This window comes from Kitasatospora sp. NPDC101183 (assembly GCF_044767945.1).
Taxonomy (GTDB): Bacteria; Actinomycetota; Actinomycetes; order Streptomycetales; family Streptomycetaceae; genus Kitasatospora.
In genome coordinates this window covers 167,971-251,097 of record NZ_JBIWOW010000010.1, presented here as the reverse complement: position 1 = coordinate 251,097, position 83,127 = coordinate 167,971, and the positions used below count along the sequence as shown (strand labels likewise).

The following is an 83,127-nucleotide window of genomic DNA, read 5'->3' as shown; positions in this document are numbered from 1 at the left end:
AAACCACCCCCCCCCCCCTTTTACTCACAACCCTGAACAACCCCCCCCGAAACCCCCGTACCCGGCCCCCCCGGGGGGGGGGGGGGGACGGCGCCCCCCCCCCCGCCCCCCGCACCAGGCGGAGTCAGGCGGCGAGGAGGGCGGTGCGGTCCAGCTTGCCGTGGGGGGTCAGGGGGAGGCGGGTGAGGTGGTGGATGGACTGGGGGAGCATGTGGGCCGGCAGGTGGTCGGCGAGGTGGGCGCGGATGGCGCGGGTCGATGTGGAGTCCGGGTCGGCGACCACGTAGGCGGTGAGGGACTGGGCGTCGGGGGTGACGGTGCAGGCGGCGCTCGTGACGCCCGGGACGGTGCGGAGGGCGGCTTCGATCTCCCCGAGTTCTATGCGGAAGCCGCGGAGCTTGACCTGGCCGTCCTGGCGGCCGAGGTAGCTGAGGGTGCCGTCGGGCTCCTCGATGGCCCAATCCCCGCTGTGGTAGTGGCCGTTGGTGAAGCGGGCGGCGTTCAGCTCGGGGCGGTCCAGGTAGCCGTGGCTGACCGAGGCGCCGGAGACCCAGAGTTCGCCGGGCCGGCCCTGGGGGACGGGGTTGCCCTCCGCGTCGCGGAGGGAGAAGGCGAGGTGGGGGAGGGGGCGGCCGATGGGGGTGCGGCCCGGGAGGGCGGTGTCCAGCAGGGCCGGGGTGAGCGGGCAGTGGGTGACGTGGACGGTGGTTTCGGTGATGCCGTACATGTTGACGATCTCGGCGGCCGGGCCGAGGCCGGCGGACCAGAAGCGGCGGACGTCGTCGGGGACGAGGGCTTCGCCGCCGAAGACGATGTGGCGGAGGGCGGGGAAGGACAGGCCGGAGGCGATGGCTTCGGTGACCAGGTTGCCGAAGGCGGACGGGACCTGGTTGAGGAAGGTGACCTCCCGCTCGGCCAGGAGGTGGGCGAAGGCCTCGGGGTCGGCGGCGGTGTCGCGGTCGACGACGACGGCGTGGCCGCCGTACAGCAGCGGGCCCCACAGCTCCCAGACGCTGAAGTCGAAGCTCCAGGAGTGGAAGACCGTCCACACCTCGTCCGGGCCGAGGGCGAACAGCGGCGCGGCGGCGTCCATCAGGGCCAGCACGTGGGCGTGGCTGACCAGGCAGCCCTTGGGGAGGCCGGTGGAGCCCGAGGTGTAGATGGCGTAGGCGGTGTCGGCGGGGGTGGGCTTCGGGACGGCGCCCGCGCGGGTGGCGAGGGTGAAGGGGCCGACGACGGCGAGGGGGGATTCGCCGTCGAGCAGCGGCGCGTCCGTGAGGACGAGGTGCGCCCCCGAGTCGTCCAGCAGGTGCTTCTGCCGCGCCTCCGGGTAGCCCGGGTCGACGGGCAGGTAGGCGGCGCCGGAGCGGAGGATGCCGAGGATGGCGCCGGGGGCGTGGCGGGTGCGGCCGGCGCGGAGGGCGACGAGTTGGCCGGGGGTGATGAGACCGGCAAGGGCCGTGGCCACATCGTCGACCAGCAAAGACAGTTGACGGTACGTCAGTGAGCCCGAGATGTCCGAGACGGCCGTACGGCCGGCGTACCGGTGAGCGGCGGCGGCGAAGCGGGTGTCGAGGCGGTCGGCGGGCATCGGGGGCTCCGGGTGCAGCAGGAACGGGTCGGCGAGGTGGATCAGCAGGTGCGGGTCCGAGAGGAACGTCGCGGGGCGGAAGCTCATCCCTCGGCCCCGACCAGCGCGTGCACCAGGAAGCTGGCGACGTCGGCGGGCGTGGTGCCCCGGCCGAAGACGCGGTCGACGCCCAGTTCCGTGGCCGCGTCCGGGTCGAAGCGCGGGCCGCCGACGACGAGCAGCGGGCGCTCGGACTCGCCGAACTCGGCGGTCAGTTCGGCGCTGAGCTCCTTGACGTTGGTGAGGTGCGCGTCCCGCTGGGTGACCACCTGGGAGACCAGGACGGCGTCGGCGCCCTCCTCCCGCGCCCGGCGGACGAGGTCGGGGACGCTGACCTGCGCGCCCAGGTTGAGGACCTTCAGCTCGCGGTAGTACTCCAGACCCTTCTCGCCCGCGAAGCCCTTGATGTTGAGGATGGCGTCGATGCCGACGGTGTGCGCGTCGGTGCCGATGCAGGCGCCGAGCACGACGAGCTTGCGGCCGAGGCGGTCGCCGATCGCCGTGTTGATCTCCTTGGCGCTCAGCAGCGGGTACTCCCGCTCGATGACGGAGATGGTGTCGAGGTCGACCTCGTGCAGCACCGGGCCGTAGACGACGAAGAAGGTGAAGGCCGAGCCGATCGGCTTGGAGTGTACGAGCATCGGCCGGTCGATGCCCATCCGCCGGGCGAGCTGCAGTGCGGCGCCGTCCGCGCGCGGGCCGTGGGGGACGGGCAGGGTGAAGGAGAGCTGGACCATGCCGTCGTCGGTGGTGTCCCCGTACGGGCGGACGGCGCCCAGCGGGGCGGGGAGTTCGGGCGGTGCGAGCGAAGGCGAGGGTTGCAGGCTCACGTGGTCTCCAGGAGGTCGATGGCGGGGTTGCGGTAGCCGTCGGCCCGCGCCACCACGCCGTCGGCGCCGCGCCCGCCCGCCGGGGGCCGCCGCATGCCGCCGAAGGTGCCCTCGGCGATGGCGTCGAGCAGGCCGCGGCCGCGGATGTCGCCGAGCAGGTCGACGGCCTCGCCGAGGACGTGGGCGGCACGGCGGGCGATCAGGCCGTCCGGGGCGGGGCGGAAGTCCTCCGCGAGGCCGCCGGCCGCGTCGAGCACGTAGCGGATGTTGCGCAGCGCGAGGTCGCGGTCGGAGAGGAAGGGGGTGACGACGGCCTCGGTCATCATGCCGACGAGCAGGATGCTCTGTTCGGTCAGTGCCCCGGCGAGGTTGAAGAAGCCGTTCAGCAGGTAGCCGTGGAAGACGTCGCCGGTCATGTGCCGGGTGGGCGGCATCCACTTGAGCGGGGCGTCGGGGAAGAGTTCGCGGGCGAGCAGCGCGTGGGCGAGTTCGAGGCGGAAGGACTCGGGCACCGCCGGGTCGATCTCGAAGGCGTGGCCGAGGCCGAGCTGGCCGTCGGCGAGGCCGGCCTCCTTGGCGAAGTACTCGTTGAGGAGCTGGCTGGCCGTCACGGTGTGGGCGGCGTCGACGGCGTCGGCGGTGGTGAGGTAGTTGTCCTCGCCGGTGTTGATGACGATCCCGGCGCGGGCGTGGAGCTGGCGGGAGAAGCGCTGGTCGACGAAGGTGCGGATCGGGTTGATGTCGCGGAACAGGATGCCGTACATGGAGTCGTTGAGCATCATGTCGAGGCGTTCCATGCCGGCGAGGGCGGCGATCTCCGGCATGCACAGCCCGGAGGCGTAGTTGGTGAGCCGGACGTAGCGGCCGAGTTCGGCCGAGGTCTCGTCCAGCGCGGCGCGCATCAGCCGGAAGTTCTCCTGGGTGGCGTACGTGCCGGCGTAGCCCTCGCGGGTGGCGCCGTCGGGGACGTAGTCGAGGAGGGACTGCCCGGTGGAGCGGATGACGGCGATGACGTCGGCGCCGCCCTGGGCGGCGGCCTGGGCCTGGCGGATGTCCTCGTAGATGTCGCCGGTGGCGACGATCAGGTAGATCCAGGGCCCGCTCGGATCCCCCCAGCGGGCCACCAACTCCTCGCGTTCGCGCCGCCGTTCGTCGATCCGGGCGATGCCGCGGGCGACGGCCGTACGGGCGTCCGCCTCGGAGCCGAGAGCCTCGGAGCCCGAGGGGACGCGGAAGGGGACGGTACGGGTCGCCGCGTGCGCGGCGAGGTCGGTGAGGTCGCGGTAGCCGCCGCCGCGCAGGGCCTCCCAGACGGGCAGGCAGACGCCGTGCTCCAGACCGACCTGGTCGCGGACGGCGTCGACGAGCCGGTTGGCCCACGGGATGCCCTCGGCGTCGGCGCCGTTGAGGCCGGCCAGGCGCAGGGTGGCGCGCTCGACGGCGACGGTGGTGTGGGAGCGGGCGAGGTCGACGACGGGGCGGCCGACCTCGGCGGCCAGCTCGCGGGCGCGGCGCACCTGGGCGGGGTCGAGGCCGAGTTTGGGGGCTACGGCGGGGACGACGGCTCGGCTCATCGGGCGCCGCCTCCGACGAGCACGGGGGCGGGCACGGGGGCGCCGAGCCGCTGGTCGAACAGGGCGCGCACGCCCGGCTCCCGCCGTACGAGGTCCAGGGCGAGCGCCGCGTGCCCGGGGGTGTACCCGTTGCCGATCAGCATGGTGACGTCGCGGGCCATCCCCTCGGCGCCGAGCGCGGCGGCCGGGAAGGAGGTGGCCATGGAGAAGTAGACGACCGTCCCGCCGTCACGGGTGGCGAGGATCGCGGGGTGCTCGCAGCCGGGCACGTCGGTGCAGACGACGGTGATGTCGGCGAGATCGCCGTGGCGCTCCAGCAGGGCGGCCAGGCCCAGCGGGTCGCGGGCGTCCCCGAGGAGGGCGAGGTCGGCGAGGCCGGAGGCCTCCAGGGCGCGCAGCTCCGTCTCCGTCGGGACGAGGCCGATGATCCGGCCGGCGCCGGCCCGGCGGGCGGCGGCCATCGACAGGGAGCCGGACTTGCCGGCCGCGCCGAGCACCAGCACGGTGGGCGCGGGCAGCGGCGAGGAGCGCACCACGCGCTCGGTCAGCGCCGGGGCGCCGCACACGTCCAGGACGGACAGGGCGAGCTCGTCCGGCAGGTCCTCGGGCAGGACGGCGGCGATGGAGCGGCCGAACAGCACGGCGTGGCCCGAGGTGGGGATGCGCTCGCCGAGGCCGTCCCAGCCGAGGAGCCCGTCGTAGACGGCCAGCGGGGTGAGGCTGAGCGAGACGAGGGTGGCGATGCGGTCGCCGGGGCGCAGGCCCAGCGGGGAGTCGGGGCCGACGGCCTGGACGCGGCCGATCAGCATGCCGCCGGAGCCGGTGACGGGGTTGTGCATCTTGCCGCGCTCGTCGATGATCGCGCAGACCTGCTCGCGGATCGCCTCGCCGTCGCCGCCGTGCGCCTCGTGCAGCTGCCGGTAGGAGGCGGCGTCGAGGTTGAGCACCTCCAGGCAGACGAGGACCTCGTCGTCGGCGATGCGCGGGTCGGGGTCGAGCCGCCAGGCGGCCTGCGGCAGCACCCCGGCGGGCTCCAGCACCCGGTGGGTTCCCAGGGCGGTCATGCCGCACCCCCGGCGAGGGCGAGGGCCTCGGGGGTGCTCCACCAGCGGCGGCCGGCCTCGGGCAGGGTGTGCACCGGGTCGTAGTAGCGGTAGGTGCGCTCCAGCGCCTCCGGGTCCCCGTGCTCCACGGAGGTGCGGTAGTTCTTCGCCCAGGAGGAGATGCCGCGCTCGCGGTCGTAGGAGTCGACCTGGTGGACCCAGCGCTTGCCGACGTACGGGACGTCGCAGACCACGCGCGGGGTGGCGAAGCCGGGGAGGTACCCCATGATCGCGTGCTGGAGGCGCTGCGCCTCGGCGAGCGGCAGGCGCCAGTGCTCGGCGCCGGGGATCATGTCGCAGAGGTAGAAGTAGTAGGGCATGATCCCGGCGTTGTCGAGCAGGCCGAAGCAGAGGTCGAGCAGCGCCTCGGGGCTGGAGTTGACGCCGTCGAGCAGCACGCCCTGGTTGCGCACGTCGCGCAGGCCGGCGTCCAGCAGGGCGCGGGAGGCCTCGGCGACCAGCGGGGTGACCTGCTGGGCGGCGTTGGCGTGGGTGTGCATGGCGAGGGAGACGCCGCGGTTGCGCGCCTTGGCGGCCAACTCGGCCATGCCGTCGAGGAGTTCGGGAGCCATCCAGTGCTGGGGCAGGCCGATCAGGCCCTTGCTGGCGAGGCGGACGTCCCGGACGGACTCGATGTCCAGCAGCCGGTCGACGAAGGAGCGCAGGCGCGGCCAGGGCACGTTGGCGACGTCCCCGCCGGAGACGACCACGTCGCGGACGGTCGGGGTGGCGCGCAGGTAGTCGATCATGCGGTCCAGCCGGTCGGCGGGGCGCAGCACGAAGCGGTACTTGGCGATCTGCGGGGTGTTGTTGCCGACGAGGTCCATGCGGGTGCAGTGCCCGCAGTACTGGGGGCAGGTGGTGACCAGCTCGGCCAGCACCTTGGTCGGGTAGCGGTGGGTGAGCCCCTCCACCGCCCACATCTCGGCCTCGTGCAGCGAGTCGCGGGAGGCGAGCGGGTGGCTGGGCAGGGTGGGCTGTCGGTCGGAGGCGACCGGCAGCATGTAGCGGCGCACCGGGTCCCGGTACCAGGCGCCGGTCTCCGGCGGCCCGTCCGGGCCGATGGTGTTGAGCACCTGGGGGGTGAGCAGCAGCGACATGGTCGCGTGCTCCCGCTGGTCGGTCTCCAGGTCGGCGTAGAACGCCTCGTCCAGGCCGGGGCCGACGACCTCGCGCAGCTGGCGGACGCTCTTGACGCAGTGGGCGCGCTGCCACTGCGCGTCCCGCCACTGGGCGGCGGTGACGTCGCGCCAGCCGGGGAAGCGGGTCCAGTCGGGCTCGACGGCCTCGCGCCGCCGGTACTCGTACGGCTGCGGGAGCGGGTCGAGGGCGGTGGGGGCCAGGGTGGGGGCGGCGTACGCCATGATGCCTCGGTTTCCTTAACGGGCCACCGGCGGTCGGACGTCCGTCGGGCGGTGGTGGGGTGGTCAGTGGGTGAGCTGGTAGACGAACAGGCCCTCGGCGTCGGGCAGGCGCTCGAAGGAGGCCCGCTCCATGACGCGCTGGGAGGCGGTGTTCTCGGGGTCGGTGGTGGCGATGACGCGCTCGACGCCGTCCTGCTCCAGGGCCCAGCAGGCGAGTTCGCTGAGCGCGAGGGTCGCGTAGCCGTGGCCGCGCGCCTCCTCGACGAGGTCGAAGCCGATCTCGACCTGCCCGCCGTCGGGCGAGCCGTGGAAGCCCATGCCGCCGACGGCGACGGCGTCCTCGCTGCGGACCAGCAGGTACATGCCCCAGCCGGGCAGCAGCAGGCCGGCCTCGGCGGCGCGGGTGAGCATCTTGGCGGCGACCCGGGTGCCGGCGCCGGGGGCGCCGCCGAGCCACTCCAGCCCGGCGGTGCCGCCGTCGCGCAGCTGCTCGGCCTCGGAGGGGAGCACCTCGCGCAGCTGGACGGGCCCGGCGGTGAGCAGGTGGACGGCCTGGCGGGCCGCGTCCTCGGCGACGGCTGCGCGCACCGACGCGGGGCGCAGGTCCGTCCAGCCCTCGGCGACGCGCTCCAGGCAGGCGCGCTCGTCGCCGGTCCAGCCGGTGGCCTCCCAGCCGGACGGCGTCCCGGCCTTGAGCGGCCAGACGGCGTACTGGTCCTGCTGGTTGACGATCACGACATGGGTCATTCGGGTGCTCCTACGAGGGGTGGTGCGGGGTCAGCGGACGGGAGTCGGCTCGTCGAGTGCGTCGAGTGCGTCGATCGGGGCGAGTGCGTCGAGCGCGTCGAGGAACCGCTCCAGCTGCTCGGTCGGGCCGAGCGAGACGCGCAGGAAGCCGGGCAGGCCGAAGCGGCCGGCGTCGCGCACGAGGATGTCGTGGCGCTCGGCGAGCAGCCGCTCGGCGGCGGCCGAGTCGGGCACCGCGACGGCGACGAAGTTGGTGGCCGAGGGCAGCGACCGGCGGCCCCGGGCGGCGAGTTCGGCCCGGAACCAGGCGCGCCGCTCGGCGGTGAGCGCCACCGTGCGGGCCAGGGTCCCCTGGTCGGCGAGGGCGGCGACGGCCCCGGCCTGGGCGGCCCGGTTGACGCTGAAGGGCATGGTGCCCTGGGCCTCGCGCAGCCCGGCGATCAGGTCGGCGCGGCCGACGGCGTAGCCGATCCGCAGCGCGGCCAGCCCGTACGCCTTGGAGAAGGTGCGCAGGGAGAGCAGCGGGGCGCCGGAGGCCAGGTGGTCGAGCACCCGGGGGGAGCCGGCGGGGGCGAACTCGGCGTAGGCCTCGTCCACGACCAGCGGGGTGCCGGTGCGCCCGGCGGCGGCCGCGAGCCGGTCGAAGCGGCCGGGCTCCAGCAGGGCGCCGGTGGGGTTGTGCGGGTGGCACAGGTAGCCGATGCCGGCCGTGCCGAGGGCCTCGGCGAAGCGGTCGGTGTCGACGTCGGTGCCCTCGGGGCCCGTCAGCGGGATCTCGGTGCAGCCGCGCCGGGCGGTCTCCAGGCAGATCCGGTAGCCGGGGAAGGTGCCGGCGGTGGTGACGCCGGGGCGGGTGAGGTCGCCGAGGGCGAGGGCGGTGAGCAGCACCAGCTCGTCGCTGCCGTTGGCGACGGCGACCTGGTCCTCGGCCACGCCCAGGTGGGCGGCGATGGCCGCGACGGGGCTCAGCCGGGCCGGGTCGGGATAGACCTCGGTCAGGTCGATCGCCTCGCGGGCGGCGGCGAGGGCGAGCGGGCTCGCCCCGTACGGGTTCTCGCTCAGGTGCAGCCGGGCCGGGCCGGCCAGGGCGGTGACACGTGCGGTGGTCACGCCGCGTCGCCCAGCAGGATGCCGAAGCAGTAGCTGCCCGGCTCGGCCTCCCTGGTGAGGAACTGGTGCTCGGCGCCGGCCGGGACGTGCAGCACGGCCGGGGAGCTCAGCTCGTGCAGCTCGCCGTCGACGGTGACGTCGATCCGGGCGCCGCCCGCGGTGGGGGAGACCAGGAAGTAGATCTCGGCGACCTCGTGCTTGTGCGGGTCGGCGACCGGCTTGCCGACCAGGTGGTCGATGGAGCCGCCGGCCAGCTGGAAGGGGAGGCCGCCGAACATGTCGGCGGTCAGGTAGAACGGGGCCGGCACGTGGTGGCCGGCCACGGGCAGGAACTGGGGGATGTCCGTACGGACTTCGACGGTGTCCATGGGTTCCACTCCGGGCGTCTGGCGGGGATCGGTCGGGGATCGGTCAGGTCGGGATCGGTCGGGGACCGGTCGGGCCGGGGATGTGAGAAGCCTCGCCGACTCGGGGCCCCGGATCGACGGCCGTCCGCTGTCATAAACTTGCCTGGCAGCAAGTGACCGGCGGGGGAGACCATGACGGACCCGGAGGACGGCCTCGGCGCCGAACTGACACCCGACGCGAGGGACCTGTACGAACAGGCGTTGCGGGACGGCGTGCTGATGGCCGCGGACCGGCCCGCCGCGATGGGGCCCGAGCGCTTCGAGGCCGCGCTGGCGACCCTGCTGGAGCTGCGGCTGCTGCACGGCACCGCCCCCGGCCGCTGGGTGCCGGCGAGCCCGGAGGCGGCGGTGGCCGAGCTGGTCGGCCCGCTGGAGCGGGAGATCCACGAGCGGAGGATGCGGGCCGAGCGCACCCGGGCGATGCTGCTGCCGCTGCAGTCCACCTACTTCGAGGCGCGGCGCGACCGGGGCCGGGGCGTGGCGATAGAGCTGCTGCACGACGTGGAGCAGGTGCGCAGCATGCTGGCCGAGGTCTCGCGGGCCTGCTCGGAGGAGGTGTTCGTCAGCCAGCCGACGGCGCTGACGGAGGAGACGCTGGTCGACAGCCGCCCCCGGGACCTCCAGTTGCTGGACCGGGGCGTGCGGATGCGCACCCTGTACCCGCACGTCGTGCTGGCCAGCCCGGTGGTGCAGATGCACTTCACCCGCATGTCGGAGGCGGGGTCGGAGATCCGTACGGTCGGCGAGATCATCGACCGGCTGATCATCTTCGACCGCCGCATCGCCTTCCTGCCCGACCGCAGTCAGGACGACGGGCAGCCGGGCGCGATGGTCATCAGGGAGCCGGTGGTCGTCGAGTACCTGTACCGGACGCTGGAGCGGGAGTGGAGCCAGGCCCGCCCGTTCGCGCACACCGGCTTCGGCTACGGGGACAGCGGCGAGGAGGTCAAGCGAGGGATCGTGCGGCTGCTCGCGGCGGGGCACAAGGACGAGGCGATCGCGCACCGGATGAACATGTCGGTGCGCACCTGCCGTCGGCACATCGCCGAGCTGATGCGGGACTGGGGCGTGGAGAGCCGCTTCCAGGCGGGGGTGTTCGCCTCCCGGTTCGCGCTGATCGACCGGTAGGCCCTGTCCGGCCGATCCTGCCGGACAGGGCCCGGGCGGGCGCTCAGACCTCGCACTGGGCGGAGGTCAGCACGCGCTCGCCCTCCGGCCCGTCCACGGTGAAGGTCAGCCTGGCGAGCGCCTCCTCCACCACGGACAGCATCGCGCCGTGGTCCTCGGCGATGCCGCTGACGGAGACCAGCTCGCAGGTCTGCACGGTGACCGGCATCGCCTCGCCGGGCTGGCACAGCACCGTCGCGCCCTGGACCCCGGGAAGCTCCAGCACGTCCCCCACGCCGTGGACGGCCTTGAGCAGGCCGCCCGCGCGCGGGGTCTGGACGGAGCGCACGAAGTACACCCTGTCGGTGGGCGCGTGGCCGACCTCCACCGGCTCGCCGAGGGCGATCCGGGCGGCGACCCGCATCGGGTCGAGGCCGCCGGCGAGTTCGGACAGCCAGGACTGGAAGCCGCCGAGACGGCCGTTGATCTCGATCAGCCGGGGGCCCTCGGGGGTGAGCTTGAGCTCGGTGTGGGTGATGCCGACCTCGATGCCCAGCGCCTCGATCACCCGCGTGGTCAGGGCGAGGGCGGCGGCCCGCACCTCCTCCCCGACGGGGGCGGGCCAGTAGTGGCCGGGCTCGCGGAAGGGCGGCAGCAGCGGGTACTTGCCGGTAACCTGCCAGTGGGTGGGGACGCCGCCGACCACGGCGCTCTCCACCGAGAGGTAGTCCCCGTAGGGCCCGCAGTCGCGGCCGCGCAGGTACTCCTCCAGCACCATCGGGCCCGCGTCCGGGCCGGTGAGCAGCTCCCCTGCGAGGCGGGCGCCCTCGGCCTCCTCCGTGATCAGGTGGGTGTCCCGGCTGCCCTGCCCGGTGGCGGGCTTGAGCACGGCCGGCAGGCCGACCTCGGCCAGCGCGGCCGGCCAGTCGCCGGGGCCCTCCAGCCGGGCGGAGCGGACGGCGTCCACGCCGTGCTCGCGCAGCCGGGCGCGCATCGCGTACTTGTCGCGCAGCAGGCCGACCGTCTCCACCGAGTGGAACGGCAGGCCGAGCCGCTCGGCGAGCTCGGCCGTGTCGGCGAGGCAGATCTCGCTGTACGTGAGCAGCGCGTCGGGGCGGTGGGCGCGCAGCGCCTCGGCGGCGACGTCCAGGTCCGGGTCGAGGTCCACGACCGTGGCGAGCTCCTCGATCAGCGCGTGGTTGAACTCGGTGTGCTCGGACCGGCGCAGCGCCAGGAGCACGTCGCCGAGCGGTTCCAGGTGGTCGACGATGGTGAGCGGGCTCACCGCGCCCAGGTCGTAGACGACGGCGATGACGGGTCGGTCTGCCACGGTGGGGTCCTTTTCGGGGAGGGTCAGGCGGCGGCCTGGTCGCTCTCGGGCGCGTAGCGGATGCCGGAGAGGGCGGAGGCCAGGGCGGGGGTGCTCCGGGGAGCGGCGGCGGCGGTGGCGGCGGTGTCCTGCGCGGTGGCGTCGAAGAGGTGGCGGGCCCGGTCCAGGCCCCGCACCTCGGCGTCGATCCTGCGGTGCTCGGCCCAGCGCTCGCGGCCGAGGCGGTAGCGGTCGCTGAGGGCCCGCTCGCCCCGGACGGCGTTGGTCTGGACGCCGTCGTGGACGAAGCCGAACTTGCGGCAGACGGCCTGGGAGGCGTCGTTGCCCTGCCGGACCACGGACAGCGCGTGCTCCGCGCCGAGCCCGGTGAAGGCCAGCTCCAGGCTGGCGGCGCGGGCGTGGCCGCCGAGGCCGGAGCCCTGGTGGCGCAGCCCGAGCCAGGAGGTGAGCAGCACCTCGCGGGTGGTGCCGAAGTCGACGGCGCCGATGCTCTGGGAGCCGACCACCTCGCCCTCGTGCACCACGACCAGGTAGAGCGTCCAGTCCTGCGGGGTCCACTCGGCCATCGCCCGCCAGTGCCGCTGGAGGACCCGGTGGGTGACGGTCTCGCGGTCGCCGTCCGTCCACTGGGAGAAGAACGGCATGAAGCCGGGGGCGTGGACGCCGTCGGCGGCCAGGTCGGCCAGCCGGTCGAGGTCCTCGGCGGTGGGGTGGCGCAGTTCGATCCGGGAGGTGCGGACGGACAGGTCGTACAGCGGCCAGTTGCGCATGGGTGCTTCCTGGTTCCTGGGGTCGGTGATCAGCTCGCGGTCGCGAGGAGGGAGGGGTCGGCGGCCGGTTCGTCCTCCGCCCGGTGGGACGGGAGGTCCAGGGCCGGGCGCAGCGTGGCGCGCAGCCGTACGGACACCACGGCGACGGCCAGGCAGGCGGCGACCAGCACGGCCATCAGCGGCAGCCCCCGGGCCCAGGGCAGGGTGGCGCCGGCCAGGGCCGGGCCGGCCACCGAGCCGGTGGAGACGGCGACGGACAGCAGGGCGTTGACCCGGCCCCGGACGGCGTCGGTGGCGAGGTCGTTCAGCAGGGCGGTCAGCACGGGGAAGACCAGCGCCTCGCCGACCGAGAGCAGGGCGACCCCGGCCATCGCGGCCGCGAGCGCGCCGCCGCCGTGGCCGAGCCCGGCCACCGCGACCAGCGCCCAGGCGACGGCCCAGCAGGCGCCGCTCAGGGCCACCACGGTGCTGCGCCGCAGCAGTTGGACCTTCTCGCCCAGCAGCACCTGGGCGAGGACGGCGACGACGATGTTCAGCGCGAAGGCGCCGGACAGGCCCTCGGGCCCGATCGCGCCGTGCCCGGTGAGGTAGCCGGGCAGGCCGGAGCGGAACTGGCCGTAGCTGACCAGCGAGCACATCGTCAGGGTGGCCAGCAGCACGCCGAGGTGGCGGGCGCGGAACACCTCGCGGTAGCCGCCGGCCTTGGCCTCGTCCGAACTCCCCTCCTCGGAGCCCGCCTTGGGCAGCAGCAGGCGCAGGGCGCCGGCGGCGACGAGGAAGGTCAGGCCGTCGAGCAGGTACAGGGCGGTGAACCGCCCGGCGCCGCCGCCGGCCGCGACCAGGCCGCCGACCAGCACGCCGAGGCCCGTCATCGCGTTGAAGACGGCGTAGTCGGCGGAGAAGGCCAGCCCGCGCTCGCGGGCCGAGGGCGCCCCCGCGTACAGGAAGCGCAGCACGGTGCCGACGCCGCTGATCCCGAGGCCGTAGACCACGGCCGCGGCCAGGGCGCTCGGCGCGGAGGTGGCGAAGGCGTACAGGGCGGTGCCGAGGCCCGCGATCGTCATCACCAGGAAGACGACGGTGCGCTGGACGAGCCGGTCGAGCAGCGCGCCCCAGGCCAGGCCGCCGACGACGGCGGTGGCGGCCTGGACGGCGAGGGTGACGGCCGGGACCCAGGCGGGCAGGCCGCGGACCTGCTGGAGGTAGATCCACAGGAAGGGCAGGACGAGCCCGCCGCCGAAGGAGTTCACGGCGTTGACGGCGAGCACGGCCCGGGTGCGGGGGGAGAACTCCCGGTAGAGGGCGAGGGGGTTGGACATCACACCGCCTCCAGCACGTACAGCCACGAGTGGGGGGTGCCGAACGGGACGATCTTGCGCGGGCGCAGGTCGGCGGCGGCGAACAGCTCCTCGTACGTCTCCTTGGTGTGCAGCGGGACGCCCATGAGCGCGTGCGCCAGCTCGAAGCCGAGGGAGAAGACGGGCAGCGTGGTGGCGTGCTCGGAGTCCGGGCGCAGCATGGTGTCGCCGAGGACGAAGGTGCGGGCGGCGGGGAAGGCCTCGCGCAGGCGGGTGAAGATCTGCGGGCGGGTGGCCTCGTCGGCGAGCAGGTCGTGCAGCAGGAAGAAGCTCATCACGGTGTCGACCTCGGCGAGGGCCTCGCGGTGCGCCTCGCGGTGGCAGACGTCCAGCACGTCGGTGCGGATCGCCTGGACGCGGTCGGTGAGGCCGGCGTCGGCGATGGTGCGCTGGGCGAGGTCGGTGGCCGGGCCGCTGATGTCCAGGCCCAGGCCGCGGGTGCCCGGGCGCTGGCCGACGACGCGGCTGACGCGGGCGGAGATGCCGGAGCCGAGGTCGGCGATGGTGCCGAAGTCGACCTCGGCGAGGACGTCGTCGAGGGTGCCGGCCATGAAGTTGCGGTCGTTCTGGCCGGAGCCGAGGGCGACCATCGCCTCGTCGCGCAGCACGTCGACGCCGAAGGTGCCCTCGCCGTTGGCCAGCAGGTGGGCGCGGCCGATGATGTCGTGGTAGCCGCCGACACCCCAGGTGAAGTAGCCGCGCATCCGGGCGATCTCCTCGCCGGCCGGGGTGAGGACGACGGTGTCGCCGCCGTTCAGCAGCCGGACCCAGCCGCAGGTGGCGGCGGCGCGCAGCACCTCGCGGATGACGCGCTCGCGGGCGCCCGGGCCGGTGGCGCGGACGAAGGCGGGGACGTCGAGGGCGGAGTCGGCGAGCAGCCGGTCGAAGGCGCCGAGGCGGTCGAGGGCGTTGACGATGCCGGCGGCGACGAAGCCGTTGAACGCCTGGTCCACGCCGACGGGGGCGGGGGCGGCGCCGTGCCAGTCGGCCGGGATCTCCGGGGTGGTCAGGTGGTCCTGGATGACGGTCATCTTCCGTGTCCTTAGGGTGAGTTGAGGTTTCAGGCGGCGACGGGGGCGGGCGCTTCGCAGAGATCGAGCAGTTCGGCGAGCAGCGCCTCGACGGCCTCCGGACCGGCGACGGGCTCGTACGCGGCGAGCGCGAGCGTCCAGGAGGCGCCGTCGGGGGCGGGGTCGAGCACGCAGCGCACCAGTGGGGCGTCGCGCAGGTCGAACGGGGCGGCGGCCACCGCCTCGGCGGTGCGGGCCCCGTCCGGCGGGGTGAGCGGCGCCGGGGCGGGGGCGGTGCGGGCGAACCAGCGGCCGCCCTGCTGGGTGAAGGCGGTGCGCAGCGCGGGGTGGCGCTGCTGAAGGGCGGCGAACGCGGCCTCCACATCGGTGAGTTGCGGCGCGGGGCCGGGGATGACGGCGCCGGCGCGGCTGTTGTGCTCGGCGGAGCTGGAGGAGCGCACCAGGTCGTGGAAGAGCCAGCGTTGCTCGTGCGGGGTGAGCGGGCGCAGGCCTCGGGAGGCCGGGGGCCGCTCCTGGTCGGCGGTGCGGTGGAAGGGGTAGCCGGGCAGGCGCACCCGGCGGCCGGGGCGGCCGAGGGTGGTGTCGACGTCCAGGCCGCGGCGCCAGAGTTCGGCGAGCAGGTGGGCGCCGTCGCCGAGGGGGAGGCGGTCGGTGGCCTCGCCGGTGAGCTCGACGGTGACGGCGTTCCCGTCGGTGGGCTCCCCGGTGGGCGCCTCGGTGGGCCGGGCGCGCAGGGCGTCGGCGAGGGCGGTGCGGCCGAGCAGGGCGTCGGTGGCGAGTGCGCCGGTGCCGGTGCCGTGGATCTCCCGGGGCACGAGGCCCCGGGCGATCAGCCAGGCGGCCAGGCCGTACTGGGCGGCCACGGCCCGTCCGGTGGGCCCGGCGCCGAGGGAGTCGGCGAGGGCCAACGCCTCGGCCACCTGCGGGAGTTCGAGGCCTTCGGCCGGTTCCCGGGTGAGCGCGCCGAGGTGCAGGTCGACGGCCGGGGCCGTGTCCGGGGTTTCGGTGAAGGCCTCGGCGCGCAGGGCGGCGGCGAGGTCGGCGGTGGTGCGGCCGAGGACGGCGTGGCGGGCGGCGAACCGCTCCCGGCCCCGGTGCAGCGTGGCGGCCACGTCGTCCGGGTCGAGGGCGGGGTCGCGCTCCAGCCGGTCGGCGAGGCGGCGGCAGGCCTCCGCGAGGGCGAGGCCGTCGCGGGCGGAGAGGGCGAGCACGCGGGGTGCGTCGTCGGTCATGTCGGTGGTCATGTCGGTGGTCACACCCTTTCCGGGGCGGGCTGGTGACGGCGCACCACCACGTGGGCGTTGGTGCCGCCGACGCCGAAGGAGCTGACGCCGGCCGTACGGGGGAGGCCCTCGGGCCAGGGGCGGCCCTCGGTGAGCAGGGAGAAGCGGTCGCCGTGGCGGGTCAGCTCCTCGATCGGCTCGCTCACGCCCGGGGTCGCGGGCAGGTAGCCGTGGTGGACGGCGAGCACGGCCTTGATCAGGCCGGCGATCCCGGCGGCGGTGTTGCAGTGCCCGATCGAGGCCTTGACGGAGCCGATCGCGACCTGCGGCCCGGTGGTGCCGAGGGCCTCGCCGAGGGCGGTGGCCTCGATGGCGTCGCCCAGGCGGGTGCCGGTGCCGTGCGCCTCCAGGTACCCGAGGTCGGTGCCGGTCAGCCCGGCGGCGGCCAGGGCCTCGCGGATCACGCGGGCCTGGCCCTCCACCCCGGGGGCGGAGTAACCGACCCTGGCCACACCGTCGTTGTTGACGGCGCTGCCGGGGATCACCGCGTACACCGGGTCCCCGTCGCGCTCGGCGTCGGAGAGGCGGCGCAGCAGGACGGCTCCGGCGCCGAAGCCGCCGACGGTGCCGGTGGCCCGGGCGTCGAAGGGCCGGCAGTGGCCGTCCTCGGCGTAGAGGAAGCCGGGGCGGTAGGTGTAGGTGCCGTCGGATTCGGCGAGGGAGACGGCTCCGGCCAGGGCGTAGTCGCTCTCGCCGCGCAGCAGGGAGCGGGCGGCGAGGTGGACGGCGTACAGGCCGGTGGAGCAGGCGGTGTCCAGCAGCAGGGCCTCGCCCCACAGGTCGTGCAGGTAGGCGAAGCGGGAGGCGACGAACGTCGGGTCGGAGTTGACCACGTCGTCGACGCGGGCCTCGCCGTCGTTCTGGACGAAGCGGGGGCAGCCGACGTACAGGCTGGTGCCGTGGGCGATGTCGCCCAGGCGCAGCGAGGCGTCCTCGACGGCGGCCCAGAGCACCTCGTGCAGGACGCCCTGCTGGGGGTCGCCGTGGGCGACGTCCTCGGGGGCGAAGCCGAGCAGGCCGGCGTCGAAGCCGAGGCCGTCGGCCATCAGGCCGAGGCGGCCCACCGTGCGGGTGCCGTCGGGGAGTTCGGTGACGACGGGGCCGTCCTGCTCGGTGAAGCAGTCGCGGCCGGCGCGCAGGTTCTCCCAGTAGGCGGCGAGGTCGGGGGCTCCGGCGAAGCGGGCGCCCATGCCGATGACGGCGATGGCGTCGTCGTCGGCCGTGCGGCGCGTCCTGGCGGGGGCGGTCCTCCGAGGTGACTCGCCTCCGCCGAGGAGGCGGGCTTGGGCGCGCGGGGTGGTGTGGCGCAGCAGGTCGGCGATGCCGGGCCTGGTGCCCGTGGCCCGCTGGAGGCCGTCGCGCAGCTTGACCAGGATCAGCGAGTGGCCGCCGACGTCGAAGAAGTTGCTGTCGGGGCCGAAGGGCCGGCCGTCCAGCAGCTCCTGCCAGACCCGGGTGACGGCGGTGAGGGTGTCGCCGTCCTGCGGCTCCTGCTCGGGCAGGGCGGGGGCGGCGGGCGCCGCCGGGGCGGTGGTGCCCGGGACGGGCAGGCGGCGCCGGTCGATCTTGCCGTTCGGGGTGAGCGGCAGCTCGTCCAGCGGCAGCAGGTGCGAGGGGACGGCGAAACGGGGCAGTACGGCGGCCAGGCGGCCGAGCAACTCCTCGACGGTGCACGGGCGTTCCAGCACCGCGTAGCCGACGATCTCCTTCTCGCCGCGCCCGTTGATCCGGGCGGTGACGAACCCGGCCCGGACCTCGGGCTGGGCGCGCAGCGCGGCCTCGACCTCGCCCAGCTCGACCCGCTGGCTGCGGATCTTCACCTGGTTGTCGGCGCGGCCGATGAACTCCAGCTGGCCGTCCGCCGCCCAGCGCACCCGGTCGCCGGTGCGGTACAGCCGGCCGCCCGGCTCGGCGCCGAACGGGTCCGGGACGAAGCGCTCGGCGGTGCGCAGAGGGTCCCCCAGGTAGCCGCGGGCCACGCCGGCGCCGCCGAGCAGCAGCTCGCCCGGCACGTACGGGGGCGCGGGGGTGAGGGTGCCCTCCAGCACCACGTGCAGCCGGGTGTGCGGCACCGGGCCGCCGATGGGCAGGGTGCGGGCGCCCTCGGGGACCTCCTCGATCGGGTACCAGGAGGAGGTGAAGGAGTTCTCGGTGGGCCCGTAGCTGTGCAGCAGGGTGCCGGGGCGGCACCAGCGCAGCGCCTTGCGGATGTGCGGGACGGAGATCAGCTCGCCGCCGAAGTACACCCGGCGCAGGGACTGCAGGAGGTCCGGCGCGTCCTCGATGATCCGGTTCAGCAGCGGGGTGGTGACCAGCAGCGTGGTGACGGAGAACTCCCGGACGGCCGCCCGCAGTTCGGTGGGGGCGAGGACGAGTTCCTTGTCCAGCACGACGAGCCGGGCGCCGTGGGTCAGTGCGCCCCAGATCTCGTAGGTGGCGCCGTCGAAGTTGAGCGGCGACAGGTGCGAGACGGTGTCGTCCGGGCCCATCGGCACGAACTCGGGGCGGTGCATCATCCGCAGCACGCCGCCGTGGTGGAGCAGTACGCCCTTGGGCTTTCCGGTGGAGCCGGAGGTGTAGAGGACGTTGAACAGGGTGTCCGGGCCGGCCGAGGTGACGGGCGGCGCGGAGGGCAGGCAGCGGGAGGCGCGCAGGGCCTCGGGCAGGGCGTGCACCGGGCGGCCGTCGGCCCGTACGCGCTCCTGCTCGCCGGGCTCGGTGAGCACCAGCGCGGGGCGGGCGTCGTCGAGGACGAGGGCGAGCTGGGCGTCCGGGTAGGCCGGGTCCAGCGGCAGGTAGGCGGCGCCGGCCAGGGCGACGGCGAGCATCGCGGTGACGGTGGGGATGCCGGGGCGCAGCAGCAGGGCGACGAGGTCGTCCGTGCGCACGCCCTGGACGCGCAGCCAGTGTGCCAACCTGCTGGCGTTGTCCGCGAGTTGGCGATAGGTGACGGCCTCGCCGTTGTGCAGGACGGCCAGGGCCTCGGGGGCGCGCTCGGCCTGGGCGAGGACGAGGGCGGGGACGGTGGCCTCCGTCTGCTCCAGGGCGGTGGTGTCGGCGGGCGCGGGGGCGAGGGCGGCCAGCAGGTCGAGGCAGGGCGCGTCGGCGCGGCAGGCGGCGGCGAGCAGTGCGTCCAGCTGGTCGATCATCAGGGCGGCGGTGGCAGGGGTGTACAGCGCGCGGTCGTGGTCGATGCGCAGCAGCAGCTCCTCGCCCGCGCCCTCGTCCGTCTCGACGGCGGCGAGGCCGAGGTCGTACTTGGCGGCGCCGCCCTCCAGGTCCAGCTGACGGATCGTCAACTCGTCCATGGTCCAGGCGCGTCGGCCCGCCGGGTGGTGCAGGAAGACGGTGGCGTAGCCGGGGCCGCCCGCGGGGGCGCCGTGGTCGGCCAGGGCCTCCATCGAGTCGAGCACCTGCTCGCGCAGCAGCGCCGCCTGGGCGTCGAAGCCGCGCTCGGGCCGGTAGTCGCTGCGCACGGGCAGGACCCGGGTGAACAGGCCGACGGCGTGCTCGGAGCCGGGCTCGTCCCGGCCGGCGAAGGGCATGCCGAGCACGCCCTCGGACTCGCCGGACCAGGCGTGCAGCAGCAGGCTCCAGGCGGTGAGCAGCACCGTCGCGCTGGAGGTGTCGGTGCGCACGGCCAGTTCGCGCACGGCGTCCAGGCGCTCGGCGGGCAGCCGGCGCTCGATCCAGCCGGGCTCCCCGGCCGCGCCGCCGTCGGGGCGGACGAGGTCGGGCAGCGGCGCGAGGACGACCGGGTCGTCGCCGATCAGGGCGTCCCAGTGCGCGCAGGGCCCGTCCGCCGGGGCGGTCGGGACGGCGAGGGCCGGCTCGGGCGGGAGGGCGGTGCCGGCCAGGTGGGCGCGGTAGGCGGCGAGCAGGTCCTCGGTGAGGACGCCGATCGAGTCGCCGTCCGCGACGATGTGGTGGACGGTCAGCACCAGCAGGGCGCCGTCCGGGTGGGCGAGCAGGTCGGCGCGCAGCAGCGGGGCGGTGCCCGGGTCGAGCGGACGGTCGGCCGAGGCGGCGCCCTCCCGTAGCGCCGCCTCACGCTCGTACGGGCCGGGGCGGGCGATGACGCCCAGCGGCACCGCCGCGTCCGGCTCGGGCAGTTGGCGCAGCTCGCCGCCGAGGGCCTCGAAGCGGGTGGCCAGGGCGGGGTGGCGGCGCAGCAGGTCGGCCAGCGCGCCGCGCAGGGCGGCCGGGTCGACCGGGCCGTCGAACTCCAGGGCCAGGGGGATGTTGTACCGGCCGGAGTCCGGCTCGACCTGATCGGCGAGCCAGATCTCCAGCTGGGCGACGGACGCGGTCATGCCCGGGCCGTCTCGGTCGCGGCGGCTTCGGTGCCCGTGAGCGCCTCGGCCTGGCCGCGGACGGTCGGGTTCGCGAAGAGCAGCTTGATCGGGACGGGCCGGCCGAGCTCGGTGCGCAGGATCTTGCTGATCCGCAGCGCGGCGCCGGAGTGGCCGCCGACGCGGTTGAAGTTCTCGTCGTCGCCGAAGTCCTGGTGGCCGAGGACGGCGGCCCAGGCGTCGCGGACGGCGCCCAGCGGGGCGGTCGGGCTCGTGGCGGTCATGGTGGGGTGGGTTCCTTCCGCGCGGGTCAGGTCGAGGGGGAGCGGGCGCCAGGGGTTCACCAGGAGGTCCCTCCCACCGGCACGGTCCTGCGGTACGTGGCGTCGACGGAGTCCCACAGCGCGGGGAAGAGCGTGCGCTCGGACATGGCGCGCAGGGCGCTGATGGACTGGCCGCGCAGGCTGGTCGGCATGCCGGGGCACTCGGCCTCGTCGATGCCGTGGCGGGACTCGGGGTGGCCGCCGAGCTGGCTCCACACCATCCGCAGGTGGCGCTGCTTCCAGTAGACGACGGCGCCGTCCAGGCGGAGCATCGCCTTGCGGACCAGGGCGAGTTCGGCCGCCGGGCGCTCCCGCTCGGTGGGCGGCTCGGTGCGGCCCTGCACCTCGATGAGGTCCTCGGCGGTGAGGCCGAGCCGGTGCAGGGCGTCCATGAACTCCTGCCACAGCGGCACCGCGGCGCGGCGCAGGTTGCGGGCGCCGGGGGAGTCCAGGCCGGTGGTGTTCTCCGGGAACGTCGCCCGCATCACCAGCAGGCTGCGCTGCGGCAGGTGCTCGACCAGCAGGGTGAGCACCGTCAGCGGGATGTCGCCGACGTCGGCGGCCCGCTCCAGCACCTGGGCGGCCAGCAGGTGGTCGCCGGTGCGCAGCAGGTCGATGGCGCGGCGCATCTCGAAGTGCATCTCGCACCAGGCGTACTCGGTGATCAGGTGCACGGTCTGGAAGAGCCGCTGGTCGGGGTGGACGAGCTCGGACTCGGGCAGCAGGGCGGACAGGGCGGTGGTGAGCCGGGTGTCCTCCTCGTAGTTGCTGCCGCGGTCGTACTCGTAGACGAGCAGCCGCTCGTCCTCCTCCGGGTTCATGAACTGCCGGGCGGTGCCGGGCCGTCCGGTCGCTGATCGCTTGCTCATCGGTGGGTGTCTCTCCGGTCGGTTCAGGTGCCAGGTCGGTTCAGGTGCCAGGTCGGTTCGGGCGCCAAGTCAGGAAGGCGGCGGGTCTCAGGCGGCGGTGGTCTCGCGGACCAGCGAGGGGAACAGCCGGTTGGCGATGACGGCCTCCAGGTACGGCACGCCGTCCGTGGAGCCCGTACCGGTGCGCTCGCCGATCATGCGGACGGCGAGCCGGTAGTGGGTCTGCTTCCAGCGCTGGTGCACGGACTCCAGCTGCGTCGCGGCGGCCCGTACGGCCGTGGCGTCGGCCTCCTTGATCCAGCCGCTGGCGGCCACGTCGTGCCAGGTGCCCTGCACCGTCTCGCGCCCGTCCAGTGCGGCGGCGCGCACCCGGGGTACGGAGGTGAAGGCGGCGGAGTCCAGGCGGGCCCGCAGCGGGGTGGAGCAGAAGGACTCGAAGGTCTTGTAGCCCTCGGACTGGATGGCGCTGGCGCCGTCCGTGAACTGGCGGAAGATCCGGAAGGACTCCGGCTGCATCGTGGCCAGCAGGGAGAACAGCGGCAGGGACTCCTTGAGCACGTCCGCCACCGCCGCGACGGCCGGGGCCGCCTCGCCGGGCTCCTCGCCGTGCAGCTGGCGCACGGCGGCGGCGAGCGCGCCGGACATGAAGGTGAACGTCGCCTCGAAGCACTGCAGCACCCGCAGGAACAGGTACTCGTCGTGCAGCACGTACACCGGCTGGAGGCTGGCCGACAGCAGTAGGCGCTCGTCCTCGCTGCGGGTGGCCCGTACGGCGTCGGCGAGCGCGCCCGGGCAGGTGCGCCCGGGGGTGGCGGCCACGGTGCCGGGGTCGACGGTGCCCGGGGCGAGCACCCGCAGGGCCGGCGGCTCCATGACGCGGACGGCCAGGCGGCTGCGCTTGTCCAGCACCCGGGCGTCCGGGAGCATCTCGACGGGGTTCTCGGGGCGGCCGTCGAGGGCGTTGCGCTCGAAGTCGACCAGGTCGGCGAGGAGCAGCAGGACGAGCCGGTCGCGGCGGTGGCGCAGCTTGCGCCAGTCGCCGCTCGGCGGGCGGCGCAGCAGCTCCAGGGCGGTGTAGCTGGGGTAGTCGTAGCGGTCGTCGTGCTTGTCGAGGACGACGTCCAGGAAGCGGCCCAGGAAGGTGCCGGCCCCGGCGCCGGTCTCGGCGCTGACCCCGGTGCCGGTCCCGGCGCCGTCGAGGTGGCGGGCGCGGCAGGCGGCCAGGCGCTCCAGCAGGTCGGGGTCGAGGAAGTGCTTGCCCACGGTGCGCAGGTGGGCGAGCAGGGCGGCGTACGGGAAGGTCCGCTCGGTGCCGTCGAGGCACCACTGCGCGAGTTCGTCGTCGAGCGTCGCGGCCCCCCGGGTGGTGGCGCTCACTGCCAGCCGGTGTCGCCGGACACCACGGGGCGCGTCGGACACTCGGGCTCGGGGGCGATGCGCAGGGGTGTGAAGGACATGGGCAACTCGGCTTTCTGGTTCGGGGCATGGCGGCATACCGGCGGTCGCGGGGGTGGGTGCCGATCGGCTGATGCCTGGAACTCTGCTCGCCCGGACGGACCGGGGGCCATCCGTGCCCGTTGTCAGCAAACTGCACGGCAGCAAGTGCGCCCCCGTGCGCGGCCCGCCCGGCCCCGTGGCCTCGGCTTCTCGCGCTGGGTCACCGGCTTGTTACGGTTGGGTGGGGGCCGCCGGGTTCGGGGGAAATCCGCGGGCCCCCTGCCCTACTGGCGAGTTGTGAGCCAGATCACAGTTGCGGGAGGGCTGACGGACGAGTGACGAGGCCATGCGGATAATGGCCCTCGGGTTGTCGCGGCGCAACTTTCGATGTGACGGGGGAAAAGCATGGAAATTCGGCTGCTCGGTCCGCTGGAGATCGTCGACGGCGATCAGCAGCTGTCCATCGGCGGGCCGCGCCAGCAGGTCGTGCTCGCGATGCTGGCGCTGAATGCCAACCGCGTCACGCCGAATGACCAACTCGTCGACGCCGTGTGGGGCGAGTTCCCGCCGGCCACCGCCCGCTCCCAGATCCAGATCTGCATCTCCGCGCTGCGCCGGGTCCTCGTCGACGCCGGCCGGGCCGACCTGATCGTCACCCGCCCCTCCGGATACCTGCTGGCCACCGCCGCCGGCGAGCTGGACCTCGACCGCTTCGCCCGGCTCGGCGAGGCCGCCCGCATGCACGCCGACCAGGGCCGCACCGCCGAGGCCGCCCGGGGCTTCGCCGAGGCGCTCGGCCTGTGGCGCGGCCCCGCCCTGATGGGCATCCCCAGCGACCTGGCCCAGCGCGCCGCGACCGTGCTCAACGAGCAGCGCCTGGCCGTCACCGAGGAGTCCTACCGGCTGGAGCTGGAGCTCGGCCGGCACGACAAGATCATCGGCCCGCTGTTCGAGCTGGTCGCCCGGGAGCCGCTGCGCGAGCGGCTGTACGGCTCGCTGATGCTCGCCCTCTACCGGGCGGGCCGGCAGGCCGACGCCCTGGACGTCTTCCGCCGCATGCGATCCGTCCTGGTCAGCGAGCTGGGGATCGAGCCCGGCCGGGAACTCCAGGAACTCGAAATGGCCATTCTCAATGGCGACCCCCGGCTGGAGGCACCCGTCGGCACGGCTTCCGCGGCGGCCGTACGCTCCGTGGACGTCCAACCGGCGGGCGAGGAGGCGAACCTCCCGACCGCGGAGGCGGCAGTTCCGCCGCCCCACCAATTGCCCACGGACACAGCCGATTTCACGGGCCGTGAGGAACACGTCGAGGAGATTCGCGACTACCTCCAGGCGCCCGTCGCGGAGAACTCCGGAGCCTGCCCCGTGAGGGTCGTGGGCATCACCGGCAAGGGGGGGATCGGAAAGTCCAGCCTCGCCATCCGGGCCGCACACGAATTGCACGCGGTATTCCCCGACGGACAGCTCTACGCCGATCTCCACGGCGCCGGCGGAGACGGTTCCGCGCACGTCCTCGCCCGATTCCTGCGAGCCCTCGGAGTGGCCAGCCACTCGGTGCCCGACGACCTGGAGGAGCGCAAGGCCCTCTACCGCAGCCGCCTCGCCGGGCAGCGGGTGCTCGTCGTGCTCGACGACGTCCCGGACGAGCCGCTGCTGCGCGACCTCATGCCCGGCAGCGGCAGCTGCGCGGTGATCGTCACCAGCCGCTCCCGGCTCAGCGGCCTGCCCGGCATCCGCCGCGTCAACCTCGACCTCTTCACCGAGGACCTCTCCGTCGAACTGCTGTCGCGCATCGCCGGGCGCGAGCGCGTCGCCCGGGAACTGCCCGCCGCCGTCGAACTCGCCAACTTCTGCGCCGGCCTGCCGCTCGCCCTGCGCATCGCCGGCGCCCGGCTCGCCTGCCGCCCGCACTGGCGCATCAACCGGCTCGTCCAGCGGCTGCGCTCCGAAGCCGGTCGCCTCGACGAACTCGCCCACGGCGGCCTGGAACTGCGCTCCAACATCGCCCTCGCCTACCGCGCCCTCGGCCCCGACGCCCAGCGGCTGTTCCGGCTCTTCGCCCTGCCCCGGGCCAGCGACTTCGCCGGCTGGACGGCCGCCGCCCTCCTCGACGTCGACCTGCCCACCGCCGAGGACATCGTCGAGGAACTCGTCGACGCCCAGCTCCTCGACGTCCTCACCTTCCCCGGCGAGGACGCGCCGCGCTACCGCTTCCACGACCTCATCAAGATCTACGCCCGCGAGCGCCTCGCCGAGACCGACCAGGCCGAGGAGGCCGACCGCGCCCTGCGCCGGGTCCTCGCCGCCTGGACGACCCTCGCCGAGGAGTGCCACCGGCGCGAGTACGGCGGCGACTACACCGTCCTGCACGGCACCGGCGAGCGCTGGTACCTGCCCGAGGACGAGCTCGACGACCTGCTCAAGAACCCGATGTCCTGGTGGGAGACCGAGCGCCGCGCCCTCGTCGCCGCCGTCCACCAGGCCGCCGACCTCGAACTCGACGAACTCTGCTGGGACCTCGCCCTCACCTCCGTCACCCTCTTCGAGACCAAGGGCTACTTCGACGACTGGCGCGAGACCTCCGAGGCCGCCCTCGCCCTCGTCGAACGCACGGGCAACACCCGCGGCCTGGCCGCCATGCGCTACTCCCTCGGCACCCTGCACATGTTCCAGAAGCGCCTCGCCGAGGCGGACGGCTGCTTCCTGCCCGCCCTGGAGGCCTTCACCACCGGGGGCGAGCGCCACGGCGCCGCCCTGGTCCTGCGCAACATGGCCTTCGTCGACCGGCTGCGCGGCGACCACGGGGCGATGATGGACAAGTACACCGTCGTCCTCGCCGACCTGCGTGAACTCGGCGACAAGATCGGCGAGGCGCACGTGCTGTGCAGCATCGCCAAGGTCCGCATGGACGCCGCCGAGCACGACACCGCCCGCGAGATGCTCAACTCCGCACTGGCCATCTGCCGCGAGACCGGCTGCCTGCGCGTCGAGGCACAGGTCATCTACCGCCTCGGCGAGCTCTACCTCAAGACCGACACCCTCGAACTCGCCAACCAGGCCTTCAACTGGGTCCTGCGGCTCGTCCGCAAGTCCAACGACCGCATCGGCGAGTCCCACGCCCTCTACGGCCTCGGCCTCGTGCACTGGGGCGAGGGCCGCACCACCCAGGCCGAGGCGGTCTTCCTCCAGGCCGTCACCCTCGCCAAACAGGTCGGCGAACGCACCGTCGAGGCCCAGTCCCTCTACTCCCTCGGCTCCATCGCCCTCGCCGCCGGCAGCCTCCTCGCCGCCCGCACCCAACTCGAGGCCGCCGCCGCCATCTTCGCCGACCTCGGCTCCGCCCTCTGGCACGGCAAGACCCGCTTCGCCCTCGCCGACGTCCACGGCGCCACCGGCGACCCCACCACCGCCCTCGCCGAACTCGCCGCCGCCCAACACCTGCTGGCCGACATCGCCGCCCCCGAGGCCGACCGCCTCAAGGACGAACTCTTCGGCCGCCGCATCATGCTCCGCGGCGAACTGGCCTGAGCCGTTCGGCTCCCGGGCACCCGCTCACCCCGAGCGGGCGCCCGTCGTGCGTCACCCGGCCCGGTAGGCGCGGAGGAACGCTGCGACGCCGGTGTCGATCAGGTGGTCGGTCTCCTCCTGCGGCAGCGGCAGGACCCCGTAGTGCGACAGCTGCACGATCGCGTGCGAGATCAGGGCCGTGAAGTGGGCGGCCGCCGTGGCCGCGTCCCCGTGGACGTCGATCAGCCCGGCGCCGGCGAGGACGGTCATCGCCTCGGCGAGGGCCCGCCCGGTGGGCCGGGGGCCCGCCTCCCGCCAGGCGTCCAGCAGCTCCGGCGGTACGTGGTCGGCCTCGGCGTGGATGTGGCGGACGAGGGCGAAGTGGTCCGGGAAGTCGGCCATCATGCCGACGAGGGCGCGGGCGAGGGCGACGAGATCCCGTTCGAGGTCCTCCGGGCGGGGCGGCCGGCCGGGGTCCACCAGGGCGTGGATCCGGGCGATCTGGGTGTCCCGCACCTCGCCGGAGGTCCAGGTGACGACGGCGCGGAAGAGCTCGGCCTTACCGCCGGGGAAGTGGTTGTACAGGGTGCGCGTCGAGATGTCGGCGGCGGCCGCCAGCGCGTCGACGGAGGCGCGGGTGTAGCCCTCGCGCGCGAAGACCGTGCAGGCCGCGCCGGCCATGGCGCGCCGCTTCGCCAGTTTCCGGGGTGAGACCTCCTCGGGTGCCGCGTCCGCCCCGGTCCGGTTGTCGCCCACTGTGCCCTCCTCCTCATCGATTACAACGGCCGTTGTAATTTCTGCAACCATCGTTGTAGTTTACCGGAGGGGGCCGCACCGGGCGGCCGACCCGCCTCAGGAGGGGGACACCGTCATGCCTGCCACCACCACCCCGGAGACTGGCACCGAGACCGCCGGGAACGCCCCGCTTCGCGTGGCCGTCATTCTCGGCAGCGTCCGCGAAGGCCGCCACGGCCGGGCCGTCACCGACTGGTTCCTCGGCACCGCCGAGGGCGTCCCCGGCCTGGAGCTGGACGTCGTCGACCTCGCCGACGTCCCCCTGCCGCTCGTCATGCCCGGCTGGGGCGGCTCCCCGACCCCGGAGGCCGCCGCCGCCCTCGCGGACGTGTCGCCCCGCCTGGACGCCGCCGACGCCTTCGTCGTCGTCACCCCCGAGTACAACCACAGCTTCCCGGCCGCTCTGAAGAACCTCATCGACTGGCACCGCATCGAGTGGCAGGCCAAGCCGGTCGGCTTCGTCTCGTACGGCGGCCTCGGCGGCGGCCTGCGCGCGGTCGAGCAACTGCGGCTGGTCTTCGCCGAGTTGCACGCCGTCACGGTGCGGGACTCGGTCAGCCTGCACGGCCCGTGGTCCGGCCTCGCCGAGGACGGCACACCGCGCGACGCCGCCGTCTGCGAGGGGGCCGCCAAGGGCATGCTCGGCCAACTCGCCTGGTGGGGGCGGACCTTGCGCTCCGCCCGCGCCACCCGCCCCTACCAGGGCTGAGGCGGCCGGGCCGTGGTCGCCAGCCGATCCCCCGAACAGGCCGAACAGGCCGTCCGAGCCCCGGAGGAACCGCCGCCGGGCCTCTCCGCCGGGCTCAACCGCACCCTCGCCGTCGTCATCACCGGCTCGGTCATGTCCGTCCTCGACATGACGATCGTCAACGTCGCGCTGCGCAGCCTCTCCGAGGAGCTCCACGCCCCGCTGACGACCGTCCAGTGGACGGCCACCGCCTACACCCTCGCGCTCGCCGCCGTCATCCCCACCGCCGCCTGGGCGATGGGCCGCTTCGGGGCCAAGCGCACCTACCTGACTGCTCTCACCCTCTTCATCCTCGGCTCCCTCCTCGCCGCGTGCGCCTGGGACGCAGGCAGCCTCATCGCCTTCCGGGCCGTCCAGGGGCTCGGCGGCGGCCTGCTCACCCCGGTCGGCATGGCGATGGTGATGCGCATCGCCGACCGGGCCCGCCTCGGTCGGGCGATGGCCCTGCTCGGACTGCCCGTCCTGGCGGGCCCGGTGATCGGCCCCGCCCTCGGCGGCTGGCTGCTCGACACCGCCTCCTGGCACTGGATCTTCCTCGTCAACCTGCCCGTCGGCGCGGTGGCCCTCCTCCTCGCCGCCAGGCTGCTCCGGCCCGACCCGCCGCGGCCTACGGCCCCCGCGCCGCCCAGGCTCGACGTCCCCGGCCTGCTGCTGCTCTCCCCAGGCCTCGCCCTGCTGCTCTTCGGCCTGGCCCGCGGCGGAGAACAGGGCGACTTCACCGCCCCCGGCACCCTCCTGCCCGCCCTCGCCGGCGCCACCCTCGCGGCCGCCTTCGTCCGCCGGGCCCTGACGGCCGCCGACCCGCTGCTCGACCTGCGCCTGCTGCGCCACCGCTCCTTCGCCGCCGGCGCGGGCACCCTGGCCCTCTTCATCAGCGGGTACTTCGGATCGATGCTGCTCGCCCCGATGTACTGGCAGCAGGCCCGCGGCCTGAGCGCCACGGCGGCCGGACTCCTCGGCGCCCCGGTCGGCCTGGCGGTCGGCGTCACCATGCAGATCGCCTCCCGCCGCGTCGACCGCGCCTCGCCGCGACGCCTGATCCGGTTCGGCATCGTGCTCGGGTCCCTCGGCATGGCCCTGACGGCCCTCCAGGTCGGGACGGACGGCGTGCCCGCCTGGCGGGTCGTCGCCGCGGCGATGCTGATGGGCGTCGGCGCGGGCATCACCCTGATGCCGACGATGACCACCGCCACCCGCCACCTCCCCGCCGACCGCCTGGCCGCGGCGAGCACCGCCCTGAGCATCAACTCCCAGATCTGCGCCTCCGCGGGCACGGCCCTCCTCTCCGTCCTCCTCACCACCTGCGGCACCACCCCCACCGGCTTCCGCCTCACCTACGCCCTCGCCGCCACCCTCCTCGCCCTCGCCCTGATCCCCGCCTCCGCCCTCCCCTCCCGCCGCCCCTGACCCCGCCCGGCGTCACCCCGGCCGCGTCACCGCCTCCGGTGACGCGGCCCGCTGCTTCAGGGCGCGGGGCGCTTCCTGGGCGCGACCGGCGACGGCCCTCGCCGAATCCGCCGTCGCGCAACACCTGCTGTTCGCCGTCGTCCAGGTGCGGGGTGAAGGTCTCGCGGACGCGGACGGGTGGGTGGTGGCGTGGGGGCTCGCCGTGGACGGTGGGCCGGTGCACGTGATCGGTGTGGACGGGCGCCTGCGGATGACCCTTGCCTCGCCCGAGCGGGCCATCCGCTACTTCGGTCGGCAGCCGGGGGTCACCGCGCGGTTGGTGTGGCTCGGGCGGCCGGACGGTGCTGTGTTGGAGCGGGTCGAAGCTGCCTGAGGCCGACGGCTATCGGGGCGCCATCGGATCGCTATTGGTCCTCACTCCTCCCGCTCGATAGGCCCCGGATAGGTGGCCCGGCCATGGTGTGTCCTGCGGAGGGAACCGGCACATGGCGAGAGGGAGGGCACGTCCGATGGGCTACGCGACGGTGGAGATCGACGAGCGCGACTGTCTCGTCGCCTTCGGCGACGCGGATCTGGTGGCACTGGCTTCGGAGGCGCTGCGTCGCAGCGTTCTGGGAGCGGAGAGCCCGGATCTGCGGCGCGGGAGTCGGCTGACTCCGGCGGAACGGCCGGACCGGGTGATGCTGCAGGACGAGCGGGTGGGCGGGGTGTGTGTGCTGCCCCGGACGGTTCTGCGGTCGCTCGCGGTGGCTGCCCTGACGGCGCTGGCGGCGAGGGAGTTGCTGGCCGCGCGGGTGGCGACGGCGACGGTGATCGGGACCGGGGCTCCGGTGGCCGGGCTGCTGACGGCGCTGGTGAACCACGTGGTCAACCTCGGGGAGGTGGCCCTGTGGCCCGGGGAGGGTGAACAGGGCTGGCCGACACCGAAGTTGGCGGCGCACGCGGCCGAGCGGGGGCTGATGCTCTCCCGGCCGGTCGAGCTGGACCGGGCGTTGCTCGGGACGGATCTGGTCGTGCTGGCTCCCGGGGTCGACGAGGCCGTGCACCGGCAGGTCGACCTGGGGATGCTGGCGCGCGGCGCCGTCGTGGTGAACGCCACCGGGCACGCTCCGACGGAGGAGTTGACGCGGGCGGTCGGCCGGGTGATCACGGACGTTCCGCGTCCGGTCGCCGTCGCCGAGACCGTGCGGGTCGGCCGGGCCTCGCGGCCCGCGCCGGAGCCGGTGGCGCTCGGGGAGTTGCTGCGCCGGCCGCGTGCCGGGTGGGAGTTCGCGGGGGAGAGCGTGCTGGTCGACCTCCAGGGGGTGCCCGGGCTGGAGGTGGCGCTGGCCAGCCGGCTGTACGAGATCGCGTTGGTCCGAGGACTGGGTGTCGTCCGGCACGGGCTGCTCGGTCCGGAGGGAGGACAGCAGTGCGCACTGAACTGACCACCAGGACCTGCGTCGCGGTTGGCTGCGGCCGCGACCCCGAGGGCGGCGAGCCGCAGCCCCGCCCCGCCGATCCGGGCTCGCTGCTGTGCCGCCCCTGCCGGAACGGGGTGCACCACCGGCTCGGCCGGCTGCCCCAGCTGTACCGGGCGAGCGACGGACTGCTGAACGCCCAGTCGAAGCAGGTGGAGCGGGTTTCCGGCGGACGCAACATCGGAATTCCGCTGAACAGCGGTGCCGTCGAGGCCCGGGCGAATGTCCGGGGATTCCTGGCGGCCTGGGCACAATTGGTCGTCGACGAGCGGAGCGTTTCCGCTCCGGACCGTACGGTGCCCGCGATGGCGGAATTCCTGCTGCGTCACCGGAACTGGATCGACCGGCATCCGGCGGTCGGTGAATTCGCCAACGAGCTGTTCCGCGCGTTCTCCCGGATACAGCGCCTGGAAACCGCCGTACCGATCCGCCGCATCACCGTCTCACGCTGCCCGGAGGACGGCTGCCCGGGCGAGCTCGAAGCCGTGCTGCGCCCGCAGGACTCGCGCGCCGGCTCGCTGATCCGCTGCACCCACACCAAGGAGCACACATGGCCAACGGAACGATGGAGCAGCTTGCGCCCGCCGAGGAGGGCTTCAGCGTCTCTGACATCGTGACGCTCTGGAAGGTCCCCAGCGGCACCGTCTACTGGCTCGCGAACAAGCACTCCTGGCGCCGCTACAAGGTCTGCGGGCGCGTCCACTACCACCCGCAGGATGTTCTCGACACTCTCGGGTGAGAATACATAAAACCTCTTGCCGGTCGTTTCCGAAGGAATTCGGAGATGGTCGGCCAGAGGTGTTTCCGGAATCCTTCGAGATTCCCCGAAAAATTCGCGCTTGACAAATTCCGGCCGAGCCAAGAAGCTGTTTCCAGGGTTGGTGAAGTGTGCCCAACCGGGGCTCCGGAACTTCTTTTCGAGCCGAGCGATCCGCTTCCGCGTCGATCGCAGATCGCATCTTTCGCTTCCTTGTCCAAGGAGTGGCATGACCGTCTTCATGTTCCCCGGCCTCGGTGACCATTACCTCGACATGGGCCGGGACCTCTACCGCGACCACCCGGTGTTCCGCACCGAGCTGGACCGCTGCGCCGAGCTGCTGGAGCCCGAGCTCGGGCTCGATCTTCGGAGCGTCCTCTTCAGCGAGGAGGCCTCCAGAGACGAGGCCCCCGAGCTCGACCTGCGCCGGATGCTCGGCCGGGGCGAGCCCGAGGAGAGTGAGCAGGAGCGCCGCCTGAACCGTACGGAGGTGGCTCAGCCGGCGCTGTTCGCCGTCGAGTACGCGCTCGCCAAGCTGTGGGCCTCCTGGGGCGTCGAGCCCGAGGCGATGATCGGGTACAGCCTGGGCGAGTACGTGGCCGCCTGTCTGGCCGGGGTGCTGTCCCTGGAGGACTCGCTCACGCTCGTCGCCCGCCGCGCCAAGCTGATCGAGGCGGCGCCGACCGGCCGGATGCTCGCCGTGATGCTGTCCGAGGAGAAGCTGGGCGGCCTGCTGGGCGAGCGGCTGTCGCTGTCGGCCGTCAACGGCCCCGAGTTCTGCGTGGTCGCCGGCCCCGCCGAGGACGTCGAGGCGCTGCAGGAGCGCCTGCGCGGCGAGGGCGTGGTCGTGCGCCCCGTCCGCTCGACCCACGCCTTCCACTCGGCGATGATGCGCCCGCTGGTCGAGCAGGTCACGGCGCTGGCCGAGGGCCTGACGCTGAGCGCGCCGAGGATCCCGTACGTCTCCAACGTGACGGGCACCTGGATCACCGACGCCCAGGCCACCGACCCCGGCTACTGGGCGCAGCACCTCATCAGCCCGGTCCGGTTCGCGGACGGGCTGCGCGAGTTCGGAGCGGAGAGGACCCTGCTGGAGGCGGGCCCGGGCCAGACGCTCAGCAGCCTGGCCACCGGCGCCCGGGGCAGCGGCGCCGGCGTGGTCGCCTCGATGCGGCACCCGCTGGAGAGCCGTGACGACACCGAGGTGCTGCGGGAGGCGCTCGCGAAGTTGAACGGCGAGAAGGCCGGAAACAACGACGCCGAACTGACCGGCACCGAGCGCACGCTGGCCGAGCTGTGGGTCAAGCTGCTGCCCGTCGACGAGATCCCCGTCGACGTCAGCTTCTTCGAGGTCGGCGGCAACTCGCTGCTCGCCACCCGCCTGCTGCTGCGCGTGACCCGCGCCTTCGGCGTGGAGCTGACGCTGCGTCAGGTGTACGAGACCCCGACCGTCGCCAAGATGGCCGCCGTCATCGACGCGCTGCGCAGCGGCGAGGAGGTGTCGACCGAGGCGGCGACCTCGGAGACGGGCAGCGCCGAGCGCCCGCGCTTCCAACTGCCGAACGGCCTCTGGATCACGCACCAGAACGAGTCGGAGACCAAGCACTTCTACGAGGACATCTTCGACCACCGCACCTACGCCAAGCACGGCATCACCATCGAGGACGGCGCCACCGTCGTCGACGTGGGCGGCAACATCGGCCTGTTCACGCTGTTCGCGCACTACGAGGCCAAGGACGTGAAGGTCTACACCTTCGAGCCGGCCCCGCCGATGTTCGAGCTGCTCGGCCGCAACGTCGCCGACCACGGCGTGAACGCCACCCTGATCCACGCGGGCGCCTCCGACGCCGAGGGCACCGCCGAGTTCACCTTCTACCCGCGCTCCTCGGGCATGTCCTCCTTCCACCCGGACGAGGCGGAGGAGAAGCACAACCTGCGCACGATCATCGCCAACCAGCGCGAGGCGGGCGAGGCGGAGGCGGTCGAGGAGATCGACCAGCTGGCCGCGTACGCCGAGGAGTTGATGGACGTCCGCTTCGAGGCGATCCCGTTCACGGCGACGCTGCGTCCGCTGAGCGCGGTGATCCGCGAGCAGGGCATCGAGCGGATCGACCTGATCAAGATCGACGTGCAGAAGAGCGAGCAGCAGGTCATCGACGGCATCGCCGACGAGGACTGGCCGAAGATCCGGCAGATGGTGCTGGAGGCGCACGACGGCGACGGCCGCGTGGCCCGGCTGACGGAGCTGCTGGCCGGCCACGGCTTCAGCGTGCTCGCCGAGCAGGACGAGCTGTACCGAGGCACCGACATCTTCAACATCTACGCCACGCGTGGCGAAGCCAAGTAGGGGGACCGGGCATGGAATTCGCAACCGTCGGCGTCGTCGGCGCCGGAGTCATGGGTGTCGGTGTCGCGCAGAACCTGGCGCAGACGGGCCACCGGGTGGTCCTGGTGGACGTCTCCGAGGACGTCCTGGCGCGGGCGCAGTCCGAACTGCGCACCAGCCTGCGGGCGTTCCGGCTGCTCAACCCGGGCAGCGCGGTGGACGTGGCCGAGGTGATGGGCCGCATCGAGTTCACCCTGGACTACGAGCGCCTCGCCGCCGCGGACTTCGTGGTGGAGAACACCACCGAGGACTGGGGCATCAAGGAGGAGGTGTACCGCCGCCTCGACGCGATCTGCCGCCCCGAGGTGGTGTTCGCGGTGAACACCTCGGCGATCTCGATCACCCGGGTCGGCTCCGTGACGGGCCGCCCGCGGCAGGTCGTCGGCATGCACTTCATGAACCCGGTGCCGATGAAGCCGATGGTCGAGGTCATCCGCGGCTACCACACCACGCCGGAGACGATCGAGGCCGCGCGCCGCTTCCTGGCCGGCATGGGCAAGGACTGCATCGTCGTCGAGGACGTGCCGGGCTTTGTCTCCAACCGCGTGCTGATGCTGACGGTCAACGAAGCCGTCTTCCTCGTCCAGGACGGCGTCGCGAGCGCCGAGGACATCGACCGGATCTTCCGCACCTGCTTCGACCACAAGATGGGCCCGCTGGCCACCGCCGACCTGATCGGCCTGGACACCATCCTCAAGTCCGTCGAGGTGCTCTACGAGAGCTTCAACGACGACAAGTACCGGCCCGCGCCCCTGCTCAAGAAGATGGTCGCCGCGGGCCTGCTCGGCCGTAAGAGCGGCCAGGGCTTCCACAGCTACCACTGACCGAACCCCCACACAGGACAGGACCCGCAACCATGGCCACCGACGCCAAGGCCCGGATCGCCCACTACCTCTCCGGCTTCTTCCCGGTGACGGACCTCAAGGACGACGACGACCTCTTCAAGCTGGGCTTCGTCAGCTCGATGTTCGCGATGCAGCTGGTCACCTTCGTCGAGCACGAGTTCGGCGTGACCGTCGAGAACGAGGACCTGGAGCTCGACAACTTCCGCTCGATCGGCGCCCTGGAGGCGTTCGTCGGCCGCAAGCTGGCTGTCGTCCCGGCCTCGTGAGCAGCGCCGGATTCCTGACGCGGAGTCAGAAAGAGGCGCTGGAGGAGTTCCGGGCCTTCGCCGACGCCGAGATCGCCCCGCACGCGGAGGAGTTCCACCGCGAGCAGAACACCCCGCCCGCCGTGATCAAGGCCCTGGCCGACACCGGCTGGATGGGCCTGGCGATCCCCGCCGAGTACGGCGGCCAGGGCCGGGACGCCGTCCAACTCGGCCTGCTGGCGGGGGAGCTGGGCCGCGCCTGCTCCTCCGTGCGCAGCCTGCTCACCGTCCACACCATGGTGGCCCACGCCATCGGCCGCTGGGGCAGCCGGGAGCAGCGCGAGCGCTGGCTGCCCCGGCTGGCCACCGGCGAGGTGACGGCCGCGCTGGCCGTCTCCGAGCCGGGGGCCGGCAGCGACGCCGCCGCCGTCACCACCGCCCTGACCCGGACGGAGAACGGCTGGCGGCTGGACGGCCACAAGCGCTGGATCACCTACGGCGAGACGGCCGACCTGTTCCTGGTGGTCGGCCGCACCGCCGAGGGCCCCACCGCCGTGCTCGTCGAGCGCGGCACCCCGGGCCTGCGCACCGGCCTGATCACCGGGCTGATCGGCATCCGCGCCTCGATGACCGCCGACGTGTGGTTCGACGGCTGCGAGGTGCCCGCCGACCACCTGCTCGGCCGCCCCGGCCTAGGCGTCTCGCACGTGGCCGGGGCCGCCCTCGACCTCGGCCGCTACACCGTCGCCTGGGGCGCGGTGGGCATCCTCGACGCCGCCCTCGCCGCGAGCGTCGACTACGCGGAGCGGCGCGAGACCTTCGGGGCGCCGATCCGGGACCACCAACTGGTCCGCCGCATGATCAGCGCGATGTACGCGGACCGGCAGGCCGCCAGGCTGCTCTGCCTGGAAGCGGGCCGGCTGCGCGACGCCCGCGACCCGGGGGCGCTGGCCGCCGCCTCCACCGCCAAGTACTTCGCCGCCACCGCCGCCGTCCGCGCCGCCTCCGACGCGGTGCAGATCCACGGCGCCAACGGCTGCGGCCCGGACTACCCCGTCCAGCGGCTGCTCGGCGACGCCCGGGTCATGGAGGTCATCGAGGGCAGCACCCAGCTCCACCAGGTGGGCCTGGCCGAGTACGCGTTCCAGGAGTCCGCCCGGGCCCGCCGCCCGGTCCGGGCCGAACGAGGGAGAGACCGATGACGGTGAAATGCGTGGTGTGGGACCTCGACGACACCCTGTGGGACGGGGTGCTGCTGGAGGACGGCGAGGTGCGGCCCCGCGAGGCCGTGCTGGAGGCGATCCGCACCCTCGACGAGCGCGGCATCCTGCACTCGGTCGCCAGCCGCAACGACCACGACACCGCGATGGCCAAGCTGGCCGAACTCGGCCTCGCCGACTACTTCCTGCACCCGCAGATCGGCTGGGGCAGCAAGTCCGAGGCCGTCGCGGAGATCGCCCGCCGGCTCAACATCGGCATCGACACGCTGGCCTTCGTCGACGACCAGCCCTTCGAGCGGGACGAAGTCGCCTTCGCCCACCCGCAGGTGCTGTGCGTGGACGCCGCCGAGGCCGCGTCGATCACCGAACTGCCGCGGATGAACCCGCGGTTCGTCACCGCCGACTCCCGCGCCCGGCGCGGGCTGTACCGGGCCGACGAGCAGCGCAAGCAGGCCGAGGAGGGCCACCGGGGCACCTCGGAGGAGTTCCTCGCCAAGCTGGCGATGCGCTTCACCATCGCGCCCGCGCAGGAGGAGGACCTCCAGCGGGCCGAGGAGCTGACCGTCCGCACCAACCAGCTCAACGCGACCGGGTACACCTACTCCTACGAGGAGTTGGACGCCTTCCGTACCTCGCCCGACCACGATCTGCTGGTCGCCGAGCTGGAGGACGTGTACGGCGGCTACGGCACCATCGGCCTCGCCCTCGTCGAGCGCGGCGCCGGGGTCTGGACGGTCAAGCTGCTGCTGATGTCCTGCCGGGTGATGGCCCGCGGTGTCGGCGCCGTCCTGCTCAACCACCTGATCCGGAAGGCGAGTTCGGCGGGGGTTCGGCTGCGCGCCGAGTTCGTCCCGACCGACCGCAACCGGACGATGTACATCACCTACAAGTTCTCCGGGTTCCGCGAGCCGGAGCGGGCGGAACAGCTGGATCGGCCCGACGGCGTGTCCGTGCTGGAGAACGACTTCTCGCGGGTCCAGGACGACCCGCCGTACATGACGGTCCTCGCGAAGGACTGACGCCGCCCCGGGACGACGAGACGGGGGACCGGCGCACGCGCTCGGCTTGGGAGACGAGACGGATGGCTCAGAGATGAACGAGAACGCGAACGAGGACCGGCTCCGCCGCGCCATGGCGGCCGTCCTGCAACTTCAGCAGCGCAACCAGGAGTTGGAGCACAGCCGGACGGAGCCGATCGCGATCGTCTCGATGGCCTGCCGGCTCCCCGGCGGCGCCGCCACCCCCGAGCGGTACTGGGAGGTGCTGGCCGCGGGCGAGGACCTGATCGGCCCGCTGCCCGAGCGCTGGGCGCACCTGGACCTGTACGACCCGGACCCGGAGGCGGCCGGCAAGAGCTACGCCCGCGAGGGCGGGTTCCTGCACGGCATCGAGGAGTTCGACGCCGAGCTGTTCGGCGTCTCCCCGCGCGAGGCCCTCGCCATGGAACCGCAGCAGCGGCTCGCCCTGGAGACGGCCTGGGAGGCCCTGGAGCGGGCCGGGCAGCGCCCCGGCCCGCTCGGCACCAGCCGCACCGGCGTCTACCTGGGCGCGATGCGCTCCGACTACGCCACCACCCAGGCCGCCCTGGAGTCCCTCGACGGCTACCAGGGCACCGGCATCTCCAGCAGCGTCATCTCCGGCCGCGTCTCGTACACCCTGGGCCTCCAGGGCCCGGCCGTCACCGTCGACACCGCCTGCTCCTCCTCGCTGGTGGCCATCCACCTGGCCTGCGCCGCGCTGCGCAGCGGCGAGTGCGACCAGGCGCTGGCCGGCGGCGTCACCGTGATGAACACCCCCGTGCTGTTCGTCGAGTCCAGCCGGCTGCGCGCCATGTCCCCGGACGGGCGCAGCAAGAGCTTCTCCGCCGACGCGGACGGCGGCGGCTGGGCCGAGGGCTGCGGCATGGTGCTGCTCAAGACCCTCTCCGCCGCCCGCCGCGACGGCGACACCGTGCTCGCCGTCATCCGCGGCTCCGCGACCAACCAGGACGGCCGCAGCCAGGGCCTCACCGCCCCCAACGGCCCCGCCCAGCAGCGCGTGATCCGCGAGGCGCTGGCCGCCGCCCGGCTCACCCCCGCCGACATCGACGCGATCGAGGCGCACGGCACCGGCACCCGTCTGGGCGACCCGATCGAGGCCGGGGCGCTCGCCGAGGTCTTCGGCCCCGGCCGCCCGGCCGGGCAGCCGCTGCGCCTGGGCTCCGGCAAGTCCAACATCGGCCACTCCCAGGCCGCCGCCGGCGTGCTCGGCGTGATCAAGATGGTGCTCGCCCTCCAGCACCAGGCGCTGCCGCGCACCCTGCACGTGGAGGAGCCCAGCCCGCACATCGCCTGGGCCGAGGCCGGCATCGAGCTGCTCGCCGAGGCCGCCGACTGGCCGCGCGGCGAGCGCCCGCGCCGGGCCGGGATCTCCTCCTTCGGCATCAGCGGCACCAACGCGCACCTGGTGCTCGAAGAGGCGCCCTCGACGGAATCCCAGCAGGAGGAGCAGCAGCCGGCCGTCCCCGCCGACGGGTACCCCGTGCTGCTCTCCGCCCAGACCCCGCAGGCCCTGCGCGCCCAGGCCGCCCGCTGGGCCGACTGGCTCGACGCCCACCCGGGCACCGGCCTGCTCGACCTGGCCCGCACCGCCGCCCTGCACCGCACCCACCTGGAGCACCGCGCCGCCGTCACCGCCGCCTCCACCGCCGAGGCGGCGCTGGGCCTGCGCGCCCTCGCCGAGGGCGCCGCCCCGCGCGAGCTGGTCCAGGGCCGTTCGGCGCCGCGCGGCCAGGCCGTGTTCGTCTTCCCCGGCCAGGGCAGCCAGTGGCCCGAGATGGGCCGCGCCCTGCTCGCCGAGTCCGCCGTGTTCCGCGCCGCGATCGAGGAGTGCGACGCCGCGCTGCGCCCGCACACCGGCTGGTCGGTGCGCGACCTCCTGGCCGGGTCCGACACCGCGGGCCTGCCCGACTTCGAGCGGATCGACGTCCTGCAGCCCGCCCTGTTCGCCGTGATGGTCGGCCTGGCCGCCGTCTGGCGGTCCCTGGGCGTGGAGCCCGCCGCCGTGGTCGGCAGCAGCCAGGGCGAGGTGCCCGCGGCCGTCGTCGCCGGGGCGCTCACCGTCGAGGAGGGCGCGAAGCTCGTCGCCCTGCGCAGCCGGGCGCTGCTGCTCGAGTGCAGCGGCAAGGGCGGCATGGCGCTGGTCGAGCTGCCCGCCGAGCGGGTCGCCGCGCTGATCGAGCCGTACGAGGGCGCGCTGTCCATCGCCGTCATCAACACCGAGACCTCCACCGTCGTCTCCGGGGACGCCGAGGCCGTCGAGCACCTGCTCACCGCGATGGCCGACGGGGACGTCTACTGCCGCCGCATCCCCTCCGACGCGGCCGGCCACAGCCGCCACATGGACCCGGTCCTGCCGGGCCTGGCCGCCGACCTGGCGGGCCTGGCCCCGCGCCCCGGGCAGGTGCCGTTCTACTCGACGGTCACCGGCACGGTGCTGCCCGGGGAGTCCCTGGACGCCGCGTACTGGTGCCGCAACCTCCGCGAGACCGTCCGCCTGGACCTCGCCCTGCGCTCGCTGACGGCCGCCGGCTGCGGCGTGTTCGTCGAGGTCAGCCCGCACCCGGTGCTCGGCATCCCGCTGACCGGCGCCACCGCCGCCACCAACGGCGTCGTCGTCGGCACCCTCCAGCGCGGGCGCGGCGGCACCGCCCAGGTGCTCCAGCAGCTCGCCGCCCTGCACGGCCACGGCCACCCGGTGGACTGGGCGCCCGTGCTCGGCCACCGCCCGGCGGGCCAGGGCGTCGGCCTGCCCACCTACGCCTTCCAGCGCCGCCGCTACTGGGTGGACGCCCAGGCCCCGGCCGCCGTCCTCAGCGGCACCGCCCCCGTGGTGGAGCAGGCGCCGGCGGACGGGCTGCGCGCCCGGCTGGCCGCGCTGCCCGCCGAGGAGCGGGCCCGTCCGCTGGAGGAGACCGTCCTGCGCGAGGTGGCCGCCCTGCTCGGCACCGTCGAGCCGGTGGAGGCCGACCGGCGCTTCCGCGACCTCGGCATGGACTCGCTGATGGCGCTGCGGCTGCGCAACCGCCTGACCGAGCTCACCGGCGCCACCCTGCCCGCGAACCTGACCCTGCACCACCCCACCGCCCGGGCCGTCACCGGCTACCTGCTGGAGCACGCCCTCGGCGAGCTGCCCGCCGCCCCGGCCGGCGCCCGGCTGGAGCGCTCCGCGCGGCGGGACGTCCACCCGGCCACCGAGGGCCAGCGGCGCCTCTGGTTCCTGGAGCAGCTGCACCCCGGCACCGCCCAGTACCACGTGGCGCTGAAGCTCTCCGTCGAGGGCCCGCTGGACCGTACGGCCTTCGGGCGGGCCCTCGACCACCTGGCCGGGCGGCACGAGGCGCTGCGCACCGGCCTGGCCCTGCGCGGGGGCGAACTCGTGCAGCTGGTCGGCGAGTCGGCCTCGATCCCGCTGGAGTGGGCCGAGGTTCAGGACCTCGAAACCGCCGCCCGCGCCGAGGAGTTGGCCCCGTTCGACCTGGGCGGCCCCTCGCTCGCCCGCTGCACCGTCCTCACCGGGCCCGAGGGTGCGCAGCTGATCTGCCTCACCCTGCACCACGCCGTCGTCGACGGCTGGTCGCTGACCCTGCTGCTGCACGAACTCCACGCCGCCTACCGGGCGTTCGCCACCGGTGCCGAGCCCGGGGCCGCCCCGGTCGAGCACCACCTCGGCGACCTCGCCGCCTGGGAGCGCACCGCCGCCTTGGAGGGCCGCTTCGAGGAGGGGCTGCGCCACTTCACCGCCGAACTGGCCGGTGCGCCCCGGCTGGAGTTCCCGCCCGGGCCCGAGAGCGCCGAACAGCCGGAACAGGGCGGGGACACGCACTACTTCACCCTGCCGGCCGCACTGCGCGCCGAGGTCGAGGCGCTGGCCGCCCGCACCTCGGTGACGCCGTACACCGTGCTGGTCAGCGCCTTCGCCGCGCTGCTCGCCCGCACCTGCGACCAGGCCGACTTCAGCCTGGGAACCGTCTGGGCCAACCGCCAACTCCCCGGCTCCGAGGGCGTGGTGGGCTTCCTGGTCAACACCCTGCCGCTGCGCTGCGACCTGACCGGCGAGCCCACCGTGAGCGGCCTGCTGGCCGCCATGGGCGAGAAGGTCGCCGCCGTCGCCGAGCACCAGGGCGTGCCGCTGAGCCGGCTCGTCCAGGCCGTCGGCGCCGAGCGCAACGGCGAGGAGAACCCGCTGTTCCGCGCGGTGTTCAACTACGGCAGCGCCGAACTGCCCACCGTGGGCGAGGGATCGCAGGCCTGGCGGCTGCCGACGACCGGCAGCCCGGCGGGCAATGTGCGCGGGGCCTCCAAGTTCGAGCTGGGCCTCACCCTCGCCCCGAGCGGGGACGGGCTGCGCGCCGAACTGGAGTACCTGCCGCGGGTGCTGGACGCGGACGGCGCCGAGCGGCTGGCGGCCGGATTCGAGCGGCTGCTCACCGAGTTCGTCCGCCGCCCCGAGGCCGCCCTCGCGGACCTGGAGGTGCTGGGCGCCGCCGAGCTGGCCTGGCTGGAGGAGCGGGCCGGCACCGTCGAGCCCAGCGACGCCGACCGGCCGACCGCGTACGAGCTGATCCTGGCGCAGGCCGCCCGCACCCCGGAGGCCGTCGCCGTCACGGACGGCGAGGCCGCGTGGACGTACGCCGAACTGCTCGCCCGGGCAGGCGGGTTGGCCCTGGAGCTGCAGGCCGCCGGCGTCGGCCAGGGCACCCCCGTCGGGGTGCACCTGCCGCGCGGGACGGACCTCGTGGTCGCCGTCCTGGCCGTCTGGGCGGCCGGCGGGGCGTACCTGTCGCTCGACCCCAACTACCCGTCCGCGCACCTGGACCACATGGTCGAGGACAGCGGACTGGCCGTGGTGGTCTCCGCCACCGCCGTCGAGCGCTGGGCCCACCTGACCGTCGTCGCGCCCGGAACCGCCCTGGCGGACGGGGAGTTCGACGGCCCGGCGCCCGAGGACCTCGCCTACCTGATCTACACCTCCGGCTCCACCGGCCGCCCCAAGGGCGTACGGATCGAGCACGTCCAGTTCGCCAACTTCTGCCGCGCCATGGACGAGCGGATCGGCGGCGGCCCGGGCGACACCTGGCTCGCCGTCACCAGCCTCTCCTTCGACATCTCCACCCTCGAACTGCTGTGGACCCTCACCCGGGGCTACCGCGTCGTGGTCGCCGCCGGCAGCACCGCCGACTGGGCCGCCCACCGCCGCCTGGCCCCCACCCACCTGCAGTGCACCCCCTCCTACGCCCGGATGCTGCTCGCCGACGCCGAGGGCCGCGCCCTGATCGGCGGCCTGCGCTGGATGCTGGTCGGCGGCGAGGCCCTCGACCGGGGCCTGGCCCGCAAGCTGGCGGCGCTCTGCCCGGGCGAGGTCGTCAACATGTACGGCCCGACCGAGACCACCGTCTGGTCCGCCACCTGGGCCCTGGAGGCCGGTGCGCTGGAGCGCGGCGAGGTCTCGCTCGGCACGCCCGTCCTCAACACCCTCTTCCACGTGCTCGACCGGCACGGCCGGCGAGTGCCGCGCGGCACCCGGGGCGAGCTGTGGATCGGCGGCCTCGGCGTCGCCCAGGGCTACCACGAGCGGCCCGAGTTGACCGCCGAGCGCTTCACCGCCGACCCGTACGCGGGCCGCGAGGGCGCCCGGATGTACCGCACGGGCGACCTGGTGCGCCACCGCGCCGACGGCAGCCTGGAGTTCTGCGGCCGCATCGACGCCCAGGTCAAGCTGCGCGGCCACCGGATCGAGCTCGGCGAGGTCGACACCGTCGCCGGGGAGCACCCGGCCGTCGTCGAGTGCAGCGCCGTGGTGCGCGAGGACGTCGAGAACGACCCCCGGCTCACGCTCTACTGGGTGCCCGCCACCGAGGGCGCGGCCGCCGACGAGCGGCAGCTCGCCGCGCACCTCGCCGGGCGGCTGCCCGCCCACGCCGTGCCCGGCCGGCTCGTCCGGATGGCGGAGCTGCCGCACACGCCCAACGGCAAGGTCGACCGCAACGCCCTGCTGCGGCTGCCCGCCGCGCCGCAGGCCGTCGCCGAGGCCGAGGACACCACCGACGTCCAGGCCCTGGTCGCCGCCGCCTGGGCCCGGGCGCTGGGCGTCGCCGAGGTCGACCCCGACCGGGGCTTCTTCGAGCTCGGCGGCACCTCGATGACCGCCCTCCAGGCCCACCGCGAGCTGTGCGCGGAACTCGGCCGGGAGTTCCCGCTGTCCACCGTCTTCCACCACCCGACGGTGCGCCGCCTCGCCGCCCACCTCGGCGGCGAACAGCCGGCGGCCGCCCCCGCCGTCCGGGCCGTCGTGCGGCCCGAGGACGACGCGGTCGCCGTCGTCGGCCTCTCCTGCCGCCTGCCCGGCGCCCCCGACCTGGCCGCCTTCTGGGCCAACCTGCGGGGCGGCGTCGAGTCGGTCAGCCACTTCACCGAGCAGGAGCTGCGCGAGGCCGGCGTCCCCGAGGCGCTGCTCGCCCGCCCCGACTACGTCCGCGCCAAGGGGTACGTCGACGGCGCCGACCTGTTCGACGCCGCCTTCTTCGACTGCTCCCCGGCCGAGGCCGAGGCGATGGACCCGCAGCACCGGCTGTTCCTGGAGTGCGCCTGGGAGGCGCTGGAGCACGCCGGCCTGCCGCCGCGCGGCTTCGACGGCCGGATCGCCGTCTTCGGCGGCTCCGGCTACGGCGGCTACCAGGGCGCCGACCCCGAGGACATGTCCGCCTTCTACCGGGCGATGATCGGCGGCAAGAACGACTACCTGGCCACCCGCGTCGCCCACAAGCTGGACCTGCGCGGCCCGGCGCTGACCGTGCAGACCGCCTGCTCCACCGGCCTGGTCGCCGCCCACCTGGCGCGCGAGAGCCTGCTGCGCGGCGAGTCCGACGCGGCGCTCGTCGGCGCCGCCTCGCTGACCTTCCCGCTCAAGTCCGGCTACCTGTACCAGCCGGGCCTGGTCGCCTCCCCGGACGGCGCCTGCCGCGCCTTCGACGCCGAGGGCGGCGGCACCGTCCCCGGCAACGGCGTCGGCGTGCTGGTCCTGCGCCGCCTCTCCGACGCCGTCGCCAACGGCGACACGGTGTACGCGGTGATCCGCGGCAGCGCCGTCAACAACGACGGCGCCGACAAGGTCGGCTTCACCGCGCCCAGCGCGGCCGGGCAGGCCGCCGTGATCGCCGAGGCGCAGGCCGCCGCCGGCGTCACCCCGGACACCGTCGGCTACGTCGAGGCGCACGGCACCGCCACCGCGCTCGGCGACCCGATCGAGGTGCAGGCGCTCCAGCAGGTCTTCGGCGCCGCCGGGCGCACCGCGCCCTGCGCGCTGGGCTCCGTCAAGAGCAACATCGGCCACGCCGACGCCACCGCGGGCATCGCCGGCCTGATCAAGGCCGTGCTGATGCTCCACCACGGCGAACTCGTCCCGAGCCTGCACTACACCCGGCCCAACCCCGAACTCGGCCTGGACACCGGCCTGTTCGAGGTCGCCACCGAACTGCGGCCCTGGACGGGCGAGGGCCCGCGCCGGGCCGGGGTCTCCTCCTTCGGCATCGGCGGGACCAACGCCCACCTGGTGCTGGAGCAGGGCCCCGCCGCCCCGCCCGCACCCGCCGACGGCGTACGGCCCGTCGTGCTCTCCGCCCGGGACGAGACGGCGCTGCGCGCCCAGGCCCGCCGCTGGGCCGCCCACCTGGCCGAGCGCCCGGAGCTCACCCCGGCCGCCGTGGCCGGGCCCGCCGCCACCCGCCGGACGCACTTCGCCGCCCGGGCCGCCGTCCTCGCCGGCAGCAACGCCGAACTCGTCGACGGGCTCACCGCGCTGGCCGAAGGCCGTCCGCACCGGCTGGTCACCGAGGGCGGGGCCCGGCGCCTGGGCAAGGCCGTGTTCGTCTTCCCCGGCCAGGGCAGCCAGTGGCCCGCCATGGGCCGCGACCTGCTCGACGAGAGCCCGGCCTTCCGGGCCGTCGTGGCCGACTGCGACCGGGCCTTCGCCCCGTACCTGGACCGGCCGGTCTCCGAGCTGCTCGCCGGGACGGGCGCCGCCGCCGAACTGCCGCTGGACCGGCTCGACGTGGTGCAGCCCGCGATGTACGCGATGTACCTCGGCCTGGCCGCCGCCTGGCGCGAACGCGGGCTGGAGCCCGCCGCCGTGGTCGGCCACAGCCAGGGCGAGGTCGCCGCGGCCGTCGTCGCCGGGGCGCTCACCGTCGAGGAGGGCGCCAGGATCGTCGCGCTGCGCAGCCGGGCCCTGCTCTCCCGCACCGGGCTCGGCGAGATGGCCGTCGTCGAACTGCCCGTCGAGGAGGTGCTCGGCCACCTCGCCCGCTACGACGGGCGGATCTCGCTGGCCGCCGTCAACACGGCCGGATCCACGGCCGTCTCGGGGGACGTCGACGCGATCAACGACCTGCTCTTCGACCTCGACGACCGGGACGTGATCTGCGGCAAGCTCAACGCCGCCGTCGCCTCGCACAGCGCCCAGATGGACGCGATCCTGCCGGGCCTGGCCGCCGAACTGGCCGACCTGGTCCCGCGCGAGGCCGAGGTGCCGTTCTACTCCACCGTCACCGGCGCCCTGCTGGACGGCCGGGAGCTGGGCGCCGCCTACTGGTGCCGGAACCTGCGCGAGCCCGTCCGCCTGGACCTCGCCCAGCGCGAACTGCTGCGCACCGGGCACCAGGTGTTCGTCGAGGTCAGCCCGCACCCGGTGCTGGCCGGGCCGCTCACCGACGGCGGGCTCGCCGAGGGCGCCGTCGTCGTCGACACCCTGCGCCGCCGCCACGGCGGCCTCGACCAGCTGCACCGCACCCTCGGGGCGCTGCACGTCCAGGGCCACCCGGTGGACTGGCCGGCCGCGCTCGACGGCACCGGCCCGCAGATCGAGCTGCCCGGGTACGCCTTCCAGCGCTCCCGACACTGGGCCGAGCCCAAGCGGGCCGCCGCCGGGGCCGCCACGGACGACGCGTTCTGGCAGGCCGTCGCCGACGGCGAGGCCGGACGGATCGTCGAACTCCTCGACGCCCCACCGGAGTCGGCGGCACGGCTGGAGGAGCTGCTGCCGCTGCTCGCCGCCTGGCACCGGGGCCGACAGGCCGAGGCGGCCACGGCCGACTGGCTGTACACCGAGCGCCGCGAACCGGCCGAGGCGCCGGGGAACCCGGCGATGAGCGGCCACTGGGCGCTGGTCGAGCCGGCCCCGGCACAGGGCGTCGCCGAGGCGCTCACCGCCGCCGGGGCCACCGTCCACCGGCTGCCCGCCGCCGAGGACCGCGCCGCCCTGGCGGCCGCCCTCGCGGCGCTGCCGCCGCTGGCCGGGCTGCTCGCCCTGCCCGGTGAGGGCGCCGACGAGCGCGGCTTCCACCGGCTGCTCGCCCTCGTCCAGGCCCTCGGCGACACCGGCTGCCCCGCCCCCGTGTGGGCCGTCACCCGGGGCGCCACCGCCCTCGACGGCGAGGAGGCCCCGAACCACCCGCAGGCGCTGGTCACCGGCCTCGGCCGGGTCCTCACCCTGGAGGCCCCCGACCGCTGGGGCGGCACGATCGACCTGCCCGCGCAGCCCTACGAGGGCTGGCAGCAGGCGCTGGTGGCGGCCCTCGCCGCCGGGGACGGCGAGGACGAGGCGACGCTGCGGCCCGAGGGCCGCCACGTCCGCCGCCTGCACCGCACCCGGCTCGGCGGCGGCGCCTGGAACACCACCGGCACCGCGCTGATCACCGGCGGCACCGGGGCGCTCGGCCGCCACCTGGCCCGCTGGCTGGCCGGGCGCGGCACCCGCCGCGTCGTCCTCGCCACCCGCACCGCCCGCTCCACGCCGGAGCTGGACGCCCTGCGCGAGGAGCTCGCGGCGCTCGGCACCGGGCTCGACCTCGCGGTCTGCGACCTCGCCGACCGCACGGCCCTGGAGGGCCTGCTCGCCGCGCTCGACACCCACGCCGAGCCGCTGCGCGTGGTCGCCCACCTCGCCGGGGTCTCCCGGATGACCGCCGTCGACGACCTCACCCCCGAGGCCGCCGACGAGGAGCTGGCCGGCAAGGCCCACGGCGCCCGCCACCTGCACGACCTGCTCGCCGACCGCCCCCTGGACGCCTTCCTGCTGTACGGCAGCGGGGCGAGCCTGTGGGGCGGAGCGGGCCAGGCCGCGTACGGCGCCGCCAACACCGCCCTGGACGCCCTCGCCCGCCACCGGCACGCCCGGGGCCTGGCCGCCACCGTGGTGCACTGGGGCGGCTGGGCCGGCGGCGGCATGATGAGCGCCGAGGCCGAGCGGACGTACCGCTCGCGCGGCCACCGGCCCATCGCCGCCGACCGCGCCCTGCACGCCCTCGGCCAGGTACTGGCCGCAGGGATGCCCTCGGCCGGGGTCGCGGACATCGACTGGACGGTCTTCGCCCCGCTGTACGCCGCCGCCCGGCCGCGTCCGCTGGTCGACACCGTCCCGCAGGCCCGCGAGGCCCTCGCGCCCGCCGCACCCGCCGCCGACGAGGGCGCCGGACGCGACCTGCGCCAAAGGCTCGCGGTCGGCGACCCGGCGGCGGGGCTGGCCCTGCTCACCGAGCTGGTCACCGCCGAGACGGCCCCCGTCCTCGGCCTCGCCCCGCAGGCCGTCCCGGCCGAACAGCCGCTCCAGCAGCTGGGGTTGGACTCGCTGATGGCCGTCACCCTGCGCGGGCAGCTCGCCCGCCGCACCGGCGTCGCCTTCACCACCGACACCATCGTGCGGGCCGGCAGCTGCGCGGGCCTGGCCCGGTTCCTGCTGGATCAGCTGCTGCCCTCCGACGGCTCCGGTGTCGAGCCGGCCCCGCAGGCGCAGGACACCGGCTGGCTGCGGGTCCTCAAGCCGGCGGCCCCCGTGCCCGGAACCGATCGGCCCCGCGCCCGGGTCTTCGCCATGGCGGGCATGGGCGGCACCAGCGCCGGCCACATCCCGCTGGCCCGGCACCTGCCCGAGGACGTCGAACTCGTCGCCGTCCAGCTGCCCGGCCGCGACGGCCGCACCGGCGAACAGCCCGTCACCGACATGATGCTGCTCGCCGACCGGGTCGCCGCCGCCGTCAGCGCCCGCCTCGACGCCCCCGCCGTGCTCTACGGGCACAGCCAGGGCTCCTGGCTGGCCTGGGAGCTGGCCCACCGCCTCGCGGACCAGCCGGCCGCGCCGCCGCTCGCCCTGGTCGCCGCCTGCGGCATCCCGCCGCAGGCCGAACCGACCGAGGGCCTGCGCCGGCTCACCGACTCGGCCGACGCCCTGGACACCCTGCCGACCGCCGAGGCGGCCGCCCTGTTCGCCGGGCTGCTGCCCGAACAGGTCCTGGACAGCGAGGAGTTGCTCGCCGAGTACCTGGTGCGGCTGCGCACCGACGTCACCCTGGCGGAGAACCACCGGGCCGCCCTGCGCCACCTCGACCGCGCCCCGCTGCGCATCCCGGTCCGCGCCGTGGCCGGCACCGACGACCCGGTGCTGCCCGAGCACGCCCTGGACGCCTGGGAGGCGCTCACCGAGGGCCCGTACACCCGCAGCGGGGTGCTCGGCACCCACGCCGCCCCGATCGAGAACCCCGCGGCCCTGGCCGCCGAACTCACCGAGACCATCACGGCCCTGACCCACACACAGGCCGCCCCGGTCGCCGTCGCCCACTGAACGTCCGAGGAGACACCGATGCCCGAGATCCTGCGCCCGGACGGGGCGCGCATTCACTACCAGGTCCACGGCGAGGGCTTCCCCGTGCTGCTGCTCGCCCCCGGCGGGGTCAGCAGCGAGGCGGCCTCCTGGGACGCCCACCCGTACCACCCGGTGCGCGAACTCGCCGCGCACTTCCGGGTGATCGTGATGGACCAGCGCCACGCCGGTGCCAGCCACGCCCCCGCGCTGCCCTTCGACTACGCCCGGACCTCGGCCGACCAGCTCGCCGTCCTGGACGAACTCGGCGTCGAGCAGGCCCACCTGCTCGCCGCCGGCAGCGGCTGCGTCCACGCCTGGCGCCTCGCCCAGGACGCGCCCGCGCGCGTCCGCTCCGTGGTCTGCGACCGCCCCGTCGGCCGGGACGACTCCAACACCCTGGGCACCTACTTCCGCCCCTTCGACGAGGCCATGCGCCACCCGCGCGCCGAGGGCGTCGCCGGGGTGGTCGCCGCCGCATCGCAGAACGGCCGCTTCGCCGACAACCCGGCCGCCGGGCCGTTCGCCCAGCGCCTGCACGACGACGAGGAGTTCCGCGCCGAGATCGGCGCCGTCCGCCGCGAGAACTACATCACCCTGCTGGTCCGCTTCCGCGACGGCCTCTGGCCGGACGGCTCCGCCTACTTCTCCGTCCCCGAGCCGTGGATGGCCGAGTTCCCGGCCCCGATGCTCGTCCTGCCCGGCGAGGACGCCGAGCACCCGGCCGGCCTGGCCAAGCGGATCGTCCACGAGGCCCCGCAGGCCGTCCTGCCGGAGGCCGACCAGCCCGAGACCGCTTCGATCCTGGCCTTCCTGCGCCAGCACACCCCCCGATAGAGCGGAGGAAGCCACCGTGCTCACCCTGGACACCCTGGACATCACCAGCGAGCAGGCGTACGCCGAACGCGGGTACCCCTACGAGGAGTTCGACCTGCTGCGCCGCGAGGCGCCGGTCTTCTGGTACCAGCGGCCCGGCTTCGAGCCGTTCTGGGTCCTGACCCGCCACGAGGACGTCGCCTGGGTCTCGCGCAACCCGCAGATCTTCTCCAGCGCCCAGCGCGTCACCGTCGACACCCCCGACGCCGTCGACATGTTCGAGCGCCAACTCGAGGAGCGGGCCGCGATGTTCGGCCACAGCCCGGACGACCCGCCGGCGCTCAGCTGGATGGACCCGCCGCGCCACCGCCAGTTCCGGCAGATCATGACGCCCTGCTTCACCCCCAAGGCGATGGCCGCCCTGGAGAACCGCTTCGACGAGCTGGCCGCCGGCTACGTCCGGCAGTTCATGGAGCGCCTCGACGGCTTCGGCGAGGCCGACGTCGCCAAGCACCTCTCCGCCCGGCTGCCCGTCGCCGCGATCTGCGAGATGGTCGGCGCCCCGCACGCCGACTGGGACGACGTCTTCAACTGGACGGAGGGCACGGTCGGTTCGGCCGACCCGGACTACCAGCTGGAGGGCGAGGACGCGGAGGCCGCGTTCGTCCGCAACATCAGCGCCCTCAACCAGTACGTCGCCACCCTCGTCCAGGAGCGCATGGCCGCCTCCGACGGCACCGGCACCGACGTGCTCAGCCGCCTCGTCGCCGCCCGGATCAACGGCGAGGCGCTGAAGTTCCACGAGATCCTCTACACCGTCTTCAACCTGCTCGTCGCGGGCAACGGCACCACCCGCAACGCCACCGCCGGCGGCATCCAGGCCCTCCTGGAGCACCCGGAGGAGCTGGCCAAGCTGCGCGCCAACCCGGCGCTGGTGGACAGCGCGGTCGAGGAGATCCTGCGCTGGACCTCCATCGCCATCCACTTCGCCCGCACCTGCACCCAGGACACCGAGATCCGCGGCCAGGTCATCCGCAAGGGCGAGACCGTCGTCATGTGGTACCCGGCGGCCAACCGGGACGGCGACGCCTTCCCCGACCCGTACCGCTTCGACATCACCCGCACCGCCAACCCGCACTTCTCCTTCGGCGGTTACGGCGAGCACATCTGCCTCGGCGCCAACCTCGCCCGGCTCCAGCTGCGGGCCATCCTGCGCGCGGTGCTCCCCGTCCTCGGCGACCTCGAACTCGTCGGCACCCCCGAGGTGGTCGCCCAGCACCTCCAGGTCGCCGAGATCAAGAAGCTGATCGTCCGCCGCAAGGGCTGAACTCCGTCATTCAGAAAGGACGGTGAGCCCGCGATGACCGAGCGGCGCCCCCTCCCCACCTCCCTGCACGGCTTCGCGGCCGGGGACGAGTCCGACCTCACCGTGGTGGCCCCCTGGGCCGGGCCGGTGATCGACGAGGCCACCGGACTCCTCAAGGAGCCCATCCGCGGCACGCACCTGATCGCGACCTCCGTCGGCTGGCCCAAGCCCGGCCACGAACCGGCCGCGATCGAGCTGAACCAGGCGATCCTCGCCGAACTGTACGTCCGCCCCGGTCTGTTGGCCGTGACCCTGGCGATCTCCGAGGAGTCCTGGAACAGCACCCGATCCCTCTCCATCTGGGAGGACGAGGCGGCCCTGTTGGGCTTCCTCACCTCCACCCCGCACCTCGCCGCGGCCCGCCGGGTGAAGGAGCTGATGTACGACTGGGAGGGCACCAACTGGGAGGTCGACGAGACCTCGGTGCTCCCCACCTTCGACGAGGCCAGGGCCCGCCTGGACGCCGTCCGCGGCCCGGTCAGCCCGTACGAATCCCTCGACTGAGCAGCAGCCGAAGGACAGAGCCAAGGAGCACAGATGTCCACCGCCACCGAGAGCAGAAGCACCTCGCTGACCGACCACCTCCTCCACCACTACGACCTGGCGCACGAGATGGTGCTCCAGCTCGCCGAGGACTTCGACGACCGGAGCGCCCGCCTCGCCCCCGCCCCGCACAAGCCGCTGGTGTGGTTCCTCGGCCACCTCACCTGCGCCACCGACTACTTCTCCACCCTCCACCAGGGCACCGAGTCCCTGGTGACGGAGGAGTTCTCGCTCTTCTTCGCCGGCAACGACAACCAGGACTGGTCGCTCAGCCCGTCCCTGGACGAGATGGTCGCGACGTACAAGGCCGTCCACGCCCGGATGCGCGCGTTCGTCGCCACCCTCACCGACGCCGACTTCGACCGCGAGTCCCCGCTGGAGCCCTTCGGCGACGACCGCCTCAAGAACCTCGGCAAGGCCCTCGCGATCATCCAGATGCACGACGCGTACCACTGCGGCCAGATCGGCTGCCTGCGCGTGGCCCTCGGCAAGCACGTGCCGTTCTAGGCACCTCCCCGTTCCACGTTCCACGGAAGGACAGTCACATGTCTTCTCACATCGCCGTCTTCAACATCCCCGCCGTCGGCCACATCAACCCGACCCTGTCCGTGGTCGAGGAGCTCGTCCGCCGCGGCCACCGCGTCACGTACACCGTCACCGAGCACTTCCGCGCCTCCGTCGAGGCCGTCGGCGCCGAACCCGTCCTCTACACCTCGGTGTTCGGCGACTACTACACCCACCCGTACACCCCGGAGGCGCTGCCCGCCGAGGGCCTGCGCTTCTTCGACGAGGCCGTCGAGACCCTCAAGCGCTTCGAGGAGTTCTACGGCGACGACCGCCCCGACGTCATCCTGTACGACCAGATGGCCTGGGCCGCCCGCTTCCTCGGCGCCAAGTGGAACATCCCCACCGTGCGCCTGCACCCCTCGTACGGCTCCAACGAGGTCTTCTCCATCCAGTCCCGCTTCCCGCTGGCCTCCGAGATCGCCCCCGAGGTCATCGAGATGATGGGCCGGCTGGCGGCCTTCCTGCCGAGTGTGGGCCTCGAGGGCGTCGGCCCGATGGAGTTCTTCACCAAGATCGAGGACCTGGCCCTCATCTTCCTGCCGCGCGAGTTCCACTACGACGGCGACACCTTCGACGAGCGCTTCGTCTTCACCGGCCCCTGCCTCGGCGACCGCTCCGCCTTCCAGGGCAGCTGGACCAACCCGGGCGGCAAGCCCGTGCTGTTCATCTCCCTGGGCACCGCCTTCACCGGCTGGGCCGAGTTCTTCCCGGCCGCCATCGAGGCCTTCGCCGACAGCGAGTACCGCGTCGTCCTGGCCATCGGCAACCACGCCGACCCGGCGGCGCTCGGCGAACTGCCCGCCAACGTCGAGGTGCACCAGCACGTCAACCAGCTCGACGTGCTCTCCCAGGCGGCCCTGTTCATCACCCACGGCGGCATGAACAGCGCCATGGAGTCCCTCGCCCACGGCGTGCCGATGGTCGTCGTCCCGCAGATGAGCGAGCAGCAGGCCACCGCCGAGCGCGTCGAGGAGCTCGGCCTCGGAAAGCACCTCCCCAAGGAGGAGACCACCGCCGCCAGCCTGCGCGCCGCCGTCGAGGCCGTCCTCGGCGACCCGGCCACCGCCGAGAAGGTCGGCGCCCTGCGCGACATCGTCCGCGGCACCAACGGCTCCGTCCTCGGTGCCGACGCCGTCGAGGGCTACCTCAAGCGCCTCGGCTGACCCCTCCCGGCCCGCGAGCCCCGCACCCCGCCGCAACGGGGTGCGGGGCTCGCGGCCTTCCCGCCCGAACTCCCATGGAAGAGACCGTGATCCGCCCCAAGAGACTCACGATCGCCGCCCTCACCGCCGCCCTGCTCGCCCCCGCCATGGTGGCGGAGGCCGACAGCGCCGAGGCCCGGTCGCCCCACTCGATCAGGTTCGCGCAGTTCGGACCCGCCTCCGGCGCCGACGGCCGGAACTCCTTCCGCTTCGGCGTCGCCAGCTCGGCCTCCCAGATCGAGGACCAGAACACCAACACCGACTGGTACCACTGGACGCAGCCGAAGTCCGAAGGCGGCATGGGCCGCTCCCAGCCCGTCGGCGACGCCGTCGGCGGCTACACCAAGGCCCTCGACGACGTCGACCTCATCAAGGACATGAACCTCGACTCGTACCGGCTCAACATCGAGTGGGCCCGGGTCGAGCCCAAGCGGGGCCAGTTCGACGAGGCCGCCCTCCAGCACTACAGCGACCTGCTCGACAAGCTGCGCGCCAACGGCATCCACCCGATGGTCACCCTGCACCACTTCGCCAACCCCGTCTGGGTCGACAACCCCGACGACCCGGGCTGCGCCAACGGCCCCGGCGACACCAACCTGTGCGGCCTCGACAACCCCGTCGGCGGCCCCCTCGTCGTCCAGGCCATGGCCGAGTACGCCAAGGTGCTCGCCCAGCGCTTCGGCGACCGCGTCGACGACTGGGCCACGCTCAACGAGCCCATGGTCTACATGCTGTTCTCGCACGCCTTCGGCGCCGGCCCGCCCGGCAAGGCCGAACTCGTCGGCCACTACCAGGACAAGTTCCAGGTCTCGCTGCGCAACTACATCAACGCGCACGCCGCGATGTACAAGGCCATCAAGCAGTACGACACCGTCTCCGCCGACGGCTCCGGCCACGCCGCCAACGTCGGCCTGACCATCAGCGCCAAGCAGTACGTCCCGGTCCGGGGCGGCAAGGTCAGCAACGACCCCGCCGACATCGCCGCCGCCGAGCGCTTCCGCCGCTTCTTCGAGCTCAACTTCGTCGACTCGATCCGCAAGGGCGCCTTCTCCACCAAGGACGACGGCGTCTACGACGAGCCGCACCCCGAGTGGAAGAACACCATGGACTGGCTCGGCGTCCAGCTCTACGACCGCACCGGCGTCTCCGACCCCGGCAGCACGCCCGGCCCGACCACCCTCCCGGTCGTCAACGTCGACGTCTGCGGCCTCGCGCCCTGCCTGCCGCCGCTCGACCCCTCGTACGTCATCCCCACCATGGGCTACGCGACGGACCCGACCGGCCTCTACCCGGTGCTCAAGGACTTCTCCGCCCGCTACCCGGACCTGCCGCTGATCGTCACCGAGAACGGCGTCGCGACCGACTCCGGCGAGCGCCGCTCCCAGATCATCGTCCGCGCCCTCGAATCCATCGACAGGGCCCGGGCCGAGGGCGTCGACGTCCGCGGCTACTACCACTGGTCGCTGATGGACAACTTCGAATGGCTCCAGGGCTACGGCCCCCACTTCGGCCTCTACTCCGTCGACCGCAGCACCATGGCGCGCACCCCCACCAGCGCCGCCGCCGTCTACGGCGAGATCGCCGGCCACCGCGGACTCACCCCGCACCTGCGCCGCGTCTTCGGCGGCACCGGCCCGCTCAGCCCCGAACCCACCCCCGGCCAGACCCCGGCCGGCACCCCCAAGCTCGCCGCCGGCGTACCGGCCGCGCCGGGCCGCAGGGACTGAGCCCACCCCGCCCGGGGGCGCCCCCCCCCCCCCCGGGGGGCCCCCCCCCCCCCGGGGGGGCGCCCCCGGCCCGCCCGCACCGGCCAGGCAGACGGCCCGACAACCGCCAAGGACGAATGATGAGCATCGCCAAGGGGCAGCACGACGCGACCGGCGTCGCGGCCCTCACCGACCTGCTGCGCACCACCCTGGCCGAGGAACTGGCCGTCCTGCCCTCGTCGGTGACCGACGGGCTCACCTTCCACGACCTCGGGCTGCGCTCCGTCCAGGCCCTCTCCCTCGTCACCCGGCTCGGCCGGGCGCTGGACCGGACGATCCCGGTGTACGCGCTCTGGCAGCACCCGACGGTGCCCGCGTTCGCGCGGTACCTGGCGGGGGAGTCCGCTGCCGTGGCTCCTGCTGCTCCTCCTGCCGCCGCCTCCGCCGGTGAGCCCGTCGCCATCGTCGGCCTCGGCTGCCGGCTGCCCGGCGGGGTCGAGGACGCGGGCGGGCTCTGGCAGGCCCTCCTCGACGGCCTCGACGCCGTCCGCGAAGTGCCCGCCGACCGCTGGGACGCCCAGGCCTGGCTCGACGCCGACCCGGCCACCCCCGGCACCATGACCACCCGCTGGGGCGGCTTCCTCGACGACGCCCACGGCTTCGACGCCGACCTCTTCCGCATCTCGCCCGCCGAGGCCGCCCACCTGGACCCGCAGCAGCGGCTCGCCCTCGAGGTCGCCTGGTCGGCCCTGGAGGACGCCCGGATCGTCCCCGGCGCGCTCGCCGGCACCCGCACCGGCGTCTTCCTCGGCACCATGGCGCAGGAGTACCACCTCGCCACCGGCGCCGACGCGGACACCATCACCGCCCACTCCGCCACCGGCTGGGACAGCTCCGTCACCGCCGCCCGCATCGCCTACGCCCTCGGCCTCCAGGGCCCCGCCATGGCCGTCGCCACCGCGTGCAGCTCCTCCCTCACCGCCACCCACCTCGCCGTCCAGAGCCTGCGCAGCGGCGAATCCGACCTCGCCCTCGCCGGCGGCGTCAACGTCATGCTGCACCCCCACACCACCGTCGCCATGACCAAGCTCGGCGCGATGAGCCCCGACGGCCACTGCCGCGCCTTCTCCGCCGACGCCAACGGCTACGTGCGCGGCGAGGGCTGCGGCGTGGTCGTGCTGCGCCGCCTCTCCGACGCCCTGCGCGACGGCGACCGCGTCTACGCCGTCATCCGCGGCACCGCCCTCAACAACGACGGCGCCTCCAACGGCCTCACCGCCCCCAACCCCCAGGCTCAGGTCGACGTCGTGCGCGAGGCCTGGCACAACGCCGGGGTCCGGACGGCCGACGTCGACTACATCGAGGCCCACGGTACCGGGACGCCGCTCGGCGACCCGATCGAGGCCGAGTCGCTCGGCACCGTCTTCGCCGAGGGGCGCACCGAGGCGCTGCGGATCGGCTCCGCCAAGACCAACTTCGGCCACCTGGAGCCCGCCGCGGGCGTCCTGGGCCTGCTCAAGGCCGCGCTCGCCCTCCACCACGGGGAGATCCCGGGCAACCTGCACTACGGCGCGCCCAACCCGCACATCGACTTCGACCGCAACCGCCTGTCGGTGGTCACGGCCCGCTCGCCGTGGCCCGCCGCCTCCTCCTCACGGCGGCGCCACGCGGGCGTCAGCGCCTTCGGCTTCGGGGGGACGAACGCCCACGTGGCCCTGGAGGAGGCCCCCGGCGCGCGGGGGCGGTACGCCGTCGCCCTCGCGGCGGAGAGCGAGACGGAGCTCGCGGAGGCGGCGGGGGCGCTGGCCACCCGCCCGGCGGGCGCCGGTACGGCGCCGCTGCTGGTCGAAGGCACCGGGCCGTACCGCCTGTTCGTGGCTGCCGAGCACCAGACCGAGCTGGTCGCCGCCCTCCACGAGGCGGCTACCGCTACTCCCTCCTCCCCGACCTCCCGCCCCCGGATCGTCTTCGCGTTCTCCGGCCACGGTGCGCAGTGGCTCGGGATGGGCCGGGACCTCCTCGGCGAACCGGAGTTCCGGGCCGGGCTGGAGGCGGCGGACCGCGCGCTGCGGCCGGTCACCGGATGGTCCCTGCTCGACGAGCTGACCGCCGACCCCTCCGCCGGCCCTTCTGCCGCCCGGCTCGGCCGGACGGACGTCCTGCAGCCGGTGCTGTTCGGCCTGCAGACCGCGCTGGTGCGGCTGCTGCGCTCGCGCGGCGTGCGCCCGGACGCCGTGTTCGGGCAGAGCATCGGGGAGGTGGCCGCCGCCGTCACCGCCGGGGTGTTGAGCCTGGAGGACGGCGCCCGTGTCATCGGCACCTGGTCCGCGCTGGTCGCCGAGCAGGCCTCCGGCCGGGGCGCCATGGTGGTCTGCGAGCTGGAACGCGCCGACGCCGAGCGGCTGCTCGCCGCGCGGGAGGGCCTGAGCCTGGCCGGGCACCTGGCGCCCGGCCAGGTCTCCGTGTCCGGCCGGACCGAGGACGTGGCCGCGCTGGAGCGGGAACTGTCCGAGGCCGGGGTGCGGGTGCACCGGGTGGCCATCGACTACGCCGCGCACAGCACCGAACTCTCCTCCCTCGCCCCCGAGTTGCTGCGCCGCCTGGACGGCCTCCGGGGCCGGGCCGGTCAGCTGCCGCTGTGGTCCACCGTGACCGCCGGCCTGCTGGACGGCACCGAGCTGGACGCCGCCTACTGGGCCCGCAACATGTGCGAGCCGATGCGCCTCGCCGAGACCGTGGCCGCGCTGGCGGCGGACGGCGAGCCGCTGTGCGTGGTCGAGGTCGGCCCGCACCCGGTGGTCGAGCACTCGCTGCGCCGCTCGCTCCCGGACGGCGCCGTGGTCGCCCCGACCTGCCGTCGCGACCGCCCCGCCCCGGACACCCTCACCGACCTCACCGGCCTCCTCTGGACGGCCGGTTGCTCCCTCGACCGGCCGGACGCGGTGCGCCCGGTGCCGGTCGCGCTGCCCGTCTCCGGCCGTACGGAGGCCGCCCTCGCCGGGAACGCCGCCCGGCTCGCCGACCACCTGGAGGCCCGGCCCGCCACCCTCGCGGGCGCGGCGCTGACGGCCGCCCGGTACCGGACCCGGTTCGAGCACCGCGCCGTGGTCGTCGCCCGGACGGCGGCGGAGGCGGTCGACGGCCTGCGGGCCGTCGCCGAGGGGCGCCCGGGTGCGGGCGTGGTGTCGGGCCGGCCGGTCGAGGGCGGGCTCGCTGTGCTGTTCACGGGTCAGGGGAGTCAGCGTCTGGGGATGGGGCGTGGTCTGTACGAGTCCAATGCGGCGTTCCGTGTGGCGTTCGACGAGGTCCTGAGTGCTCTGGACGGCTATGTGGCTCGTCCGTTGAAGGAGGTCGTCTTCGGCGAGGATGCGGGGCTGTTGAACCGTACGGAGTTCACTCAGCCCGCGCTGTTCGCTCTGGAGGTGGCGCTGTTCCGCCTCTGGGAGTCCTGGGGCGTCACGCCTGCCGCTGTGGCCGGTCACTCGGTCGGCGAACTCGCCGCAGCTCACGTCGCGGGAGTGCTGTCCCTGGACGATGCGGCGCGTCTGGTCGTGGCGCGGGGCCGGCTGATGCAGGCCTGCGAGAGCGGCGGTGCGATGGCCTCGATCGAGGCGGGTGAGGAGGAGGTCCTCGCCGTCCTGGAGGGCCGGGTCTCGGTCGCGGGCGTCAACTCTCCGACGCAGACGGTGGTCAGCGGCGACCCGGAGGCCGTCGAGCGGCTCATCGCCTCGATGCCGGGTCGTCGTACGCGCCGCCTGGAGGTGTCGCACGCCTTCCACAGTGCGCACATGGACGCGATGCTGGAGGAGTTCACCGCCCTGGTCGCCACCTGCGACCTGCGAGCCCCGCGCATCCCGTTGGTGAGCACCCTCGACGGCAGCCGTATGACCGCCGACCTGGCCGAGGGCGAGGGCGTGCGCGACCCGCAGTACTGGGCCCGCCAGGCCCGCGAGGCCGTCCGCTTCCTCGACGCGGTCAAGGAATTGGGCAACTTCGGCATCCACCGCTTCCTGGAGTGTGGCCCCTCCGGAGTCCTCTCCGCCATGGGCGCCGCCTGCGCCGAGGACGCCACCTTCGTCCCGACCCTGCGCGCCACCGAGGACGAGCTCACCGCCCTCCTCACCGCCGCCGCCACCCTCCACACCACCGGCCAGCACCTCGACTGGACCCCCACCCTCCCGGCCAACATCACCCCCACCCCCCTCCCCCCGTACGCCTTTCAGCGCGAGCCCCACCGCCTGACCGCCGCCCCGGCCGCCGCCCGTCCGAAGGCGGCGCAGGGTGTCGGCGAGCAGCGGCTGTGGCAGGCCGTGGAGCGCGGCGAGGCCGACCAGGTGGCCGAACTGATCGGCGTGTCCGAGCAGTTGCGCCCGACCGTGGCCCCGCTGCTGCCGTACCTGAAGACCTGGCGGGCCCGCAGTGAGGAGAGCGCGGAGGTCGCCGACTGGCTGTACCAGGAGGACTGGCAGGCCCTGGACACCCCGAAGGCCGGGCACGAGCCCGCCAAGGGCCACTGGCTGCTGGTCGGCGACCCAGCGGCGGGCGGCCTCGCCGCCGCCCTGGAGGCGGCCGGCGGCACCGTCCACCTGATCGCCTCCGATGCCGAACCGGCCGCCGCTGTCACCGAGTTCGCGACGAGAACCGCCGACGGCACCGTCCGGGGCGTCCTCGCCCTCACCGCCGAGGACGTCACCCCCGACCCCGCCCACCCGGCCGTCACCCGGGGCGCCGTCCGCACCCTCGCGCTGGTCCAGGCCCTGGTGGCCGCGTACGGCGAGGGGACGCTCCGCGCCCCGCTGTGGGTCGTCACCTCCGGCGCCGTCCGCGCCGACGCGCGCGACGCCGCGCCCGAGCCGCGCAAGGCCGCCGCCTGGGGCCTCGGCCGCGTGGTCGCTCTCGAACACCCCCTGCTGTGGGGCGGGTTGATCGACCTCCCGACCGACGGTCAGGAGTCCGTCGCCGCCCAGCTGATCGCCACCCTGACCGCCACCGACGGCGAGCAGGAGGTCGCCCTGCGCCCGTCCGGCCGCCGCGCCCGGCGCCTGGTGCGCCACACCCCCGAGCCCGGCCGGGCCGCCTGGCGGGCGCGGGGCACCGCCCTGGTCACCGGTGGCAGCGGCGCCCTGGCCGCCCACGTCGCCCGACGGCTGGCCGAACGCGGGGTCGAGCACCTGGTGCTCGCCTCCCGGCGCGGTGCCGGGGCCGAGGGTGCGGCGCAGCTGCGCGCCGAGCTGGAGGCGCTCGGCGTCCGGGTCGACCAGCCGGCCTGCGACGTCACCGACCGCGCCGAACTCGCCCGGCTCGTCGAGGAGTTCGGTGCCGATCTGCGCCTGGTCGTCCACACCGCCGGCGTCCTCGACGACCGGCTGGTCGACCACCTCGACCCGGCCGCCCTGGCCGCCGTCGCCGCCCCCAAGGCGGAGGCCGCGTTCCACCTGGACGAGCTGACGCGGGAGTCGGACCTCGACGCCTTCGTCCTCTTCTCCTCCGTCGTCGGCACCCTCGGCAACGTCGGCCAGGCCAACTACGCCATGGCCAATGCCGCCCTGGACGCCCTCGCCGAGGCCCGCCGCGCCGCCGGCCTGCCCGCCACCGCCGTCGCCTGGGGCCCCTGGGCCACGGCGGGCATGGCGGACGGCCGGATCGGCGCCCACCTGGACGCCCTGGGCCTCGTCCCGATGCCCGCCGAACGCGCCCTCGCCTGCCTGGACACCGCCCTGGCCGGCGGCCGTTCGCTGGTCGCCGCCCGGATCGACTGGGAGCGCGCCGCCGTCGCGTACGACGGCCCGGCGCTGCGCGGCGTCCCGGAGGCGGAGCGGCCGGCCGCCCCGGTGGCCTCCCACGGCTCGTACGAACTCCCCGCGCAGGACCCGCTCGGCCACCTGCGCGACCTGCTCGCCGAGGAGGCCGCGGCCGTCCTCGGGGTCAAGAACCCCCGTTTCCTGGACGCCGACCGGGGGTTCAAGGACCTCGGCTTCGACTCGATGATGGCGATCGACCTCAGCCGCCGCATCGAGCGCCGCACGGGCGTCGCCACGCCGAAGACGCTGGTCTACGACCAGCCGAACCTGCACGCCGCCGCCGCCTGGCTGCTCGGGCGGCTCGGGCAGCCCGTCCCGGCGCAGGCCCCTACGGGGACCGCCCCGGCGGCCCGCTCCGAGGAGCCGATCGCCATCGTGGGCGTCGGCCTGCGGATGCCCGGGGACGCCCACGACCTCGACAGCCTGTGGACCGTCCTCGCCGAGGGCCGCGACACCCTGCGGCCGATCCCCGCCGACCGCTTCGACATCGACGCCGCCTACGACCCCGACCCCGAGGCCGAGGGCCGCACCTACGTGCGCGAGGCCGCCCTCCTCGGTGACGTCGCCTCCTTCGACGCCGCCTTCTTCGGCATCAGCCCGCGCGAGGCCGAGCCGATGGACCCGCAGCACCGGCTGCTCCTCGAAACCGCCTGGAACGCCCTCGAACACGCGGGCATCCGCCCCCGGGACCTGCGGGACTCGGCGACCGGCGTGTTCATCGGCGCCGGGGCCGGCGAGTACGGCGACCACCGGCTCGGCGCCGACCGCGACACGTACACCCTCACCGGGCGGCTCCAGAGCTTCCACGCCGGCCGGATCGCCTACCACCTCGGCCTCCAGGGCCCCGCCCTGGCCGTCGACACCGCCTGCTCCTCCTCGCTGGTCGCCCTGCACCTCGCCTGCGAGGCCCTGCGCGCCGGCACCTGCGAACTCGCCCTCGCCGGAGGCGTCCAGGTCCTCGCCGACCCCGGCGCCTTCGTCGCCCTCAGCCGCTCCCGCGCCCTCGCGCCGGACGGCCGCAGCAAGACCTTCTCCGCCGACGCGGACGGCTACGGGCGCGGCGAGGGCGCGGGCGTCGTCGCCGTCATGCGGCTCTCGGACGCGCTCGCCCAGGGCCGCGAGGTCCTCGGCGTCGTCCGCGCCACCGCCGTCAACCACGACGGCGCCAGCAGCGGCATCACCGCCCCCAACGGCTCCTCGCAGCAGAAGGTGCTGCGCGCCGCCCTCACCGCCGCCGGGCTCGCCCCGGGCGAGGTCGACTACGTCGAGTGCCACGGCACCGGCACCTCGCTGGGCGACCCGATCGAGGTCCAGGCCCTGGCCGCCGTCTACGGCGAGGGCCGCGAGGCCGGCCGGCCGCTCGGGCTCGGCTCGGCCAAGGCCGTCATCGGGCACCTGGAGTCGGCGGCGGGCATCGCGGGCGTCTGCAAGGTGCTCGCCTCCCTCCGGCACGGGATGCTGCCGGCCGCCGTCCACAGCAGCCCGCGCAACCCGAACATCGCGTGGGACGAGCTGCCGGTGCGCGTCGTCGACGAGGCGACGCCCTGGGAGCGCGGCGGGGAGCGGGTCCGGCGGGCGGGGGTGTCGGCGTTCGGGCTCAGTGGGACGAACGCGCACGTGATCCTGGAGGAGGCTCCGGCGGCTTCGGTTGTCCCGGAGACGGTTCAGCCGGTGGCCGTGCCGGTGCTGGTCTCCGGGCGGGACGAGGCGGTGGTGCGGGAGCAGGCTGCCCGCTGGGCCTCCTGGCTGGACGCGCACTCCGCCGTCCCGCTGGCGGATGTGGCGGTGACCGCCGCCCGGTATCGGACGCAGTTCGAGCACCGGGCCGTGGTCGTCGCCGGTTCGGTCGTCGAGGCGGCCGCGCGGCTGCGGGCGCTGGCGGACGGCGAGCCGGTGGGTGTCGCCGGTACTCCGGGTGAGGTCGTGTTCGTGTACCCGGGCCAGGGCAGCCAGTGGCTCGGGATGGGTGCGGCGCTGCTGGAGCAGTCGCCGGTGTTCCGTGCGGCTGTTGAGGCTTGTGACGAGGCGCTGCGTCCTCTGACCGGGTGGTCGGTGCGGGAGGTTCTGGCCGGTGGCGGCGGTGACCACCCGCCGGTCGACCGGGTGGATGTGGTCCAGCCTGCGCTGTTCGCGATGGGTGTGGCGCTGTCGGCGCTGTGGCGGTCCTGGGGCGTCGAGCCGACGGCCGTGGTCGGTCACAGTCAGGGTGAGGTCGTTGCGGCCGTCGTCTCGGGTGCGCTGTCGCTGGAGCAGGGTGCGCGTGTGGTGGCCCTGCGGTCGGCCGCCGTCCGGGCCGTGACGGGCTTCGGCGGGATGGCGCTGGTCGAGCGGCCCGTGGCCGACGTCGAGGAGCTGATCGCCTCGTACGACGGGAAGTTGTCGATCGCGGCCGTCAACACCCCGGGCTCCACGGTGGTCAGTGGCGAGAGCGCCGCGATCGACGCGCTGGTCAGCGACTTCCAGCAGCAGGACGTGTTCTGCCGCCGGGTGAACGTCGACTACGCCTCCCACAGCGCCCAGATGGACCAGCTGCTCCCCGAACTGTCCTCGGCCTTTGCCGACTTGAAGCCGTCCAAGACGGTCGTCCCGTTCTATTCGACGGTCCTCGGTCGGGTCCTGGACGGTCCGGAGCTGGACGGCGCGTACTGGTGCCGCAACCTGCGTGAGCCGGTCCGCTTCGACCGCGCCTTGGAGCAGCTGCTCGCCGACGGCCGGAACGTGTTCGTCGAGGTCAGCGCCCACCCGGTCCTCTCCATGCCGCTGACCGACGGCAGTGCCGAGCACAACGGCGTCGTCGTCGGCTCCCTCGCCCGAGGCGAAGGCGGCATCGACCAACTCCTTCGCTCCCTCGGACAATTGCACGTCCAGGGCGTGCCCGTGGACTGGTCCACGCTCCTCGACGGCCGCTTCGTCCCCGACCTGCCCACCTACGCCTTCCAGCGCGAGCACTACTGGGCCGAGGTCGCCACCGTCACCACCGACCCCGGCGCGATGGGCCTGGAGACCCCCGCCCACCCCTGGCTCGGCGCGGCCACCGCCCTCGCCGAGGGCGAGGGCCACCTGTTCACCGGCCGCCTCACCCCGGACGCCCAGCCCTGGCTGCGCGACCACGCCGCCTTCGGCACCGTCCTCGTCCCCGGCACCGGCCTGCTCGAACTCGCCTGGGCCGCCGCCGACTCCGTCGGTGCGGCGCGGGTCGCCGAGCTGACCCTGTCGGAGCCGCTGGTCCTCGAAGGCCCGGTGCGGCTCCAGGTCACGGTCGGCGCACCCGACGCCGAGGGTCGCCGCACGATCGCGATCCACGGCCGCCCCGAGGACGGCACCGAGGCCTGGACCCTCCACGCCAGCGGCCAACTGGCCGACGGGCAGGGGGAGTCGGAGTCCTTCGCCTGGCTGAGCCCCGCCTCCGAGCCCGTCGACCTCGACGGCTTCTACGACCGCTTCGCCGCCCGGGGCCTCGCCTACGGCCCGGCCTTCCGGGGCCTGACCGAACTGTGGCGCGACGGCGACACCGCGTACGGCACCGTCCGCCTCCCCGAGGGGCTCGCGGCCGGCGAGTACGGTGTGCACCCCGCCCTGCTGGACACCGCCCTGCACGTGCTGCAGGCGGTGGTCGCCGACCGGACCCCGGACGGCACGGCGCTGCTCCCCTTCGAGTGGAGCGACGCCGACCTCCACCTGGCGGGCTGCACCGAACTCCGCGTCCGCATCGACGCGGTGGAGGTCACGGGCGGCCACCAGATCGAGTTCCGGGCCGCCGACCCCACCGGCCGCCCGGTCGCCCGGATCGGCGGCCTGAACCTGCGCGAGGCGAAGGCCGAGCAACTGGCCAGGGCCACCTGGGACTTGTACCGGGTGGAGTACCAGCCGGTCGCCCTGCCCGCCGCAGCCCCGACCCCCGCGCCCGGCACGGTGGTCGTCCTCGGCGGCGACGGCGCCCTCGCCGCCCGCCTGGGCGCCGCGCACCTGGCCGACGTCACGGCGTCGGCGGGCGCGAAGCCCGCACCGACCACGGTGGTCGTCGACGCGACCGCGCCCGCCGATCCCGACCGGACGGAGCAGCTGACGGCCGCCGCCCTGCGGACCCTCCAACGGCTGCTCGCCGAACCGGGGTTGGCCGGTGCCGAGCTGGTGTGGGCGACCTCCGGCAGCACGGCCGCCGTCGACGGCGACACCCTGCCCGGCCTGGCCCACGCCCCGCTCCAGGGCCTGCTGCGCACCGCCCGCACCGAGCACCCGGAGCGGACGATCCGCCTCCTGGACCTGGACCTGGACGACCCCGGGCAGGCGGCCGCCGCCCTGGCCCTCACCGACGAGCCGGAACTCGCCCTGCGCGGGGGCCGGGCCCTGGCGCCGCGCCTGGTGCGCGTCCAGGACCGGGCCGCCGCCACCCCGGCGATCCGGCCGGACGGCACCGTCCTGATCACCGGCGGCACCGGCGAGTTGGGCCGCCAGGTGGCTGCCGAGCTGGTTCGCCGCCACGGCGTGCGGCGACTGGTACTGACTTCCCGGCAGGGCGCCGACGCCCCCGGGGCGACCGAGACGGCGCAGGCCCTGCTGGCGGCCGGCGCGGAGAGTGTGCAGGTGGTGGCGTGTGATGTCGCTCGGCGGGATGACGTGGAGAAGGTGCTCGCTCTGGCGGGTCCGGATGCTCCGTGGACTGCGGTCCTCCACCTGGCGGGCGTCCTCGACGACGGCCTCCTGGCGGGCCAGGACGAGGAGCGGCTCGCCCGGGTCCTGGCCCCGAAGGTCACCGGCGCGCTCCACCTGGACGAGCTGACACGGGAGTTGGCGCTCGACGCCTTCGTCCTGTTCTCCTCGGCCGCCGGTGTCCTCGGCACCGCCGGCCAGGGCGTCTACGCCGCCGCGAACTCCTTCCTCGACGCGCTCGCCGCCCGCCGCCGCGCGGGCGGCCGCACCGGCAGCAGCCTCGCCTGGGGCCTGTGGGAACAGGCGGGCGTCGGCATGACCTCGCACCTCGGCGGAGCCGAACTGGCCCGCATGCGGCGCCAGGGCATCGCGCCGCTGCCCGTCGACCAGGGCCTGCGCCTGCTCGGCGCGGCGCTCGCCCGCCCGGCGGAGAACCTGGTGCCCGTCCGGCTCGACCTGGCCTCCGCCCGCCGGGCCGCCGACGGGGGCGGCCGCCTCGCCGCCGTGCTCAGGGCCCTCGCGCCCGCCGCACCCCGGCGCCGCGCCGCCGCGACGGCCCGTACGGCCGCCGAGCCGGCCGGACTGCGGGAGCGCCTCGCCGCCCTGCCCGTGGCCGAGCGGCGCGAGGCGCTGCTCGGGACGGTCCTGCGCGAGATCGCGGCGGTCCTGGGCGGCAAGGGCGGCGCGACCCTGTCGCCCCGGCAGGTGCTCAAGCAGCTCGGCCTCGACTCGCTGATGGCCGTCGAGCTGCGCCGCCGCCTCGCCGCCGAGACCGGGCTCACCCTGCCCGCCACGCTCGCCTTCGACCACCCGACGCCCGACGCCATCGCGACGCTGCTGCTCGACCGGCTCGGGCTCACCGGCCCCCCGGCCCCTGCGTCGGCGTCGGAGCAGGACCCGTCGGAGGCGCTCGGCTGGGCGCTGGCGCGGCTGTCCGCCGAGCAGATCCAGCGCGCCGGGCTGCTCGACCGGCTCGTCGAGCTCGTCCGGCAGGAGGAGGCGGCCCCCACGGCCGTCCCGTCGATGCCTTCCGCCCCGTCGGCCTCGCCGGAGCGGTCCGTCGACGACCTCAACGCCGAGCTGGACGCCCTGCTCGGCGTTGGGCTCGACCTGCTCTGACCCCACGCACCCCCACGCACCCCCACCTCTCTCCCGCTCACACGCGGAAAGGACATCCGATGACGACCTCAGCCCAGGACCGCATGGAACAGGCGCTGCCGGCCATCCGGGCCCTGCAGAAGCGCGCGGCCGAGCTGGAGGCCCAGCGCTCCGAGCCGATCGCCGTGGTCTCGATGGCCTGCCGCCTGCCGGGCGGGATCGACACCCCCGAGGGCTTCTGGGAGCTGCTGGCCGCCGGTGGCGACGCCGTTGGCGGGTTCCCGGAACGCTGGCAGGGCCTCGACCTGTTCGATCCGGACCCGGAGGCCGTCGGCAAGAGCTACGCCCGGGAGGGCGGGTTCCTGGACGGCGTCGAGCACTTCGACGCGGCCTTCTTCGGCATCAGCCCGCGCGAGGCCCAGTCGATGGACCCGCAGCAGCGGCTCGTCCTGGAGACGGCCTGGGAGGCGCTGGAGCGCGCCGGCGTCCGTCCGGAGGCCCTGGAGGGCAGCCGGACGGGCGTCTACCTCGGCACGATGAGCACCGACTACGGCAGCCTCGGCCAGGACCTCGACGCCCTCGACGGGTACGTGAGCACCGGCAAGGCCAGCAGTGTCGTGTCCGGCCGCGTCTCGTACGCGCTGGGCCTCCAGGGCCCGGCCGTCACCGTGGACACCGCCTGCTCCTCCTCGCTCGTTGCCACGCACCTCGCCGTGTCCGCGCTGCGGCAGGGCGAGTGCGAGCTGGCGCTGGTCGGCGGCGTCACCGTGATGAGCAACCCGTCGCTGTTCGTCGAGTTCAGCAGGCTGCGCGGGATGGCGGCGGACGGCCGGTGCAAGAGCTTCGGCGCGGACGCGGACGGCGCGGGCTGGGCCGAGGGCTGCGGCGTGCTGCTGCTCAAGCGGCTGTCGGCGGCGCAGCGGGACGGGGACCGGGTGCTCGCGGTCATCCGGGGGAGTGCGATCAACCAGGACGGGCGGAGCCAGGGGCTGACCGCTCCGAACGGGCCGTCGCAGCAGCGGGTCATCCAGGATGCTTTGGCCGCTGCCCGTCTGACTCCGGCCGACATCGACGCGATCGAGGCGCACGGGACGGGGACCTCGCTGGGGGACCCGATCGAGGCGGGCGCGTTGGCCGAGGTGTTCGGCCCGGACCGTCCGTCCGGCCGTCCGCTTCTCCTCGGTTCGTCGAAGTCGAACATCGGGCACGCGCAGGCGGCGGCCGGTGTCATCGGCGTGATCAAGATGGTGCTGGCCCTGGAGCACGGGGTGCTGCCGCGCACCCTGCACGCGGAGGCGCCGAGCCCGCACGTCGAATGGGACGGGAGCGGGCTCGCGCTGGTGCAGGAGGCCGTGGCATGGGAGCGCGGCGAGCGGGCCCGGCGAGCCGGTGTCTCGTCGTTCGGGCTGAGTGGGACGAACGCGCACGTGATCGTCGAGGAGGCGCCTGTCGTTGCCTCTGTCGCGGGGGCTGCTGAGCCGGTGGCCGTGCCGGTGCTGGTCTCCGGGCGGGACGAGGTGGCGGTGCGGGAGCAGGCTGCGCGGTGGGCGGACTGGCTGGACGCGCACGGCGAGGTTCCGCTGGCTGATGTGGCGCTGACCGCCGCCCGGTACCGGACGCAGTTCGAGCACCGCGCGGTCGTCGTCGCCGGTTCGACCGCCGAGGCGGCCGCGCAGCTGCGCGCCGTCACGGAGAGCGGGGTGGCGGGCAGCCCGGGTGGCGTGGTGTTCGTGTACCCGGGGCAGGGGAGTCAGTGGCTCGGCATGGGTGCGGCGCTGCTGGAGCAGTCGCCCGTCTTCCGCGCGGCCGTCGAGGCTTGTGACGAGGCGCTGCGTCCTCTGACCGGGTGGTCGGTGCGGGAGGTTCTGGCCGGTGGTGGTGGGGATCACCCGCCGGTGGACCGGGTGGATGTGGTGCAGCCCGCGCTGTTCGCGATGGGTGTCGCTCTCTCCGCGCTGTGGCGGTCCTGGGGCGTCGAGCCCACCGCCGTCGTGGGCCACAGTCAGGGCGAGGTCGTTGCGGCCGTCGTCTCGGGCGCCCTCTCGCTGGAGCAGGGCGCCCGCGTCGTCGCTCTGCGCTCGGCCGCCGTCCGGGCCGTGACGGGCTTCGGCGGGATGGCGCTGGTCGAGCGGCCCGTGGCCGACGTCGAGGAGCTGATCGCCTCGTACGACGGGAAGTTGTCGATTGCCGCCGTCAACACGCCCGGTTCGACGGTGGTTTCGGGTGAGAGCGGCGCGATCGATGCGCTGGTCAGCGACCTCCAGCAGCAGGACGTGTTCTGCCGCCGGGTGAACGTCGACTACGCCTCGCACAGCGCCCAGATGGACCAGCTGCTCCCCGAACTGGCCTCGGCCTTCGCCGACTTGCGGCCGTCCAAGGCGGTCGTCCCGTTCTACTCGACGGTCCTCGGTCGGGTCCTGGACGGTCCGGAGCTGGACGGCGCGTACTGGTGCCGCAACCTGCGCGAGCCGGTCCGCTTCGACCGCGCCCTGGAGCAGCTCCTCGGCGACGGCCGCACCGTGTTCGTCGAGGTCAGCGCCCACCCGGTCCTCTCCATGCCGCTCACCGACGGCAGTGCCGAGCACAACGGCGTCGTCGTCGCCTCCCTCGCCCGAGGCGAAGGCGGCATCGACCAACTCCTCCGTTCCCTCGGGCAGTTGCACGTCCAGGGTGTCGAGATCGACTGGCAGAAGGTCCTGGACGGCGGCGCCTTCGTCGCCGACCTGCCGACGTACGCCTTCCAGCGCGAGTACTTCTGGATGGAGGCCGGCTCGGGTTCGGCGGATGCGGGTTCGATGGGTCTGGAGGCCTCCGCGCACCCGTGGCTGGGCGCTGGCACGGCGCTGGCCGAGGGCGAGGGCCACCTGTTCACGGGCCGTCTCGCGCCCAACGCCCAGCCGTGGCTGCGCGACCACGCGGCCTTCGGCACTGTTCTGGTTCCCGGGACGGGCGTCCTCGATCTGGTGCTGGCGGCTGGCCGTGAGGTCGGCGCGGGCCGGGTGGAGGAACTCGCCCTGCTGGAGCCGCTGGTCCTCGAAGGCCCGGTGCGCTTCCAGGTCGTCGTGGGCGGCCCGGAGAACGGCCGCCGCCAGGTGTCCCTCTACAGCCGCCCGGAGGAGGCCGAGGACTCCTGGACGCTGAACGCCAGCGGCGAACTCGCCGAGGAGACGGGCGAGTCGGCCGCTTTCGCGTGGCTGAGCCCCGCCGCTGAGCCCGTCGACCTGGGCGGGTTCTACGACCGTTTCGCTGCTCGGGGTCTCGCCTACGGCCCGGCCTTCCAGGGCCTGACGGAGCTGTGGCGCGACGGCAGCACCGCGTACGGGATCGTCCGCCTGCCCGACGGCGTCAAGGCCGACGAGTACGGCATCCACCCCGCCCTCCTGGACGCCGCCCTCCACACGCTCGTCGCCGCACAGCCGCAGGCCGAGGGCGCCGACCGTGTCCTCCTGCCCTTCGAGTGGACGGGCGTCGAGCTGTTCGCCGCCGGAAGCACCGAACTGCGCGTGCGCGTCGAACTGCGCGACGAGCAGTTGTCCCTGTGGGTCGCCGACACCACCGGCCGGCCGGTCCTGCGCGCCGAGGGCCTCCAGTTGCGCGAGGCGACGGCCGAGCAGGTCCGCGCGGGTGCCACCGTGGACCACCTCTACCGGGTGGAGTTCTCGGAGCTCCGCCGCCTGGAGGAGCGGACCTCCGTACGCTCGCTCGTCCTCGGCGACGCGGGTGGACTCGCGGGCCTGATCGGCTCCGAGAGCGTGTCCGCCGACCAGCTGGCCGTAGGCCTCGCCGAGGCCACGCAACTGCTGGCCGTGGACCTGACCGGTCACGCCGGGCCGGTGCAGGAGGTGCTGGCCGAGGCCCTGCCGCTGGTGCAGCGGGTCCTGGCCGAACCGTCGCTCGTGCCGGTCGAGTTGGTGTTCGCGACGCGCGGCGCGACCGGCCTCGACGCGGTCCAGGCCGCGCTGTGGGGCCTGCTGCGGACGGTGCGCGCGGAGTACGCCGACCGCCCGATCCGCCTGCTCGACCTCGACGCGAACGCATCGGCGGAGCTGGTCGCGCGTGCTCTGCGCAGCACGGGCGAGCCGGAGTTGGCGATCGCCGACGGCCGCATCCTCGCCCCGCGCCTGGTCCGCGTCACCGCCGCCGAAGCCACCTCAGCTCTCACCTTCGACCCCGCGCGGGCTGCCCTGATCACGGGCGGGACGGGCGAGTTGGGCCGCGAGCTGGCCGAGCACCTGGTCCGCCAGTACGGCGTTCGCCACCTCGTTCTGACCTCCCGCCAGGGCGAGCAGGCCCCGGGCGCGGCGGAGATCCGCCGGTCCCTCCTGGACGCGGGCGCCGAGAGCGTCCGTATCGAAGCCTGCGACGCCTCCGACCGTGCCCGGCTCGAAGCCGTCGTCACCGGCACGGACCTCGGTTCGGTGTTCCACCTGGCCGCCGTCCTCGACGACGGCCTGTTCGCGGGCCAGACCCCGGAGCGCTTCGCCCACGTGCTGGCCCCGAAGGTCGACGGTGCGCGCCACCTGGACGCGCTGACGCGGGAGTTGAACCTCGACGCCTTCGTCCTGTTCTCCTCCGCCGCCGGTGTCCTCGGCAGCGCCGGTCAGAGCGGCTACGCGGCGGCCAACGCCTTCGTCGACACCCTCGCCGCCCGGCGGCGCGCCGCCGGTCTGCCGGCCCTCAGCCTCTCCTGGGGCCTGTGGCAGCAGGCGGGTACCGGCCTGACCGCAGGGCTCGGCCAGGCGGAGATCACGCGGCTGCGCCGTCAGGGCGTGGGCGCGCTCACCGCCTCCCAGGGCCTGCGCGCCCTTGACGCGGCCCTGGCCTCGGACTTCGCCCACGTCGTTCCCGTCCGCCTCGAACTGAGCTCGGTGCGCCGCGAGTTGGAGCGGGGTGGCGAGGTTCCGCCGCTGTTGCGCTCCCTCGTGCGGGCCCGCCTGCGCCGCGCGGGTGCGGCCTCGGCGGCCCCGTCCGAGCTGCGTGAGCGTCTCGCCGTCCTGCCCGTCGCCGAGCGTCAGGCGACGCTGCTGGACCTGGTCCGCCGCGAGGCCGCCACCGTCCTCGGTGTCGGCGGCCCCGAAGGCGTCGGTGTGCAGCAGGTGTTCAAGGAGCTGGGCCTCGACTCGCTCATGGCCGTCGAGCTCCGCCGCCGCCTGGCCGCCGAGACCGGGCTGACCCTCCCGTCGACCCTGGCGTTCGACTACCCGACCCCCACCGCCATCGCGGGCCTGATCCTCGACCGCCTCGACCTGAGCGCCAAGGCCGTCCGCACCCCGGCCCGCCTCGCCGCAGGGGCGGAGGACCCGATCGCCGTGGTCTCGATGGCCTGCCGCCTGCCCGGCGGGATCGACACCCCCGAGGACTTCTGGGAGCTGCTGGCCGCCGGTGGCGACGCCGTCGGCGGGTTCCCGGAACGCTGGCAGGGCCTCGACCTGTTCGACCCGGACCCGGAGGCCGTCGGCAAGAGCTACGCCCGCGAAGGTGGATTCCTGGAGGACATCGACCGGTTCGACGCCGCGTTCTTCGGGATCTCGCCGCGCGAGGCGCAGTCCATGGACCCGCAGCAGCGGCTCGTCCTGGAGACGGCCTGGGAGGCGCTGGAGCGCGCGGGCATCCGCCCGGGCACCCTCGAAGGCACCCGCACCGGCGTCTACCTCGGCACGATGACCTCCGACTACGGCCGCCAGGGCCGCGACCTCGGCGCGCTCGACGGCTACACCAGCACGGGCTACGCGAGCAGCGTGGTCTCCGGCCGCGTCTCGTACGCGCTCGGGCTCCAGGGGCCGGCGGTGTCGGTGGACACGGCGTGCTCGTCCTCGCTGGTCGCGACGCATCTCGCGGTGTCGGCGCTGCGGCAGGGGGAGTGTGAGACAGCGATCGTCGGCGGGGTGACCGTCATGAACACCCCGGCGCTGTTCGTGGAGTTCAGCCGGCTGCGCGGGATGGCGGCGGACGGTCGTTGCAAGAGCTTCGGTGCCGATGCGGACGGTGCCGGGTGGGCCGAGGGCTGTGGCGTGCTGGTCCTCAAGCGCCTCTCCGCCGCCGAGCGCGACGGGGACAGGGTCCTCGCCGTCATCCGGGGCACCGCCATCAACCAGGACGGGCGCAGCCAGGGGCTCACCGCTCCGAACGGGCCGTCGCAGCAGCGGGTCATCCAGGACGCGTTGGCCGCTGCCCGACTGACCCCGGCCGACATCGACGCGATCGAGGCGCACGGGACGGGGACCTCGCTGGGTGACCCGATCGAGGCGGGCGCGTTGGCCGAGGTGTTCGGCCCGGACCGTCCGTCCGGCCGTCCGCTTCTCCTGGGCTCGTCGAAGTCGAACATCGGGCACGCGCAGGCGGCGGCCGGCGTCATCGGCGTGATCAAGATGGTGCTGGCCCTGGAACACGGGGTGCTGCCGCGCACCCTGCACGCCGACGAGCCCAGCCCGCACATCGAGTGGGACGGCAGCGGCCTCGCCCTGCTCCAGGACCCCACCCCCTGGGAGCGGACCGCCCGTCCGCGCCGCGCGGGCGTCTCCTCCTTCGGCCTCAGCGGCACCAACGCCCACCTCATCCTGGAGGAGGCGCCCGTCGCCGAGGCCGCTCATCCGGCCCCGCAGCCCGTGGCCGTCCCGCTCCTGGTCTCCGGCCGGGACGAGGCGGCGGTGCGCGAGCAGGCCGCCCGCTGGGCCGACTGGCTGGAGGCGCATTCCACTGTCCCGCTGGCGGACGTCGCCCTGACCGCCGCCCGCCACCGCACGCACTTCGAGCACCGCGCGGTCGTCGTCGCCGGTTCGACCGCCGACGCGGCCGCACAGCTGCGCGCCGTCACGGCGAGCGGGGTGGCGGGCAGCCCGGGCCAGGTCGTGTTCGTCTACCCCGGCCAGGGCAGTCAGTGGCTCGGGATGGGTGCGGCGCTGCTGGAGCAGTCGCCCGTCTTCCGTACGGCCGTCGAGGCCTGTGACGAGGCGCTGAAGCCGCTGACGGGCTGGTCCGTCCTCGAAGTCCTTGCGGGCGCAGGCGGTGACCACCCGCCGGTCGACCGGGTGGACGTCGTGCAGCCCGCGCTGTTCGCGATGGGTGTCGCCCTCTCCGCACTCTGGCGGTCCTGGGGCGTCGAGCCGACCGCTGTGGTCGGTCACAGCCAGGGCGAGGTGGTTGCGGCCGTCGTCTCGGGCGCCCTCTCGCTGGAGCAAGGCGCAAAGGTGGTCGCCGTTCGCTCCGCCGCCGTCCGCGCGGTGACCGGAACCGGCGGCATGGCGCTGGTCGAGCGGCCGGTGGCCCTCGTCGAGGAGCTGATCGCTGCGTACGACGGCACGTTGTCGATCGCCGCCGTCAACACCTCCGGCTCCACGGTCGTATCCGGCGAGGTGGAGGCGCTGGACCGGTTTGTCGCGGAGCTCCAGCAGCAGAACGCCTTCTCCCGCCGGGTGAACGTCGACTACGCCTCCCACAGCGCGCAGATGGACCAGCTGCTGCCGGGCCTGGCGGAGTCCTTCGCGGACCTGACCCCGGGGCGTGCCTCGGTGCCGTTCTACTCGACGGTCCTCGGCCGTGTCCTGGAGGGTCCGGAGCTGGACGGCGCGTACTGGTGCCGCAACCTGCGCGAGCCGGTCCGCTTCGACCGGGCGCTGGAGCAGCTCCTCGCCGACGGCCGGACCGTGTTCGTCGAGGTCAGCGCCCACCCGGTGCTGTCGATGCCCCTGACGGACGGCAGTGCCGCCCACAACGGCGTCGTCGTCGGCTCCCTCGCCCGAGGCGAGGGCGACATCGGCCAACTCCTCCGCTCCCTCGGACAGTTGCACGTCCAGGGTGTCGAGATCGACTGGCAGAAGGTCCTGGACGGCGGCGCCTTCGTCGCCGACCTGCCGACCTACGCGTTCCAGCGCGAGCACTACTGGGCCGAGACCGCCGCCACCAACGCCGACGCCGGCGCGATGGGCCTGGAGACCTCCACCCATCCCTGGCTCGGCGCGGCCACCGCCCTGGCCGAGGGCGAGGGCCACCTGTTCACGGGCCGCCTCGCGCCCAACGCCCAGTCGTGGCTGCGCGACCACGCCGCCTTCGGCACCGTCCTGGTTCCCGGGACGGGCGTCCTCGATCTGGTGCTGGCGGCCGGCCGTGAGGTCGGAGCGGGCCGGGTGGAGGAACTCGCCCTGCTGGAGCCGCTCGTCCTCGAAGGCCTGGTGCGGCTGCAGATCACGGTCAGCGCCCCGGACGGCAGCGGTCGGCGCCAGGTCGCGGTCCACGGCCGTCCGGAGGAGGCCGAGGACGGCTGGACTCTGCACGCCAGCGGTGAACTCGCCGAGGAAACCGGCGAGTCGGAGGCCTTCACCTGGCTCGGCCCCACTGCCGCGCCCGTCGACCTCGACGGGTTCTACGACCGCTTCGCCGCCCGGGGCCTCGCCTACGGCCCGGCCTTCCAGGGCCTGACCGAACTGTGGCGCGACGGCAGCACCGCGTACGGGATCGTCCGCCTGCCCGAGGGCGTCAAGGCCGACGAATACGGCATCCACCCGGCACTGCTGGACGCCGCCCTGCACACGTTGGTTGCCGTCCGCGACGAGGCCGAGGGTGACCAGCGGGTCTTCCTCCCCTTCGAGTGGACGGGCGTCGAACTCTTCGCCGCCGGGAGCACCGAACTGCGCGTCCGTGTCGACCTCGACGAGAGCGGCACCAGCGCCCGCATCCGGGTCTCGGACCCGGCGGGTGCCCTTGTGGCTTCCGTCGACAGCCTGCAGATCCGCGAGGCCACCGCCGAGCAGGTCCGCGCCGGTGCCACCGTCGACCACCTGTACCGCCTCGACCACCAGGAGCCGCGCACCCTGGAGGAGCGTTCCGGCGCCGACCTCTGGGTGCTCGGCTCCGGGTTGGAACTGCCCACCACCAGCCGGGTGGAGAGCGTGGAGGCGCTCGTCGTTCGCCTCGCCACGGAGGCTCACCCCCACGCCGTGGTCGTCGACCTCTCCGAGGCGACTCTGGCGGACGCGCTCACGCTGACGCAGGCTCTCACCGCCGAAACCGTCCTCGATTCCACCGAGTTGGTGTTCGTGACGCGCGGCGCGAGTGCCCTGCTGGGCCTGCTGCGGACGGTACGCGCGGAGTACGCGGACCGTCCGATCCGCCTGCTCGACCTGGAGGTGAACGCATCGGCCGAGCTGGTCGAGCGTGCTCTGCGCAGCACGGGCGAGCCGGAGTTGGCGATCGCCGAGGGTCGCATCCTCGCGCCGCGCCTGGTGCGTGTCACGGCAGCGGACGCTACGTCGCCCCTCACGTTCGACCCCGATCGGGCTGCTCTGATCACGGGCGGGACGGGCGAGTTGGGCCGCGAGCTGGCCGAGCACCTCGTCCGTCGGCACGGCCTGCGCCACCTGGTCCTGACCTCCCGCCAGGGTGAGCAGGCCCCGGGCGCGGCCGGGATTCGTCAGTCCCTCCTCGACGCGGGCGCCGAGAGCGTCCGTATCGAAGCCTGCGACGCCTCCGACCGCGCCCGGCTCGAAGCCGTCGTCACCGGCACCAACCTCGGTTCGGTGTTCCACCTGGCCGCCGTCCTCGACGACGGCCTCCTCACCGGCCAGACCCCGGAGCGCCTGGCCCGCGTCCTCGCCCCCAAGGCGGACGGCGCGCGCCATCTGGACGAGCTGACGCGGGAGTTGGACCTCGACGCCTTCGTCCTGTTCTCCTCCGCAGCGGGCGTCTTCGGCAGTGCCGGCCAGAGCGCGTACGCGGCGGCGAACGCCGCCCTGGACGGCCTCGCCGCCGAGCGCCGCACCGCAGGCCTGCCCGCCCTGAGCCTGTCCTGGGGCCTGTGGCAGCAGGCGGGCACCGGCCTGACCGCCCACCTCGGCGACGCCGAACTGACCCGCATGCGCCGCCAGGGCATCGCCGCCCTCACCCCCGCCCAAGGCCTGCGCGCCCTGGACGCCGCCCTCGCCACACCGCACGCCCACGTCGTCCCCGTCCGCCTCGAACTGTCAGCCGTCCGTCGCGAGTTGGAAAGGAGTGGCGACGTGCCACCGCTGTTGCGCTCCCTCGTCCGGGCCCGCCTGCGCCGCGCGGGCGGGGCCACCGCGGCCCCCTCCGCCCTGCGTGAGCGCCTCGCCGTCCTGCCCGTCGCCGAGCGTCAGGCGACGCTGCTGGACCTGGTCCGCCGCGAGGCCGCCACCGTCCTCGGCGTCGGCGGAGGAGCCGAATCCCTGGGCGCCCAGCAGGTGTTCAAGGAACTGGGCCTCGACTCCCTCATGGCCGTCGAGCTGCGCCGCCGCCTCGCCGCCGAGACCGGACTGACCCTCCCCTCCACCCTCGCCTTCGACTACCCGACCCCCGCCGCCATCGCCGACCTCGTCCTGAGCCGTCTGGCCGTGGACGGCGACGGCGCCGCGCCGCAGTCGCCGGGCGTCCGGCTGACCAGGGAGCTGATCGACAACCTCGTGGAGCTGCTGCGCTCCGCGACCCCCCTGCAACTCGAATCCGAGGGCCTGGCCGGCCAGTTCCTCGCCCTCAAGAACGGCCTCGCGAAGGCCGTCGTCCCGGAGGCCCCGGCCGTCGCGCTGGAGTCCGGGAGCAGTACCGAAGACCTTCTGCAGTTCTTGGACCGCAAGCTGGGAGTCACGGCATGAGCAGCACATCCGACGTCGAGAAGCTCGAGGCCTACCTGCGGCGCACCGCGACCGCGCTGGTCGAGGCGGAGAAGCAGCTCGACTCCGAGCGGGCCGCCCGTACCGAGCCGATCGCCGTGGTCTCGATGGCCTGCCGCCTGCCGGGCGGGATCGACACCCCGGAGGGCTTCTGGGAGCTGCTGGCCTCGGGCGGCGACGCGATCGGCGGGTTCCCGGAGCGCTGGCAGGGCCTCGACCTGTTCGACCCGGACCCGGAGGCCGTCGGCAAGAGCTACGCCACCGAGGGCGGGTTCATGGCGAACGTGGAGCGCTTCGACGCCGCGTTCTTCGGGATCTCGCCGCGCGAGGCGCAGTCGATGGACCCGCAGCAGCGGCTCGTCCTGGAGACGGCCTGGGAGGCGCTGGAGCGCGCCGGCGTGCGTCCGGAGGCCCTGGAGGGCAGCCGGACGGGCGTCTACCTGGGCACGATGAGCTCGGACTACGGCAACCAGCAGGGCCACGATCTGGACGCGCTGGACGGGTACGTGAGCACGGGCAACGCGAGCAGCGTCGTCTCCGGCCGCGTCTCGTACGCGCTCGGGCTCCAGGGCCCGGCCGTGACCGTCGACACGGCCTGTTCCTCTTCGCTCGTCGCGACGCACCTTGCCGTGTCCGCCCTGCGCCAGGGGGAGTGCGAGACGGCGATCGTCGGCGGGGTGACCGTCATGAACACCCCGGCGCTGTTCGTGGAGTTCAGCCGTCTCAAGGGCATGGCGGCGGACGGTCGTTGCAAGAGCTTCGGTGCCGACGCGGACGGTGCCGGGTGGGCCGAGGGCTGTGGTGTGCTGGTCCTCAAGCGCCTCTCCGCCGCCGAGCGCGACGGGGACAGGGTCCTCGCCGTCATCCGGGGCACCGCCATCAACCAGGACGGGCGCAGCCAGGGGCTCACGGCCCCCAACGGGCCGTCGCAGCAGCGGGTCATCCAGGATGCTCTGGCCGCCGCCCGTCTGACGCCCGCCGACATCGACGCGATCGAGGCGCACGGCACCGGTACCTCGCTCGGGGACCCGATCGAGGCGGGCGCGCTGGCCGAGGTCTTCGGCCCGGGCCGTCCGTCCGAGCGTCCGCTTCTCCTGGGCTCGTCGAAGTCGAACATCGGGCACGCGCAGGCGGCGGCCGGCGTCATCGGCGTGATCAAGATGGTCCTCGCCCTCGAACACGGCACCCTCCCGCGCACCCTGCACGCGGAGACGCCGAGCCCCCACATCGAGTGGGACGGCAGCGGCCTCTCCCTGCTCCAGGACTCCACCCCGTGGCAGCGCGGCGAGCGCGCCCGCCGGGCCGGTGTCTCCTCCTTCGGGCTCAGCGGCACCAACGCCCACCTCATCCTCGAAGAGGCCCCGGCCGTCACCGCCGCCCCGGAATCGGGGCAGCCGGCCGCCCTCCCGATCCTCCTCTCCGGTCGGGACGAGGTGGCGGTGCGGGAGCAGGCAGCGCGGTGGGCGGACTGGCTGGACGCGCACTCCACCGTTTCGCTGGCGGATGTGGCGCTGACCGCCGCTCGGTACCGGACGCAGTTCGAGTACCGGGCCGTCGTGGTCGCCGGTTCGGCCGTCGAGGCGGCCGCGCGGCTGCGGGCGCTGGCGGACGGCGAGCCGGTCGGCGTCGCCGGTACCCCCGGCGAGGTCGTGTTCGTGTACCCGGGGCAGGGCAGCCAGTGGCTCGGGATGGGTGCGGCGCTGTTGGAGCAGTCGCCCGTCTTCCGCGCGACCGTCGAGGCCTGCGACGCAGCGTTGAGGCCGCTGACCGGCTGGTCCGTCCTCGACGTGCTTGCGGGCACGGGCGGTGATCACCCGCCCGTGGACCGGGTGGACGTGGTCCAGCCCGCGCTGTTCGCCATGGGCGTCGCCCTGTCGGCTCTCTGGCGGTCCTGGGGCATCGAGCCGACGGCCGTTGTGGGTCACAGTCAGGGTGAGGTCGTCGCGGCCGTCGTCTCGGGCGCCCTTCCGCTGGAGCAGGGTGCGCGTGTGGTGGCCCTGCGCTCGGCTGCCGTCCGAGCGGTGACGGGCTTCGGCGGGATGGCGCTGGTCGAGCGGCCCGTGGCTGAGGTCGAGGAGATCCTGGCGGCCTACGAGGGTCGGCTCTCCGTCGCCGCCGTCAACACGCCAGGCTCGACCGTCGTCAGCGGTGAGAGCGAGGCCATTGACGCGCTGGTGGCCGACCTCCAGCAGCAGGACGTGTTCTGCCGCCGGGTGAACGTCGACTACGCCTCGCACAGTGCCCAGATGGACCAGCTGCTGCCGGGCCTGGCGGAGGCGTTCGCGGACCTGACTCCGGGCCGCGCCTCGGTGCCGTTCTATTCAACCGTCCTCGGCCGGGTTCTGGAGGGCCCGGAGCTGGACGGCGCCTACTGGTGCCGCAACCTGCGCGAGCCCGTCCGGTTCGACCGCGCCCTGGAGCAGCTGCTCGCCGACGGCCGCACCGTGTTCGTCGAGGTCAGCGCCCACCCGGTGCTGTCGATGCCGCTGACCGACGGCAGCGCCGCCCACAACGGCGTCGTCGTCGGCTCCCTCGCCCGAGGCGAAGGCGGCATCGACCAACTCCTCAGCTCCCTCGGACAATTGCACGTCCAGGGCGTGCCCGTGGACTGGTCCACGCTCCTCGACGGCCGCTTCGTCCCCGACCTGCCCACCTACGCCTTCCAGCGCGAGTACTTCTGGACCGAGGTCAACTCCGGTTCGGCGGATGCGGGTTCGATGGGTTTGGAGGCCTCCGCGCACCCGTGGCTGGGCGCTGGCACGGCGCTGGCGGACGGTGAGGGCCACCTGTTCACGGGCCGCCTCGCCCCCAACGCCCAGCCCTGGCTGCGCGACCACGCCGCCTTCGGCACCGTCCTCGCCCCTGGTACCGGCATCCTCGATCTGGTGCTGGCCGCCGGCCGTGAGGTCGGCGCGGGCCGTATCGAGGAACTCGCCCTCGTCGAACCGCTCGTGCTCGAAGGCGCCGTCCGCCTCCAGGCCGTCGTCGGCGGCCTGGAGAACGGCCGCCGCCAGGTGTCCCTCTACAGCCGCCCGGAGGAGGCCGAGGACTCCTGGACCCTGAACGCCAGCGGCGAACTCGCCGAGGAAACCGGCGAGTCGGAGGCCTTCACCTGGCTCGGCCCCGCCGCCGAGTCCGTCGACCTGGACGGTTTCTACGACCGTTTCGCCGCCCGGGGCCTCGCCTACGGCCCGGCCTTCCAGGGCCTGACCGAACTGTGGCGCGACGGCAGCACCGCGTACGGGATCGTCCACCTGCCCGAGGGCGTCAAGGCCGACGAATACGGCATCCACCCCGCCCTCCTGGATGCCGCCCTGCACACGTTGGTTGCCGTCCGCGACGAGGCCGAGGGTGACCAGCGGGTCTTCCTCCCCTTCGAGTGGACGGGCGTCGAGCTGTTCGCCGCCGGGAGCACCGAACTGCGCGTCCGTGTCGACCTCGACGAGAGCGGCACCAGCGCCCGCATCCGGGTCTCGGACCCGGCGGGTGCCCTTGTGGCTTCCGTCGACAGCCTGCAGATCCGCGAGGCCACCGCCGAGCAGGTCCGCGCCGGTGCGTCCATCGACCACCTCTACCGCCTGGACTTCCAGGAGGTGCAGGTGCCCGCGTCGACCGCCACCCTCGGCACGGTGGTCCTCGGAGAGGCCGGCGAGCTGGCCCGCCTGCTGAACGCCGACCATGTCCCCACCGTCGACGCCCTCGCCGAGGCGCGCCCCGAGCGGGCCGTCGTGGACCTGTCCGAGGCCGAGCTGGCGGACGCGCTCACGCTCCTGCAGCGCATCACCGCCGAACCTGCCCTCGAAGTCACCGAGTTGGTGTTCGTGACACGCGGCGCGAGCGCCCTGCTGGGCCTGCTGCGGACGGTGCGCGCGGAGTACGCGGACCGTCCGATCCGCCTGCTCGACCTCGACGCCAACCCGTCCGCCGAAGCGATCGACAACGCCCTCTCCGCCACCAGCGAACCGGAGTTGGCGATCGCCGAGGGCCGCATCCTCGCTCCGCGTCTGGTGCGCGTCACCGCCGCCGACACCACCACAGCCCTCACCTTCGACCCCGACCGCGCTGCTCTGATCACGGGCGGGACGGGCGAGTTGGGCCGCGAGCTGGCCGAGCACCTCGTCCGGCACCACAAGATCCGCCACTTGGTCCTGACCTCCCGGCAGGGTGAGCAGGCCCCGGGCGCTGGCGAGATCCGTCAGTCCCTCCTCGACGCGGGCGCCGAGAGCGTCCGTATCGAAGCCTGCGACGCCTCCGACCGCGCCCAGCTCCAAGCCGTCGTCACCGGCACCAACCTCGGTTCGGTGTTCCACCTGGCCGCCGTCCTCGACGACGGCCTCCTCACGGGCCAGACCCCGGAGCGCCTGGCCCGCGTCCTCGCCCCCAAGGCGGACGGTGCGCGCCATCTGGACGCGCTGACACGGGAGTTTGACCTCGACGCCTTCGTCCTGTTCTCCTCCGCAGCGGGCGTCTTCGGCAGCGCCGGCCAGAGCGCGTACGCGGCGGCGAACGCCGCCCTGGACGGCCTCGCCGCCGAGCGCCGCACCGCAGGGCTCCCCGGCCTCAGCCTCTCCTGGGGCCTGTGGCAGCAGGCCGGAACCGGCCTGACCGCCCACCTCGGCGACACCGAACTGACCCGCATGCGCCGCCAGGGCATCGCCGCTCTCACCCCCGCCCAAGGCCTGCGCGCCCTGGACGCCGCCCTCGCCTCACCCCACGCCCACGTCGTCCCCGTCCGCCTCGAACTCGGCTCGATCCGCCGCGAGTTGGAGCGCGGCGGCGAGGTCCCCCCGCTGCTCCGGTCCCTGGTGCGCGCTCGCCTGCGCCGCGTCGGCGCGTCGGCCGCCGCCCCCTCGGCCCTCCACGAGCGCCTCGCCGCGCTCAGCGCCACCGAGCGCCAGGCGACCCTCCTGGACCTGGTTCGCCGCGAGGCCGCCACCGTCCTCGGCGTCGGCGGCGGTCCCGAATCCCTGGGCGCCCAGCAGGTGTTCAAGGAGCTGGGCCTCGACTCCCTCATGGCCGTCGAACTCCGCCGCCGCCTCGCCGCCGAGACCGGCCTGACCCTCCCCTCCACCCTCGCCTTCGACTACCCGACCCCCACCGCCATCGCCGGTCTGATCCTCGACCGCCTCGACCTCGGCACCAAGGCTGCCCGCACCCCGGCCCGCGTCACCACCGCCACGGCGGCGGAGGACCCGATCGCCGTCGTCTCCATGGCCTGCCGCCTTCCGGGCGGCATCGACACCCCCGAGGGCTTCTGGGACCTCCTCCTCACCGGCGGCGACGCCGTCGGCGGCTTCCCGCAGCGCTGGCAGGGGCTGGACCTCTTCGACCCGGACCCGGACGCGGTCGGCAAGAGCTACGCCCGCGAAGGCGGATTCCTCGAGGGCGTCGACCGGTTCGACGCCGCGTTCTTCGGCATCAGCCCGCGCGAGGCCCAGTCGATGGACCCGCAGCAGCGCCTCGTCCTGGAGACGGCCTGGGAGGCCCTGGAGCGCGCGGGCATCCGCCCGGGCACCCTCGAAGGCACCCGCACCGGCGTCTACCTCGGCGCCATGAGCTCGGACTACGGCAGCCACGAAGGACGTCAACTCGAAGTCCTGGACGGCTACATGAGCACGGGCAACGCGAGCAGCGTCGTCTCCGGCCGCGTCTCGTACGCGCTCGGGCTCCAGGGCCCGGCCGTCACCGTCGACACGGCGTGCTCCTCCTCGCTCGTCGCGACGCACCTCGCGGTGTCCGCCCTGCGCCAGGGCGAGTGCGAGACGGCGATCGTCGGCGGCGTGACCGTCATGAACACCCCGGCCCTCTTCGTCGAGTTCAGCCGTCTCAAGGGCATGGCGGCGGACGGGCGGTGCAAGAGCTTCGGCGCGGACGCCGACGGCGCCGGGTGGGCCGAGGGCTGCGGCGTACTGGTCCTCAAGCGCCTCTCCGCCGCCGAGCGCGACGGGGACAGCGTCCTCGCCGTCATCCGGGGCAGCGCCATCAACCAGGACGGCCGCAGCCAGGGGCTCACCGCCCCGAACGGCCCGTCCCAGCAGCGCGTCATCCAGGACGCGTTGGCCGCCGCCCGCCTCACCCCGGCCGACATCGACGCCGTCGAGGCCCACGGCACCGGCACCTCCCTGGGCGACCCGATCGAAGCCGGCGCCCTCGCC

General features: G+C 74.3%; 40 protein-coding genes and 1 pseudogene (1 of these 41 only partly in view). 22 read left to right on the top strand and 19 right to left on the bottom strand.

The annotated features are described in order from the left end of the window. Positions 1–124: 124 nt before the first annotated feature. The 9 genes and pseudogenes from ACIRRS_RS16755 to ACIRRS_RS16715 all read right to left on the bottom strand — a co-directional run bounded on the left by ACIRRS_RS16755 (position 125) and on the right by ACIRRS_RS16715 (position 8,726). Entirely contained in the window at positions 125–1,678 is a 1,554-nt protein-coding gene (locus ACIRRS_RS16755; RefSeq protein WP_402970977.1) for an amino acid adenylation domain-containing protein, read from the bottom strand. Further along, positions 1,675–2,460, bottom strand: a complete 786-nt coding sequence (locus ACIRRS_RS16750) for an OAM dimerization domain-containing protein (RefSeq protein ID WP_402970974.1) — start codon at positions 2,458–2,460, stop codon at positions 1,675–1,677. Before ACIRRS_RS16750 ends, ACIRRS_RS16755 begins: the two co-directional genes overlap by 4 nt. Continuing rightward, positions 2,457–4,034, bottom strand: a complete 1,578-nt coding sequence (locus ACIRRS_RS16745) for a lysine 5,6-aminomutase subunit alpha (protein WP_402970971.1) — start codon at positions 4,032–4,034, stop codon at positions 2,457–2,459. Before ACIRRS_RS16745 ends, ACIRRS_RS16750 begins: the two co-directional genes overlap by 4 nt. Then, positions 4,031–5,098, bottom strand: coding sequence for an L-erythro-3,5-diaminohexanoate dehydrogenase (locus tag ACIRRS_RS16740; RefSeq protein ID WP_402970968.1), 1,068 nt, complete (start codon positions 5,096–5,098; stop codon positions 4,031–4,033). Before ACIRRS_RS16740 ends, ACIRRS_RS16745 begins: the two co-directional genes overlap by 4 nt. Further along, positions 5,095–6,501 (bottom strand): KamA family radical SAM protein, encoded by a 1,407-nt coding sequence (locus ACIRRS_RS16735; protein ID WP_402970965.1) that lies wholly within the window; start codon positions 6,499–6,501, stop codon positions 5,095–5,097. The genes ACIRRS_RS16740 and ACIRRS_RS16735 overlap by 4 nt, the downstream gene beginning before the upstream one ends. A 63-nt stretch (positions 6,502–6,564) precedes the next feature. After that, positions 6,565–7,089 (bottom strand): GNAT family N-acetyltransferase, encoded by a 525-nt coding sequence (locus tag ACIRRS_RS16730; RefSeq protein WP_402971067.1) that lies wholly within the window; start codon positions 7,087–7,089, stop codon positions 6,565–6,567. Positions 7,090–7,131: 42 nt separating this feature from the next. Further along, positions 7,132–7,257 (bottom strand): annotated as a pseudogene (locus ACIRRS_RS16725) (MbtH family NRPS accessory protein); the annotation flags it as partial. Positions 7,258–7,278: 21 nt separating this feature from the next. After that, positions 7,279–8,358 (bottom strand): pyridoxal phosphate-dependent aminotransferase, encoded by a 1,080-nt coding sequence (locus tag ACIRRS_RS16720; RefSeq protein WP_402970962.1) that lies wholly within the window; start codon positions 8,356–8,358, stop codon positions 7,279–7,281. Continuing rightward, a complete protein-coding gene (locus tag ACIRRS_RS16715; protein WP_402970959.1) occupies positions 8,355–8,726 on the bottom strand; it encodes a cupin domain-containing protein in 372 nt (123 codons plus the stop codon). Before ACIRRS_RS16715 ends, ACIRRS_RS16720 begins: the two co-directional genes overlap by 4 nt. A gap of 171 nt (positions 8,727–8,897) precedes the next feature. On the opposite strand from ACIRRS_RS16715, the gene ACIRRS_RS16710 reads away from it, so the two are divergent. Beyond that, positions 8,898–9,893, top strand: coding sequence for a hypothetical protein (locus ACIRRS_RS16710; RefSeq protein WP_402970958.1), 996 nt, complete (start codon positions 8,898–8,900; stop codon positions 9,891–9,893). A gap of 43 nt (positions 9,894–9,936) precedes the next feature. Here ACIRRS_RS16710 and ACIRRS_RS16705 read toward each other — a convergent pair whose 3' ends face one another. From ACIRRS_RS16705 to ACIRRS_RS16665, 9 genes are all read right to left on the bottom strand, one after another. After that, positions 9,937–11,202, bottom strand: coding sequence for a hypothetical protein (locus ACIRRS_RS16705; protein ID WP_402970955.1), 1,266 nt, complete (start codon positions 11,200–11,202; stop codon positions 9,937–9,939). A 23-nt stretch (positions 11,203–11,225) separates the two neighbouring features. Further along, positions 11,226–11,972, bottom strand: coding sequence for a GNAT family N-acetyltransferase (locus tag ACIRRS_RS16700; protein ID WP_402970953.1), 747 nt, complete (start codon positions 11,970–11,972; stop codon positions 11,226–11,228). Positions 11,973–12,001: 29 nt separating this feature from the next. Beyond that, positions 12,002–13,291, bottom strand: a complete 1,290-nt coding sequence (locus tag ACIRRS_RS16695; protein ID WP_402970950.1) for an MFS transporter — start codon at positions 13,289–13,291, stop codon at positions 12,002–12,004. Continuing rightward, on the bottom strand, positions 13,291–14,361 hold the full coding sequence (locus ACIRRS_RS16690; RefSeq protein WP_402970948.1) for an SAM-dependent methyltransferase: 1,071 nt from the start codon (positions 14,359–14,361) through the stop codon (positions 13,291–13,293). The genes ACIRRS_RS16695 and ACIRRS_RS16690 overlap by 1 nt, the downstream gene beginning before the upstream one ends. Before the next feature lie 29 nt (positions 14,362–14,390). Then, positions 14,391–15,605, bottom strand: a complete 1,215-nt coding sequence (locus tag ACIRRS_RS16685) for a hypothetical protein (RefSeq protein WP_402970945.1) — start codon at positions 15,603–15,605, stop codon at positions 14,391–14,393. Between the two features lie 8 nt (positions 15,606–15,613). Then, the gene (locus ACIRRS_RS16680; RefSeq protein ID WP_402970943.1) at positions 15,614–19,957 is read right to left on the bottom strand and encodes an amino acid adenylation domain-containing protein; all 4,344 of its coding nucleotides are present in this window, start codon (positions 19,955–19,957) and stop codon (positions 15,614–15,616) included. Next, positions 19,954–20,220 carry an acyl carrier protein gene (locus ACIRRS_RS16675; protein WP_402970940.1) on the bottom strand — a complete coding sequence of 89 codons (267 nt, stop codon included), beginning with the start codon at positions 20,218–20,220 and terminating at the stop codon, positions 19,954–19,956. The genes ACIRRS_RS16680 and ACIRRS_RS16675 overlap by 4 nt, the downstream gene beginning before the upstream one ends. A 56-nt stretch (positions 20,221–20,276) precedes the next feature. Next, entirely contained in the window at positions 20,277–21,128 is an 852-nt protein-coding gene (locus ACIRRS_RS16670; protein ID WP_402970937.1) for a hypothetical protein, read from the bottom strand. Between the two features lie 87 nt (positions 21,129–21,215). Then, positions 21,216–22,505, bottom strand: a complete 1,290-nt coding sequence (locus tag ACIRRS_RS16665) for a tryptophan 2,3-dioxygenase (RefSeq protein ID WP_402970934.1) — start codon at positions 22,503–22,505, stop codon at positions 21,216–21,218. Positions 22,506–22,970: 465 nt separating this feature from the next. Here ACIRRS_RS16665 and ACIRRS_RS16660 point away from each other — a divergent pair, with 465 nt between their 5' ends. Further along, complete coding sequence (locus ACIRRS_RS16660; protein ID WP_402970932.1) at positions 22,971–26,093, top strand: BTAD domain-containing putative transcriptional regulator; 3,123 nt, start codon at positions 22,971–22,973, stop codon at positions 26,091–26,093. Positions 26,094–26,144: 51 nt separating this feature from the next. On the opposite strand, the gene ACIRRS_RS16655 is transcribed toward ACIRRS_RS16660, so the two are convergent. Beyond that, a complete protein-coding gene (locus tag ACIRRS_RS16655) occupies positions 26,145–26,828 on the bottom strand; it encodes a TetR/AcrR family transcriptional regulator (protein WP_402970929.1) in 684 nt (227 codons plus the stop codon). A 115-nt stretch (positions 26,829–26,943) separates the two neighbouring features. Here ACIRRS_RS16655 and ACIRRS_RS16650 point away from each other — a divergent pair, with 115 nt between their 5' ends. From ACIRRS_RS16650 to ACIRRS_RS16555, 20 genes are all read left to right on the top strand, one after another. Continuing rightward, on the top strand, positions 26,944–27,576 hold the full coding sequence (locus ACIRRS_RS16650) for an NADPH-dependent FMN reductase (protein ID WP_402970926.1): 633 nt from the start codon (positions 26,944–26,946) through the stop codon (positions 27,574–27,576). Between the two features lie 12 nt (positions 27,577–27,588). Then, positions 27,589–29,022 (top strand): DHA2 family efflux MFS transporter permease subunit, encoded by a 1,434-nt coding sequence (locus ACIRRS_RS16645; protein WP_402970923.1) that lies wholly within the window; start codon positions 27,589–27,591, stop codon positions 29,020–29,022. A gap of 509 nt (positions 29,023–29,531) precedes the next feature. Next, positions 29,532–30,449 (top strand): hypothetical protein, encoded by a 918-nt coding sequence (locus ACIRRS_RS16640; RefSeq protein WP_402970920.1) that lies wholly within the window; start codon positions 29,532–29,534, stop codon positions 30,447–30,449. Next, positions 30,434–31,099 carry a hypothetical protein gene (locus tag ACIRRS_RS16635; RefSeq protein WP_402970917.1) on the top strand — a complete coding sequence of 222 codons (666 nt, stop codon included), beginning with the start codon at positions 30,434–30,436 and terminating at the stop codon, positions 31,097–31,099. The genes ACIRRS_RS16640 and ACIRRS_RS16635 overlap by 16 nt, the downstream gene beginning before the upstream one ends. Then, positions 31,096–31,221, top strand: a complete 126-nt coding sequence (locus ACIRRS_RS16630) for a hypothetical protein (RefSeq protein ID WP_267884074.1) — start codon at positions 31,096–31,098, stop codon at positions 31,219–31,221. The genes ACIRRS_RS16635 and ACIRRS_RS16630 overlap by 4 nt, the downstream gene beginning before the upstream one ends. A gap of 247 nt (positions 31,222–31,468) precedes the next feature. Then, positions 31,469–33,586, top strand: a complete 2,118-nt coding sequence (locus tag ACIRRS_RS16625) for an FkbM family methyltransferase (RefSeq protein ID WP_402970914.1) — start codon at positions 31,469–31,471, stop codon at positions 33,584–33,586. Between the two features lie 11 nt (positions 33,587–33,597). Continuing rightward, the gene (locus tag ACIRRS_RS16620) at positions 33,598–34,449 is read left to right on the top strand and encodes a 3-hydroxyacyl-CoA dehydrogenase family protein (protein ID WP_402970911.1); all 852 of its coding nucleotides are present in this window, start codon (positions 33,598–33,600) and stop codon (positions 34,447–34,449) included. Between the two features lie 32 nt (positions 34,450–34,481). Beyond that, positions 34,482–34,736: an acyl carrier protein gene (locus tag ACIRRS_RS16615; protein ID WP_402970908.1), complete on the top strand. Its 255-nt coding sequence runs from the start codon at positions 34,482–34,484 to the stop codon at positions 34,734–34,736. Next, complete coding sequence (locus ACIRRS_RS16610) at positions 34,733–35,917, top strand: acyl-CoA dehydrogenase family protein (RefSeq protein WP_402970905.1); 1,185 nt, start codon at positions 34,733–34,735, stop codon at positions 35,915–35,917. The genes ACIRRS_RS16615 and ACIRRS_RS16610 overlap by 4 nt, the downstream gene beginning before the upstream one ends. Beyond that, on the top strand, positions 35,914–36,954 hold the full coding sequence (locus tag ACIRRS_RS16605) for an HAD-IIIC family phosphatase (protein WP_402970902.1): 1,041 nt from the start codon (positions 35,914–35,916) through the stop codon (positions 36,952–36,954). The genes ACIRRS_RS16610 and ACIRRS_RS16605 overlap by 4 nt, the downstream gene beginning before the upstream one ends. Before the next feature lie 73 nt (positions 36,955–37,027). Continuing rightward, on the top strand, positions 37,028–48,586 hold the full coding sequence (locus tag ACIRRS_RS16600) for an amino acid adenylation domain-containing protein (RefSeq protein WP_402970899.1): 11,559 nt from the start codon (positions 37,028–37,030) through the stop codon (positions 48,584–48,586). A gap of 18 nt (positions 48,587–48,604) precedes the next feature. Then, positions 48,605–49,441, top strand: coding sequence for an alpha/beta fold hydrolase (locus tag ACIRRS_RS16595; RefSeq protein ID WP_402970896.1), 837 nt, complete (start codon positions 48,605–48,607; stop codon positions 49,439–49,441). Between the two features lie 16 nt (positions 49,442–49,457). Further along, the gene (locus ACIRRS_RS16590; protein ID WP_402970893.1) at positions 49,458–50,747 is read left to right on the top strand and encodes a cytochrome P450; all 1,290 of its coding nucleotides are present in this window, start codon (positions 49,458–49,460) and stop codon (positions 50,745–50,747) included. A 33-nt stretch (positions 50,748–50,780) separates the two neighbouring features. Then, the gene (locus ACIRRS_RS16585; RefSeq protein ID WP_402970890.1) at positions 50,781–51,290 is read left to right on the top strand and encodes an antibiotic biosynthesis monooxygenase family protein; all 510 of its coding nucleotides are present in this window, start codon (positions 50,781–50,783) and stop codon (positions 51,288–51,290) included. Positions 51,291–51,323: 33 nt separating this feature from the next. Continuing rightward, positions 51,324–51,836: a DinB family protein gene (locus ACIRRS_RS16580; protein WP_402970887.1), complete on the top strand. Its 513-nt coding sequence runs from the start codon at positions 51,324–51,326 to the stop codon at positions 51,834–51,836. A 38-nt stretch (positions 51,837–51,874) separates the two neighbouring features. Continuing rightward, positions 51,875–53,059, top strand: a complete 1,185-nt coding sequence (locus ACIRRS_RS16575) for a macrolide family glycosyltransferase (protein WP_402970884.1) — start codon at positions 51,875–51,877, stop codon at positions 53,057–53,059. Positions 53,060–53,145: 86 nt separating this feature from the next. Then, on the top strand, positions 53,146–54,825 hold the full coding sequence (locus ACIRRS_RS16570) for a glycoside hydrolase family 1 protein (RefSeq protein ID WP_402970881.1): 1,680 nt from the start codon (positions 53,146–53,148) through the stop codon (positions 54,823–54,825). A 119-nt stretch (positions 54,826–54,944) separates the two neighbouring features. Then, positions 54,945–66,374, top strand: a complete 11,430-nt coding sequence (locus ACIRRS_RS16565; protein ID WP_402970878.1) for an SDR family NAD(P)-dependent oxidoreductase — start codon at positions 54,945–54,947, stop codon at positions 66,372–66,374. 59 nt (positions 66,375–66,433) lie between these two features. Further along, a complete protein-coding gene (locus tag ACIRRS_RS16560) occupies positions 66,434–76,954 on the top strand; it encodes a beta-ketoacyl synthase N-terminal-like domain-containing protein (protein ID WP_402970876.1) in 10,521 nt (3,506 codons plus the stop codon). Further along, a protein-coding gene (locus tag ACIRRS_RS16555; RefSeq protein ID WP_402970873.1) for an SDR family NAD(P)-dependent oxidoreductase crosses the window boundary here: on the top strand, positions 76,951–83,127 show its 5' portion. It continues 5,439 nt past the right edge of the window; the window shows 6,177 of its 11,616 coding nt (coding positions 1–6,177); its start codon is at positions 76,951–76,953; its stop codon lies beyond the right edge, outside the window. Before ACIRRS_RS16560 ends, ACIRRS_RS16555 begins: the two co-directional genes overlap by 4 nt.

Coding starts and splice junctions, on each gene's coding strand:
- ACIRRS_RS16755 (WP_402970977.1), bottom strand. CDS start 1,678: ATGAGCTTCCGCCCCGCGACGTTCCTCTCGGACCCGCACCTGCTGATC.
- ACIRRS_RS16745 (WP_402970971.1), bottom strand. CDS start 4,034: ATGAGCCGAGCCGTCGTCCCCGCCGTAGCCCCCAAACTCGGCCTCGAC.
- ACIRRS_RS16740 (WP_402970968.1), bottom strand. CDS start 5,098: ATGACCGCCCTGGGAACCCACCGGGTGCTGGAGCCCGCCGGGGTGCTG.
- ACIRRS_RS16735 (WP_402970965.1), bottom strand. CDS start 6,501: ATGGCGTACGCCGCCCCCACCCTGGCCCCCACCGCCCTCGACCCGCTC.
- ACIRRS_RS16715 (WP_402970959.1), bottom strand. CDS start 8,726: ATGGACACCGTCGAAGTCCGTACGGACATCCCCCAGTTCCTGCCCGTG.
- ACIRRS_RS16710 (WP_402970958.1), top strand. CDS start 8,898: ATGACGGACCCGGAGGACGGCCTCGGCGCCGAACTGACACCCGACGCG.
- ACIRRS_RS16700 (WP_402970953.1), bottom strand. CDS start 11,972: ATGCGCAACTGGCCGCTGTACGACCTGTCCGTCCGCACCTCCCGGATC.
- ACIRRS_RS16695 (WP_402970950.1), bottom strand. CDS start 13,291: ATGTCCAACCCCCTCGCCCTCTACCGGGAGTTCTCCCCCCGCACCCGG.
- ACIRRS_RS16690 (WP_402970948.1), bottom strand. CDS start 14,361: ATGACCGTCATCCAGGACCACCTGACCACCCCGGAGATCCCGGCCGAC.
- ACIRRS_RS16685 (WP_402970945.1), bottom strand. CDS start 15,605: ATGACCACCGACATGACCGACGACGCACCCCGCGTGCTCGCCCTCTCC.
- ACIRRS_RS16680 (WP_402970943.1), bottom strand. CDS start 19,957: ATGACCGCGTCCGTCGCCCAGCTGGAGATCTGGCTCGCCGATCAGGTC.
- ACIRRS_RS16675 (WP_402970940.1), bottom strand. CDS start 20,220: ATGACCGCCACGAGCCCGACCGCCCCGCTGGGCGCCGTCCGCGACGCC.
- ACIRRS_RS16670 (WP_402970937.1), bottom strand. CDS start 21,128: ATGAGCAAGCGATCAGCGACCGGACGGCCCGGCACCGCCCGGCAGTTC.
- ACIRRS_RS16660 (WP_402970932.1), top strand. CDS start 22,971: ATGGAAATTCGGCTGCTCGGTCCGCTGGAGATCGTCGACGGCGATCAG.
- ACIRRS_RS16650 (WP_402970926.1), top strand. CDS start 26,944: ATGCCTGCCACCACCACCCCGGAGACTGGCACCGAGACCGCCGGGAAC.
- ACIRRS_RS16640 (WP_402970920.1), top strand. CDS start 29,532: ATGGGCTACGCGACGGTGGAGATCGACGAGCGCGACTGTCTCGTCGCC.
- ACIRRS_RS16625 (WP_402970914.1), top strand. CDS start 31,469: ATGACCGTCTTCATGTTCCCCGGCCTCGGTGACCATTACCTCGACATG.
- ACIRRS_RS16620 (WP_402970911.1), top strand. CDS start 33,598: ATGGAATTCGCAACCGTCGGCGTCGTCGGCGCCGGAGTCATGGGTGTC.
- ACIRRS_RS16615 (WP_402970908.1), top strand. CDS start 34,482: ATGGCCACCGACGCCAAGGCCCGGATCGCCCACTACCTCTCCGGCTTC.
- ACIRRS_RS16605 (WP_402970902.1), top strand. CDS start 35,914: ATGACGGTGAAATGCGTGGTGTGGGACCTCGACGACACCCTGTGGGAC.
- ACIRRS_RS16600 (WP_402970899.1), top strand. CDS start 37,028: ATGAACGAGAACGCGAACGAGGACCGGCTCCGCCGCGCCATGGCGGCC.
- ACIRRS_RS16595 (WP_402970896.1), top strand. CDS start 48,605: ATGCCCGAGATCCTGCGCCCGGACGGGGCGCGCATTCACTACCAGGTC.
- ACIRRS_RS16585 (WP_402970890.1), top strand. CDS start 50,781: ATGACCGAGCGGCGCCCCCTCCCCACCTCCCTGCACGGCTTCGCGGCC.
- ACIRRS_RS16580 (WP_402970887.1), top strand. CDS start 51,324: ATGTCCACCGCCACCGAGAGCAGAAGCACCTCGCTGACCGACCACCTC.
- ACIRRS_RS16575 (WP_402970884.1), top strand. CDS start 51,875: ATGTCTTCTCACATCGCCGTCTTCAACATCCCCGCCGTCGGCCACATC.
- ACIRRS_RS16565 (WP_402970878.1), top strand. CDS start 54,945: ATGAGCATCGCCAAGGGGCAGCACGACGCGACCGGCGTCGCGGCCCTC.
- ACIRRS_RS16560 (WP_402970876.1), top strand. CDS start 66,434: ATGACGACCTCAGCCCAGGACCGCATGGAACAGGCGCTGCCGGCCATC.